The 112,575-nt window shown below is 62.1% G+C and carries 109 protein-coding genes and 1 pseudogene (1 of these 110 only partly in view); 51 read left to right on the forward strand and 59 right to left on the reverse strand.

Going from position 1 to position 112,575, the window contains the following annotated elements; all coding sequences use genetic code 11:
- The 6 genes from ATY78_RS08230 to ATY78_RS08255 all read right to left on the reverse strand — a co-directional run.
- Positions 1–451 (reverse strand): DUF4372 domain-containing protein (locus ATY78_RS08230; RefSeq protein WP_141105630.1); only part of this gene is annotated, 451 nt, incomplete at its 3' end.
- A 189-nt stretch (positions 452–640) separates the two neighbouring features.
- Positions 641–1,627 (reverse strand): oligopeptide/dipeptide ABC transporter ATP-binding protein, encoded by a 987-nt coding sequence (locus tag ATY78_RS08235; RefSeq protein WP_088681862.1) that lies wholly within the window; start codon positions 1,625–1,627, stop codon positions 641–643.
- Positions 1,620–2,621, reverse strand: coding sequence for an ABC transporter ATP-binding protein (locus tag ATY78_RS08240; protein WP_088681863.1), 1,002 nt, complete (start codon positions 2,619–2,621; stop codon positions 1,620–1,622). The genes ATY78_RS08235 and ATY78_RS08240 overlap by 8 nt, the downstream gene beginning before the upstream one ends.
- A 1-nt stretch (position 2,622) precedes the next feature.
- Positions 2,623–3,540, reverse strand: a complete 918-nt coding sequence (locus ATY78_RS08245; protein ID WP_088681864.1) for an ABC transporter permease subunit — start codon at positions 3,538–3,540, stop codon at positions 2,623–2,625.
- Positions 3,537–4,460: an ABC transporter permease subunit gene (locus ATY78_RS08250; RefSeq protein WP_088681865.1), complete on the reverse strand. Its 924-nt coding sequence runs from the start codon at positions 4,458–4,460 to the stop codon at positions 3,537–3,539. The genes ATY78_RS08245 and ATY78_RS08250 overlap by 4 nt, the downstream gene beginning before the upstream one ends.
- Positions 4,461–4,508: 48 nt before the next feature.
- Positions 4,509–6,089: a peptide ABC transporter substrate-binding protein gene (locus tag ATY78_RS08255; RefSeq protein ID WP_088681866.1), complete on the reverse strand. Its 1,581-nt coding sequence runs from the start codon at positions 6,087–6,089 to the stop codon at positions 4,509–4,511.
- Between the two features lie 285 nt (positions 6,090–6,374).
- Here ATY78_RS08255 and ATY78_RS08260 point away from each other — a divergent pair, with 285 nt between their 5' ends.
- Positions 6,375–8,120 carry an alpha-glucosidase family protein gene (locus ATY78_RS08260; RefSeq protein WP_088681867.1) on the forward strand — a complete coding sequence of 582 codons (1,746 nt, stop codon included), beginning with the start codon at positions 6,375–6,377 and terminating at the stop codon, positions 8,118–8,120.
- Between the two features lie 42 nt (positions 8,121–8,162).
- On the opposite strand, the gene ade is transcribed toward ATY78_RS08260, so the two are convergent.
- A complete protein-coding gene (gene ade / locus ATY78_RS08265) occupies positions 8,163–9,860 on the reverse strand; it encodes an adenine deaminase (protein WP_088681868.1) in 1,698 nt (565 codons plus the stop codon).
- Positions 9,861–9,976: 116 nt separating this feature from the next.
- A complete protein-coding gene (locus tag ATY78_RS08270; RefSeq protein WP_088681869.1) occupies positions 9,977–11,080 on the reverse strand; it encodes a branched-chain amino acid ABC transporter substrate-binding protein in 1,104 nt (367 codons plus the stop codon).
- Positions 11,081–11,540: 460 nt separating this feature from the next.
- On the opposite strand from ATY78_RS08270, the gene ATY78_RS08275 reads away from it, so the two are divergent.
- Positions 11,541–12,455, forward strand: coding sequence for an HD-GYP domain-containing protein (locus tag ATY78_RS08275; RefSeq protein ID WP_088681870.1), 915 nt, complete (start codon positions 11,541–11,543; stop codon positions 12,453–12,455).
- Positions 12,456–12,530: 75 nt separating this feature from the next.
- Here ATY78_RS08275 and ATY78_RS08280 read toward each other — a convergent pair whose 3' ends face one another.
- The 6 genes from ATY78_RS08280 to ATY78_RS08305 form a co-directional block, all read right to left on the reverse strand.
- The gene (locus tag ATY78_RS08280; RefSeq protein WP_088681871.1) at positions 12,531–13,856 is read right to left on the reverse strand and encodes an aspartate aminotransferase family protein; all 1,326 of its coding nucleotides are present in this window, start codon (positions 13,854–13,856) and stop codon (positions 12,531–12,533) included.
- Between the two features lie 287 nt (positions 13,857–14,143).
- Complete coding sequence (locus tag ATY78_RS08285; RefSeq protein WP_088681872.1) at positions 14,144–14,461, reverse strand: metalloregulator ArsR/SmtB family transcription factor; 318 nt, start codon at positions 14,459–14,461, stop codon at positions 14,144–14,146.
- Between the two features lie 115 nt (positions 14,462–14,576).
- Entirely contained in the window at positions 14,577–15,326 is a 750-nt protein-coding gene (locus ATY78_RS08290; protein WP_088681873.1) for a pyridoxamine 5'-phosphate oxidase family protein, read from the reverse strand.
- Positions 15,327–15,357: 31 nt separating this feature from the next.
- Positions 15,358–16,410, reverse strand: coding sequence for a choline ABC transporter ATP-binding protein (choV, locus tag ATY78_RS08295; protein ID WP_088681874.1), 1,053 nt, complete (start codon positions 16,408–16,410; stop codon positions 15,358–15,360).
- On the reverse strand, positions 16,407–17,252 hold the full coding sequence (choW, locus tag ATY78_RS08300) for a choline ABC transporter permease subunit (RefSeq protein WP_088681875.1): 846 nt from the start codon (positions 17,250–17,252) through the stop codon (positions 16,407–16,409). Before choW ends, choV begins: the two co-directional genes overlap by 4 nt.
- Positions 17,253–17,326: 74 nt before the next feature.
- On the reverse strand, positions 17,327–18,283 hold the full coding sequence (locus tag ATY78_RS08305) for a choline ABC transporter substrate-binding protein (RefSeq protein WP_088681876.1): 957 nt from the start codon (positions 18,281–18,283) through the stop codon (positions 17,327–17,329).
- 236 nt (positions 18,284–18,519) lie between these two features.
- Here ATY78_RS08305 and ATY78_RS08310 point away from each other — a divergent pair, with 236 nt between their 5' ends.
- From ATY78_RS08310 to ATY78_RS08325, 4 genes are all read left to right on the forward strand, one after another.
- Positions 18,520–19,122 (forward strand): thymidine kinase, encoded by a 603-nt coding sequence (locus ATY78_RS08310; protein WP_088681877.1) that lies wholly within the window; start codon positions 18,520–18,522, stop codon positions 19,120–19,122.
- Between the two features lie 67 nt (positions 19,123–19,189).
- Positions 19,190–19,450, forward strand: a complete 261-nt coding sequence (locus ATY78_RS08315; protein WP_088681979.1) for a type II toxin-antitoxin system ParD family antitoxin — start codon at positions 19,190–19,192, stop codon at positions 19,448–19,450.
- A gap of 84 nt (positions 19,451–19,534) precedes the next feature.
- Positions 19,535–20,608, forward strand: coding sequence for a hypothetical protein (locus ATY78_RS08320; RefSeq protein ID WP_088681878.1), 1,074 nt, complete (start codon positions 19,535–19,537; stop codon positions 20,606–20,608).
- 128 nt (positions 20,609–20,736) lie between these two features.
- Positions 20,737–21,867 carry a DUF2333 family protein gene (locus ATY78_RS08325; protein WP_088681879.1) on the forward strand — a complete coding sequence of 377 codons (1,131 nt, stop codon included), beginning with the start codon at positions 20,737–20,739 and terminating at the stop codon, positions 21,865–21,867.
- A 5-nt stretch (positions 21,868–21,872) separates the two neighbouring features.
- Here the strand turns inward: ATY78_RS08325 and ATY78_RS08330 are convergent, their stop codons facing one another.
- Both ATY78_RS08330 and ATY78_RS08335 read right to left on the reverse strand, forming a co-directional pair.
- Entirely contained in the window at positions 21,873–22,334 is a 462-nt protein-coding gene (locus ATY78_RS08330) for a PAS domain-containing protein (protein ID WP_088681880.1), read from the reverse strand.
- Positions 22,335–22,381: 47 nt separating this feature from the next.
- Positions 22,382–23,107, reverse strand: a complete 726-nt coding sequence (locus ATY78_RS08335) for a LuxR family transcriptional regulator (RefSeq protein WP_088681881.1) — start codon at positions 23,105–23,107, stop codon at positions 22,382–22,384.
- 334 nt (positions 23,108–23,441) lie between these two features.
- Between ATY78_RS08335 and ATY78_RS08340 the strand changes: the two are divergent.
- Positions 23,442–24,350: pseudogene (locus tag ATY78_RS08340) on the forward strand (hypothetical protein); the annotation flags it as partial.
- Positions 24,351–24,391: 41 nt separating this feature from the next.
- Here the strand turns inward: ATY78_RS08340 and ATY78_RS08345 are convergent.
- Complete coding sequence (locus tag ATY78_RS08345; RefSeq protein ID WP_088681883.1) at positions 24,392–24,922, reverse strand: TIGR00645 family protein; 531 nt, start codon at positions 24,920–24,922, stop codon at positions 24,392–24,394.
- Positions 24,923–25,078: 156 nt separating this feature from the next.
- Here ATY78_RS08345 and ATY78_RS08350 point away from each other — a divergent pair, with 156 nt between their 5' ends.
- Positions 25,079–26,758 (forward strand): formate--tetrahydrofolate ligase, encoded by a 1,680-nt coding sequence (locus ATY78_RS08350; RefSeq protein WP_088681884.1) that lies wholly within the window; start codon positions 25,079–25,081, stop codon positions 26,756–26,758.
- Positions 26,759–27,024: 266 nt separating this feature from the next.
- Here ATY78_RS08350 and ATY78_RS08355 read toward each other — a convergent pair whose 3' ends face one another.
- A complete protein-coding gene (locus ATY78_RS08355) occupies positions 27,025–27,981 on the reverse strand; it encodes an extensin family protein (protein ID WP_088681885.1) in 957 nt (318 codons plus the stop codon).
- A 262-nt stretch (positions 27,982–28,243) separates the two neighbouring features.
- Here ATY78_RS08355 and ATY78_RS08360 point away from each other — a divergent pair, with 262 nt between their 5' ends.
- The 6 genes from ATY78_RS08360 to queF all read left to right on the forward strand — a co-directional run bounded on the left by ATY78_RS08360 (position 28,244) and on the right by queF (position 35,597).
- Positions 28,244–30,502, forward strand: coding sequence for a TonB-dependent hemoglobin/transferrin/lactoferrin family receptor (locus ATY78_RS08360; RefSeq protein ID WP_088681886.1), 2,259 nt, complete (start codon positions 28,244–28,246; stop codon positions 30,500–30,502).
- A 270-nt stretch (positions 30,503–30,772) separates the two neighbouring features.
- The gene (locus ATY78_RS08365) at positions 30,773–32,962 is read left to right on the forward strand and encodes an anthranilate synthase (RefSeq protein ID WP_088681887.1); all 2,190 of its coding nucleotides are present in this window, start codon (positions 30,773–30,775) and stop codon (positions 32,960–32,962) included.
- Between the two features lie 150 nt (positions 32,963–33,112).
- Positions 33,113–33,352 (forward strand): hypothetical protein, encoded by a 240-nt coding sequence (locus tag ATY78_RS08370; RefSeq protein ID WP_088681888.1) that lies wholly within the window; start codon positions 33,113–33,115, stop codon positions 33,350–33,352.
- A gap of 11 nt (positions 33,353–33,363) precedes the next feature.
- Positions 33,364–34,035, forward strand: coding sequence for a DUF2161 family putative PD-(D/E)XK-type phosphodiesterase (locus tag ATY78_RS08375; protein WP_088681889.1), 672 nt, complete (start codon positions 33,364–33,366; stop codon positions 34,033–34,035).
- A 183-nt stretch (positions 34,036–34,218) separates the two neighbouring features.
- Positions 34,219–35,133 (forward strand): CDF family cation efflux transporter EmfA, encoded by a 915-nt coding sequence (gene emfA, locus ATY78_RS08380; RefSeq protein ID WP_088681890.1) that lies wholly within the window; start codon positions 34,219–34,221, stop codon positions 35,131–35,133.
- Complete coding sequence (gene queF, locus ATY78_RS08385; RefSeq protein WP_088681891.1) at positions 35,133–35,597, forward strand: preQ(1) synthase; 465 nt, start codon at positions 35,133–35,135, stop codon at positions 35,595–35,597. The genes emfA and queF overlap by 1 nt, the downstream gene beginning before the upstream one ends.
- 124 nt (positions 35,598–35,721) lie before the next feature.
- Here queF and ATY78_RS08390 read toward each other — a convergent pair whose 3' ends face one another.
- Positions 35,722–36,477, reverse strand: coding sequence for a DUF2076 domain-containing protein (locus ATY78_RS08390; RefSeq protein ID WP_088681892.1), 756 nt, complete (start codon positions 36,475–36,477; stop codon positions 35,722–35,724).
- Positions 36,478–36,707: 230 nt separating this feature from the next.
- Here ATY78_RS08390 and ATY78_RS08395 point away from each other — a divergent pair, with 230 nt between their 5' ends.
- From ATY78_RS08395 to leuA, 3 genes are all read left to right on the forward strand, one after another.
- Positions 36,708–37,292, forward strand: coding sequence for an ATP-dependent Clp protease proteolytic subunit (locus tag ATY78_RS08395; protein WP_003593011.1), 585 nt, complete (start codon positions 36,708–36,710; stop codon positions 37,290–37,292).
- 182 nt (positions 37,293–37,474) lie between these two features.
- Positions 37,475–38,674: a benzoate/H(+) symporter BenE family transporter gene (locus ATY78_RS08400; protein WP_088681980.1), complete on the forward strand. Its 1,200-nt coding sequence runs from the start codon at positions 37,475–37,477 to the stop codon at positions 38,672–38,674.
- A 342-nt stretch (positions 38,675–39,016) separates the two neighbouring features.
- Positions 39,017–40,735: a 2-isopropylmalate synthase gene (gene leuA / locus ATY78_RS08405; protein WP_088681893.1), complete on the forward strand. Its 1,719-nt coding sequence runs from the start codon at positions 39,017–39,019 to the stop codon at positions 40,733–40,735.
- A 261-nt stretch (positions 40,736–40,996) separates the two neighbouring features.
- Here the strand turns inward: leuA and ATY78_RS08410 are convergent, their stop codons facing one another.
- The 4 genes from ATY78_RS08410 to ATY78_RS08425 all read right to left on the reverse strand — a co-directional run bounded on the left by ATY78_RS08410 (position 40,997) and on the right by ATY78_RS08425 (position 44,162).
- Positions 40,997–41,836, reverse strand: a complete 840-nt coding sequence (locus tag ATY78_RS08410; RefSeq protein WP_088681894.1) for an anti-sigma factor — start codon at positions 41,834–41,836, stop codon at positions 40,997–40,999.
- 1 nt (position 41,837) lies between these two features.
- A complete protein-coding gene (locus ATY78_RS08415; protein WP_088681895.1) occupies positions 41,838–42,347 on the reverse strand; it encodes an RNA polymerase sigma factor in 510 nt (169 codons plus the stop codon).
- A 186-nt stretch (positions 42,348–42,533) separates the two neighbouring features.
- Positions 42,534–43,094, reverse strand: a complete 561-nt coding sequence (locus ATY78_RS08420; protein ID WP_088681896.1) for a hypothetical protein — start codon at positions 43,092–43,094, stop codon at positions 42,534–42,536.
- Positions 43,095–43,253: 159 nt separating this feature from the next.
- Positions 43,254–44,162 (reverse strand): metallophosphoesterase, encoded by a 909-nt coding sequence (locus tag ATY78_RS08425; RefSeq protein WP_088681897.1) that lies wholly within the window; start codon positions 44,160–44,162, stop codon positions 43,254–43,256.
- Positions 44,163–44,232: 70 nt separating this feature from the next.
- Between ATY78_RS08425 and ATY78_RS08430 the strand changes: the two genes are divergently transcribed.
- Entirely contained in the window at positions 44,233–44,709 is a 477-nt protein-coding gene (locus ATY78_RS08430) for an NUDIX domain-containing protein (protein WP_190237422.1), read from the forward strand.
- A gap of 3 nt (positions 44,710–44,712) precedes the next feature.
- Here ATY78_RS08430 and ATY78_RS08435 read toward each other — a convergent pair whose 3' ends face one another.
- A complete protein-coding gene (locus tag ATY78_RS08435; RefSeq protein WP_088681981.1) occupies positions 44,713–45,699 on the reverse strand; it encodes a glutathione S-transferase family protein in 987 nt (328 codons plus the stop codon).
- A gap of 208 nt (positions 45,700–45,907) precedes the next feature.
- On the opposite strand from ATY78_RS08435, the gene ATY78_RS08440 reads away from it, so the two are divergent.
- Positions 45,908–46,471: an N-acetyltransferase gene (locus ATY78_RS08440; protein WP_088681899.1), complete on the forward strand. Its 564-nt coding sequence runs from the start codon at positions 45,908–45,910 to the stop codon at positions 46,469–46,471.
- Here the strand turns inward: ATY78_RS08440 and ATY78_RS08445 are convergent, their stop codons facing one another.
- From ATY78_RS08445 to ATY78_RS08465, 5 genes are read right to left on the reverse strand one after another with little or no spacing between them, the layout of a single operon-like run.
- A complete protein-coding gene (locus ATY78_RS08445) occupies positions 46,472–46,888 on the reverse strand; it encodes a GNAT family N-acetyltransferase (protein ID WP_088681900.1) in 417 nt (138 codons plus the stop codon). It abuts the gene before it with no gap.
- Between the two features lie 4 nt (positions 46,889–46,892).
- The gene (locus tag ATY78_RS08450) at positions 46,893–48,962 is read right to left on the reverse strand and encodes a hypothetical protein (protein ID WP_088681901.1); all 2,070 of its coding nucleotides are present in this window, start codon (positions 48,960–48,962) and stop codon (positions 46,893–46,895) included.
- Position 48,963: 1 nt separating this feature from the next.
- Positions 48,964–51,777 (reverse strand): DUF4159 domain-containing protein, encoded by a 2,814-nt coding sequence (locus ATY78_RS08455; RefSeq protein WP_088681902.1) that lies wholly within the window; start codon positions 51,775–51,777, stop codon positions 48,964–48,966.
- Positions 51,774–52,694, reverse strand: a complete 921-nt coding sequence (locus ATY78_RS08460; RefSeq protein ID WP_088681903.1) for a DUF58 domain-containing protein — start codon at positions 52,692–52,694, stop codon at positions 51,774–51,776. The genes ATY78_RS08455 and ATY78_RS08460 overlap by 4 nt, the downstream gene beginning before the upstream one ends.
- Before the next feature lie 13 nt (positions 52,695–52,707).
- Complete coding sequence (locus tag ATY78_RS08465; protein ID WP_088681904.1) at positions 52,708–53,718, reverse strand: MoxR family ATPase; 1,011 nt, start codon at positions 53,716–53,718, stop codon at positions 52,708–52,710.
- Between the two features lie 158 nt (positions 53,719–53,876).
- On the opposite strand from ATY78_RS08465, the gene ATY78_RS08470 reads away from it, so the two are divergent.
- From ATY78_RS08470 to ATY78_RS08480, 3 genes are read left to right on the forward strand one after another with little or no spacing between them, the layout of a single operon-like run.
- Complete coding sequence (locus ATY78_RS08470) at positions 53,877–54,500, forward strand: DUF1285 domain-containing protein (protein WP_088681905.1); 624 nt, start codon at positions 53,877–53,879, stop codon at positions 54,498–54,500.
- Positions 54,497–55,147: a CoA pyrophosphatase gene (locus ATY78_RS08475; RefSeq protein WP_088681906.1), complete on the forward strand. Its 651-nt coding sequence runs from the start codon at positions 54,497–54,499 to the stop codon at positions 55,145–55,147. The genes ATY78_RS08470 and ATY78_RS08475 overlap by 4 nt, the downstream gene beginning before the upstream one ends.
- On the forward strand, positions 55,144–56,397 hold the full coding sequence (locus ATY78_RS08480) for a CCA tRNA nucleotidyltransferase (RefSeq protein WP_088681907.1): 1,254 nt from the start codon (positions 55,144–55,146) through the stop codon (positions 56,395–56,397). Before ATY78_RS08475 ends, ATY78_RS08480 begins: the two co-directional genes overlap by 4 nt.
- A 70-nt stretch (positions 56,398–56,467) precedes the next feature.
- On the opposite strand, the gene ATY78_RS08485 is transcribed toward ATY78_RS08480, so the two are convergent.
- The 3 genes from ATY78_RS08485 to hemF all read right to left on the reverse strand — a co-directional run bounded on the left by ATY78_RS08485 (position 56,468) and on the right by hemF (position 58,044).
- Entirely contained in the window at positions 56,468–56,653 is a 186-nt protein-coding gene (locus ATY78_RS08485) for a DUF1059 domain-containing protein (RefSeq protein ID WP_088681908.1), read from the reverse strand.
- A 112-nt stretch (positions 56,654–56,765) separates the two neighbouring features.
- A complete protein-coding gene (locus tag ATY78_RS08490; protein ID WP_088681909.1) occupies positions 56,766–57,029 on the reverse strand; it encodes a hypothetical protein in 264 nt (87 codons plus the stop codon).
- Between the two features lie 103 nt (positions 57,030–57,132).
- A complete protein-coding gene (hemF, locus tag ATY78_RS08495) occupies positions 57,133–58,044 on the reverse strand; it encodes an oxygen-dependent coproporphyrinogen oxidase (RefSeq protein WP_088681910.1) in 912 nt (303 codons plus the stop codon).
- Positions 58,045–58,210: 166 nt separating this feature from the next.
- On the opposite strand from hemF, the gene ATY78_RS08500 reads away from it, so the two are divergent.
- On the forward strand, positions 58,211–58,471 hold the full coding sequence (locus ATY78_RS08500) for a hypothetical protein (protein WP_088681911.1): 261 nt from the start codon (positions 58,211–58,213) through the stop codon (positions 58,469–58,471).
- Positions 58,472–58,474: 3 nt separating this feature from the next.
- On the opposite strand, the gene ATY78_RS08505 is transcribed toward ATY78_RS08500, so the two are convergent.
- Both ATY78_RS08505 and ATY78_RS08510 read right to left on the reverse strand, forming a co-directional pair.
- A complete protein-coding gene (locus ATY78_RS08505; protein WP_088681912.1) occupies positions 58,475–60,121 on the reverse strand; it encodes a Na/Pi cotransporter family protein in 1,647 nt (548 codons plus the stop codon).
- Positions 60,122–60,319: 198 nt separating this feature from the next.
- Positions 60,320–60,781: a tRNA (cytidine(34)-2'-O)-methyltransferase gene (locus tag ATY78_RS08510; RefSeq protein WP_088681982.1), complete on the reverse strand. Its 462-nt coding sequence runs from the start codon at positions 60,779–60,781 to the stop codon at positions 60,320–60,322.
- Between the two features lie 390 nt (positions 60,782–61,171).
- Between ATY78_RS08510 and ATY78_RS08520 the strand changes: the two genes are divergently transcribed.
- From ATY78_RS08520 to gvpU, 3 genes are all read left to right on the forward strand, one after another.
- Positions 61,172–63,028, forward strand: a complete 1,857-nt coding sequence (locus ATY78_RS08520) for an ABC transporter ATP-binding protein (protein WP_088681913.1) — start codon at positions 61,172–61,174, stop codon at positions 63,026–63,028.
- 569 nt (positions 63,029–63,597) lie between these two features.
- The gene (locus tag ATY78_RS28155) at positions 63,598–64,077 is read left to right on the forward strand and encodes a hypothetical protein (RefSeq protein ID WP_141105632.1); all 480 of its coding nucleotides are present in this window, start codon (positions 63,598–63,600) and stop codon (positions 64,075–64,077) included.
- Positions 64,078–64,827: 750 nt separating this feature from the next.
- Positions 64,828–65,271 carry a gas vesicle accessory protein GvpU gene (gene gvpU, locus ATY78_RS08530; protein ID WP_088681914.1) on the forward strand — a complete coding sequence of 148 codons (444 nt, stop codon included), beginning with the start codon at positions 64,828–64,830 and terminating at the stop codon, positions 65,269–65,271.
- A gap of 279 nt (positions 65,272–65,550) precedes the next feature.
- On the opposite strand, the gene ATY78_RS08535 is transcribed toward gvpU, so the two are convergent.
- Positions 65,551–65,781 carry a CopG family transcriptional regulator gene (locus tag ATY78_RS08535; protein ID WP_088681915.1) on the reverse strand — a complete coding sequence of 77 codons (231 nt, stop codon included), beginning with the start codon at positions 65,779–65,781 and terminating at the stop codon, positions 65,551–65,553.
- Positions 65,782–65,943: 162 nt separating this feature from the next.
- On the opposite strand from ATY78_RS08535, the gene ATY78_RS08540 reads away from it, so the two are divergent.
- Positions 65,944–67,857, forward strand: coding sequence for an ABC transporter ATP-binding protein (locus ATY78_RS08540; protein WP_088681916.1), 1,914 nt, complete (start codon positions 65,944–65,946; stop codon positions 67,855–67,857).
- Here the strand turns inward: ATY78_RS08540 and ATY78_RS08545 are convergent.
- Complete coding sequence (locus ATY78_RS08545) at positions 67,813–68,745, reverse strand: endonuclease/exonuclease/phosphatase family protein (protein ID WP_088681917.1); 933 nt, start codon at positions 68,743–68,745, stop codon at positions 67,813–67,815. The genes ATY78_RS08540 and ATY78_RS08545 overlap by 45 nt on opposite strands.
- Positions 68,746–69,031: 286 nt before the next feature.
- Between ATY78_RS08545 and petA the strand changes: the two genes are divergently transcribed.
- The 4 genes from petA to ATY78_RS08565 all read left to right on the forward strand — a co-directional run bounded on the left by petA (position 69,032) and on the right by ATY78_RS08565 (position 72,520).
- Positions 69,032–69,610: a ubiquinol-cytochrome c reductase iron-sulfur subunit gene (gene petA / locus ATY78_RS08550; RefSeq protein ID WP_088681918.1), complete on the forward strand. Its 579-nt coding sequence runs from the start codon at positions 69,032–69,034 to the stop codon at positions 69,608–69,610.
- A gap of 14 nt (positions 69,611–69,624) precedes the next feature.
- A complete protein-coding gene (locus tag ATY78_RS08555) occupies positions 69,625–70,905 on the forward strand; it encodes a cytochrome b N-terminal domain-containing protein (protein WP_088681919.1) in 1,281 nt (426 codons plus the stop codon).
- Between the two features lie 25 nt (positions 70,906–70,930).
- Positions 70,931–71,812 carry a cytochrome c1 gene (locus ATY78_RS08560; RefSeq protein WP_088681920.1) on the forward strand — a complete coding sequence of 294 codons (882 nt, stop codon included), beginning with the start codon at positions 70,931–70,933 and terminating at the stop codon, positions 71,810–71,812.
- Positions 71,813–71,977: 165 nt separating this feature from the next.
- Complete coding sequence (locus tag ATY78_RS08565) at positions 71,978–72,520, forward strand: adenine phosphoribosyltransferase (RefSeq protein ID WP_088681921.1); 543 nt, start codon at positions 71,978–71,980, stop codon at positions 72,518–72,520.
- Positions 72,521–72,538: 18 nt separating this feature from the next.
- On the opposite strand, the gene ATY78_RS08570 is transcribed toward ATY78_RS08565, so the two are convergent.
- Positions 72,539–73,006: a MaoC family dehydratase gene (locus ATY78_RS08570; RefSeq protein ID WP_088681922.1), complete on the reverse strand. Its 468-nt coding sequence runs from the start codon at positions 73,004–73,006 to the stop codon at positions 72,539–72,541.
- Positions 73,003–73,491, reverse strand: coding sequence for a MaoC family dehydratase (locus ATY78_RS08575; RefSeq protein ID WP_088681923.1), 489 nt, complete (start codon positions 73,489–73,491; stop codon positions 73,003–73,005). The genes ATY78_RS08570 and ATY78_RS08575 overlap by 4 nt, the downstream gene beginning before the upstream one ends.
- 192 nt (positions 73,492–73,683) lie before the next feature.
- Between ATY78_RS08575 and ATY78_RS08580 the strand changes: the two genes are divergently transcribed.
- Complete coding sequence (locus tag ATY78_RS08580; protein WP_088681924.1) at positions 73,684–74,760, forward strand: hypothetical protein; 1,077 nt, start codon at positions 73,684–73,686, stop codon at positions 74,758–74,760.
- Positions 74,761–74,891: 131 nt separating this feature from the next.
- Here ATY78_RS08580 and ychF read toward each other — a convergent pair whose 3' ends face one another.
- Entirely contained in the window at positions 74,892–75,995 is a 1,104-nt protein-coding gene (ychF, locus tag ATY78_RS08585) for a redox-regulated ATPase YchF (RefSeq protein WP_088681925.1), read from the reverse strand.
- Positions 75,996–76,134: 139 nt separating this feature from the next.
- On the opposite strand from ychF, the gene ATY78_RS08590 reads away from it, so the two are divergent.
- From ATY78_RS08590 to clpS, 3 genes are all read left to right on the forward strand, one after another.
- On the forward strand, positions 76,135–76,392 hold the full coding sequence (locus ATY78_RS08590) for an AbrB/MazE/SpoVT family DNA-binding domain-containing protein (RefSeq protein ID WP_088681926.1): 258 nt from the start codon (positions 76,135–76,137) through the stop codon (positions 76,390–76,392).
- A complete protein-coding gene (locus tag ATY78_RS08595; protein ID WP_088681927.1) occupies positions 76,389–76,790 on the forward strand; it encodes a type II toxin-antitoxin system VapC family toxin in 402 nt (133 codons plus the stop codon). The genes ATY78_RS08590 and ATY78_RS08595 overlap by 4 nt, the downstream gene beginning before the upstream one ends.
- Before the next feature lie 93 nt (positions 76,791–76,883).
- Positions 76,884–77,195, forward strand: coding sequence for an ATP-dependent Clp protease adapter ClpS (gene clpS, locus ATY78_RS08600; protein WP_088681928.1), 312 nt, complete (start codon positions 76,884–76,886; stop codon positions 77,193–77,195).
- 6 nt (positions 77,196–77,201) lie between these two features.
- Here the strand turns inward: clpS and ATY78_RS08605 are convergent, their stop codons facing one another.
- The 5 genes from ATY78_RS08605 to ATY78_RS08625 all read right to left on the reverse strand — a co-directional run bounded on the left by ATY78_RS08605 (position 77,202) and on the right by ATY78_RS08625 (position 82,388).
- Positions 77,202–77,663: a GNAT family N-acetyltransferase gene (locus ATY78_RS08605; RefSeq protein WP_088681929.1), complete on the reverse strand. Its 462-nt coding sequence runs from the start codon at positions 77,661–77,663 to the stop codon at positions 77,202–77,204.
- Complete coding sequence (gene pth, locus ATY78_RS08610) at positions 77,660–78,391, reverse strand: aminoacyl-tRNA hydrolase (RefSeq protein WP_088681930.1); 732 nt, start codon at positions 78,389–78,391, stop codon at positions 77,660–77,662. Before pth ends, ATY78_RS08605 begins: the two co-directional genes overlap by 4 nt.
- 92 nt (positions 78,392–78,483) lie before the next feature.
- Entirely contained in the window at positions 78,484–79,197 is a 714-nt protein-coding gene (locus ATY78_RS08615) for a transporter substrate-binding domain-containing protein (protein WP_088681931.1), read from the reverse strand.
- A 24-nt stretch (positions 79,198–79,221) separates the two neighbouring features.
- Positions 79,222–81,573: an EAL domain-containing protein gene (locus ATY78_RS08620; protein WP_088681932.1), complete on the reverse strand. Its 2,352-nt coding sequence runs from the start codon at positions 81,571–81,573 to the stop codon at positions 79,222–79,224.
- A 206-nt stretch (positions 81,574–81,779) separates the two neighbouring features.
- Positions 81,780–82,388 carry a 50S ribosomal protein L25/general stress protein Ctc gene (locus ATY78_RS08625; protein ID WP_088681933.1) on the reverse strand — a complete coding sequence of 203 codons (609 nt, stop codon included), beginning with the start codon at positions 82,386–82,388 and terminating at the stop codon, positions 81,780–81,782.
- Between the two features lie 400 nt (positions 82,389–82,788).
- Between ATY78_RS08625 and ATY78_RS08630 the strand changes: the two genes are divergently transcribed.
- Positions 82,789–84,333 carry a hypothetical protein gene (locus ATY78_RS08630; RefSeq protein WP_088681934.1) on the forward strand — a complete coding sequence of 515 codons (1,545 nt, stop codon included), beginning with the start codon at positions 82,789–82,791 and terminating at the stop codon, positions 84,331–84,333.
- Positions 84,334–84,544: 211 nt separating this feature from the next.
- On the opposite strand, the gene ATY78_RS08635 is transcribed toward ATY78_RS08630, so the two are convergent.
- The 6 genes from ATY78_RS08635 to lgt all read right to left on the reverse strand — a co-directional run bounded on the left by ATY78_RS08635 (position 84,545) and on the right by lgt (position 90,533).
- Positions 84,545–85,477: a ribose-phosphate pyrophosphokinase gene (locus ATY78_RS08635; protein WP_088681935.1), complete on the reverse strand. Its 933-nt coding sequence runs from the start codon at positions 85,475–85,477 to the stop codon at positions 84,545–84,547.
- A 105-nt stretch (positions 85,478–85,582) separates the two neighbouring features.
- Positions 85,583–86,395, reverse strand: coding sequence for a hypothetical protein (locus tag ATY78_RS08640; RefSeq protein WP_088681936.1), 813 nt, complete (start codon positions 86,393–86,395; stop codon positions 85,583–85,585).
- Between the two features lie 105 nt (positions 86,396–86,500).
- Positions 86,501–87,652, reverse strand: a complete 1,152-nt coding sequence (locus ATY78_RS08645) for a Xaa-Pro peptidase family protein (protein WP_088681937.1) — start codon at positions 87,650–87,652, stop codon at positions 86,501–86,503.
- 5 nt (positions 87,653–87,657) lie between these two features.
- Positions 87,658–88,452 carry a peptidoglycan editing factor PgeF gene (gene pgeF, locus ATY78_RS08650; RefSeq protein ID WP_088681938.1) on the reverse strand — a complete coding sequence of 265 codons (795 nt, stop codon included), beginning with the start codon at positions 88,450–88,452 and terminating at the stop codon, positions 87,658–87,660.
- Positions 88,453–88,565: 113 nt separating this feature from the next.
- Positions 88,566–89,666: a class I SAM-dependent methyltransferase gene (locus ATY78_RS08655; protein WP_088681939.1), complete on the reverse strand. Its 1,101-nt coding sequence runs from the start codon at positions 89,664–89,666 to the stop codon at positions 88,566–88,568.
- Between the two features lie 18 nt (positions 89,667–89,684).
- Complete coding sequence (gene lgt / locus ATY78_RS08660; protein WP_088681940.1) at positions 89,685–90,533, reverse strand: prolipoprotein diacylglyceryl transferase; 849 nt, start codon at positions 90,531–90,533, stop codon at positions 89,685–89,687.
- A gap of 202 nt (positions 90,534–90,735) precedes the next feature.
- Here lgt and ATY78_RS08665 point away from each other — a divergent pair, with 202 nt between their 5' ends.
- The 4 genes from ATY78_RS08665 to ATY78_RS08680 all read left to right on the forward strand — a co-directional run bounded on the left by ATY78_RS08665 (position 90,736) and on the right by ATY78_RS08680 (position 93,071).
- Positions 90,736–90,996, forward strand: a complete 261-nt coding sequence (locus ATY78_RS08665) for an accessory factor UbiK family protein (RefSeq protein ID WP_010065892.1) — start codon at positions 90,736–90,738, stop codon at positions 90,994–90,996.
- Between the two features lie 392 nt (positions 90,997–91,388).
- Positions 91,389–91,889: a YbjN domain-containing protein gene (locus tag ATY78_RS08670; RefSeq protein ID WP_088681941.1), complete on the forward strand. Its 501-nt coding sequence runs from the start codon at positions 91,389–91,391 to the stop codon at positions 91,887–91,889.
- 1 nt (position 91,890) lies between these two features.
- Positions 91,891–92,718 (forward strand): pyrroline-5-carboxylate reductase, encoded by an 828-nt coding sequence (gene proC, locus ATY78_RS08675; protein ID WP_088681942.1) that lies wholly within the window; start codon positions 91,891–91,893, stop codon positions 92,716–92,718.
- An 11-nt stretch (positions 92,719–92,729) separates the two neighbouring features.
- Positions 92,730–93,071, forward strand: coding sequence for a tRNA-binding protein (locus ATY78_RS08680; protein ID WP_088681943.1), 342 nt, complete (start codon positions 92,730–92,732; stop codon positions 93,069–93,071).
- Positions 93,072–93,079: 8 nt separating this feature from the next.
- On the opposite strand, the gene ATY78_RS08685 is transcribed toward ATY78_RS08680, so the two are convergent.
- On the reverse strand, positions 93,080–93,781 hold the full coding sequence (locus ATY78_RS08685; protein ID WP_088681944.1) for an MBL fold metallo-hydrolase: 702 nt from the start codon (positions 93,779–93,781) through the stop codon (positions 93,080–93,082).
- Between the two features lie 287 nt (positions 93,782–94,068).
- Here ATY78_RS08685 and ATY78_RS08690 point away from each other — a divergent pair, with 287 nt between their 5' ends.
- From ATY78_RS08690 to ATY78_RS08710, 5 genes are all read left to right on the forward strand, one after another.
- Complete coding sequence (locus ATY78_RS08690) at positions 94,069–94,686, forward strand: DUF1236 domain-containing protein (protein ID WP_088681945.1); 618 nt, start codon at positions 94,069–94,071, stop codon at positions 94,684–94,686.
- A 181-nt stretch (positions 94,687–94,867) separates the two neighbouring features.
- A complete protein-coding gene (locus ATY78_RS08695; RefSeq protein WP_088681946.1) occupies positions 94,868–95,137 on the forward strand; it encodes a hypothetical protein in 270 nt (89 codons plus the stop codon).
- Between the two features lie 321 nt (positions 95,138–95,458).
- Positions 95,459–95,950 (forward strand): MarR family transcriptional regulator, encoded by a 492-nt coding sequence (locus tag ATY78_RS08700; protein WP_088681947.1) that lies wholly within the window; start codon positions 95,459–95,461, stop codon positions 95,948–95,950.
- Positions 95,951–96,652, forward strand: coding sequence for a response regulator transcription factor (locus ATY78_RS08705; RefSeq protein WP_088681948.1), 702 nt, complete (start codon positions 95,951–95,953; stop codon positions 96,650–96,652).
- Between the two features lie 50 nt (positions 96,653–96,702).
- The gene (locus ATY78_RS08710) at positions 96,703–98,079 is read left to right on the forward strand and encodes an ATP-binding protein (protein WP_088681949.1); all 1,377 of its coding nucleotides are present in this window, start codon (positions 96,703–96,705) and stop codon (positions 98,077–98,079) included.
- Positions 98,080–98,240: 161 nt separating this feature from the next.
- On the opposite strand, the gene ATY78_RS08715 is transcribed toward ATY78_RS08710, so the two are convergent.
- From ATY78_RS08715 to ATY78_RS08745, 7 genes are all read right to left on the reverse strand, one after another.
- The gene (locus ATY78_RS08715) at positions 98,241–98,702 is read right to left on the reverse strand and encodes a BA14K family protein (protein WP_088681983.1); all 462 of its coding nucleotides are present in this window, start codon (positions 98,700–98,702) and stop codon (positions 98,241–98,243) included.
- A gap of 146 nt (positions 98,703–98,848) precedes the next feature.
- Positions 98,849–99,064: a cold-shock protein gene (locus tag ATY78_RS08720; protein WP_003561293.1), complete on the reverse strand. Its 216-nt coding sequence runs from the start codon at positions 99,062–99,064 to the stop codon at positions 98,849–98,851.
- 486 nt (positions 99,065–99,550) lie between these two features.
- On the reverse strand, positions 99,551–100,441 hold the full coding sequence (locus ATY78_RS08725; RefSeq protein ID WP_088681950.1) for a DMT family transporter: 891 nt from the start codon (positions 100,439–100,441) through the stop codon (positions 99,551–99,553).
- A gap of 131 nt (positions 100,442–100,572) precedes the next feature.
- Positions 100,573–101,715, reverse strand: coding sequence for a PQQ-dependent sugar dehydrogenase (locus tag ATY78_RS08730; protein WP_088681951.1), 1,143 nt, complete (start codon positions 101,713–101,715; stop codon positions 100,573–100,575).
- Positions 101,716–101,774: 59 nt separating this feature from the next.
- Positions 101,775–102,548 (reverse strand): class GN sortase, encoded by a 774-nt coding sequence (locus ATY78_RS08735; protein WP_088681952.1) that lies wholly within the window; start codon positions 102,546–102,548, stop codon positions 101,775–101,777.
- On the reverse strand, positions 102,538–104,904 hold the full coding sequence (locus tag ATY78_RS08740) for a marine proteobacterial sortase target protein (protein ID WP_088681953.1): 2,367 nt from the start codon (positions 104,902–104,904) through the stop codon (positions 102,538–102,540). Before ATY78_RS08740 ends, ATY78_RS08735 begins: the two co-directional genes overlap by 11 nt.
- A gap of 203 nt (positions 104,905–105,107) precedes the next feature.
- A complete protein-coding gene (locus ATY78_RS08745; protein WP_088681954.1) occupies positions 105,108–106,850 on the reverse strand; it encodes a glycosyltransferase family 39 protein in 1,743 nt (580 codons plus the stop codon).
- Positions 106,851–107,122: 272 nt separating this feature from the next.
- Here ATY78_RS08745 and ATY78_RS08750 point away from each other — a divergent pair, with 272 nt between their 5' ends.
- The 6 genes from ATY78_RS08750 (at position 107,123) to ATY78_RS08775 (ending at position 111,853) form a co-directional block, all read left to right on the forward strand.
- Positions 107,123–108,325: a pyridoxal phosphate-dependent aminotransferase gene (locus ATY78_RS08750; protein WP_088681955.1), complete on the forward strand. Its 1,203-nt coding sequence runs from the start codon at positions 107,123–107,125 to the stop codon at positions 108,323–108,325.
- Positions 108,326–108,426: 101 nt separating this feature from the next.
- The gene (locus tag ATY78_RS08755) at positions 108,427–108,687 is read left to right on the forward strand and encodes a type II toxin-antitoxin system prevent-host-death family antitoxin (protein WP_088681956.1); all 261 of its coding nucleotides are present in this window, start codon (positions 108,427–108,429) and stop codon (positions 108,685–108,687) included.
- 2 nt (positions 108,688–108,689) lie between these two features.
- Complete coding sequence (locus ATY78_RS08760) at positions 108,690–109,076, forward strand: type II toxin-antitoxin system VapC family toxin (RefSeq protein ID WP_088681957.1); 387 nt, start codon at positions 108,690–108,692, stop codon at positions 109,074–109,076.
- Positions 109,077–109,255: 179 nt separating this feature from the next.
- The gene (locus ATY78_RS08765) at positions 109,256–110,161 is read left to right on the forward strand and encodes a glycosyltransferase family 8 protein (protein ID WP_088681958.1); all 906 of its coding nucleotides are present in this window, start codon (positions 109,256–109,258) and stop codon (positions 110,159–110,161) included.
- Between the two features lie 47 nt (positions 110,162–110,208).
- Positions 110,209–111,078, forward strand: coding sequence for a 3-deoxy-manno-octulosonate cytidylyltransferase (locus ATY78_RS08770; RefSeq protein WP_088681959.1), 870 nt, complete (start codon positions 110,209–110,211; stop codon positions 111,076–111,078).
- 85 nt (positions 111,079–111,163) lie between these two features.
- Complete coding sequence (locus tag ATY78_RS08775) at positions 111,164–111,853, forward strand: glycosyltransferase (RefSeq protein WP_088681960.1); 690 nt, start codon at positions 111,164–111,166, stop codon at positions 111,851–111,853.
- A gap of 40 nt (positions 111,854–111,893) precedes the next feature.
- Here the strand turns inward: ATY78_RS08775 and ATY78_RS08780 are convergent, their stop codons facing one another.
- A protein-coding gene (locus ATY78_RS08780; protein ID WP_088681961.1) for a calcium:proton antiporter crosses the window boundary here: on the reverse strand, positions 111,894–112,575 show its 3' portion. The gene runs 416 nt beyond the window's last position; 682 of the gene's 1,098 nt are visible here — the last part of the coding sequence; its start codon lies beyond the right edge, outside the window; it ends in the stop codon at positions 111,894–111,896.

Here is a 112,575-nt window from a genome sequence, read left to right on the forward strand (position 1 = left end):
AGACGACGTGAACCTTGGCGCCACAGGCCTGATCGGAAAAGCGTGCCCAATCCGATCCCGCTCCGGAAAGGCGCAGACTGCTGCTGTCGATCAGATGCACCGCCTCGCCGACGGCCCGCTTGAGCCCACGCCCGGCGCGGGACACCATTTGCGCGAACAGCTCGGCGAAAACCGCACTCGGGCGCAGGCCATTGGCGTCGGCAAGGGTCGAACGTGACACCGGGCGGGCGCCGAGATGGTAAAGACCGCTGCTGTGGCTTTGCAGGCCGCCGACGATCTCGCGCAGGCTGACGGCCCCGGAAAGCTGGCCGTAGAGCAGTGCGACCAGTTGGCTCTTCGTCGACAGCCGCCGCACATGCTTGTCGGCCTGATGCTCCTCCACAAGTCTTTCGAAAGCCGTCCAAGGAATCCGCTTCAACAGATCATGAAAGACGCTATTCTCGTGCCGCACGGTGTTGCCCCTCTTTCGTGTCCGGGATTGTCGCCAAACATCCGAATACGAGTAGAATCAACACCGTGCGCCTTGTCCACCAAATTTAAACCGGACACCAGTGGCACAAGGCCGAGGATGACGTCGCGGGTTGTTTTGCAGTGGTTTGTCAGCCTCCCGAAGGCCGCCCTCAGGCGGCTTTCCTTCCACTTAGGGCCTGTCCATATGATAGCAGGCAGCCTTCTGGCCGGGGCGGACCTCCTCGGTCGGCGGCATTTCGGTGCGGCAGATATCGGTCGCCTTCCAGCAGCGGGGAGAGAAGACGCAGCCTTTCGGCGGGTTGAGCGGCGAGGGCGGGTCGCCCTGCAGGCGGATGCGGGTGCGCAGGCGTGCGAGCTTCGGGTCCGGGATCGGGGCCGCGGAAAAGAGCGCCTGGGTATAGGGGTGGGCGGGATGATCGAAGACGGTGGCGCAGTCGCCTGATTCCACCACGCGGCCGAGATAGAGCACCAGCACATCGTCGGAGATCAGACGTACGACGGAAAGGTCATGGCTGATGAAGATCAGCGTCAGGCCGAATTCCTTGCGCAGCTTGCGCAGGAGCGTGATCACCTGGCCCTGGATCGAGACGTCGAGGGCCGACACCGGCTCGTCGCAGATGATGAGCTTCGGCCTGGTGACGACGGCGCGGGCGATGCCGATGCGCTGCGCCTGGCCGCCGGAGAATTCGTGCGGATAGCGGTTGATCATCTCCGGCGCCAGGCCGACGGCGCTCATGATCTCGCGCACGCGTTCGGTGCGCTCGGCCCTGGAAAGCTTCGGCTCGAAGACGGTGAGCGGCTCGGCGATGATGTCGCCGACCGTCATGCGTGGGTCGAGCGAGGCGATCGGATCCTGGAAGATGATCTGCATGTCGCGGCGCGCCGCGCGCATTTCCTCTTCCGTGAGGTCGAGAAGATTGCGGCCCTGCCAGAGGATGCGGCCCTTCTGCGATTTCAGGAGCCGCAGGATGGAGCGGCCGAGCGTGGATTTGCCGCAGCCGGATTCTCCGACGACGCCGAGCGTGCGGCCTTCGGCGAGATCGAAGCTGACATTGTTGACGGCGGTGAGGAAGACCGGCGGCTTGAACAGGCCCTTCGCCGGCAGCTCGAACTGGGTCGTCAGGTTCTCGACCCTCAGAAGCGATCGGTCAGCCATGGTTCAGCAACTCCTCACGACGCGGGAAGGGATGGTAGCAGGCGGCACAGTGGCGCGGCGCCAGGATTTCCAGCGCGGGCGGACGATCGATGCAATCGTCCTGGACCTGCGAACAGCGCGGCGAGAAATTACAGCCCTTCGGCAGGTGCTGCAGGTTCGGCGGACGGCCGGGAATGACGACGAGATCGTCGACATCCTGGTCCGGGCGCGGGATCGAGGCATGCAGCGCGGCCGTATAGGGATGGGCCGGGTTGTCGAAGAGTTCATCGACCGGCGCCTCCTCGACGATGCGGCCGGCATACATGACGGCGACGCGGTCGGCGAGGCCGGCGACGACGCCGAGATCGTGGGTGATCATGATGAGCGCCGTGTTCATCTCCGCCGTCAGATCGTTGAAGAGATCGAGGATCTGCGCCTGGATGGTCACGTCGAGCGCCGTCGTCGGCTCGTCGGCGATCAGGAGCTTCGGCTTGGTGAGCAGCGCCATGGCGATGACGATGCGCTGGCGCATGCCGCCGGAGAGTTCGTGCGGATAGAGGTGGAAGCGCCGTGTCGGATCAGGGATGCCGACGCGCTTCAGCATGTCGAGGGCCGCGTCGGAAGCGGCGCGCGCCGTCAGGCCGCGGTGAACCTCCAGCTGTTCCGTGAGCTGCCGGGAAATTTTTAGCGACGGGTTCAGCGCGGTCATCGGGTCCTGGAAGACCATGGCCATGTCCTTGCCGCGGATCTGGTCGAGCTCGCGCGGTTTCAGCGACAGCACGTCCTTGCCTTCGAGCAGCGCCTGTCCTGTCGTTTTGCCGTTCTTGGCAAGCAGGCCCATGATGCCGAGGAAGGTCTGGCTCTTGCCGGAGCCGGACTCGCCGACGATGGCGACACGCTCGCCGCGCCGGACGGTGAGGTTCATGTTGGAGACCGCCTTCACCTCTCCATCAGGCGTCGCGAAGGTGATCGAGTAGTCCTTGAGTTCGAGGAGGACGTCTTTTTCTTGGAGCATTCTATCGATCCTTCGGGTCGAACGCATCGCGCAGGCCGTCTCCGATGAAGAGCAGGCTGAGCAGCAGGGCGACGAGGAAGCTTGCCGGGAAGATCAGCAGCCAGGGCATGCTTTCCATGGCATCGGTCCCTTCCGCGATCAGGGTGCCGAGCGAGGTCAGCGGTTCCTGCACGCCGAAGCCGAGATAGGAGAGGAAGCTTTCCGTGGCGATGATTTCAGGCACCGTCAGCGCCGCGAAGATGACGACGGGGCCGACGAGGTTCGGGATGATGTGCTTGACGATGATCTTGAACGGCCGCTGCCCGGATGCGCGGGCCGCCTCGATGAATTCGCGATGCTTGATCGACAGCGTCTGGCCGCGCACGATGCGGGCCATGGTCAGCCATTCCAGCGCGCCGATCGCGGCAAAGAGCAGATAGACGTTGCGGCCGAAGATTACCATCAGCAGGATGACGAAGAGGATGTAGGGAAGCGCGTACATGATGTCGACGAAGCGCATCATGATCGCATCCAGCCTGCCGCCGATATAGCCCGATATCGCGCCGTAGAGCACGCCGATGACGACGGAAACGACGGTTGCCGTCAGCGCCACGGCCAGCGAGACGCGAGTGCCGTAGAGGACGCGGGCGAGAAGGTCGCGGCCGTTCGGGTCGGTGCCGAAATAATGGCCGGTTTCGATCGAGGGCGGGATGCGGAAAGCCGCCCAATCCGGGTCCTCGTAGTTGAAGGGAATGAACCACGGGCCGAGGAAGGCGGCGAGGATCAGCAGCGCCAGGACGGCGATCGAGAGCACGGCGGCCTTGTTGCGTGCCAGGCGGCGTAGCGCATCCCTGGTGAGCGAACGGCCTTCGGGCGCCAGACCCTCCGCCTCCAGAAGTTCCTGGGCGAGCAGCTCGCGTTTTGCGGGGTTGAGGATCATCGGTTTCTCACTTTCGGATCGAGCCACGCATAGGCGATATCGACGAGAAGGTTCAGGAACACGATCAGCACCATGTAGAAGATGACCGTACCGAGAACCATGCCGTAATCGCGGTTCAACGCCGCATTGACGAAGTAGCGGCCGATGCCGGGCAATCCGAAGATGCTCTCGACGACCAGCGAGCCGGTGAGAAGGTAGCTTGCCGCCGGTCCGAGATAGGAGACGACGGGCATCAGCGCGGGCTTCAGCGCATGGCGCATCACCGTCAGCCGTGGGCCGATGCCCTTGGCCTTGGCGGTGCGGATGAAGTTCTGGTTCATCACCTCGATCATCGAGCCGCGGGTGATGCGCGAGATGCGGCCCGCATGCGGCAGGGCCAGAACGACGATCGGCAGGATGAGATATTTGATCGAGCCGTCACCCCAGCCGCCGACCGGAAACCAGGCGAGATGAATGCCGAAAATGAGCTGCAGGATCGGCGCGATCAGGAAATTCGGCAGCACCACGCCCACCAGGATGAGGGCGCCGAGAATATAGTCCGGCGCCTTGTTCTGGTAGAGCGCCCCAAGACAGCCGACGGCCACACCGACGACGATGGCGATCAGGAAGGCGGCGGTGCCGATGGTGAAAGTATAAGGCAGACCGATCATGATCTGCTGGGCGACGGTGAAGTCTTCGCTCGCGAAGGAGGGGCCGAGATCGCCCCGGAGCAGGTCGCCGACATAAATCAGATACTGCTGGATCAGCGGCTTATCGAGATTGTAGTGGACCGCGAGGTTTTTCAGGATCACCGGCGGCAATGGCCTTTCGCCATCGAACGGGCCGCCGGGGGCAAGGCGCAAAACGAAAAAGCAGGCTGTGACGGCGATCCACAGAACGGGGATCGTCGATAGCAGGCGACGGAGGGCGTATTTGATCATGGTCGTGGGCCGGTCCTTTCCGCAGGGCGCGGAAAGGACCGTTTTCCCTTACTCTTTCATCGACAGCCAGCGCGTGCGGTGGATGTCCTGGATGTTGTCGACGAAGCCTTCGATCTTCGGTGAGACGACGTTCTTCGAGACATAATAGTAGATCGGCAGGGCCGCGGATTCATCAAGCGCCAGCTGCTCGGCCTTCTTGAAGATTTCGGCGCGCTTGGTGAGGTCCGTCTCAGCGTTGCCGTCCTTGATGAGCTTGTCATATTCGGGATTGGACCAGCGGCCGTAATTCATCTGCACGCCTGTCACCAGGAGGTTCAGGAAATTGTCCGGGTCGTTGTAATCGGCGAGCCAGCCGGCACGGCCGATTTCCACCTGGCCGCGCTGCATCTGGTCGTAATGCACCTTGGTTTCGGCGTTGACGAGCTCGACATTGACGCCGAGCGGCTTCCACATGGACGCGATCGCGACGGCGATGCGTTTGTGGTTGTCGTTGGTGTTGTAGCTGAGCACCGCGTGGAGCGGCTTGTCGGGACCGAAGCCGGCTTCGGCGAGCAGCTTCTTGGCTTCCGCGACCTTCTCGTTATAGGGCAGGTCCTTCCAGCTGACATAGGCCGGCTCGCCATAGTTCGCCGTGCCCGGCGGAACCCAGGAATAGGCCGGCAGTTCGCCGGTGCCGAGGATCTGCGGGCCGATGACTTCGCGGTTGATCGCCATGGACAGCGCCTGGCGGACGCGCTTGTCGCTGAAAGGCGGCTTCTGCGAGTTGACGACGTAATAATAGAGGCCGGAGAAGGGGGCGACATGCGCCTGGCCCGGCAGGTTCTTCTTCATCCATTCGTACTGGTCTGTCGGGAAGTCGGTGAGAATATCGAATTCGCCGGCGCGGTAACGTTTCAGTGCGGCTTCCTGATCTTCGAGCACGAAGAACTTGGCGCCGTCGATCTTCAGGTCCTTGGTGCCATACCACTGATCGTTCTTGACGGTCGTGACATGCGAGCCCGGAACCCACTCGGTTGGCTTGTAAGGCCCGTTGGTGACGATGTTGCCGATCTTGACCCAATCCTGGCCCTTCGCTTCGACGACGTGCTTGGGAAGCGGGTAGGCGGTGTAGTGCATCAGGGCATTGAGGAAGTAGGGGGTCGGGTTCTCAAGCGTGATTTCGAGCGTCTTGTCGTCGATCGCCTTGACGCCCAGCTGGCTGAGGTCGGTGATCTCGCCCTTGTTGATCTTTTCGGCGTTCTTGATGGTGAACTGCAGATAGGCGTAGTCGGCGGCGTTCTTCGGGTCGACGAGGCGCTGGAAGGCGAAGACGAAGTCTCCTGCCGTTACCGGCTGGCCATCGGACCACTTGATGCCGTCGCGAAGCTTGAAGGTGTAGACCTTGCCGTCGGGCGAGATGGTCCAGCTTTCGGCCTGGCCGGGGATCGGATTGTCCTTGGCGTCCTCGGTGACGAGGCCTTCGAAGATGTCGCCGGCGATGCGATTCTCCCAGTCGCCTGAAAGTTTCTGCGGATCGAGCGACTGCGGATCTCCGCCATTGTGAATATTGAGCGTGGCCGCATGGGCCGAAAACGCCAGCAATGTGCCAAGCATTGCGGAGGCGAGAAATTTTTTCGCGAAATGGTTCATCGTGGGTCCACCTTCCTAGGCTTTGCGCCTTTATTAGACATTTGTTCCCGGTGTTTGACCTCTTACGTGCAGGTCAGTGCGCACCTTATCGCAAAGGAATCGCGTTGCAACCCCAAATCCGGAGGCTGGAAACGGGTTGTGGACAAGCCTATATACGTCTCCCCCTTGTCGGATCGCGACGACCTGTCGCGACATCGGCGGCACTTTCATAACGGCTTGATGTGGTTGTCTTTTGTTTCGTCCGCTTTAGTGTGGCGAGCACGAACAAGGCAGGAGACCGAGCCGATGGCATTGCAGACGGGCGGGAATGCGGACTGGTGGCGCGGAGCGGTGATCTATCAGGTCTATCCGCGCTCGTTTCAGGACACGAACAGCGACGGGCTCGGCGATCTCAAGGGAATTACCCGCCGGCTGCCGCATATCGCCAGCCTTGGTGTCGATGCGATCTGGCTCTCGCCCTTCTTCAAGTCGCCGATGGCTGACATGGGCTACGACGTTTCCGATTATTGCGACGTCGACCCGATCTTCGGCACGCTCGCCGATTTCGATGAGATGATGGCGGAGGCGCACAGGCTCGGCATCAAGGTCGTCATCGACCAGGTGATTTCGCACACGTCCGACCGGCACCCCTGGTTCGTCGAGAGCCGGGCGAGCCGGACCAATCCGAAGGCGGACTGGTATGTCTGGGCCGATCCGAAGCCCGATGGGACCGCGCCGAACAACTGGCTGTCGATCTTCGGCGGGCCGGGCTGGGAATGGGACGGCGTGCGCCGGCAATATTACCAGCACAATTTCCTGACCTCGCAGCCGGATCTCAACTTCCACAGCAGCGAAGTGCAGGACGCGGTGCTGGAGACCGTTAAGTTCTGGCTCGACCGCGGCGTCGACGGCTTCCGGCTGGATACGGTCAATTATTATTTCTGCGACAGAGAGCTCAGAAGCAATCCGCCGCACGAGCCCGATACCAGCGACGGGGGCCTCGATGCGCCCGACACCAATCCCTACGGCATGCAGAACCATCTCTATGACAAGACGCAGCCGGAGAATATCGGCTTCCTCAAGCGCTTCCGGGCACTGCTCGACCGGTATGAGGATCGCACGACCGTCGGCGAAGTCGGCGACGGCGCGCGTTCGCTGAAGACGGTGGCCGCCTATACGAGCGGCGATGACAAGCTGCACATGTGCTACACTTTCGACTTGCTGGGGCCGGAATTCACCGCCGCGCATATTCGCGGCTGCGTCGAGGCTTTTCAGAAGGTCGTCACGGACGGCTGGGTCTGCTGGGCCTTCTCCAATCACGACGTCATGCGCCATGTCAGCCGGTTCGCGCTGACGGAGGAGGAGCGGCCTGTCATCGCCAAGCTCGCGATCTCGGTGCTTGCGGCGCTGCGCGGCTCGATCTGCCTCTATCAGGGCGAGGAGCTCGGCCTGCCGGAGGCGGAACTCGCCTTCGAGGATCTGCGCGACCCCTACGGCATCCGCTTCTGGCCGGCCTTCAAGGGCCGCGACGGATGCCGCACGCCGATGCCCTGGGAAGCCGGCAAGGCGCATGCGGGCTTCACCTCTGCCGAGAAGAGCTGGCTGCCCGTGCCCTACGAGCAGGCCGCACTTTCCGTCGATACGCAGGAGGCAAGCGACAGCTCGGTACTCAATCACTACCGCAAGACGCTCGCTTTCCGGAAGAGCCATCCGGCGCTGATCGATGGTGAGATGACCTTTATCGGCACCAACCAGGACCTGCTCGCCTTCACCCGCGAAAAGGGCGGGGAAAGGTTGCTCTTCGTTTTCAACCTGACGCGCAAACCGGCCGAATTCCGCCTGCCTGACGGCATGGCGCTCGGGGAGGCGCTTGAGATGCCTGGGTTTGAGGCGGTGGCGGGTTCGGGGTCGGTGAAGCTTGCGGCGCTGGATGGGTTTTGTGCACGGGTTTCGGCAGGCGGTGCGAGCGGGGATGGTCTGTCGAAGCTGCTCGACAAAGTATCCGATGCGAAGCCGGTCGAAGGCGACGAATTGCCGGAAGGTTGGCGATAGAGGTTGAAGCCCTCGACCTGCCGCTCATTCTGCGAGGGCTCGTCATCCGATCAGCGCGAACTTGTCCACATCGACCATCCCACGGTCTGAAATCTTCAGGTGCGGGATGACAGGCAGCGGCAGGAAGGCGACCTGCAGGAAAGGTTCTTCCAAGGTCGTGCCAAGGGCGTAGGCGGCCTTGCGTAGATGGTGCAGCGTGTCGCGGACCGTCTCATAGGGTTCCAGGCTCATCAGGCCGGCGACGGGCAGCGCGATCTCGCCGGTGACGTTGCCGTCCTCGACGACGACGAAGCCGCCGTTGATTTCGCCGAGGCGGTTTGCGGCGCGCGCCATGTCGTCCTCGTTGACCCCGACGACGCAGATGTTGTGGCTGTCATGGCCGACGGTGGAGGCGATCGCGCCCTTCTTCAGGCCAAAGCCCTGGACGAAGCCGTTGGCGTGGTTGCCGTTCTTGCCGTGGCGCTCGATGACGGCGACCTTGATGATGTCGTTGGCAAGGTCGACTGAAGTCTCGTTGCCTTTGACGGGCAGGCGGTAGCGGCGATGCTCAGTGATGATCTTGCCGGGCATGACGCCGATGACGGGTGTTTCGCCCTCTCTGGCCGGCACGCCGAAATGGGCGGCGTTGACGGGCCGGGCTTTGACGCTGTCGAGGCCGATCGGGGCAACCGGCCTGCGCGTGGAAAAGAGCGCGTCGGTGACGCGGCGGCCGGCCGAGAAGACCATTTCGGCGCGGCAGCTTTCCAGGCTGTCGAGAACCACGAGATCGGCGCGCCAGCCGGGCGCCACAAGGCCGCGGTCCCTGAGGCCGAAAGCGCGGGCGGCCGAGATAGAGGCGGCGCGGTAGATCGCCAGGGGCTCGACGCCGTTGGCGATGGCCGTGCGGATCATATGATCGAGATGGCCCTGTTCGGCGATATCGAGCGGGTTGCGGTCGTCGGTGCAGAGCGCGAGATAGGGAGAAAGCCGCTCGGTGATGATGGGGATCAGTGCGGCGAGGTCTTTCGACACCGAGCCTTCGCGCACGAGGATATGCATGCCCTTGCGGATCTTTTCCAGTGCTTCGGCCGCAGTGGTGCATTCGTGCTCGGTGCGGATGCCGGCCGAGAGGTAGCCGTTGAGGTCGTTGCCGGAAAGAAGCGGAGCGTGACCGTCGATATGGCCGCCCTGGAAGGCATCGAGTTTGGCCATGCAGACGGGATCCTTGTGGATCACGCCGGGGAAATTCATGAATTCGGCAAGGCCGATGACCTTCGGATGATGGCGGAAGGGCAGGAGGCGCTCGATCGGCAGGTCGGCGCCTGATGTTTCGAGATGGGTGGCCGGCACGCAGGAGGAGAGCTGGACGCGGATGTCCATGATCGTCTCCAGCGCGGATTCGAGGAAGAATTCGATGCCCTCGCTGCCCAGCACATTGGCGATCTCGTGCGGATCGCAGATCGCGGTGGTGACGCCATAGGGCAGGACGCAGCGGTCGAATTCATGTGGCGTCACCAGCGAGGATTCGATGTGCAGATGCGTGTCGATGAAGCCGGGAACGACCGTTCTGCCTGATATGTCGATCTCGACCTCGCCCTCATAATTGCCCGAGGTCCCGACGATGCGGTCGGCGCCGATGGCGATGTCGGAGCGGACGATTTCGCCGGTGACGAGGTCGAAGAAACTGCCGCCCTTCAGCACGATATTGGCAGGCACGCGGCCCACACCCTGGTCGATGAGACGTTCGAGTCTGTTGGTCATGGCACCGCTCACATTACAACCGATTCCGAAACTTATAACTGATCTGCGGTGACATGCGATGCCACAAACGAAACAGGGCGCCTTACGGCGCCCGGTCCCAGTCTCTATATCTTGACTTACTCCGCAGCGACGATCTTGCCGCCTTCCCACTTGTAGAGCGAGAAGCTCTGCGAGGTCAGGTCGCCGGTTTCGCCGTAGGTGACCTTGCCGATGGCGGTCGGGATTTCTTCGCCGGCCTTTAGTGCGGCCGCGACGGCTTCCGCATCCTCGGCGCTGCCCGCCTTCTCGATGCCTGCCTTCAGAACTTCGACGGCGGCATAGGCGTTGAGGGTGAAGGCCTCGGCCGGAATGTTCTTGGCGGCGAGCGCATCGGCAGCCGTCTTGGAGTCCGGGCTCTTGGTGGCGTCGGAAGCGTTGGTGAACAGCGTGCCTCCCGCCGCATCGGTGCCGATCGCCCAGAATTCGGTGTTGGAGAGGCCGTCGCCGCCGATGATCATCGCGTTGGCGGAGAGGTCATGCAGCTGGCGGGCGAGCAGGCCGCCCTCCGGGTGGTAGCCGCCGAAATAGACGATGTCGACCTTCTCGGCCTTGATGCGGGTGGTGAGCGCGCTGAAGTCCTTGTCGCCGGGAGTGATCGCGTCATTGACGACTTCGGTGATGCCGCCTGCGTTCAGCGTCGCCTTGAAGGCATCGGCGAGGCCCTTACCGTAAGCGCCCTTGTCGTTGACGATGGCGATACGCTTGTCCTTGAAGTTCTTCAGCACATATTTGGCGGCGACTTCGGCCTGCTGGTCGTCGCGGCCGCAGGTGCGCAGCACGTTTGTGAGGCCGCGCTTGGTGAGGTCGGGGGCAGTGGCGGTCGGGGTGACCATCAGCACGCCGTTTTCAGCCAGAACGTCCGAGACCGGGATGGCAACGCCTGAGGTGACCGGTCCGACGACGAAACGGATGCCGTCGCCGACGACCTTGTTGGCGGCGGAAACGCCCTGCTTCGGCTCGCCGGCATCGTCGGCCAGTTCCAGGACGACCTTCTCGCCGAGGATGCCGCCCTTCTTGTTGATCTCGTCGACGGCGGTCTGGGCGCCGTTCTTCACCTGGTCGCCATAGGCGGCGACGGGGCCGGTCAGCGGCGCGATCAGGCCGATGGTGATATCGGCATGGGCGAGCGGCGCAAAGGCGAGCGACGCGACCAAAGTCGCCGTCAGTGTCTTGAGGGTCATTGTCTGTCTCCTTGGATGGGGTCATGGACCCGCGATGAGGCGCCGCGCCGGCTTTCCCGATCATTCAACGGCCTGCGGGCCGTGCCAAGGACGATCGATAGCAGCGCGATCAGCGAGCCTACCGGCCATGTTTGACTCGGGGAGGGCTCATGACAAGATTTCTAGAAATTTTGATGGGATTGCGCAAGTTCATAACAAAATAGAACGGAAATCGGGTCGATCTGGTCCGAAATTCGTTGCGAAAGGCCATTTTCTTCGAGATTTTGTCGTTTTTCAAACGAGGCGGCCAAGCGTGCGACCTCGTCAGGAGGGAAAGCCGAGGGCATATGGTTTTCTTTAACTTTCCCATTAACCGTTAATTTGGCCGATCTTCGTAGTATCGCTCGATACCCAAATGCCGCAGCAGTGAAAAAGAGAAATATAGAATAATTACATAGAGATATCGGGAATAGAGATCTGGATGCTCAAGCGTATCGACGCCAGCCAGGTGTGCATCGGAATGTTTGTGGAAGCTATCGAGGGGCTTTGGCAGGACCCCCTCCTGTCCCGGCGCAGATTTTCCCTGCGGCGCGAGGCCGATGCCGTAAAGATCCGCAGATGCGGCACCGCCAGCGTCGTCATCAACACTAGCAAGGGGCTCGATACCAACGGCCTGCCGGGCCGTGACAACGAGGCCGACATCAAGGCTGCACTCAAGGCAGTCCAGAAATCCGTGCAGGCGCTGGAAGAGGTTTTCGCCAGGCTGCGGAATGGCGACGGCATTGCCGTCGATCACGTGGAGCCGGTGATTTCCTCCGTCTCCAGGTCAATGGACGAGAACCCTTCGGTTTTCCTGAGCGTCACGCGTCTGAAATCCAAGGACCAGGTAACCTTTCTGCATTCCATCTCCGTGAGCGCGCTGATGATCCTCTTCAGCCGCCATCTCGGACTCGACGAGCCTACGGTTCAGATGCTCGGTACCGCCGGATTGCTGCACGACGTCGGCAAGCTCGAAATTCCGCTCGAAGTGCTCAACAAGGAAGGGCCGCTGGAGAAGGAGGAGATCAACTTGATGCGGGGGCACCCGGAAAAGGGGCATGCATTCCTGTCACGGCAGGAGGGCATGTCGGAGATCGTTCTCGATGTCTGCCTCAATCATCACGAGCGCATGGACGGCAAGGGCTATCCGCGCGGGCTGCCCAGCAGCGAGGTGAGCCTCCATTCGCGGATTGCGACGATCTGCGACGTCTATGACGCCATTACCTCCGTGCGGCCGTATAAGGCGCCGTGGAGCGCCAACGAAGCCCTGAAATGGATGCTCGGCACGGAAGGGCACTTCGACCGCCAGCTTCTGAAGAAATTCGCCCTCTGCCTTTCCACTGCCTTCGTGAGCTGAGGTTTCCCGGTTTCAGAAACGAAAAGCCCGCGAGGATCTCGTCCGCCGCGGGCCGTGGGCAGGAAGCCTGCTTTCTCAGATATTGTTCTGCAGGATGGTCCTGAGCTTGCCGAAGAGCTCGTCGATATGATGCTTCTCGATGATCAGCGGCGGGGAAAGCGCGATGATGTCGCCGGTGGTGCGGATCAGGAGGCCGCTCTCATAAGCCTTTAGGAAGGCGGTGAAGGCGCGTTTGGTGGGCTCGCCGGCGATCGGGTCGAGTTCGATCGCGCCGATCAGGCCGGTGTTCCTGATGTCGATGACATTGGGGCAGTCCTTCAGCGAATGCAGCGCGTCGGCCCAGTAATCGGAAAGCTCGGCGGCGCGGGTGAGCAGGCCCTCTTCCTTATAGGTGTCGAGTGTGGCGAGGGCGGCGGCAGAGGCGATCGGGTTGCCGGAATAGGTATAGCCGTGGAAGAACTCGATCATGTGCTCCGGACCGTTCATGAAGGCATCATGGATCTCGGAGGTGACGAAGACGGCGCCCATCGGGATGACGCCGTTGGTCAGCCCCTTGGCGGCGGTGATCATGTCGGGCTTGACGTCGTAATATTGCGCGGCGAATGGGGCGCCGAGGCGGCCGAAACCGGTGATGACCTCGTCGAAGATCAGAAGGATGCCGTGCTTGGTGCAGATCTCGCGCAGCTTCTGCAGGTAGCCCTTCGGCGGGATCAGGACGCCGGTGGAACCGGCCACCGGCTCGACGATGACGGCGGCGACGGTGGAGGCGTCATGCAGCGTGACGATCCGCTCCAGTTCGGTGGCGATATCGCCGCCATGCTCGGGCTCGCCGCGGGTGAAGCTGTTCTTGCCGGGCTGGTGGGTGTGCGGCATGTGATCGACGCCGGTCAGAAGCGTGCCGAACATCTTGCGGTTGGTGACGATGCCGCCGACGGAGATGCCGCCGAAATTGACGCCGTGATAGCCGCGCTCGCGGCCGATCAGGCGGAAGCGCGAACCATTGCCCTTTACGCGGTGATAGGCGAGCGCCACCTTGAGCGCCGTCTCCACGGATTCGGAGCCGGAATTGGTATAGAGAACGTGGTCCAGGCCTTCCGGGGCGATGTCGACCAGACGGTTCGCCAGTTCGAAGGCCTTGGGGTGGCCGAGCTGGAAAGCCGGCGCGTAATCGAGCTCGCCGGCCTGCTCGCGGATCGCCTCGGTGATTTTCGGGCGGCAGTGGCCGGCATTGACGCACCAGAGGCCTGCGGTGCCGTCCAGCACCTGACGGCCGTCATGGGTCGTGTAATACATATCCTTGGCGCCGACGAACAGACGCGGCTCCTTCTTGAACTGGCGATTTGCCGTAAACGGCATCCAGAAGGCGCTGAGATCGTTGGGTGCGTTGAGGCGATTGGACATGCTGTTCTCCTGGCCGCTGACGGCCCGTTCCCGAGGGGCTTTACGCCCATATTTTTACTGCCCGGTCAAATTATCAAGGCTTCCGGAGGCGTCAACGGGAAATGTCCGGAGGCTGGCAGCTGCGGCTGACAGGCAAGGAGGGTTTGCATTCGTCAAAAGGCACGACCGGCAAATCGTGAGATCTGCCGGTCGTGCCGTTAAGGTTCTGGTACTGAAATATCGTTGCCGCGCCTCCGGGAACATCCCCTTACGGCACGTATCGGCCGACATTCATGTCAGCGCTATCATCAGGCTGCGGATCTGCTCCTGCCTTGGACGAGGTAGATGTCTTCGAGCGTTGCCAGGATTTTCATGACAGGCTCGGAGGTGCTGGAATAGTAGATGGTCTGCGCGTCGCGGCGGGTCTTGACCAGCTTCTGCGCGCGCAGCTTCGAAAGGTGCTGGGAGAGAGCCGACTGGCTGAGGCCGACCTGCGTCGCGAGCACGCCGACGGCGACTTCGCCCTTCACCAGGCTGCACAGGATCAGCAATCGCTTCGGGTTGGCCATGGCCGACAATAAAGCTGCCGCCACATTCGTGTGATCGGCCAAATCAGAGGTTTCCATATTGTTATCTTCCTAATGCGAAACGTACGTCATCGTGTTGGCACAGGCCCCAGGCGAAACTACGACTAGGCGGCGAAAATTAGCAATTAGGCTCGAAGATTGTATATACCTAAATTTAAGGTATCGAGTATGCTGTTTTAGATATGTTTGAACAAATGTGATCGGAATCCACAGCCAGGGTTTCGAACTCATATCGCAGCAAAAAATCACCGGAAATCATCTCGAAGCCTGCAGGATCGATGCCGCAGATGCGCCAAGAGCCCGATTCCGGCGCGTTTAGCCGCGTTGCGAGGGTTTCGGCTATGTCGGGGTGGCGCTCTACTAAATCTTGCACTGTTTCATCAGCTTTGGCGGCGACCTCCTCGTTTGCCGGCGACTGGATGATGAGATCGTCGCCATCGAGCAGGTAGGCGCGGCCGAAGCCGCCATTGAGGCTGGCATGTACCGGTTTGAGACGGAAGAAGAGGAAATCGGGAAAGTCGATATAGAGCTTTGCCTTGGCGTGGCGATTGAGAAAACGCGTACGGATGCGCTCGTGGACTGCGCTGCCGCGTTCGACCGATACTGCCAGGCATTGGGTCGTCAAGCGGCCGTAGGCGAGGGGATCGCCCTTGCCGGGTTCACCGGTCAGCAGTGATGCGCGCGGATCTCTAGCGAGCGCCTTCGTGTGGGCCGACAGCCCGGAAACCAGGATGACCGGCGTGCCGTCGATATCGGTGGCGAGGAGGACGCGGCTCGCGAGTGGAAAGCCGTTCTCGGGATCGAGAACGGCAATCGCAGCATATCGGGCGGAGCGCAACAGCACGCGGGCGAGCTTGCGGGCCTCGTCGTCGGTTTCGCGTATGGGCGAAGGCTGATCTTTCATATCCGCTTTGTGGCAAAGCGGATTGAAAACATCAAGCGTCCTCCTTGCGGCGATGGCGGGTGAGGCCGGCGACGATATCCTGGGCGGTGATGGTGCCGATGACCGCGCCGTTTTCCACGATGCCGATGCTGCCCGGCTGGCGGGCGAGCACGTCGAGGACATCGACGAGCGGGGTCGCGGCGCGGGCCGTGGCGCTGACGCTCATGCCGGCGGCCGTCTGGCCGAGGCCGGGCTGCATGACGTCGGCTGCTGTCAGCATGTTGATCGGATTGAGGTTCTGCACGAAGTCGGCGACATACTGGTCGGCGGGATTCTTGACGATGTCGTGCGGCGTACCGCACTGGATGATCCGGCCGCCTTCCATGATGGCGATGCGGTTGCCGATGCGGAAGGCCTCGTCGAGATCGTGGCTGACGAAGAGAATGGTCTTCTTCAGCCGCCGCTGGAACTCCAGGAGCTCGTCCTGCAGGCGGGTGCGGATCAGCGGGTCGAGGGCCGAGAACGGTTCGTCCATCAGCAGGATCGGGGCGCCGGTGGCAAAGGCACGGGCGAGGCCGACACGCTGCTGCATGCCGCCCGACAGTTCATTGACCTTGCGGTCGGCCCATTTCGTCAGGTTGACGAGTTCGAGCTGCTCGCCGACGCGGACCTTGCGCTCGGCTTCCGGCATGCCGGCAAGCTCGAGGCCGAAGCCGACATTCTCGGCGACCGTGCGCCAGGGCAGGAGAGCGAATTGCTGGAACACCATGGAGACGGTGTGGGTGCGCAGGTCGCGCAGCGCCCTGGCATTACATTTATATGGGTTGACGGGGCCGGTGGTCGTGGAGACCGAAACGTCGCCGCGCACCACGGGAGCGAGCCCGTTGACGGCGCGCAGCAGCGTCGATTTGCCCGAGCCGGAAAGGCCCATCAGCACGAGGATCTCGCCTTCCTCGATCGTCAGCGAGGCATTGGCGACGCCCAGCACCAAGCCGGTCGCCGCGCCGATCTCGTCGCGCGTCTTGCCTTGGTCGGCCATGGCAAGGGCCGTTTCCGGCCGGTCGCCGAAGATGATGCTGACATTCTTGAAGTCTATCGCTGTCATGCGCCGTCTCCTTCGTCGCCTGCGCGGAATATGCGGTCGAGAATGATCGCCAGGATGACGATACAGAAACCGGCATCGAAGCCCTTGGCGATGTTGACGGTGTTCAGCGCACGCACGACAGGCACGCCAAGGCCGGGGGCGCCGACGAGCGCGGCAATGACGACCATCGACAGCGACAGCATGATGGTCTGGGTGAGGCCCGCCATTATCTGCGGCGCGGCGAAGGGAAGCTCGACCTTGCGCAGCACCTGCATCGGCCGCGCGCCGAAGGCGACGGCTGCTTCGACGAGGGATGGCGGCGTCGAGATGATGCCGAGGCGTGTCAGCCGGATGGGAGCCGGGATCGCGAAGATGACGGTCGCGATCAGGCCCGGCACCATGCCGAGGCCGAACAGGATCAGCGCCGGGATCAGATAGACGAATGTCGGGATCGTCTGCATGAGATCGAGCACCGGCCGCATGGCGGCATAAACCCAGGGGCGGCGGGCGGCGGCAATGCCGAGCGGAATGCCGATCACCATACAGACGAAGGTGGCGGCAAGCACGAGGGCGAGCGTCTCCGTCGTCTCCTTCCAATAGTCCTGGTTCACGATGAGCAGCAGCCCAAGACAGGTGAAGGCGGCGATCGCGATCGACCGGCGCAGCCAGAAGGCAAGCGCGGTAGCGGCCGCGATGACGATCAGCGGATGGGGCTTCTGCAGCACGAAGAGCAGGCCGTCTATGGCGCTCGACAGCAGGAAGGAGAGCTGGTTGAAGAACCACTCGCCATTCGAGGTCAGCCAATCCACGAAAGATTTGGCCCAGGGGCCGATCGGAATCTTAAATTCGGTGATCCAGTTCAAGGGCGCGCCTATCCAAAAAAAATCAACAATCGGACAAAAATGAAACGGGGCGGCGAGCCGCCCCGTTCATACTATCAGAGGCCGAGGCCGGTCTTGGCGGCCGCCAGTGCGTCGCCCTTGCCGTCGCGGCTCGTGACGCCGGCCAGCCAAGGCTCGATAGCCGAAGGGTTCGCCTTCAGCCATTCGGAAGCGGCAGCTTCCGGCTCTTTGCCGTCATTGAGAATCTTGCCCATGATGTGGTTCTCCATGTCGAGGGAGAACGTCAGGTTCTTCAGCATCTTGCCGACGTTAGGGCATTCGTCGAGGTAACCGGCGCGCACGTTGGTGTAGACCTTGGCGCCGCCGAAGTCGGGGCCGAAGATATCGTCGCCGCCGGTGAGATAGGTCAGCTTGAAGTTGGTGTTCATCGGATGGGGTTCCCAGCCGAGGAAGACGACCGGCTTGCCGGCCTTGTCGGCACGGGCGACCTGGGCGAGCATGCCTTGTTCGGAGGATTCGACGACTTCCATGTCCTTGAGGCCGAACGTGTCCTTTTCGATCATGTCCATGACGAGGCGGTTGCCGTCATTGCCGGGCTCGATGCCGTAGATCTTGCCGTCGAGATCGTCCTTGTGGGCGGCGATATCCTTGAAGTCCTTGATGCCGAGTTCCGCACCCTTGGCGTTGGTGGCGAGCGTGTACTTGGCGCCGACGAGGTTGGGGCCGAAGGATTCGACCGACTTGTCGTCGAGGTAGGGACGGACGTCCTTTTCCTGCGTCGGCATCCAGTTGCCGAGGAAGATGTCGATGTCCTTGTTCTTCAGCGAGGTGTAGGTGACCGGCACCGAGAGAACCTTGACGTCGGTTTCATAGCCGATGCTCTTCAGCACGACGGATGCGGTGGCGGTCGTGGCGGTGATGTCGGTCCAGCCGACGTCCGAGAAGCGGACGGTGGAGCAGCTGTCGGGATCGGCGGCGAAAGCGGCGGTCGCAACGGAGAGGGCGGCGACGGCAGTTGCAGTGACGAGTTTGAATGCGCTTGTTGTTTTCATTTTAGACTCCCAGTCTTTAGGTCCCCAAGCCAATCACCAATAGCCCAGTTTGACAAGCGACCTCAGTGTGTTTGCGTCGTATCGACGGGTGCGATTGCGACGTCCGCAGATTTTTCGCTCTGTCCGGTTTTCGAGGCTTTCGGCGGTTTGTGGGCGTCGATTCCTGTGATTATCGCCGCTACGGGGCTTTTCTTTGCCAGTTCGAGCTTTCAATAAACCGATCAAGGAGAAATCGGATGGCAAAGCTCTATTTCAACTACTCGACGATGAACGCCGGCAAGTCGACGATGCTGCTGCAGGCCTCCTATAATTATCAGGAGCGCGGCATGCGCACGGTGCAGCTGATCGCCGCCTTCGACGAGCGCGCCGGCCGCGGCGTCATCGGTTCGCGGATCGGGCTGGAGGCGAGCGCCATTCCCTTCGAACCGGACGAGGATCTGTTCCGGCTGGTCACGACGCTGAGCGGTGAAGGGGCGCCGATTTCCTGCGTCTTCGTGGACGAGGCGCATTTCATGACGCCGCTCCATGTCTGGCAGCTCGCCCGCATCGTCGACAGGCTCGGCATCCCCGTCATGGTCTACGGGTTGAGGACCGATTTTCAGGGCAAGCTGTTTCCGGCCTCGCAGGAGCTCCTGGCGATCGCCGACGAAATGCGCGAGGTGCGCACGATCTGCCATTGCGGGCGCAAGGCCACGATGGTCGTGCGGCTCGACGCGCAGGGAAAGGTGCTGCACGAGGGCGCGCAGATCGACGTCGGCGGCAACGAGAAATATGTCTCGCTCTGCCGCAGGCACTGGGACGACGAAATGAATGGGGCCTGGATCGCCGAGCCGGTTTGAGACCGTCTGTTTTATTTGGCCGGTTTAGCAAAAGCCGATAACGTGACCTTCAATGAAAGGTGTGGAGATGCCATCCAGCTACGTTATCGGTGATCACTACGAAGTATTCGTGCGCAAGCTTGTCGAGAGTGGACGCTACCAGAGTGCCAGCGAAGTGATGCGCGATGGTCTGCGCCTTCTGGAGCAGCGCGAGGAAGCGCGCGCCCTGGAGTTTGAATTCGTCAGGCGCGAATACGCCGAAGGCAAGGCTAGCGGGGAACCTAAGGAGGTCGATCCCGTGGCGTTCCTTGAGGAGCTGAAAGCCGAACGGCGTTCCATGCGTGTCTAGTTAGAAGCTCCCTCTATGCTAAACCGCTCACACTTTTCGGCGTTATGCTCTAGCTTGGGGCGGAAGATTCCCTGGAGAGACTAGGTGCGCAGAGCCCCGCCATTCGACAGCCAGTACGAAGCCGCAGGCGGCCTTGCCGAGAAGATTGCGGCCGAGGGCGCCTATTGCGTGGCCTGCATCCGTGCCTTTGACGGCGACGAGACGCGGTCGGCCGATGAGGTTTTTCTCGAACAGAATGGCCGGTTCCAGGCCCATATCGCCGATAATACGGCGTTGGATGCGCTGCTTGCCGAGCTGGTCTTTTCGCTCGACCGGATGACGGCGGAGGTTTCGGCCGATCTCGACAGTTTCCGCGGGCTGACGCTGCGCGAGAAGATGGCGGGCTGGACCTCACGTCAGCGGATGTGGCGCATGCATACCGAACGCGTGCGCGAGGCGCCCGTCGTCGAGCGGCTGCTTGACCTCCTGGTGAAATCGGATGCTCTCGCCAGGCTGATCGCCAGCCAGCGCACGTCGATCGTCGAATGCCACAAGGCGGCCGAACGCGGCCTCGTCGACATCGTCGAGCAGCGGCGCCGGCTGGTCGATTCCATCGATATCGCCCGCCTCAAGATGAAGGAGCTCAACGCCAAGGCGCTGACGACCCAGGGCCGGATCGGCGTCTACGGCAACCGGGCGCATTGGGAGCAGATGGAAGCCGAGCGGCGGGCGCTGAAGGCGGAGGCCGAGCGCATGTCCGCCGAGGAGCACGAGATGCGGGACGACAGCCAGCGACGCGAGCGCTTCATCGGCCTGTTCCAGGCTTTCGTCGATTCGCTGAACGGCCGGATCGCCGCCTGCAACGTGCTGCTGCGCAAGCTGATGATCGATGTCGAGGAGCGGCTGATCATCTACCAAGCGCAGGTGGATACCGACCGGCCGGGCATGAAGGCCAGGATCAAGCCGGAATTCTTTCCCGATATCGCAGCGCCGATCCGGCTGTTCGAGAAGGGCATGCTGGTCGCCCAGGATCTGGAGCGGCGCAAGGGCCGCGCCGACATCGACGCCGCCGGAAAGTTTCCGGCCTATGGCGAACCGTCGCCGGCAAAATCGGGAGCGCCGCTGATCGATACGGCGCGCAAGTCCTTCCGCTTCAGCCTGCCGTTCCTGCGTTCCTGATCGGGTTCCGGCTGCTTTCATTCGCAAAAATCGCGGGGTTCGTGTTGTGCTCGGCCTACCGAGCGCATATGTGGATGCAACGGGGGCGGCGATGCCCCGATGTTCGCCTCGCCTGACAGGAGACGACGATGCTTGACCGGATTGCCGGTTTTTTCGGGCTGATCAGCCGGACGATCGGCCGCTGGGCCCGCCTGTTTTTCGCCTGGGCCTTCTGGCCCTTGTTTGCCGCGCACGGCTGGTATCAGCGCCGGAGCTGGATGGTCCGGCTGCCGGTCATCGCGATCGTGGCGCTCTTCGTCGTGCTTTACGGCTACTTCTTCTGGCAGACGCAGGTCTGGACGAATTTCAACACCGCCTTCGTCGACCAGTACCGGCTTTCCGAACGCAAGGTCCCCGCCGGACAGGAACTGCCGGCCGGCGAGGGAGCCGGAACGGCGGCCGCCAAGACCTGCCAGCGCTCGGCCATCGTCGACGTCACGGCCGATCTGACCGATTTCAATGTCAACCAGAACGCATGGATATCCTCCATGCTGCTCTACAAGGCGGGCTTCTTCGGCATCGACTGGGACCATACGCCTTTTCTCGATAACAAGGCGTCGTTCCAGCGGGGCATCAACCAGGCGGTCCGCCGGACGTCGGCGGAGCTTGTCGATACGCTCGGGCGAGTGCGCGGCACCTCGGGCATCAACAACGATTTGCAGCGCGCGCGCGGCAATCTGCAGTTCGACGAATACAGCTGGTATTTCGGGCTCAATCCTTTCGGCCCCAAGACGCCGACGCCTTCCTTCTATCGCACGGCAATCGGAGACCTGCGCAAGTTCAACACCGATCTCGCCGCCTGCAACGCTATTTTCGATGGCCGCGCCGACAATCTGATGCAGTTCATCGACCGCATCGCCAATGATCTCGGCAGCACCTCCGACATGCTCGCCGAGCGCTCGGAGCACCACAATCGCGGCTGGTTCGATACGCGCGCCGACGACCGGTTCTGGTTCGCCTATGGCCAGCTCTACGCCTATTACGCCATCCTGACCGCCGCGCAGGCGGATTTCTCGCAGGTGGTGCAGGAACGCAATCTCGGCGCAATCTGGGGCGGCACGACGCGGCAGTTCCAGGCCGCGCTGCGCATTCAGCCGGCAATCATCTCGAACGGGCGCGAGGATGGCTGGATCATGCCGAGCCACCTCGCCACCATGGGCTTCTACATTCTGCGGGTGCGCTCGAACCTCGTCGAGATCCGGTCGGTGCTCGACCGATAGGATATTCAGCGGTGCTGCGCGTTGTCCTCGAAGCCGACGACGCGCAGTTTCTCGACGAATTCGTAGGTGACGCCGACGATGCCGCCGCCGCTTGCATCGTCGCGGAAGCGGCCGACGCTGCGCACCAGCTTGTAGCCGCCATGTCGGTTGTCGACGCGATAGACGAAATGGAAGCCGGTGCCGTGAAGGCTTGCCTGTTCGAAGGTTTCGGCGATCAGGCTGCGATCCTCCGCGTGGATGCGCGACATCAGCTCTGCCAGATTGACGGGGCCGTCGCTGTAGGGGAGGTCGAAAATCGCGTGAACGTCCTCGCTGGCGAAGAAATGTCCAGTTTCGATGTCGATGCGCCAGAAGCCGAAAAAGCGATAGGCCGCGAGCATCTGGACGATTTCCTCGTCGGTGATGCCGATATGGGCGCGGGATTGCTCTATTTTGTCGATGACAGGCTGTTCGAAGCGAAGTGGCACGTTTTCCCCCAGATCACGGGACGACGTGCTGACTCTCTTCTGATTCCTCAGCTGATCAGCTTCAATCGGATGGCTTTAGCTACCAACTGGGTACGGTTGACGCAATCGAGTTTTTTGATCGCGTTGGTCATGTAGGCATTCACCGTATGGTCCGACAGCGTCAGGATCTGGCCGATCTCGATCGAGGTCTTGCCCTGCGCCGTCCAGCGGACGACTTCCAGTTCACGCGCCGACAGCGCACTATGCGCGCTCTCCTCATTGCGCTTGACGGCGTTATAGGCATCGAGCGCATGCAGAATGATCATCGCCAGCTCGTTGACCTCGCTCTGGCCGAGCGCTGCCCGTTCGCCGCAGAACCAGAAGACCAGGCGCTGGCCGTCGGCAGCAATGGCCGGCATGGCGACGCCCGCCGGTATGGCATGGTGCAACATCAGCGCGCGCAGCTCGGCGGGGAAGGCGTGAGCGTTGGCGGTGTCGTTCAGGTGCCACACGGGCGGCACAGCCGACTCCCTCAGCCGTAAGCCAAAAGGGCAGCCGCGCATCATGTGGGCGCGGTCGAAATCCCTGACATAGGCGGCGGGAAGCGAACTCTCGATCAGCAGGGGTTTCAGGAGCAGATCTTCCGGGGAAGGGGCGTGCATCACCGTTGCATGCGACAGGCCGAAAGCCGCGGATATTCTGCCGAGCGCCTGTGCGAACAGACCACGTGTTCGTGCAGTCTCAAGTTCCGCCGAAAGCAATGACTGTCTTTCAGAGGTAGTCATGTAAGACATTGATACGCCCCCAGCCAGCCTAATGTTACCGCTATCAAATACAGAAACGCGGCCGGATGCTAGTCCCAATTGCCTTCGCGGGAGGCGATTAATTCAAATTGTGAAAAATTAGCCACAACTGCGCCCGCCTCGGTTGAGTTGCCGTTGACGCTAGTAGCGTTGTGGTATCGATAACTTCCTTCATCAGGGGATAACTGCGAATTTCGCCTGTGCCGGCTGGGAAGAGAATCACTGCGATGGGACCCTAACCCGGCAGCGGACGTCTAAATCCGGCTTGCTGCGGTTCAAGGCAATTGCTAAGCGTATCGTCATGTATAGCCAAGGCGATTTAATCGTGCGACCTGCGATTTCTGTTTTTGCGAAGTCTCTGTTTTCTCTCGTGTTACTTTCCTTGTTTCTTTTGACTTTGCCGATCGGGGCTGCAACCTCGCAGGCTGCCGAGCAGAAGAAGCAGCCGGCGCAACCCCCGATGCGTTTCACCATCGTGCGCAGTTTCCTCTGCCAGGAAAACTGTCCGGAATGGATATCGGCCGAGGGGCGCATAACCGCCGATACGCCTGCCCGGTTGAGAAAGGTCCTCAAGAAGATCGGCGACCGGAAACTGCCGGTCGTTTTTCGTTCCGAAGGCGGTGACGTCGATGCCGCCTATGCGATGGGCCGGATGATCCGCAAGGCAGGCCTGGAAACGGCGGTCGGCGGCACGCGGCTGAAGGGTTGCCCGGTTCAGGATACGCTCTGCGATGTCGCCATCGCCAAGGATGGCACTGCTGCCGGTTACACCTATTCGGCCGGTGCATACTGCTTTTCCGCCTGTCCGCTGGCCTTTGCCGGCGGGACGTCGCGCGTCGCGTCGCAATGGTCCGTCATCGGCGTCCACCAGATCACGACCATCTACAACAGGGTGCGCGTTTCTTACCGCATCGAATACAAGATGGTGAACGGCAAGAAGAAGGAAGTCTCCCGCAAGGAGGTCGGCCGCAAAGTGGCGGGCCAGACCAGTTCCACCAAGCTCGGCAAGAAAGCCAACGCCGCGCTGATGGCTTATTTGAAGGAAATGGGCGTCAGCGACGATGTGATAGACACGATGATGAGCGCCAAACCCGACAGCATCGCCATCGTACCGCCCGCTGACGCGCTTCGAATGGGCCTGATCACCGACATGCTGGCCTACAATGAGTGGCCCGGCATGCCGCTCTGCGCGCCGGACGCCACATCCGAGGCCATCTGCCATGGCCATCCGGCGGCCGTGCCGCCCGCGCCGGCTACGTCGACGCCTTCGGGCGGCTAACCCTTATCCTTCAGATCGTTCTTCGACGTAGCGCTCATCAGCTTCTCCAGGAAGCCGAGCATGACGGCAGAGGCGACGAAGGCGAGGTGCATGAGCGTCAGCCACATGATCTTGCCGTCCTCGTATTTGTCGGCATTGAGGAAGACCTGCAGCAGGTGGATGGAGGAGATGGCGACGATCGAGGAGGCGACCTTGATCTTCAGGCTGCCTGAATCGAGCTTGCCGAGGAAGGAAACCTCATTGTCGGCCCCGTCGGCTTCATCGAAACGGCTGACGAAATTCTCGTAGCCGGAGATCATCACCATGACGATCAGGCTTGCGACGAGCGCCGCATCGATCAGGCTGAGCATGGCAAGGATCATCCCCGCCTCGTCGAGCACGAAGACGCTGGAGGCGATCTTCAAGAGCTTGTAGCCGAAGGAAACGGCATAGGCGGCGAGCGCCAGCACCAGGCCTATATAGAAGGCGACGAGGAGCCAGCGGCTCGACAGGATGATACGCTCGATGAGGAGTTCCAGTGCTTTCATGTCTTCACCTTGAGAGGCCGCGTTCGTTGAGCGCCACATAACCGTCCAGCGTGGCGACCACAAGGCGAGCGCTATTCACAGCTTGCCGATATTTCGATATCCCAATGACGAGGACAAACGCCTTCGCGCCTGCGCGGGCCGGGACGGGGAACATCCATGCCAACAATCAAATCCGATATCGAAATCGCGCGCGCCGCGGCCAAGAAACCGATCGTCGAAATCGGGGCGACGCTCGGCATTCCGGCCGAGCAGCTCGTTCCCTATGGTCACGACAAGGCAAAGATCAGCGCCGATTTCATTGCGGCGCAGGCGGGCAAGAAGGACGGCAGGCTGATCCTCGTCACCGCGATCAATCCGACGCCGGCGGGCGAGGGCAAGACGACGACGACCGTCGGTCTCGGCGACGGGCTGAACCGGATCGGCAGGAAAGCGATCGTCTGTATCCGTGAGGCGTCGCTCGGCCCCTGCTTCGGCGTCAAGGGGGGAGCGGCCGGCGGCGGCTATGCGCAGGTCGTGCCGATGGAAGACATCAACCTGCATTTCACCGGCGATTTCCATGCGATCACCTCGGCGCACAATCTGCTGGCGGCGATGATCGACAACCACATCTACTGGGGCAACGAGGAGAATATCGACATCCGCCGCATCACCTGGCGGCGGGTCATGGACATGAACGACCGGGCGCTGAGGAGCATGGTCTCCTCGCTCGGCGGCGTTGCCAACGGCTTCCCGCGCCAGGGCGGCTTCGACATCACCGTCGCCTCCGAGGTGATGGCGATCCTCTGCCTCGCCACCGATCTCAAGGATCTGGAGCGGCGGCTCGGCGACATCATCGTCGGCTACCGCTTCGACAGGACGCCGGTGCATGCGCGCGATCTGAAAGCCGATGGCGCCATGGCGGTGCTCTTGAAGGATGCGATGCAGCCGAACCTGGTGCAGACCCTGGAGAACAATCCGGCCTTCGTACACGGCGGCCCCTTCGCCAACATCGCCCATGGCTGCAATTCGGTGACGGCGACGAAGACGGCGCTGAAGCTCGGTGATTATGTGGTGACGGAAGCAGGCTTCGGGGCCGATCTCGGCGCGGAGAAATTCTTCGACATCAAGTGCCGTAAGGCCGGGCTGAAACCGGATGCGGCCGTCATCGTCGCGACCGTCAGGGCGCTGAAGATGAATGGCGGTGTGAAGAAGGAGGATCTCGGCACGGAGGATGTCGCGGCGCTGAAGAAGGGCTGCGCCAATCTCGGCCGGCATGTGGCCAATGTGCGCCGCTTCGGCGTGCCCGTGGTCGTCGCGATCAATCATTTCGTCACGGATACTGATGCCGAGATCGCGGCGGTGAAGGAATTCGTCTCGCGGCTCGGCGCCGAAGCGATCCTCTGCCAGCACTGGGCCAAGGGCTCGGCCGGCATCGAGGAACTGGCGCATAAGGTGGTGGAACTGGCCGAATCCGGCCAGGCGAAATTCCAGCCGCTCTACGGCGACGACCTTTCACTGTTCGAAAAGATCGAGATCGTCGCCTCGAAGATCTACCATGCCGGCGAGGTGACGGCCGACAAGGCGGTGCGCGACCAGTTGCAGACATGGGAGGAGCAGGGCTACGGCAAACTGCCGGTCTGCATGGCGAAGACGCAGTATTCCTTCTCCACTGACCCGAATCTCCGCGGCGCGCCGGAAGGCCATATCGTCTCCGTGCGGGAGGTGCGGCTTTCCGCCGGAGCCGGCTTCGTCGTCGCCATCACCGGCGAGATCATGACGATGCCCGGCCTGCCGAAATCGCCCTCGGCGGAACGGATTTTTCTGAATGAGCAGGGTTATATCGAGGGGTTGTTCTGATTGGGCGTGGTGAGGGGCCGCGAAAACGGCTTCTCAAGAACGTCCATGCCGGCTTCGACCGTGCTGGTATCGTTTCGGCGTGTTTGGGATGCCGGAGACGGCGTTGCCAGCGTTGTGCGGTGTAGACTATTACTGAAGGTGTTGCGTGTGGCCCCCTCATCCGACCCTTCGGGCCACCTTCTCCCCGCTGGGGAGAAGGGGTATGTCGCGCTGTTTCCGTTCCTCGCCAAATCTTGCTTGATGGCGGGCTTCTAGCGCTTCAACCATCAATGGCAATAACGATAGCCGCCCTTCCTTTCGATGATGTCGAGATGGAAATGGGTTTCGTGGGCCGCGTCGCTTTCGGGGTCGAGGACGGTGGTGAAGTAGAGGCAGCCGGCGGCGCTGACGGTGCGCTGGAAGGCGCCGGTCAATGTCGAGTCCTCGCGGCGGGAGCGGACGGCGACATCCTCGCCTTTTTCGAAATGGAAGCTTGCAATGTCGATGGCGTTGCCGCGGGCGTGTTCGGAGATCTTGCCGGTTTCGGCGCCGTTGCGCAGGCGGCACATATAGGACGTTGCCTGGTTGACTGACGTGAGGCGGCCCTGCTCCGGCAGGGCGGCGGAAGCGGCGGGGATGACGCTCTCCTTCATCCAGCGGGCAAGGGCGAGTGCGGCCGGGCAGCGAATCGTCGCCTCCGGCTTCAGCGTGATGCCTGGCAGGGCTTCGGAAACGATGATCGGCTTGTCGATGCCGCAGCCGTTGCCGTCGTCGATGCGCGGCGCTTCCTTGAAGACGACGCCGAGAGCCTTCAGCGCGGCCGTGCATTCGGCATGCTCGGCATCGCTTTCGGGTTCGATCGTCAGGTGCTGCTCTTCAAGCGTCTGCTCGCCGGGCGGCTTTTCTGCCGGCGGCATCTGCGGACTTTCGAGATGTCCTGGTGGCAACGGCGGGCCTTGCACGGGTTCCGCGGGCTCGGGCTTTGCCGGTTCGGCTGGCGGGGCGGACGGCTGGTCAGGTGCAGGTGTCTCTTGATCCTTGGCGTCAGGCTTCGGCTGAGGGGCCGGCACCCCTTCAGGTGCGGGCGGTTCCGTTTTCTCCGAGGCCGGGGAGGTGGGGCTCGCCGCCTGCCCGGCATCGGGCCTGGGTTCGGGCAATGGACCTTGTTGGGGCAGGCGGGCGCCGGCAAGAAAGGCGGTCGCGGCGAGCAGGATCGCCAGTATCGAAAGTTTTCTCAAACGCATCCATTCCCTGATCGATAGCTAGGGATAATGCGCGAGGGCGGATTTCGTTGCAAATGCGCAACGTTTTGGAAGATCATTAAAACTTGATGATAATATTCAACATAAATCGGCGCTATATGTTGACAATATTGCTCATGTTTTTTATGCGGCAAAAAGAAGGCGGAATTCTGCTTCGTCTTCATCCGCAAAAGCCCAGCCAGCCCCTCGAGCGTTCGACGCGCCACGACCAGCCAGCCCGGTAATCATCATGAGAGGGTAGGTTATGATCGTCCGGCATTGGCGCTCGGTTCTATTGGTCTGCACGGCAGCCGCAGTTGTTCTTCCTGTTGCGCAGTCTTTCGCGCAAAGCGCTTCGGCTACCACGCCGGAAGCGGCGGCGGAGGATGCCACCACTCTGCAGAAGATCGTCGTCAAGGGCAAACGCGTGGCTCCGGGCAGCGTCGCCGACACGCCGCTCGCGACTGAAATCACCAAGAAGCAGCTGGACGAGAAGCAAGTCACCCATTACGACGATATCGGCCGCAGCGTCGATGCAAGCGTGAATTATTCGCGTGCCGACTCCGGCTTCAATCTGCGCGGCCTTTCCGGTTCCCGCATCCTGACCACGATCGACGGCATTCCGATCCCCTATATTTCGAACAGCGCGCGCCAAGGGGCCTTCGCGCCGGCCAACGCCAACGGCGGTGGCGATCTGTTCGATTTCGACTCGCTGTCCTCGCTCGATATCGTGCGCGGCGCGGATTCGAGCAAGGGCGGTTCCGGCATGCTCGGCGGCGCCATCGTTCTCAATACGCTGGAGCCGGAGGATCTCATTCCCGAGGGCCGCGACTGGGGCGCGATCGTCAAGTCCACCTATGACAGCGAAGACCGCAGCATTTCCGGCTCGGCCGCCGCCGCCAAGAAGATCGGCGGCACGTCGATCCTGTTTCAGGGCGGCTACCGCAAGGGTCATGAACGCGACAATATGGGCGACAATGACAGCTATGGCCGTCTTCGCACCGAGGCGGATCCGGCCGATTTCGATCAGAACAACCTGCTCTTCAAGCTGCGCCAGGATCTGGAAGGCGGCCATCGCATCGGCTTGACGGCGGAACGCTTCCGCCGCGATCTCAAGACCGATCTGCGCGAACTTCAAGGCGGCACGACACCCCGCAACTACATGATCGACAATTATGACGGCCGCGAACTGCGCGACCGCGACCGCGTATCGCTCGATTACGATTATGAGGCGCAGTCTTCCGACGCTTTCTTCAGCAGCGCGCGCGCCACGCTTTACTGGCTGGATTTGAAGAAGGAAGCCGGCAGCAGGGGCCGCACGACCGCCAATGTGGCCTATGGCCGCAACAACGAGATCGAAAACGAAACCTGGGGCTTCAGCGGCACGGCGACGAAGGATTTCGAATATTCCGGTCTCAGCCACTCCGTTCGCGTCGGGCTCGATGTCGGCGTCTCCAACTGGAGCCAGTACAGCTGGGGTCTTTGCCCGACGGCGACCACCTGCCCGGCACTGAACAATCAGGCGGAAGTGCCCGATGTCGACAGCCAGAACCTTGGGCTAGTTGTCGAAGACAAGATCGAAATCGGCAATACCGGCTTTACGCTGACGCCAGGTGTGCGCTTCGACTGGTTCAACTACAATCCGTCGACCGGCGGCGGCTTCGCAAATAATACGGGGCTTACCCGTTTCGGCGATCCGCAGGACCGGACGGAAGCCGGCATGTCGCCGAAGATTCTTGCGACATACGACCTGACGCCCGACGTGCAGCTCTATGCGCAGCTGGCCGTCGGCTTCCGTGCCCCCACGGTGGACGAGCTCTACAGCCGCTTCTACAATCCCACGGCCCGCTACGCCCAGCTCGGCAATCCCGATCTGGAACCGGAAATCGGTCGCGGTGTCGAAGTCGGCGCCAATTTCGATACGGGCGATTTCACCGGCAGGGTCGCGGTTTTCCACACCCGCTATCAGAACTTCATCGAGACGGTGACAACCAGGGACGCGACCGGCTTCACGGAGTTCAATTACACGAACGTGTCGTCGGCCGTGATCTCGGGCATTGAAGCCAGCGCCGCCAAGACGTTCAACAACGGCATAAATCTGCATGCCTCGCTTGCCTATGCCTATGGCAGGAACGAGGATACCACCCAGCGCCTGCGCTCGGTGGCGCCGTTCAAGGCGATTATCGGCGGTGGCTGGAGCAACGAGACCTTCGGCTTCGACCTTTCCTCGACGCTATCGGCCGGCATGCTCACGGACCATCTCAATACACCCGTCACCAACACCGCCGACACGACCTTCGATGCGCCCGGTTACGCGATCGTCGACCTGACCGGGTGGTGGACGCCGGAACAGTTGCCGGGCCTGCGCGTTCAAGCCGGGGTCTACAACATCTTCGATCAGGAATATTTCAACGCGCTCGCCGTACGCGACGTCAATCTCAGCTCGGCGACGGCATCGCAGCCGCGTGATTGGTATTCCGAGCCTGGCCGTACCTTCAAGGTCTCGCTCACCAAGACCTTCTGATTGCCGGCGACACTTTCAAGGCTGGGGGAGGGGCGGCTTTCGGGCCGCCCTTTTCATTCCCGCAATCGCCTCTTGCGCGGCGGCGGATCTCAGGCTAACAATTTTCTCCATGATCAAGTCTTTGAACATTGCTGTTTGGTGGTGGGCTCGCTGAGGCGGCCTCGACCAATCGTGTCCAAAGACGACGACGAGTGAGCCGCCCGAAACTTCGAGGCGGCTTTTTTGTTTTATCGCCGCCTGTCGTCCGGGCCCCGATAACGGAGTGGAATTATGGTAACGATCCTGCGGGATGATGGTGCGGAAATCTACGAGACCAAGGGCGGCATCACTGTCACCCGGCAGCGGCGGGCAATCCCCTATGCCGACGCGGTCTCTTCCTATATCGACAAGCTCGACGAGCGCCGCGGCGCGGTGTTTTCGTCGAACTACGAATATCCGGGCCGTTATACGCGCTGGGACACCGCCGTCGTCGACCCGCCGCTCGGCATCTCCTCCTTCGGGCGCGACGTCTGGATCGAAGCCTATAACGAGCGCGGCGAGGTCATCCTCGGCTTCGTGGCCGAGCGGCTGAAGACAGTGTCCGAGATCGTGCTCGGCGCTTCCTCCGCCCGCCGCCTCGACCTCTCCGTCAAGACGCCGGACCGGGTGTTCACCGAGGAAGAGCGCTCGAAGATGCCGACGGTCTTTACCGTGCTGCGCGCCGTCACCGACCTCTTCTATTCGCAGGCGGATGCGAGCCTCGGCCTCTACGGCGCCTTCGGCTACGACATCGCCTTCCAGTTCGATGCGATCAATCTGAAGCTGACGCGGCCCTCCGACCAGCGCGACATGGTGCTCTTCCTGCCGGACGAGATCCTCGTCGTCGACAACTATGCCGCCAAGGCCTGGATCGACCGTTATGATTTCGAGAAAGACGGCGAGACGACCGAAGGCAAGGCCCAGGATATCGCGCCGGAGCCTTTCAAGCACACGGATGCCATTCCGCCGAAGAGCGATCACCGGCCGGGCGAATATGCCGAGCTCGTCACCAAGGCGAAGGAAAGTTTCCGCAAGGGCGATCTCTTCGAAGTCGTGCCCGGGCAGAAGTTCATGGAGCGCTGCGAAAGCAAGCCTTCGGATATTTCCAGGCGGCTGAAGGCGATCAATCCGTCGCCCTATTCCTTCTTCATCAATCTCGGCAACCAGGAATATCTGGTCGGCGCCTCGCCGGAGATGTTCGTGCGCGTGTCCGGCCGCCGCATCGAGACCTGCCCGATCTCGGGCACGATCAAGCGCGGCGACGATCCGATCGCCGACAGCGAGCAGATCCTGAAGCTCCTGAATTCCAAGAAGGACGAATCCGAGCTGACCATGTGCTCGGACGTCGACCGCAACGACAAGAGCCGGGTTTGCGAACCGGGCTCGGTGAAGGTGATCGGCCGCCGGCAGATCGAGATGTATTCGCGCCTCATCCACACGGTCGACCACATCGAAGGGCGGCTGCGCGACGACATGGACGCCTTCGACGGGTTCCTCAGCCACGCCTGGGCCGTCACCGTCACCGGCGCGCCGAAGCTCTGGGCGATGCGCTTCATCGAGAGCCATGAAAAGAGCCCGCGCGCATGGTATGGTGGGGCAATCGGCATGGTCGGCTTCAACGGCGACATGAATACCGGCCTGACGCTGCGCACCGTGCGCATCAAGGATGGCATCGCCGAAGTGCGCGCCGGCGCGACGCTGCTCAACGATTCCATTCCCGAGGAAGAAGAAGCCGAAACCGAACTGAAGGCCTCCGCCATGCTTTCCGCTATCCGAGACGCCAAGATCGGCAATTCCGGCAAGATCCAGCGCGACGTTGCTTCCGTCGGCAAGGGCGTCAGCATCCTGCTCGTCGACCATGAGGACAGCTTCGTCCACACGCTCGCCAATTATTTCCGCCAGACGGGCGCGACGGTTTCGACCGTGCGCACGCCGGTGCCGGAAGAGATCTTCGACCGGCTGAACCCGGATCTCGTCGTGCTGTCGCCCGGGCCCGGGACGCCCAAGGATTTCGACTGCAAGGCGACGATCAAGAAGGCGCGGGCGCGCAACCTGCCGATCTTCGGGGTCTGCCTCGGCCTGCAGGCGCTCGCCGAAGCCTATGGCGGGGAACTGCGTCATCTCGCGCTGCCGATGCACGGCAAGCCGTCGCGCATCCGCGTGCTGGAGCCGGGCATCGTCTTCTCCGGCCTTTCGAAAGAAGTGACCGTCGGCCGCTACCATTCGATTTTCGCCGATCCCTCGACGCTGCCGCGCGAGTTCATCATCACGGCGGAAAGCGAGGATGGCACGATCATGGGCATCGAGCATGAGAAGGAGCCGATCGCCGCGGTGCAGTTCCACCCGGAATCGATCATGACGCTCGGCGGTGATGCCGGCATGCGGATGATCGAGAATGTCGTGGCGCATCTGGCGCGCAAGGTGAAGACGAAGGCTGCTTGATGGCAATTCCGGTTCGCCCTTCCTTGTCGTGGGAAGGGCGGAGCGGGCGCTCCAACGTCGGAATAATTGCCAGGCAAGCATGGCAGCGCATGGTTGACTTCTTCTGACAAATCAGAACATTTCAGGAACGATCAACCGGGACTCATCGCCGTGGCCAATGCTGAAAAGTTCATCATCCTCCCTTATCGCAAGAACCGCGGCAATCTCGTGCCCGGTGAAATGCGCCAGGCGTCGAATTCCATCAGTGCCGAAAAGATCGCGTCCGCGATGGCTGACCGTTTCGTCGGCGTCGCGGCCTATGCCGTCATCGTCGACGAGGAAACCGGCGACATGACCTCGCCGCGATTGCTCGCGCGATATGGCGAGATTGCCGATCTCAACGCCGCCTGAGGCGTGGTTTCATGGAGACGTCGCTCTACCTGCCGGTCAAAACCTTCCTGGAGGCGGCCGGTTATGTCGTGAAGGGAGAGGTCGGCGGATGCGATCTCGTCGGCCTGAGCGATGGCGAGCCGCCTGTCGTGGTGGTCTGCGAACTCAAGCTCTCGTTCAATCTCGAACTGCTTCTCCAGGCGGTCGATCGCGCCGCGATGAGCGATGAGGTCTGGATCGCGGCGCGTGTTTCGGCCAAGGGGCGTGGGCGGGAGGCCGACAAACGCTACCGCGATCTCTGCCGGCGGCTCGGTATCGGCATGCTTGGCGTCTCCGATGGCGGTGAGGTCAGCGTCATCGTCAGTTCCGTCTCGCCGATGCCGCGCACCAACCCGAAGCGGCGCACGCGCCTCGTCAAGGAGCATCAGCGTCGCCGTGGCGATCCCGCCGTCGGCGGCGGTTCGCGGGCGCCGATCATGACCGCCTACCGCCAGCAGGCGCTGCTCTGTGCCTCGGCACTCGAGCGGGGAATCGTAAGGCCGCGCGATATGAAGGCGCTGACATCAAAGGCCGGTCCGATCCTGCGCGACAATGTCTACGGATGGTTCGAACGCCGGGAGAAGGGTGTCTATGCCCTGACGCCGGCAGGCCAGGCCGCTCTCTTACGCTGGCCGCAGCCTGTCGTCCAAGATCCGGCTGGCTGAACCGCGCCGCTGTTTTCCGGTCAAGGCCCTAACCGCTGTGAAGGACGTGTCATTCTCTTTGACAAATCCGCCATCATCGCCCATATCACCCTCAACTGAACCGCCTGCGCGACATTCGCGCGGGCGGTTTTGCATTTCAATGGCTTGGACCCTGCAATTCATTCGCAACCGCAGGAGGACGATATGAACGACCACGGCGATCTTACGGTTCGGAAGCTGGCGATGTGGGGCATTCCGCTGTCGCTCGGCGTCATGGGGCTGAAGATGGTGGCGTGGTGGGTCACCGGCTCGGTGGCGCTGCTGTCGGATGGGCTCGAATCGACCGTCAACGTCGTTGCCGCCTTCATCGCTTTCTTCGTCATCCGCTATGCGCAGAAGCCGGCCGATCACGACCACCCCTTCGGTCATCACAAGGCGGAATATCTGTCTGCCGTCACCGAAGGCGTGCTGATCGTCGTCGCCGCGCTCCTGATCGTCAACGAGGCGATCGGTTATCTCAGCGAGCCGCGCATGCTCGACGCGCCGGTGCTCGGCCTCGCGATCAACTTCGCCGCCGGTCTCATCAATGCGGTCTGGGCGCGGCTGTTGATCCGGACCGGGCGCAAACACCGTTCGGCGGCGCTGACGGCGGATGGCCAGCATATCATGTCGGATGTGGTGACATCAGTCGGCGTGCTCGCCGGCCTGCTGCTCGCGCTGGCGACCGGTTATGCGATCTTCGACCCGGTGCTTGCCATCCTCGTTGCGATCAACATCCTCTATCAGGGTTGGAAGGTGATCTCGCAATCGATCGGCGGGCTGATGGACCAAGCGGTCGAGCCGCAGGAGGAGGAGGCGATCAAGCAGGCGATCGCCACCCATGCGGCGGGCTCGATCGGTGTGCACGATCTGAAGACGAGGCGGGCGGGTGCCGTCACCTTCATCGATTTTCATATGGTGGTGCCCGGCTCTATGTCGGTTCGGCAGGCGCATGATATATGCGACCGCCTTGAGGATGCCATCAGCGCCGTGCATCAGGGCGCCAAAATAGCCATTCACGTGGAGCCGGAGGGCGAAAAGGCCCATGGCATCCGCGTCAAAGTCGTCAAGGAGGCATGATGCCGAATACAGATGTTTCCAGCCTGTCGATGCTGGGCCAGCAGACCGAAACCGCAAAATCGCCGGAGGAGGCGGTGCTGGAAAAAGTGCCGGCCACCCATGCCGGCACCGATTACGTCGTGCGCTTCACCGCGCCGGAATTCACTTCGCTCTGCCCGATGACGGGGCAGCCGGATTTCGCCCATATCGTCATCGACTACATCCCGGGCGAATGGCTGGTGGAATCGAAGTCGCTGAAGCTCTTCCTGTTTTCCTTCCGCAATCACGGCGCCTTCCACGAGGATTGCTCGATCTACATCGCCAAGCGCATCGTCGAGCTGCTCGATCCCAAGTGGCTCCGGATCGGCGCCTACTGGTATCCGCGCGGCGGCATTCCGATCGACGTTTTCTGGCAGACGGGCAAGCCGCCGGAAGGCGTGTGGCTGCCGGAGCAAGGGGTTGCTACATATCGCGGGCGTGGGTGAGGAGCGGTCGGGCGAAGCCCGAGCAATCGATCCAGTGAATCGATTGCAGCGACGAACGCCCTGAGCCAAAGCGAAGGGCCGGGATACGCTGCGGCAAACGCTGCCCGTCTCCAACAGCTAAACCTCAAACATCCGTAACGTCCCCGGACGAGTCATCGCTGTAATCATCGCCATCGTCGTAATCGGCCTGCTGCACATTGCCGTCATTGTCATTGCCGGCATTATCCGATGCCTGGCGGGTATCGTCGTTGCCGAAATAATTGTTGATGACGGTTTCCTCGGTTGGCGCGGCCGCATTGCCGAAGGGGTTGGCGCCGAAGGGCGAGCCCCAGCCGAGCGAGGACATGTGGTTGCCGAAGATGCCGCTCAGCGAATTGGCAAGCAGCATGCCGCCGGCCACACCGGCTGCCGTGCCGAGCGCGCCGCGCAGGAAGCTGCCGCCGGCAGACGGCGTGTAGGCCTGCTGGCTCCACGGGCCGCTCGGCTGCTGCTGCATCTGGCGGGTATCGCGGGGTTCGTCATAACTGCGGGACGGTTGGCCCCAGGGGCCGGGATTGGAGGGAACCGGAGCCGGCTGCTGCGTCTGGGTGTTGCCGAAGATCGAGCTCAGGAAGCCGCCGCCCTGTTCGGCCTGGCGGTGGTCGCCGGCGCCGGCTTCGAGCTGGCGGACGCGCTCCTCGAGTTCCTTGATGTGGTTGGCGGCCGCCTCCAGCCCTTTTTCCTGAACGATGACGGCCTGGGCGAGATAATAGGTGGCCGAGGGCTGCTCGCGGGTCGCCTGGTCGATCAGCGCTTCGGCATCGCGGTCGCGCGGCTGGGCTTGCGCGGTGCGCACGCGGTCGAAGAGGGCGGTCAGCAATTGGCGTTCTTCCGGTGACATGTCCTGTCTCCTGTTGTTCCGATGCGGCGTTGCCGCGTGAGGGGTGAGGTAGGAACCGATTCAGGCTTTTCAAAGCCTTTGCCCGTTACATTTCAGTAAGGCTTGCAGAACGGCGTGCGGCTTCTTAAGGATATCTCCACCGCTTCGGTGCCTTGTGTTTTTCCCGCATTGTTTTAGGCATTGAGTCGCATTATGTGCGAGGAACCCGAATTCATCTCCGAGAGGTTCGAATGAACGACGAAGACCAGGACGACAAGACGAAGGAACTGCCGCTCGGCAAGGAAACGGAGGCGAATCTTTTCAAGTCGCGTTCGATCTTCATCTATGGACCGATCAATCAGGAACTGGCGCAGAAGGTCTGCTCGCAGCTCGTCGCGCTTGCCGCCGCCAGCGACGAAGACATCCGCATCTACGTCAATTCGCCCGGCGGCCACGTCGAATCCGGCGATTCCATCCATGACATGATCAAGTTCATCAAGCCGAAGGTCTGGATGATCGGTACGGGCTGGGTCGCTTCGGCCGGCGCGCTGATTTATGTCGCCGCTCCGAAGGAGCAGCGCCTGTGCCTGCCGAACACGCGCTTCCTGCTACACCAACCGTCGGGCGGCACGCGCGGCATGGCATCCGACATCGAGATCCAGGCCCGCGAGATCATCAAGATGAACGAGCGCCTGAACAAGATTATGGCGGCGGCCACCGGCCAGCCGCTCGACAAGATCGCCAAGGATACGGATCGCGACTATTGGCTCTCGGCCGAAGAGGCGAAGGACTACGGCCTCGTCTCGCGGATCGTGACGTCGCAGGCCGACATCTGAGCTTTCTGAGCAGACACTGTTAAAAACCGCCCTTGCCTGCCGACCGCAGGCGAGGGCGGTTTGTTTTTGGATGATGCCTGCGCTTGCCCACAGGCGAGGCTGGACGGAAAGAGCCGAATCCGGGCTTGCGCGCGCGGCAACCATCATGCTCCATGCGCATTCCCGCAGCACGCGAGTCCGCCATGCTCAAAGATTTTTCCGTCCAGGCTCTGTTCATGGGTCTGCTGACCGCTTTCGTCGGTTCCGCCAGCTCCTTCGCCGTCGTGCTGCACGGGCTGCGGGCGGTCGGCGCCACGGAGGCGCAGGCAGCTTCGGGGCTGATGGCATTGTCGATCTCGATGGGGATCTGCGCGATCGTGCTCAGCGCCGTGACCCGATTGCCGATCAGCATTGCGTGGTCGACGCCGGGCGCGGCACTGCTCGCAAGCACCGGCGCGATCGAGGGCGGCTTCAATGCGGCGGTCGGAGCGTTTCTCATCTGCGCGGCGCTGATCGTCATTGCCGGGCTGTTCAAGCCGCTCGGGCGCGCGGTTGCCGCCATTCCCGCGCCACTTGCCAATGCGATGCTCGCCGGCGTGCTGATCGGCCTCTGCTTCGCGCCGGTGAAGGCGATCGGCTTCAATCCGCTGCTCGGGCTGCCGATCGTCATTTCCTGGATCGTCGTCGGCGCATTCAAGCGGCTCTGGGCGGTGCCGGCCGCTCTCGCCGCCTTCGTGCTGGTACTCGCTTTCGGCGTCGATATCCCCGACGGCGCCTTCGCTTCGCTCGAACGGTCGCTGGTGCCGACGGCGGAAATCGTCCGGCCGGTGTTCAGCCTTGCGGCTTTCATCTCGATCGCGCTGCCGCTCTTCATCGTCACCATGGCCTCGCAGAACATTCCCGGCATCGCGGTGCTGAAGGTCAATTTCTACGACCCGAAGCCCGGCCCACTCTTTGCCGTTACCGGCTTCTTCTCGCTGCTCTCAGCGCCCTTCGGCGGCCATGCCGTCAATCTGGCGGCGATCACCGCGGCGATGTGCGCGGGCCAGGATGCTCATGCCGATCCGAAGCGGCGCTATTGGGCATCGCTGATCGCCGGCGTCGGTTATATTATCCTCGGGCTGCTCGCCGGCGCGGTGACGGCTTTCGTGGCGCTCGCGCCTCCCGTCCTGATCGAGGCGGTGGCGGGGCTGGCGCTGGTCGGCGCCTTTTCGTCCTCGGCGATGTCGGCCTTCCAGGCGCAGGAATCGCGCGAGGCGGCGGCGATCACTTTTCTCGTCACGGCATCCGGCGTGTCCTTCGGCGGCATCTCGGGCGCCTTCTGGGGATTGATCGCCGGCGGGCTGATGCTGGCGCTGTCGCGGCTGGTGAAGATGTCGAAAGATCGCGCTCGGCAGAAGTAACGCAAGCCGGCGGGCCGCGAGGGCTTGCCAGTTTCGCAGCCCAAGGCTATAAGCGCGGCCATGAAGACCTCTGGCGCCAAGATTTCCGAGACGATTGCACGCGGCCGCATCGCCCTGCGTGACTCCTCGCGCGCCCTGACCTCGCTTCTTCTCCTCGGCCTTACGCGCGGTTGCCGGGTCCTTTGAGGAGCGCCCGGCGGCCGAAAGCCCGCCCGGCCATCGCTCCTCGCGACTCACTTTCAAAATTGACCTAACGACCGACGAAGGTCCGCATTTGTTTATCGCCAAGCCCGACGTGATCGGCTAAGAGGCGGAGCAAATGCCGGATGAGGAGACAAGACAATGGACAACACCACCAGCCGATCCTCCGCAAAAGGCATGCCCGATGCGGCGCTGAAATACCGGCCCTATCCTCAAGTCAACATTGCCGACCGCACCTGGCCGACGAAGACCATCACCAAGGCGCCGGTCTGGTGCTCGGTGGACTTGCGCGACGGCAACCAGGCGCTGGTCGACCCGATGGGCCACGACCGCAAGGCGCGGATGTTCCATCTGCTGCTCGAGATGGGCTTCAAGGAAATCGAGATCGGTTTCCCCTCGGCTTCGCAGACGGATTTCGATTTCGCCCGCTGGTGCGTGGAAGAGGGCAACGTGCCCGCCGACGTCTCCCTGCAGGTGCTGGTGCAGTGCCGCCCGGAGTTGATCACCCGCACCTTCGAAGCGCTGGAAGGCGCCAACCAGCCGATCGTGCATTTCTATAATTCCACCAGCGAGCTGCAGCGCCGCGTCGTTTTCGCCAAGGATGTGCAGGGCATCAAGCAGATCGCCGTCGATGCGGCCAAGATGATCACCGACATGGCGGCCAAGGCCGGCGGCGGCTACCGCTTCGAATATTCGCCCGAAAGCTTCACCGGCACCGAGCTGGAAGTGGCGCTGGAAATCTGCAACGCCGTCATCGAGGTGGTGAAGCCGACGCCCGACAACAAGCTGATCATCAACCTGCCTTCCACCGTCGAGATGGCGACGCCGAACGTCTATGCCGACCAGATCGAATGGATGTGCCGCAACCTCGACAACCGCGAGAACCTGATCGTCTCGCTGCATCCGCATAACGACCGCGGCACCGGCATCGCCGCCGCCGAGCTGGCCTTGCTGGCGGGCGCCGACCGCGTCGAAGGCACGCTCTTCGGCAATGGCGAGCGCACCGGCAATGTCGACGTGGTGACGATGGCGCTCAACATGTTCACGCAAGGGGTTGATCCCGGGATCGACTGCTCGAACATCGAGCGCATCAAGGAAGTGTTCGAATATTCGAACCAGATGGCGATTGCAGAGCGTCACCCCTATGTCGGCGAGCTGGTCTATACGGCCTTCTCCGGCTCGCATCAGGATGCGATCAACAAGGGCATGAAGGCCGCACAGGTCGCCAACCATCCGGTGTGGGAAGTGCCTTATCTGCCGATCGATCCGCGTGACGTCGGCCGTTCCTACGAGGCGATCATCCGCATCAACTCGCAGTCCGGCAAGGGCGGCATCGCCTATATCCTGCAGCAGGATTACGGGCTCAACCTGCCGCGCAACCTGCAGGTCGAATTCCGCGAGGACATCCAGCGCATCACCGACGTAGAGGGCAAGGAGCTTCCCTCGAAGCGTATCTATGACCGCTTCATCGAGCGCTATGTGACGCAGCCCGATGCGCGCCTCAAGTTCGTCGATCACCACACCTATCCCGACACGGAGCGCAAGGGCCAGCGGATCGTCGCGGCCGAGATCACCGACAACGGCGAGATCAAGCGCATCGAAGGGCAAGGCAACGGCCCAATCGACGGCTTCATCAACGCGCTGTCGCATTATCTCGGCATCGAGATGTCGGTGGAGGATTATTCCGAGCATTCGCTGCAGCACGGCTCCAACGCGGCGGCGATCTCCTATGTCGAGACCTCCTATCCCGGCGGCAAACTCTTCGGGGCAGGGATCAACACCAACATCGTTGGGGCATCGCTGGAGGCGATCGTTTCGGCGGCTAACCGCGTGCTCGAGGTGAAGGCCGGCAAGGTGTGATCGAATAGGTTCAGGCCGTGACCGTCTCGGTACGGCGCGGCCTGACGGTTGGGTTGACTTCGTTGCATCTACGCTGAGCATACGCGAAAGCAATGAAAGCCGTGCCGTGCGGCCCCCTCATCCGCCTGCCGGCACCTTCTCCCCGCTGGGGAGAAGAGACTCGCGGCAGCGTCTCGGTTCCCCCTTCTCCCCAGCGGGGAGAAGGTGCCCGTAGGGCGGATGAGGGGGCGGCTGGCGCTGGTCGTTGATTTTCCTACCGCGTCAAATCGCCGTGGCGATCTTCATGGCGAGCTGATCGAGGGCGGCTTCGGCGGAGGGGCCGGCGAGGACGTAGGAGGTGCCGGCATTGTGCCAGGTGACCAGGCCGATCTCGTCCTTGATCGTTTCCTTGAAGTCGTCGGTCTCCGGCGGCTGGGCGTCCTTGCGGAAGCAGATGGAGATGATGTCGCCGTCATTGTTGGAATAGACGAGCTGGCCGACGGGGCGGCTGTCGCCGAGAATGACGCGGGCTCCCTGGAAGGTCCAGGATTCACCGCTGAGATCGGGCACGCGGAAGGGCACGCCGATGGCGGTCGTCAGCCAGCTGGAGATTTCCTCGGCCTGTGAGGCCGGCACTTCCACGAGATGGCGCGGCTGGCGGATCAGCAGGCGCTGATAGGCGGTGACGTCGCTCAGCCAGTCGCTGGTGTTGGCGGGCGCCGTGGCAGTCGTGGTGGCGATCTCGTCGGCATCCGGGCTGATACCGACGAAATAGCCGATACCGCAGCCGACGACGAAAAGGATGAGGGCGGCGGCCAGCGCCTGCGGGCCGCTCGGTGACAGTTTCACCTGCGGGCGCGTGGCGCGCTGGGCGATCGGCGTCTTCGGCGGCTGTGTGCTCTTGATCGAGCGGACGAGGGCGAGCGGCACCGGCTCCTTCAGGACGTCTTCGAGGCGGCGGCGGCCGAAATCGGCGCCATGGCGCAGCTTTTCATGCAGGCGGCGCGCATTCTCGTCGCTTGCCAGGCGCTGCTCCAGTTCGTGCCGCTGTTCGGGCGAGACCTCGCCGTCGAGAAGGGCGGTGAGCTGGGCTTCGAGCGGCAATTTCCTAAGATCGAGCAATTCAGTACCTGTGGATGGGGTGGGTGCCGGCGAGCCCGGCGAAGTGTAGCCTGGCAGTGGCAAGCTGGGAGACGACGCTTGCCGTGGAGACGCCCATGATGTCGGCCGCCTGCTGATAGCTGTGGCCTTCGACGTCGACGAGCAGGAAGATCGAGGAAACGCCGTCCGGCATTTCGGCGATCATGCGATGGATGGCATCGGGATCGACCGAGGCAGAACGTTCGCGCGCAGCCTCTCTGATATCGGTGACGTTGCCGCGGGCGGATGCCTTCGGCTTGCGCTTGCGGCTGTCGTCGGCCCATTGCTGGCGGGCGAGCGTGTAGATCCAGCTTTCCAGCCGGCCTTCGCCGTTCCACTGATGCCCCTTGGCAATGGCGCGCAGACAGACGGCCTGAACAAGTTCGTCCGCAATGGCCGCTTCGCCGGCGAGCGTAATCGCAAAGCGGCGAAGGCGGGGCAGAAGGCCGACGAGATCACGGCGGAGGTCGATGGTCGTTGCGGGCTGACGCATTGTCTATCCAAGAAGCAGTCACAATGGTTTCGCGGACGAAGGGTTCGCCATCGGGCGCGAAACCGGCTTTATCGGCACCGGAGATGCATGTGCTTTATGAAGCAAGTCTCCTGCACTTCGCAAGCATCCGGTCGTCTTATCCCCTTTTCTCAAGGGATATTCATGTTTTAGCCCGCAAAGCTTGCGTCAATATGTCCTGTACCCGTTCAAGCTTTGCAGCAGGGCGCGATAGGCCCAGGTGCCTTCGCCGCCGCGGTCGCGGATTTCGACGAGCTGGACGCGGGCGCCCTGGATGTCTCCCTGCTCCACCAGCGCCATGCCCATGTAGGAGCGGGCGAGGATGTAGTTTTCATCGGCCTGCAGCGCCTTGCGGTAGTAGGACATGCCGAGCTCCATGCGGCCGGCCTTGCGGTTGGCGTAGCCGAGATAGTTCAGGATGCGCGGGTCGTTCTGGTTGTCGGCGAGATCGAGCACGGTGATGGCGTTCTCATACTGGCCGGCATAGGCGAATTCGCGGGCGAACTTATAGAGATCGTCGTCGTTGAAGCTGTTCTTCTTCGGGGTGACGCATTCCTTCTTTGCCTTGTCCCAAACCTTGCCGCCGGTGCAGGTCTTGGTCGTCTGGGTTTTCGGCGGCGGATTGGTGTCGTCGTTGCTGTCGCCGACCGCGAAAGCGGCCGTTGCAATGCCGAAGGCAAAGCCGGCGGCAAGGGTCGTTCTGCACAGGCGATGGAAGGGGGAAGTCATTGGCGGCTCCGTTCTGAGGCGATGCAGTTGCTCGGATTGTACGCTTAACGCCCAAAATACCAAGGGGGACAATCAGCCTCAACGGCAAATGTTGCGACGGTCGTGAGGGCCTTTTCGAGATTGCTTCAAGTGCCGCACAAAAAGAGTCCGAAGCCGGCGCTAAGGCGAGAAAATATCGACGCTTTCCGGCATCATCGCATCGCCTGTCCGGTTCACGCTGAAGCGCTCGCCGGTGAGCTCCCAGGCGCCCGGAGAGCCATCGATGGAAAAGAGATTGTAGGCGGCCGGCGGCTTGATGCTGCCCGGTCCCTGCGAGGCCGACGCGATGCCGACGACCGGCACCGGCTGCACCTGGCCGCGCAGCCAATGCAGCGTGTTCAGATGCGTGTGGCCGTGCAGTACGAGCTCGGCGCCGCCGGTCGAAATCACGGCCGCGAAACGGCGGATGCCGATCATGCGTTTGTAGAAGGTGGTGGCGCCGCGGATCGGCGGATGATGGATCATGACGACGCGGAAGAGACCGGCTTCGCCGGCCGCGCGCAGCATGTTCACCGTGTCGCGGGCCTGGCGCGCGCTGAAAAAGCCGGAGGCGGCGAAGGGGGGCGTGGCGACGGCCGTGGAGCAGCCGACGATCGCCACCTTGCCGCGGACACGCAGATAGGGAAAAATGTGACGATCTTCCTGCCATTGCGGCGGGGCGAGGTCGCCGCGGACATAATCGTACCAGGCGCGCATCGACTTCTCGTAGGCGCCAGGCACATAGGCGTCGTGATTGCCCGGAACGACCGAGGTATCGGCGGGATCGCCGAGCGCGCGCAGCCACGCGGCGGCGGCGCGGATCTCGATTCCGCTCGCCAGGTTGACGAGGTCGCCGGTGACGGCGAGGTGATCGGCCTGATGGGCGCGGATATCATCGAGCAATAGATCGAGCGTGCTGCCGAAAAGGTGCTTGCGTCGGTTTCGATGCCAGTTCACAAAGCCGGTTATGCGTTTCGAAAACAGCTCCTGAATGGAAAGACGGGGCAGTGGTCCGAGGTGGACATCGGAAATATGCGCGAGCTTGAACATGCTACGAGACATAGACCAGCTTATTGACAAATCAAACACATCCGGCGCGATGAAGAGCCGAAACGGAACGATGGCGGATAAAGAGAAGCCCCCTCACATCAGGCTGGCCTTGCGCCTCCTGCATGTCTATTTTTCCTTCGCCCGCGGCATGACCATGGGTGTCAGGGCTGCGTGCTTCGATGCGGACGGCCGGATTTTCCTCGTGCGCCACAGCTATATCGGCGGCTGGCATATGCCCGGCGGCGGGCTGGAGCGCAACGAGACGGTCGAAGAAGCGCTGGTCAAGGAGCTGCGCGAGGAGGGCAACCTCCGGATCATCGGCAAGCCGCAGCTGGTCCAGGTCTATTTCAACACCACGACCACCCGGCGCGACCATGTCGTGTTCTACCGGGCGACCGTCGAGCAGACGGCGCCGCGGCCGCCGGACTGGGAGATCTCCGACAGCGGGTTCTTTTCGCTCGACGACCTGCCCGAGGGCACGACCGAGGCGACGTATCGCCGCCTCGCCGAGCTGCGGGGCGAGCAGGAGCCCGACCATCGCTGGTGAGTATCAAGCCGCGAAAAGCTTTTCGCGGCCATGTGGGCTGTCGAGATCGAGCACCGGGCCGGCGGGGACGATGCCCGTCGGGTTGATCGTCTTGTGGCTGCGGTAATAGTGCTGCTTGATGTGCGCCAGGTTTACCGTCTCGGCGACGCCTGATGTCTGGTAGAGATCCCTGAGGTAGCCGGGCAGGTTGCGGTAATCGGCGATGCGGCGGATGTTGCATTTGAAATGGCCGACATAGACGGGGTCGAAGCGCACCAGCGTCGTGAAGAGGCGCCAGTCGGCCTCGGTCAAGCTGTCGCCGAAGAGGTAGCGGCCCTTGCCCAGGCGCTCGTCGAGAATGTCGAGCGTTTCGAAGAGCTTGCCGACATTTTCCTCATAGGCTTCCTGAGTGGTGGCGAAGCCCGCCTTGTAGACGCCGTTGTTGACGTTGTCGTAGACGGTGGCGTTCAGCGCGTCGATTTCGGCGCTGAGATGCTCCGGATAGAAATCGATCTTCGAGCCCGTCAGCCCGTCGAAGGCGCTGTTGAACATGCGGATGATCTCGGCCGATTCGTTGCTGACGATCGTGCCGGTCTGCTTGTCCCAGAGGACGGGAACGGTGACGCGGCCGGAATAGTGCCGATCGGCTTTGACGTAGATCTGCCAGAGAGTCTTGGCGCCGAAGAGATGGTCGCCGGTGGCGCCGTCGCCGACTTTGAACTCCCAGCCGTTTTCGAGCATCAGCGGGTCGACGACGGAGACCGAAACCAGGTCCTCCAGCTTCTTCAGCTTGCGGAAGATCAGCGTGCGATGCGCCCAGGGGCAGGCGAGCGAGACATAGAGATGATAGCGCCCGGCCTCGGCCTTGAAGCCGCCGCTGCCCGAAGGGCCGGCCGCGCCGTCTGCCGTCACCCAGTTGCGGAATTGCGAGGGCTGCCGCTTGAACTGGCCCTTGCTCTCCTTCGTGTCGTACCAGGCGTCATGCCAGACGCCGTCCACCAGCATTCCCATGATCTTCATTTCCTCGATTTGCGTGCCGGGATGGAAGGTAGCTGAGATAGCGGGGCTTTGCAGGCGGTAAAGATTGAACAGTGTGTCACGGCGTTGGCGGGAAGGCGCATTTTGCGTTGGACGACGGAAATTTTTCCTGCTATCGGCCTTTTCACGATTTGAGAGACGCCCACCTGATGTTCATTTCCAGAAACCCGCGACGACGCTGATGCTCCCGAACGCCCAGGGCGTGTTCGAGACCCATCAATCTGTCCATCCGGTTTCTGTCATCATGTACAAGCACGATCTCGTCTATCTCACTGAAGACGCGTCTCATGACGCCGCCATCGAACACATCAACGAAGAAGCCTTCGGTCCGGGCCGTTTCACGCGGGCTGCCGCGCGCATCCGCGAGCAGGGGCCGCATGATCCGTCGCTGTCCTTCATCTGCACCGATAATGGCGAGACGATCGCCTCCGTGCGGATGACGCCGGTGCTCGCCGGCACGGTAAAGGGACATCTGCTCGGCCCGCTCGCCGTCCGCCCCTCCCACAAGAACATCGGCATCGGCCGTGAATTGGTGCGGATTGCGGTGGAAGCGGCAAGGCGCAAGGGTTCGGAAGCCGTCATCCTGGTGGGCGATCCGCCCTATTACGGCCCGCTCGGTTTCGAGAAGGTGGCTTACAACGCGCTTGCCTTTCCGGGCCCCGTCGATCCCGGCCGGGTGCTCGTCGTGCCGATCGCCGAGGGCGTGCACGAGCGGCTGAAGGGCACGATCGCCTGGCACGGATGATCAGAGATTTTTCCGGAGGAAGCTGCGCGTGCGGCCCTTCGGGAAATCCTCAAGCTCACCGAAGACTTCGTAACCTTGGCGCAGATAGGCGCTGAGGGCTTGCGGATTGAACGTATCGATCCACGCGCCGCGGCAGCCTCGGGCTCTCGCCTCTTCTTCGGCCTTTGTCAGGAGCTTGCCGGCGAGGCCGGTGCGGCGCAGCGTCTCGGGAATATAGAGCATCTGGGTGAAGAGCCAGCCCCAGGCGGTGTAGCCCGACAGGCCGCCGGTCACCTTGCCGTCGGTGTCGCGGATGAGGACGGCGAGCGGCCGGCGATCCGAAGGGCCGGCATCGCTATCGTTGAAAGCCGAGAGCGCATCGGTAATCGCCGCGAGTTCCTCCGGCGAAGGCGAGGCGGTGAGCTCGAATTCCGGCATGGGATTACCGCCCCTCGCGCCACCACATGGCGCCGAAGGCGAAGAGCAGGATGCCGACGCCGGCAAAACCGGCAAAGAGCGGCAGCGTGTTGATACCCTTCAGAACCGTCTCGCTGGTCATGCGGATCATCATCCGATCGCTGTCGGAGACGCGGACCTGGCCGCGCACCGGCAGGATCGGCGGGACGCTGACCGCGCCGCTTTCACTGGCGACGCGGGTCACGAGGCCCTTGCTTCTGTCGGCGACCGGCTTCAGCACATCCGTCGTCGAGATCATCGCCTTGAATTCCGGCGCATCGACGGCGCCGATATGAACGAGCGTCGAAAGCGGGCCGTTGCGGATTTCGAAGAGGCCGATCTCATCCATCCGCTTTTCGGCCTTGTAGAGGCCGGGTTCGGTCTGGGAAAGCGGCAGGGTTTCGGTCTTGCCGGAGGGGTAACGCACCGTGGCGTTGCCCGGATTGTCGCCGATCGTCTGGCGGGTGACTTCAAGGGTGCGGCCGGAGGCGCGCGCCGTCAGCGCTTCTTCCTCCAGTGCCGGTTCCTTCATCAGCCAATGGGCGACACGGCGATAGAGTGAGACATTCGGGCCGCCGCCTTCGAAGCCGCGCGCCCAGAGCCAGCCCTGATCGGAAAGCAGCATGGCGACGCGGCCCTGGCCGGAGCGGTTCAGCACCAGAAGCGGGTGGTTGTCGGCGCCGAGCATGATCGTCTCGCCCTCGGGCTTTTCGACATCGACGCTGCGGAACCAGCGGCCCCAATGCGGCGGGTCCTCGCCCGAACCGTCCAGGCCGCGGGTGACGGGATGTTTGCGGCCTTCCTCGGAGAGGCGGGGATAGAAGGCTTTCTCGATCATCTGGCCGGTGGGCATGGCCGGCAGCACCGAGGAAAGCGGCGTCATCGCGATGGAATCAGGGCCGGCATGCTCGGGACCGGCGGCGATCAGCAGTGCACCGCCGTTTTCGACATATTGCGCGATGTTGTCGTAATAGAGCAGCGGCAGCACGCCGCGATGCTGGTAGCGGTCGAAGATGATCAGGTCGAAATCCTTGATCTTGTCGACGAAGAGCTCGCGCGTCGGGAAGGCGATCAGCGACAGCTCGTTGATCGGCGTGCCGTCCTGCTTTTCCGGCGGGCGCAGGATGGTGAAGTGGACGAGATCGACCGAGGCGTCCGACTTCAGCAGGTTGCGCCAGGCGCGCTCGCCGGCATGCGGCTCGCCGGAGACGAGCAGGACGCGAAGATTCTGCCGGATGCCGTCGATGACATGGACGGCGCGGTTGTTGGCGGCGGTGACTTCGCCGGGAAGCTCGGCGACCGAGAATTCGAGCACGTTGCTGCCGCCGCCCGGCACCTTGAAGGAGAAGGGCGTATCCTGGCCGGGTGTGGCGCGCAGGGTGGCGATCTCGTTGCCGTTCATCTTCACCACGACATCGGCGGTGCCGCCGGGGCTCGGGCCGTCGTCGAAGACGCGCAGAATGACCTGCTGCTCCTCATTGACGATGCCGAAGCGCGGCCCCTTGATCACTTCGATGCGGCGATCGAATTCGTTGGGCTTGCCGGTCACGAGGCCATGGATCGGCGCATCGAAACCGAGCGCCTGATTGGCGGCCGGGACATCGTGGACCTCGCCGTCCGTCAGCATGATGGCGCCACCGACACGGGAGGGCGGGACGTCGGCGATGTTGGCGGCCAGCGCATCGAACAGGCGCGTGGCGGGTACGTCGGAATTGACGTCACCTTCGACGTCGACGAAGCGGGGCTCTATCTGCGGAAAACGGGCGAGCTGTCCCTTCAGGGCTGCAAGCGCCTCGTCGGTCATCTTGACGCGGTCGGGCGTCTGCTGGCTCTGGCTGCGGTCGACGATGACCGGGACGATCGTCGACAGCTGATCGCGGTCCTCCTGCAGCAGCACGGGATTGGCAAGAGCGATCAGGAGGGCGGCCGCTGCCAGCGTCCTGATCCAGGCGCCGCGAATACCGCGCCAGATCGCAAAGGCGGCGACAACTGCGCTGACGGCGGCGAGCGCCGCCAGGACCGGCCAGGGCAGGAAGGGCGAAAAATCGAACGTCATCTCATTGCCCCAACCGTTCGAGCAGGTCGGGAACATGAACCTGGTCGGTCTTGTAGTTGCCGGTCAGCATGTACATCATGATGTTGACGCCGGAGCGGTAGGCATATTCGCGCTGCGTTTCATCCGACGGCACGGTCGGCAACATCGGCGTGCCGTTCGCGTCGATCGCCCAGGCGCCGGCGAAATCATTGCCGGTGATCAGGATCGGCGAAACGCCGTCGGCCGTCGCCGCCGATTTTTCGGTCGCTTCGCGGCCGCCCTGCCTGGCCTCGATCCAGAGCGGGCTGCCGGTATAGCGGCCGGGAAAGCTCGACAGGAGATAGAAGGATTTCGTCAGCACGTGGTCCGATGGCACCGGTTCCAGCGGCGGAATGTCGAGATTGCCCAGGATTTCCTGCAGCCTCTGGCCGTTGGCGCTGACATTGCCGGCATTGTCCAAGGCGCTGATCTGATCGCGCGTATCGAAAAGCACGGTGCCGCCATTGCGCATATAGGCGTCGATGCGGCTGATCGCGGCCGAGGACGGCATCGGCGCCGTCGCCGAAATCGGCCAGTAGATGATCGGATAGAAGGCGAGCTCGTCCTTGGTGAGGTCGAGGCCGACAGGAGGCGCCGGCTCCAGCGTCGTGCGGAAGGTCAGGAACTGGGTGAGCCCCTCCAGACCGCGCTCGGATATATCGTCCACCTCCTGCTCGCCGGTGACGACATAGGCGAGATGGGTATTGTCGAGCCTCTCCAGGACGAGGTCGTCGCCGGGGCGAGAGTCGTTGGCGTGCAGCGTGCCGGGCTGCATGAGGAAGCCGGCGGCGACGGCAACCGCGAGCATCGCCGCCGTGCGGACAGCCGGGCGCGAGCGCGAGAAGGCGCCGTTCATGAAGAGGACGATCAGGCTATCGGCCAGCAGCAGCAGAAAGGCGGCGAGGAAAAGCGCGGGTTTTGCCGACCAGCTTTCGCCGCCGATCAGGCCTTCGCGCACGGCGTTGGTGCCTGTCGTGTCGAGCGGCTTCAATTCGGCCTCCTCGGGCAGCACGTTGAGGGAGGTGAAACCATCTTCCGAACCGTAGAGCCCCGGAGGGTTGTCGAAATTCGCGGTCGGTTCTTCTCCGGCCTTCGGAATGAGCGGCCGCGCCGAGCCCGTCTCGGAGACGAGCGTGCCTTTGGCCGTCAGAATGCGGAACGGCGGCAGGGTTTCGGCAACACGCGCGTTGCCGCGCGCCTCCGACGTCACGCCGCCCGAGCGCGAGATCTGCAGGAGATGGCGCAGCATGTCGACGAAGGTGCCGGAGATCGGCAGGTCGGACCAGGTCGCTTCCGCCGTGACGTGAAAGAGGACGATCTGGCCGGAAGCGAGCTGCTTCATCGTCACCAGCGGCGTGCCGTCGGCGAGGCTCGCCCAGGTGCGTTCGGCAAGATCGGGCGTCGGTTCGGCCAGCACTTGCCGCTTGACGACGACATCAGCGGGACGCGCTATTCCGGCGAAAGGCCCGAAATTCGGAAATTCGGCGAGCGACTGCGGCTCGCTCCAGGACAATGTGCCGCCGAGCGCGCGTTCTCCCTGGCGCAGGATCACGGGGATCAGCGGATCGTCCGCCGGGGCTGCCGCCATGCGCGGGCCGGCAAAACGCAGCAGCATGCCGCCGTTCGATATCCAGCGCGTCAGAGGTTCGTAGGTCTCCTCCGGCAGGCGGCCGATATCGGCCATGATGATGATCGAAGGATTGCTGGCGAGAAGTTTCGGTATTGCGACGGCCAGATCGGAATCGGCGGGCTGGATGATATCCGCATAGGGCTGCAGCGCCCGCTGGATGTAGTAGAGCGGCGAGAGCAGCGGCTGGAATTCATCGGCTCCCGTACCGGACAGCAGGACGACGCGGCGGCGCTTGAAGGCGTCGTCGAGCAGGTGGACCGCGCCTGATGTCGCGCCGTTGTCGACGCTGATGCGGGCGAAATCGTTGCGCATCTCGAAGGGAGCGGTGATCGAACTCGTGGCGACGCTCTGGCCGGGACGGAAATCCACCGTGCCATTGGCGATCGAGCGGCCCTGGGCATCGACGGCGTTGAGCGCCACCGATGTGGGGCGCGAACTGTCGAGCCGCGTGACCTTGACGCTCATGGCGTCGGCCGCATTGTTGGCCGCGGTGACGGCAACCGTCTTTGCGGCATCGCCCTGGATGAGGCGCAGATCGGCGGGCTGGAGCTCGGCGAGCTGGCGCACCGTCGGATCATCGGCCTTGGCAGCGGCGCCGTCTGTGAGGAAGGCGAGGGTGCCGGGCTTGACGCCGTTCAGCGCCGCGCGCAGCGCCTGGAAAGCGCGCTCGCGGTCCGGGACCAGCGGCCGCGGCTCGGCGGCGCGCAGCTTGTCGCGGGCACTCGCGGCCGTGCCGGGCACGGCATCGTTCGTGGGATCTGCGGTGAAGGCGATCGATACCGGCGTGCCGGCGGATTCGGCATCGTCCACCAGCGCGTCGGCGGTCTGGATGCGGCGCTCCCAATCGGGTGCGGCCGCCCAGCTGTTGTCGACGAAGAGCACGAGCGGGCCGCCCGATGCGAGCGAGCTGGTGCGCGGATTGAAGACCGGATCGGCGATCGCCAGGATGATGACGGCGGCGAGCAGCATGCGCAGCAAGGTGAGCCACCAGGGGCTTTGCGCCGGCGTCTCCTCGCGCTTCAGCACGGATGCGAGGATCTTCAGCGGCGGGAAGACCTCGGCCTTCGGGCGCGGCGGGGTCAGCCGCAGCAGCCACCAGATGACCGGGAGCGCGATCAGCGCGCCGAGAATGGCGGGATAGGCGAAAGCGAAGGGAAGGGCGTTCACAGCTGCCCTCCATGCGTCGCCTTGGCCGGCATGCCGGAGAGATACATATGCACAGCGACCAGCGCTTCGGAAGCAAGATGATCGGTGCGGTGGGCCGTGAAGGTCCAGCCGAGATGGCGCAGCGACTGGCCGAGGCTTTCCCTGCGGGCGAGATAGGCGTTGCGATAGGCCTCGCGGATATGTTCGGCGCGGCCGGAAACCAGCTTGGCGCCGCTCTCCGGATCGGTGAATTCGGTGCGGCCGCTATAGGGGAAGATCTCTTCGGCGGGATCCGATATCTCGACCACATGGCCGCGCAGGCCGCGGCGGGCGAGCGGGCCGAGGCGCTCCATGATCGCAGGCGCGTCGTCGAGGAAATCGCCGATCAGCACGAGATCGCTCCAGCCGCGGATCATCGCCGTTTCCGGCAGGCCGCCGGTCAGCGGCGCGTGTACCAGCGCCGATGCCAGGCGTTCGGCGGCATTGCGCGTGGAGGCGGGTTCCATGATGCCGGGGCAGCCGATGCGCTCGCCGGAACGGGAGAGGATTTCGGCAAGCGCCAGCATGAGGACCAGCGCGCGGCTTTCCTTAGAGACGTTGCCGTAGCTCGACTTGTACATCATCGAGGGCGACATGTCGCACCAGAGCCAGATCGTATGCGCCGCCTCCCATTCGCGCTCGCGCACATAGGTATGATCGTCGCGGGCGGAGCGGCGCCAATCGATGCGCGACAGGCTCTCGCCTTCGGCATAGGGACGGAATTGCCAGAAATTCTCGCCGATGCCGCGCTTGCGGCGGCCATGCCAGCCGGCAATCACCGTGTTGGCGATGCGCTTGGCTTCCACCAGGCAATCCGGCATGAGGGCGGCCCGCTGCCTTGCGCGGGAAAGGGCATCGCTGCCTGACGTCGGATTGACGATCTGTCCGATAGATGCCACGCGTCCGGCTTCCTTATCCCTTTGCCTGCTTGACCAGTCCGGCGATGACGTCGCGCACCGACATGCCTTCGGCGCGGGCGGCGAAGGTCAGCGCCATGCGATGCTGGAGAATGGGTTCGGCGAGCGCGAAGATATCGTCAAGAGACGGGGCGAGGCGGCCTTCATAGAGCGCGCGGGCGCGGGCGCAGAGCATCATCGCCTGGCCGGCGCGCGGGCCTGGACCCCAGGCGACGTTCTTGTCGGTCGAGGCATTGCCCTGCCCGGGGCGGGCGGAGCGCACCAGCGAAAGGATGGCGTCGACGACCGTCTCGCTCACCGGCATCTGGCGGACGAGGGTCTGGATCTCGATCAGCCGCTGCGCATCGATGATAGCTTCCGGCCGGGTTTCGCCGAGGCCCGTGGTTTCGAGCAGGATCTGGCGCTCGGCGGCGAGCTCGGGATAATTGACGTCGACCTGCAGCAGGAAGCGGTCGAGCTGGGCTTCCGGCAGGGGATAGGTGCCTTCCTGCTCCAGCGGGTTCTGGGTGGCGAGCACATGGAAGGGAGCCGGAAGGTCGTAGCGCTGGCCGGCGATGGTGATATGATACTCCTGCATGGATTGCAGAAGCGCCGACTGGGTGCGCGGCGAGGCGCGGTTGATCTCGTCGGCCATCAGCAGCTGGGCGAAGACCGGGCCCTTGACGAAACGGAAGGAGCGGCGGCCGGTGTCGTCCTGGTCCATCACTTCGGAGCCGAGAATATCCGAAGGCATCAGGTCGGGCGTGAACTGGATGCGGTTGGCGGCAAGGCCGAGCACTTCGCCGAGCGTCGTCACCAGCCTGGTCTTGGCAAGGCCGGGGACGCCGACGAGCAGGGCATGGCCGCCGGAGAGCACGGCGAGAATGGTGTTCTCGACGACGCTTTCCTGACCGAAGATCACCTTCGAGACTTCTCCGCGGATGGCGGCGATATCGGAGAGCGCCTTCTCGGCGGCGGCGACGATCGCCTTTTCATCGAGGCTGGCTTCGGTCTTCATCATACCCATGGGCATCTCCAACGGCTGAAATCATTCGGCAGCGAATCGGCGGACTTATACATCTGCCTCATACTCGATAGAGTTATGGAGATGCGACGGGCTGACAAGTTCGTTACGAATGACTATCTCGTGACTTCACTTCGTTAAGGACAAACCGGGACGGAAGAATGGCAGCCGAAGAAATCAGCGGACAGGCGGATGCAGCGGGGCTTGCCGCGCTGATTTCGCGCGCGTCTGCCGAAAATAGCGGTAAAAAACGCGGGCTGCCGCCGGTCGAGCGGTGGAATCCGCCTTTCTGCGGCGACATCGACATGGAGATCAGGGCCGACGGCACCTGGTTCTACATGGGCACGCCGATCGGCCGGCCGGCGCTGGTGCGGCTGTTTTCGACGGTTTTGAGAAAGGACGAGGACGAAAAGACGTATCTCGTAACTCCTGTGGAAAAGGTCGGGATCAGGGTCGTCGACGCGCCGTTCGTTGCGGTGGAGATGAGCGTGACGACGCGGGAGGGTGATCAGGTGCTGACGTTCCGCACCAATGTCGGCGATGTCGTGGAGGCGGGAGGAGAACATCGGCTGCGCTTTGCCATTGCCGGCGGCAATGCCGAACTGAAACCCTATCTGCATGTGCGCGGGCGGCTGGAGGCGCTGGTGTCGCGTGCGGTGATGTATGAACTGGCGGCACTCGGCGAGACGCTCGACGTGGAGGGACAGGCGATGTTTGCCGTTCGCTCCGCCGGCGAGGTCTTCCCCGTCATGCCGGCCGACGAACTGGATGCGCTTTCCCGATGAACGATGCGATCACCCAACGTTATCCGCTGTTTTCAGCAGCTGAATTCCGCCGCCGTGCGCTCAATCAGAATGGCGGGCCCGTCGACCATGCCTGGCGCGATCACGGCGACCATGTCCTCAATCCCGATATCGTGGAGGAGGTCGCGACCTTCAAGCTGCGCGATGCCGCCGTGCTCGTGCCCGTTGTCGACGACGGCGAGGAAGCGCGTGTGATCTTCACCAAGCGCACGGCGACGCTGCGCAAACATTCCGGCCAGATCGCCTTTCCCGGCGGCTCGATCGATCCGGCCGATATCTCGCCCGAAATGGCGGCGATCCGCGAGACGGAGGAGGAAATCGGCCTGCCCGGTTCCTACGTCGAGACGGTCGGCAGGCTGCCGAATTACCTCGCTTCGACCGGCTTCCGCATCACGCCCGTGCTCGGCGTCGTCAAGCGGGGTTTCGCGCTGACGCTGAACCCGGCCGAGGTGGACGACGTGTTCGAGGTGCCGCTTTCCTTCCTGATGAACCCGGCCAATCACAACCGCGACAGGCGCGTCATCGACGGCATCGACCGGCATTTCTACCGCATGCCCTATGAAACCAGAATGATCTGGGGCATCACCGCCGGCATCGTCCGCACGCTCTACGAAAGGCTTTATGCATGACCGGCATTGCCGACCAGGCATGGTTCCGTGATCCGGCGCTCGCCCGGGTCCTGGCACTTCTCAATACCGATGAGGGGGAAGGACGGGTCGTCGGCGGCGCGGTGCGCAACAGCCTGATGGGCCTGCCGGTCAGCGATATCGACATTGCCACGACGCTGACGCCCGAAATCGTCATGGAGCGGGCAGCAGTGGCCGGCATCAAGGCGGTGCCGACAGGGCTGCAACACGGCACGGTGACGCTCGTCATCGACGGCAAGCCCTTCGAGGTGACAACGCTGCGCACCGATGTCGAGACCGACGGACGCCGCGCCAAGGTCGCCTTCAGCACCGATTGGAAGGCCGATGCCGAACGGCGCGACCTGACGATCAACGCGCTCTACGCCGATGCCAAGGGCGAGGTGGTGGATCTCGTCGGCGGGCTTGCGGACATCGAGAGGCGCAACATCCGTTTCATCGGCGATGCGACGAGGCGTATCGCCGAAGACCATCTGCGCATCCTGCGCTTCTTCCGTTTCTTTGCCTATTACGGTTCCGGACGGCCGGATGCGGAGGGTCTGAAAGCCTGTGCGGCGGCGCGTCCGAAACTGAAGACGCTCTCGGCCGAACGCGTCTGGTCGGAGCTTCGGAAGCTGCTCGGTGCCGGCGATCCCGGCCGGGCGCTGCTCTGGATGCGGCAGGTGGCGGTGCTGACGGAAATCCTGCCGGAATCGGAACGATGGGGGATCGATGCGATCCCTTCCTTGGTCGCCACCGAGAAGGCGCTCGGCTGGACGCCCGATCCGCTGCTGCGCCTTGCGGCGATCGTGCCGCCCGATGCGGCGCGGCTGGAGGCTCTTGCGGCCCGGCTGAAGCTCTCGAATGCGGAAGCGGCCGCTCTGACGGCCTGGGCGAAAGCGGCGCCGGTCAACGACGAGATATCGCCGGCCGCCTTCGAGCGGCTGCTCTACCGCAACGGCCCGGATGGCATCACGACGCGCCTGAAGCTGGCGCTCGGCGTTGCGCGCGGCAAGGCCGAGGGCGATCTTGCCGAAATGGCGCGCTCGGCGCGGCTCGGCAAGCTCCTGGATCAGGCCACGAACTGGAGGAAGCCGCAATTTCCTCTGAATGGCGGCGATGTGATTGCGGCCGGCATCGCATCCGGCCCGCGCGTCGGCGAACTGCTGGCGGCCCTGGAACATCAGTGGGTGGAGGAGAATTTCGCTTCCGACCGGGCCGCGCTGCTCGCCCGGCTGCAGGAACGCATCCAATAGGGATCATGCGTCGCATCCGGTGGATGCGGCGCTGTCATAGTCGTTGCTGCCAGGACGCGGGCACCGGCTCTCAGGCGGCGCTGGCCTCGTCGCGGATGCGTGCCTTGATATTGTCAACCATGTTTTCGCGTATGGTCGTTTCGCCGTGAGCGGTCTTCAGGTGCTCGACGGCGCGGCGGACCACTTCTGCGTCATTATCCGCCCGGGTGTGCCAGGCGCAGCCGGGAACGAGCGTGCCGCATTCGAAAAGTCGCATGGTTTTCTCCTCTGTCTGGGACGCAACGGCCATCGCGCTTTCACGCGATTGATGAATGTACGTGCGGAGAGAAGGTTCCGGCCGGCAGGAGGTGACGACCGGAGAAGGTGTTTCAGTCGGGCATCGCCCAGGCTTTGAAAGTATCCGAGAGATGGCCGGGCATGTTGCTGTTGGCTGCGTCGTTCTGCAGCTCTTCAGGCGACTTTCCGCCGGCCAGTTGCAGCTTGACCTGCTCGATGAAGCAGGAGAGGGGCAGATCCGAGCCGCTCTTGGCCCGCAGTTTCTCGGCGATGCGTATCAGGAACTCGGGCGTGTCGATTGCACGGAATGTTTCCTGGACATCCGTGGACGCAGGCGAGCCGCTTTGTGTCGTCATGACAATCCTCCTCCGATTGTTACGCACGTACATATAAAGTTAGGACTCACTGAATTTTTATGAAGGTCCCTCAATTCGAATTTATCGACGAGTTATCACAGTCTCACGGCCAGCGGACGACGGGCGGCAGCGACGAGAGAATGGATTCCACGTTGCCGCCGGTCTTCAGGCCGAAAATTGTGCCGCGATCATACAGCAGATTGAACTCGACGTAGCGGCCACGGCGGATCAATTGTTCGTCACGATCGGCCTCCGTCCACAGTTTGTTGAAGTTGGAGCGGACGATTTTCGGATAGACCATGGCGAAGGCCCGGCCGACATCGCGCGTGAAGGCGAAATCGGCCTCCCAGCCGCCGGCTTCGGCGCTCGAATGCAGCCAGTCGTAGAAGATGCCGCCGATGCCGCGGGCTTCGTTGCGGTGCTTCAGGAAGAAATACTCGTCGCACCAGGCCTTGTAGGCGTCGTAATCGGCAACGGCATGGTTGCGGCAGGCGATCTCCATCGCCTTGTGGAAGAGCTGGCTGTCCTCGTCCTCCTGCGTGCGGCGGCGCGACAGCACCGGCGTGAGGTCGGCTCCGCCGCCGAACCAGCGGCTTGTCGTGACGACCATGCGGGTGTTCATGTGCACGGCGGGAACGTTGGGGTTGACGGGATGGGCGATCAGCGAGATGCCGGAGGCCCAGAAACGCGGATCTTCCTTGGCGCCCGGTATCTGGGCGCGAAAGTCCGGCGAGAATTCGCCGTGGACGGTGGAGGTGTGGACGCCGACCTTCTCGAAGACGCGGCCTTCCATCATCGACATGCGGCCACCGCCGCCGGCGCCGTCTTCACGCGACCAATCCTTGGCGACGAAGCGGCCGGGCTCCTGATCGGAAAGCGGGCCTTCCAATTCGTCTTCCAGAGCTTCGAAGGAGGCGCAGATCGTATCGCGCAGCCCTTCGAACCAGTTGCGGGCAGCAGCCTTCTTCTCTTCGATATCGTCAGGCAAGCCGATCGGCAGTTCCGGTCTTTCCATGTCACGCCTCCGCGGCCGGTCCCTCTCAGGACACGACTCGCTCATTCCTCGTTGTCCGCCACCTCTAGCAGGTGGCGCCGCCTCTCGCCAAGCTGCGGCCGAGGCATCAAGATTCGACTCGCAAAGCAAGGGTTTCGATACTACCTTTTCGACAGAGGTAGGTTTGATGGCGAAAATTCCAGGCCCTCCGTCCTTCGACGGGCTGAAGCGCAGAATGGCGAGACACCGGGCGGAAAATTCTGCCCGCACGAAAGACCATTTCGTGCGTCAGACATATTGTCTCGGCCTCCTCGACGCCCGCGCCAAGGCGCGCGAATGGTTCGACGAATATCCGAAAGCGGCCTATTGGACCGAAGTGGAAAGCTGGCGTCAGCTCGACGGCGACCAGATCGAATTCACCATGCGCCGCCTGCCTTCGGCCGACTAACCGTCACTCCACGGTCGTTCGCACGCGGCTTTCGATCAGCAGGCCGTTCTCGTCCATGATCGGATGCGCCACCGAGACGATATGGGCGTTGATGCGCTTCAGGTCGCGCAGCATGTCGAGATGCAGCGAACTCGTCTGCAGGCTGTCGGTGCGGCCGTCGCGCAGGCGTTCGAGATGGCGCTCGGCCGACTGCTTCTCCATCCGGCGGACCTCGACCTTTACCTCCATCATCTGGCGCGCGAGATTGAAATCACGGGTGACGAAGATGGTCTGGGCGACGTGCAGATTGTCGATCGTCAGATCGAACAGCTTGCGCAGTTCCTGATGGCCGTCGTCGGAAAATCTGAGCCCGAGGGAGATTTTCTTCTTCACCTGCTCCAGGAGGCCCTTCTCGATGATGTCGCCCATATGTTCGAGATTGATCGCGTAATCGATGACGACGATCGAGCGGCGGCCGTTTTCGTCGCCGAGACCTTCACGTCCGAGCTTGGAGAGATAGACTTTCACCGCCTGCTGCAGCCGGTCGACGCGTTCTTCGAGGGCCGGGATCTCGGTAAGCTTGGAAGCGTCGTTCCGTTCGAAGGCTTCGGAAACCCGGATCAGCATGCGCTCGATGAGGTCGCCGATGCCGAGCACTTCGCGGGTGGCGCTGGTCAGAGCAATGACGGGCGTCGAAAGTTCGTGCTCGTCCAGATATTTCGGCGCGTTGTCGGGCTCCGGCTGGTCCGGCACCAGCCGGGCCATCAGCGCGGCGAGCGGCCGGGAGAAGGGCCAGGCGAGCGCTGCGAGCAGAAGGTTGAAGGCGAGATGCGCATCGACCGGCAGCTTGGCGGGGCCGAAGGGCAGCAGCTGGATGAGTTCCGCGCCATAGCCTGCGAGCGGCAGGGCGAGGAAGCAGCCGATCATGCGCACGATCAGATTGCCGAGGGTGACGCGCCGGGCCGAGACCGGGCCGGACAATGTCGCGACGACGGGCGGTATCGCGCCGCCGAGATTGGCGCCGAGCACGAGCACGACGACGAGTTCGGCTGATATCAGGCCGGCCGAGGCGAGCGACAGGATCAGAACCACCACCGCCAAGCTCGACGAGGATAGGAAGGCGAGTGCTGCGGAGAAGATGAGCGCCACGGGCAGGGCGCCGTCCAGCAGGCCGATGAAGGCGGCAAGGGCGGGAGAGGCGCGCATGGGCTCAGTCGCAAGGCCGAGGAGATGCAGCGACAGCAGCATCAGCCCGATGCCGATCAGGGCCGCGCCGCCACCCTGGCGGGTGCTGGAGCGGCCACGGTAAAGCACCATGCCGGAAAGGATCAGGAGGGGCGAAAGCCATTCGATGCCCGTGGCGACGATCCAGGCGGTGATCGCCGTGCCGACATTGGCCCCGAGCAGGACGATCTGCGCCATGCGCGGCTTGATGAGATCACGCTCGACGAAGGATGCGGTCATCAGCGCGGTTGCCGTGGAGCTTTGCAGCGCGATGGTTGCCACCAGGCCTGACAGGAAGGAGCGCAGGCCGCCGCGCGTGCCGGTCGCCAGCCCGGTTCTCAGCCGGGCGCCGAAGGCCCTGGACATGCCGTCCTTCACCTGTGCGAGGCCGAACAGCAGCAGGGCCACGGCGCCGAACAGGTTGATCATGATGACCGTGGATTCCATTTTCTTGTTTTTGTTCTTCTTTCTTGTGTCTGGAAAAAATAGAGCCCGGGCTTTTCTGCCTCAAGCCGTTGAAATCATGGAAACTGCGCGAATCTTTTTGATTGCTCGGCTAATGAATATAAGCTGTTTTGGCTGATCGGCAACGCCGGTTTGCGACATTCCGGAACAGATCGGCACATCCGTCGAACCCGGCGCCGATCAAGCCCAGGCGGTCTGACGCATGGTCTCGCCGACGATCATCGCCGCCGAGACCGCGACGTTGATCGAGCGCTGGCCTTCGACCATCGGGATCAGGATGCGGGCATCGGCTTTTTCATGTACCTGATCCGGCACGCCGGCGCTTTCACGGCCGAAAAGCAGGATATCGTCGGGACGGAAAGCAAAGTCGGTGTAGCGATCCGCGGCCTTGGTCGAGGCGAGGATCAGGCGACGGCCTGACGTGGCGCGCCAGGCCTCGAAGCGGTCCCAGCTGACATGGCGGGTCAGCGCGGCGGCGGCGATATAATCCATGCCGGATCGTTTCAGATTGCGGTCGGAGACATCGAAGCCGGCGGGCTCGATCAGGTCGACGGCAAAGCCGAGGCAGGCGGCAAGGCGCAGGATCGTGCCGGTGTTGCCGGGGATATCCGGCTGATAGAGTGCCAGCCTGAGATCAGTCATGACGTGCCGCCTTTTTGTTTTCGTTTCGATGCCAGAGGCGTAATCCAACAGTCATTCCGGAGCAACAGGGGCGCATTTTGGCTCCGAAACGTTCAATTTGCGCCATTATGGGGCTGGAAATTTCGCGGTTTTCGCGGTATCCATGCACGTCTTCAATCGCCAGCAGGGAGGGCCGACATGAATATTTTGCTCCATATGCGCTTTCCCGCCGTGATGCCGATCAAGGCGACATGGCGCCGCTAAGGCGCATTTCTTCCTGAAATCCCCTTCTTGATCCATTGTGCGGCTGTTTCAGCCTCGCCCCTTGAACGTCCGGTTCCCATATGTGCTTGCATGCGCCGGGATGGCGCGAAGCCGGGAGCCGGAACGCTGATGTTTCGGAGCAATTTCATGTTTGGCTGGTTCGAACAGCGACTCAATCCCTTTCCGAGCGAGGAGCCCGTGGCGCCCCCGAAAGGTCTCTTTGCCTTCTGCTGGCATTACAGCAAGCCGGCAGCGCCGTGGCTCGGCCTGATGGCCGTGCTGACTTCGCTGATCGCCATCGGCGAAGTGGCGCTCTTCCAGTTTCTCGGCGACATCGTCGACTGGCTGACCAATGCCGATCGCGCCACCTTCCTGCAGACGGAAGGCCACAAGCTGTTCTGGATGGCGGCGCTGGTGCTGGTCGGCCTGCCGCTGGCGGCCGGGCTCGATTCCCTCATCATGCACCAGATGCTGCTCGGCAATTATCCGATGATGGCGCGCTGGCAGATGCACCGCTTCCTGCTGCGCCACAGCATGACCTTCTTCGCCAACGAGTTTGCCGGGCGCGTCGCGACCAAGGTGATGCAGACTTCGCTTGCCGTGCGCGAAACTGTCATGAAGATCCTCGACGTCTTCGTCTACGTCGTCAGCTACTTCCTGACGATGATCATCGTGATTGCGGCGGCCGACTGGCGGCTGATGATCCCGATCCTCGTCTGGCTCGCCGTCTATATCGGCATCGTCTCCTATTTCGTGCCGCGGCTTCGCAAGATCGCGGCGACGCAGGCGGATGCGCGCTCGATGATGACGGGGCGCGTGGTCGACAGCTACACGAACATCGCCACCGTCAAGCTTTTCTCGCATGCGGGCCGTGAGGAGGTCTATGCGAGGGAGGGCATGGACGAGTTCCTGCAGACCGTGCACAAGCAGATGCGCAAGGTGACGCTCTTCCACATCAGCGTCTACCTGAACAACTGCATCGCGCTCTTCGTCGTCTCTGGCCTGTCGATCTGGTTCTGGCTGAACGGGGCGATCTCGGTCGGCGCGATCGCTATCGCCATCGGTCTTGCCATGCGCGTCAACGGCATGTCGCAATGGATCATGTGGGAAGTCTCGGCGCTGTTCGAGAATATCGGCACGGTTTATGACGGCATGGAGATGATGAGCAAGCAGCACGACATCGTCGACAAGCCGGGAGCACCGGTCCTGACGGCGAAGAAGGGCGCGATCCACTACGACCGCATCCGCTTCCACTACGGCAAGGGCAAAGGCGTCATCGACAACCTGTCGCTCGACATCAAGGCGGGCGAAAAGGTGGGTCTGGTCGGCCGTTCCGGCGCCGGCAAGACGACGCTGATGAACCTGCTCTTGCGCTTCTACGACCTGGAGGCCGGCCGGATCACCATCGACGGGCAGGATATTTCAGGCGTCTCGCAGGAGAGCCTGCGTTCGCTGATCGGCGTGGTGACGCAGGATACCTCGCTGCTGCACCGCTCGATCCGCGACAACATCGCCTATGGCCGTCCCGATGCCTCGGATGCCGAGATCATCGAGGCTGCCAAGCGTGCGAATGCCTGGGAGTTCGTCGAAGGGCTCGTCGACATGCAGGGCCGCCAGGGGCTCGATGCGCAGGTCGGCGAACGCGGCGTCAAGCTGTCAGGCGGCCAGCGCCAGCGCATCGCGATCGCCCGCGTCTTCCTGAAGGACGCGCCGATCCTGGTGCTCGACGAGGCGACCTCGGCGCTCGATTCCGAAGTCGAGGCGGCGATCCAGGAAAACCTCTTCGCCCTGATGGAAGGCAAGACGGTGATCGCGATCGCCCACCGGCTTTCGACGCTGACGGAGATGGACCGGCTGATCGTGCTCGACAAGGGCCGGATCATCGAAGCCGGCTCGCACGGCGAACTGATCGAAAATGGCGGCATCTATGCCGACCTCTGGAACCGCCAGTCCGGCGGCTTCCTCTCCGATCACGCCGAGGAGGCGGAAGAGGCAGCGGAATGAGAGAAGCCCTCCCGGTGGAAACGGGGAGGGCCTTTTACAGTTGAGGGCATTCAAATAGGGATACCGTCCGTGGCTACAGTGCCGATCGCATTGCCAGAACGCCAAACCCAAGCGCGACTCGAGGCTTTGCTGCGTGAGGGCCTTGCCTCTGGCAAGGCCGCGGAGGCAACGCGCGCATTTTGGGACGATCTGAGGCACGAAGCTACGCGGCTGCTGGCGGTACAGAGTAAAAAGAATTCGGCGGCTTAGCGTCAAGCCGACGGCTAGGGAGATATTCTGTGGCAACTTGCCTATCTTTTGGAGCGTGGCGGTGCATCACTCGGTCAGCGCTTTCTGCATCCGGCTTTTACGCTTGCAACACCAGTTTAAGATCTGACCAAAATCGAGATTGTTGAGGCAACCTTCTAGAATTTGACAAGCTAAATTCTATTGGGGTCGCATTGTTGTATATCGCCCGAATCTATGCTTAACAGTGGTTGTAATCGCCCGGTGGTTGAATGACCTTATTAACACTCGATACAGATTTCGGCTTGGCTGTAGAGCCGAGGTATATACACCCTGGGGAAACCGTGGCAAAACCGCGCAGCCTTCACAAACTGGATGGGCATTCGGCCAGTCTCCTGAGGGAATACTTCCAGACCGCCAAGCGTGGCTTAGGCGTTACAAAACTCAATCATCTTTGTTTGATTATCCTTTGGTTGATGGATGAGAGCGGCACAATTTGGTTCGCGCTCGAGGAAGCGTATTCGGCTGATCACTCAGGCAGCCACATTCACCATCCAGTTTCAAGGGTGTGGTCGCTTCCTTCAAAGTATTTAAAGTTAGGACATCCAGCGCTTTTGTCTGGCGATCCGAAGAAAGCCCGCATTGGTGGTGAGATAGTCTATGATCCGGATTTTGGAGAGCACGAATGGGTGATCTCCAACAAGTCAGGAAGGTTTGGACCAAACTCCAAGAAGCAGCCCCGCGAACACCTCGAAAAAGCCGCGGAAGTATGGAAACAGTTTGGTATTGATTTAGATGTACATTATCTAAAGCCTGCGGACTGAATGCCAACAACCGTCAAAATGCTAGATTTGGGCTATGAGAATTTTTGAGCTAACGTCTCGGCCGTCGCAAGTTCGCAAACTTGTAGATCGTTTGGCGAACGGTGAATTTTCCGAACTATTGATCGACGCTCTAGTCGAGTTTCTCTCGACAACGCCGCCGGATGGCGGTGCCTGCGACGATCTAATTGAAGCTACAGGGCTTGAACTAGGATCGGCGGGTGTATGGGATCATCTTCCCGCTGAACGCCTTGCCGACGCTCTCGTCAAATGTCCTTCAACCCCTGTGGCGGTATTTGTCTCATCGTTGCCCAGCGCATACAAAGAACGTGTTAGAGCGCTTCTGAACCAGGTCCCTTCGGAGGAGATTGGCCCATCTCAGTTGAGTGGGCAGAGTAAAATTGCGCCCCCGTTGGTGGAAGTACTACGCAGAGCGCGACATCGAGCCTTTGACCCGCTATCAAGCGAGTATTCCTTCGCTACGTTTCACCATTATCTTCGAGTTGACCACAGCTACGAAATGGTAGTTAAGAAGGAGGCGGAGTTGTTGCATAAGCATTTGTCAGGCGAGTACGCACCCGTATTCCTCGTGGTGAAAGCTCAGTTACCTGGGCACAAGTCAGCTAGTGGGTCTGGGCGGTCGGCTCAATCGGTTGGTGTTGCAAAGGCTTCCAGCCCTTGGGCAATCGGACAGCAACTTGATATTAATATCGTTGATGCCGCTCTTAATTCCTCTACCCGTAGGTCAATCTAATGATGGAACAAGAGAATCGGTCGAGCTCCTCGTCAGATGAAGCAATCGTGCCCCATCCCGATGGGGATTGGCTGCTAGAAGGGCTAGTGGATTTCGCTAATAATACCAGTTTTCGAATAGGTATTATATTGAATGTTAAGGGAATAATGGTGTCTGGAGTTTTAATAGGAGGTAAGCAATATTTCGAGCTATTTGCGGATCGCTTTGCATCGGGGTTTGCCGACAAGGATACCGCTGATCATCTGAGAGAACATTATCGATCGCTCGGGGAAATCTATGACGAGCCTCAGGCCAATGTATCTCGCCCTTCCTTTATCCATCTTGTCGATGCGCAGGTTTATGATCCGAGTGGGAGCAAGCTCCCGAGTGAAAACGGCGAGCTGTGGCGTGGGCGCGTTTCTAGCGTGGACGGCTTCTTTCTGGGGTTGTTTCAGCGAAAATAAGGCTTATGCTTCTACATTCAGTTCTCATGCTTCAAAGTCCGCACGATATACATCCGAATAATCTGCGGTAATCTAGTCTTAGCATGCGGAAAATCCGGCAGTGCACATTTGACGGGCATTGGATCGTCACGTGTTCTAGGTTTCGAGGATATTTGCGCCTATTATCTCATTGAGAGTGACGTCGTTGCGATCTTGTGTGTTATGCCGGCCGCCGGACGTTGCTGCGATACTTGGCGAGAATTGACGCCTGCCGGCAATGATGCCGCGCCATCCGTTATTTCAAAGACTATCGGCCCAGTCGATCACGCGGTCATGTTCGACGACGACGATGGTGTTGGCGGCGGCGATCGTGCGCAGCGCCACGATGCGGCGGCGTTCCTCGCTGTCGAGCCAGGCGGCGATGGCTTCGGTGACGATCACGTCGCGCGGCAGCGCCAGGTCGAGCGACAGGGCATCCAGCCTTTCCGCGAGCGGAAGCGGAATATGCGCATCGAGCATTTTCGTTTCCATGGACCCTCTCTCCGATGAAGCGCGATCGTATCGTCAGATTGTGACGGGTTCGGGGGCAATCAATGGCGATGCCGCCGATGTTATCGTTTATTACCAAAATATTAGGTTGCGTCCGCTTTTCATTCCCTTTGCCGCTCCCCGCAATCCGCCTATATCGCTTCCATGTTCCTGCGCCCCATCCTTCGCCTGTTCGAAACCTGGATCGATCCGTTCCGCCCGCGCGCCAATCTCCAGCCGCCGCGCGCAACGTTCGGTTTCATCTGGTTCTATATCGGCCAGGCGAAGATGCCGTTCATCGCCATGCTCATTCTCGGCGGCATATCGGCGGCCATCGAGGCCGCGCTCTTCTGGTTCGTCGGGCGCCTGGTCGATATCCTCGCCAGTACCACGCCCGGGACCGGCTGGAGCGGCCTTCTGGCGGCCCATGGCGGCGAGCTGTTCGGCATGCTCGCCCTCATCGGCGTCGCGCGCTTCGTCGTTGTCTTCCTGATCGCGCTCGTCGACCAGCAGGTGATCACGCCCGGCTTCTATAATCTAGCACGCTGGCAATCCTATCTCCATGTCTCCCGGCAATCATTGTCGTTCTTTCAGAGCGATTTCTCCGGACGCATCGTCACCAAGGTCTGGTCGGCCGGGCAGGCGACGGGCGATCTCGTCACGTCGCTGATGGAGAGCGTCTGGTTCGTCGGCATTTATGCGGTCACGACGCTCGCGCTCGTCGCCCGGCTCGACTTTTCGCTTGCCGCCGTCGTGCTGTTCTGGCTCGTCGCCTTCGGCCTGCTTGCCCGCCATTTCGTTCCGCGCATCCGCTATCACTCGCGCGAAACGGCGGAAGCCGGATCGATGCTGAACGGCAGGATGGTCGATTCCTACAGCAACATGCAGACATTGAAGCTCTTTGCCCGCGACGAGGAGAGCGATCGCTACATGCGCCAAGGCTTCGACATCTACCAGGATACGGTGCTGCGCTTCACGCGGTTCATCACCGGGGTGAGAGCTTCCATGGCGCTGCTCTCGGGCCTGATGATCGTGACGATGGCCGGCTTGAGCGTCGATCTCTGGCTGCGCGGCCTCGTCAGCTCGGGCGCGGTGGCCTTCTCTCTGGCGCTGGTGCTCAGGCTGAATTTCCTGCTCGGACGGCTGATGACGCAGTTCAACGGCATCATGCGCAATCTCGGCACCATCCAGAACGCCGCCGAGTTGATCTCCCAGCCGCTTGGGCTCGTCGATCGGCCCGATGTCAAGAGCCTGGTGATCCGGCAGCCCGGCATCCGTTTCGATAATGTTTCCTTCCATTACGGCAAGGGCCACCAGCCGGTCGTCGAGAATTTCTCGCTGATCATCCACCCGGGCGAGAAGGTCGGCATCGTCGGCCGTTCGGGCGCCGGCAAATCGACGCTGATGAACCTTTTGCTGCGCCTTTACGACATTCAGGACGGACGCATCCTCGTCGACGGGCAGGATATATCGGCCGTCACGCAGGAATCGCTCCGGATGCAGATCGGCGTCGTCAGCCAGGACACTTCGCTGCTGCATCGTTCGGTGCGCGACAATATTCTGTTCGGGCGGCCGGATGCCGGCGAGGAGCGGCTGGTGGAAGCGGCCCGGCGCGCCGAGGCCATCGATTTCATCTCCCGTCTGCAGGATCAGCAGGGGCGCCGGGGTTTCGATGCGCATGTCGGTGAGCGCGGCGTCAAACTGTCGGGCGGGCAGCGGCAGCGGATCGCCATTGCGCGCGTCATGCTGAAGGACGCGCCGATCCTGGTTCTCGACGAAGCGACGTCGGCGCTCGATTCGGAAGTGGAAGAAGCGATCCAGTCCAATCTTCATCGGATCATGGAAGGCAAGACGGTGCTTGCGATCGCCCATCGGCTGTCGACCATCGCCGCGCTCGACCGGCTGATCGTCGTCGACCTCGGCCGGATCATCGAGGAGGGCAGCCACGACGAGCTGCTTCGCCGCGGCGGGCTCTATGCCGAGCTTTGGGCGCGCCAGTCCGGCGGCTTCCTCGCGGCCGACGAGGACCAGGGTTTAAGGGTCGACGACGAATTCCGCCATGAGGCCAAAATGATTTGATCCGAAGCTGTCCTCGATGCGGCGGACCGATTTCAGCCGCAGGGGCGCCTTGCTGAAGATGTGATCGATCGGAATGCCGAAGGGGCCGGCGACGATCGGCCATGTCGCAGGTTCCAGCGACACCGTGCCCAAGCCCTGGCTGCGCATGAGATACTGCATGTCGGGCGCCAGAATCGAGGTGTTGAAATCACCGGCAAGCACCAGCGGTCCCGGCAGGGAAGGGATGACCTCGGCGAGATCTTCGATTTCCAGGCCGTGGAATTCGTCGTAGTAGGGCTTGGTCAGGTGCGCGGCGAGAAAATTGACCTTCCGGCCGTCGAAATCGATCGTCGAGATCGTCAGCCGGTTGCGCCAGAGGAGCCCGAGGTTGCGGATCCGGGGCTCGATGAGCGGGCGCTTCGACAGGACGAGCGTATCGCATTGCTCCATGCCGATGCCGCAGCCGACGTAATAGGGATAGGTCTTCAGGAGCCGCGGCAGTTCGGACAGCAGCGGTTCGGCCTCCAGGATGTTGACGACATCGGCGCCCGAGCCGATGACCATATCGGCGATGGCGGGGCCGTTTGCGAAATTATCGTTCTCGATATTGAAGGACAGCAGCCGGAAGAGAGCAGCTTGGCTCTCCTCGACGGCGGGCTCTACGAATTCGCGCGCCATCACGGCGCCATGGACGGTAAGGATGGCCGATAGGCCAAGCGTCAGCATCGCGTACCAATGCCGCTTGACGAGAAGGGCCGCGACGGAAGCGGCGGCGGCGGCCACCGCCAGGTGGATCTGGAAGCTGTAAAAAAAGGAAAGCAGATAGAAGTCTTTGACGTAGCGCAGCGAGATGACGGCGAGGACGAGGGTCGTGAGGACGCTGAATACGCAAAAAATCGTGTCTCTCATCCGCTTCGGTCCGGCTTGCTGGCTTGGCTGCGACTGCGCCTATCATGCCGGCTTTTTTGTTGCAATGCAGCATAATGGCAAGCGGGTGTTTGCCGTAAAAAATTCATCGGAAATTTCCCGCGACATTGTGCCCTCATCCCCTTGTCAAGGCTGGACATAATTTGCGATCAAGCTTAGAACGCGCCGGATTGCCGGGGAATCTATGGCCGAATTGTGTCCAGAGAGATTCGTTGGTAGAGGGGGCAGGGCGGAATTCCGCGATAATTGCGCAGAGGATGGTTAAGCCGTGAGCGAACACGAAACGACAAGCGAGGCTTCGACAGAGCCCACTCGCCGTGATTTCCTTTATCTCACCACTGGTATGGCCGGCGCCGTCGGCGCAGCAGCGGTCGCATGGCCGTTCATCGACCAGATGCGCCCGGATGCGTCGACGCTGGCGCTGGCTTCCATCGAAGTCGATGTCGCGAGCCTCGAGCCCGGCATGTCTTTGACGGTGAAGTGGCGCGGTAAGCCGATCTTCATCCGCAACCGCACGGCTGAGGAAGTCAAGGCCGCCGCCGACGTTCCGATGTCGGATCTCAAGGACCCGGTGGCCCGCAATGCAAACCTTCCTGCCGACGCTCAGGCAACGGGCGTCGACCGCTCGGGCGGCGAAGGCAAGGAAAACTGGATCGTCATGATCGGCACCTGCACCCATCTCGGCTGCGTTCCGCTCGGCCAGGCCGGCGAATACAATGGTTGGTTCTGTCCCTGCCATGGCTCGGTCTACGACACGGCCGGCCGCATTCGGAAGGGTCCCGCGCCTCAGAATCTGGCGATCCCGACCTTTTCATTTGTGTCCGATACCAAAATCAAGATCGGTTGAGGGGAGACTGATTCATGAGTGGCCATTCCAGCTACGAACCATCAACCGGCTTCGAGAAATGGGTCGACGCGCGCCTGCCGCTGCCGCGCATGATCTATGACAGCTTCGTGGCATATCCGGTTCCGAGAAACCTGAACTATGCCTATACTTTCGGCGCCATGCTCTCTGTGATGCTGGTCGTGCAGATCCTGACGGGTATCGTGCTCGCCATGCATTACGCCGCAGACACGATGATCGCCTTCAACTCCGTTGAAAAGATCATGCGCGACGTCAATCACGGCTGGCTGCTGCGCTACATGCACGCCAACGGCGCATCCTTCTTCTTCGTCGCCGTCTACCTGCACATCGCCCGCGGCCTCTATTACGGCTCCTACAAGGCGCCGCGCGAAATCCTCTGGATCCTCGGCGTCGTCATCTACCTCCTGATGATGGCGACCGGCTTCATGGGCTACGTTCTGCCCTGGGGGCAGATGTCCTTCTGGGGCGCGACCGTCATCACCGGCTTCTTCTCGGCCTTCCCGATGATCGGCGAATCGCTCCAGCAGTTCCTGCTCGGCGGCTTTGCCGTCGAACAGCCGACGCTGAACCGCTTCTTCTCGCTGCACTACCTGCTGCCCTTCATGATCGCCGGCGTCGTCGTGCTGCACATCTGGGCGCTGCACGTCACCGGCCAGACGAACCCGACGGGCGTCGAGGTCAAGACGAAGACGGACACGGTGCGCTTCACGCCCTATGCGACGATGAAGGATGCGCTCGGCGTCTCGGTCTTCCTGCTGGTCTATGCCTATTTCGTCTTCTACATGCCGAACTTCCTCGGCCATGCCGACAACTACATCCCGGCCGACCCGTTGAAGACGCCGGCCCACATCGTTCCGGAATGGTACTTCCTGCCGTTCTACGCGATGCTGCGTTCGATCACCTTCAACATCGGCCCGATCGACTCCAAGCTCGGCGGCGTGCTCGTCATGTTCGGCGCGATCATCGTGCTGTTCTTCCTGCCCTGGCTCGATACTTCCAAGGTTCGCTCCGCGGTCTACCGTCCCTGGTACAAGCTGTTCTATTGGCTGTTCGTGATCAACGCGATCATCCTCGGCTGGCTCGGCTCTCAGCCGGCGGAAGGGAGCTTCGTCATCATCTCGCAGATCTGCACGCTCCTCTACTTCGCCTTCTTCCTGGTTGCCATGCCGGTGCTCGGCCTCGTAGAGACGCCGCGCCGCATCCCGAACTCGATCACCGAAGCGGTGCTCGAGAAGCGCACCAAGACAGCTGCCGCCAGTGCAGCGGCCAATGCGTAAGCGCGCGACGGAAGGGAACAGAAACATGAAAACGCTTGTTGCAAGCATTCTCTCGCTCGCTCTCGTGGCCGGTCTCAGCAGCGCTGTCCTGGCCGAGGAGGCGCCCGCCGAAGGTGCGGCTCCGGCTCATCACGCGGAAGGCGAGACGCCGCATTATCCGCTGAAGCATCCGAAGGAGGAGGAGTGGTCTTTCGCCGGTCCGTTCGGCCATTACGACAAGGGCCAGCTCCAGCGCGGCCTCAAGGTCTACACGGAGGTCTGTGCGGCCTGTCACTCGATGAAGCTCGTGCCTTTCCGCATGCTCGGCGAACTCGGCTATTCCGACGCGCAGGTGAAGGCCTTCGCTGCGAATTACGAGGTCCAAGACGGTCCCAACGCCAGCGGCGAGATGTTTACCCGCAAGGCGGTGCCTTCCGATTACTTCCCGTCGCCTTTCCCGAATGCCGAAGCCGCGGCTGCGTCCAACAATGGCGCGGCTCCGCCCGATTTCTCGCTGATCGCCAAGGCTCGCGCCGTCACCCGCGGCTTCCCGCAATTCGTTTTCGACATCTTCACCCAGTATCAGGAAGGCGGCCCGGATTATATCCATGCACTGCTGACCGGGTATGAAGAGCCGCCGGCGGGTTTCCAGGTGCCGCAGGGTGGACATTATAACCCTTATTTCAATGCTGCCGCCGTCCTCGCCATGCCGAAGCCGCTCTCCGATGGTCAGGTGACCTATGACGATGGCGCGCCGGCGACCGTCGACCAGTATTCCAGGGATGTTTCCGCCTTCCTGATGTGGGCTGCCGAGCCGCATCTCGAAGAGCGCAAGCGCACCGGCTTCATGGTCATGGTCTTCCTGGCGATCTTCAGCATTCTGATCTATCTGACGAAGCGCTCGGTCTACGCCAACAAGGAACATTGAGCGTTTCTTGCCTGAATTCGAAAGGCGGCTTGCGAGCCGCCTTTTTTGTGCCTGCCGCTCTGCATTGATGCCAGCCGGCAATCCCTTCGGAAAACCGCTTACACTTTTCGGCTTCATGATCTAGGGTGCGGGCCGTTTCTTGCCCTCGCAGAATATGGACTTTCCATGAACAATACGCTTTCGGAGCTCGCCGCCAGCATCCGCTCCATTCCCGACTATCCCAAGCCCGGCATCATTTTCCGCGACATCACCACGCTGCTCGGCAACCCCCGCGCTTTCCGCCGGGCGGTCGACGAACTCGTGCAGCCCTATGCGGGCACGAAGATCGACAAAATCGCCGGCATGGAGGCCCGCGGCTTCATTCTCGGCGGTGCGGTGGCGCACCAGCTTTCCTCGGGCTTCGTTCCGATCCGCAAGAAAGGCAAGCTGCCGCATGACACCGTGCGTATCGCCTACAGCCTGGAATATGGCGTCGACGAGATGGAGATGCACCGCGATGCGGTCGAGCCCGGCGAGAAGGTGATCCTGGTCGACGATCTGATCGCCACCGGCGGCACGGCCGTGGGGGCGACGCAGCTTCTGCGCCAGATGGGCGCGGAGGTTGTCGGCGCCTGCTTCGTCATCGACCTGCCTGACCTTGGCGGCCGCAGGAAGCTGGAAGAACTCGGCGTCAACGTGCACACGCTGGTCGAATTCTCCGGGCACTGAGCCTGTATTCCGACGGCGTCAGTCGAATTCCAGCACACCGCTTTCGAAGCGCATGACGGGATCGCCGTTCTGATTGACGCCTTCGCAGAGAATGGTGTTGAGGTGCCAGCCCGGCCGCGACGTGAGCGGCCGGCTGGAGAGAAGGGTGACGGAATAGGTCACGACGTCGCCTGCAAAGACCGGCCGCAGCCATTGCAGCTTCTGAAAGCCGGGCGAGGGGCCGAGGTTCGGCGCCGTCAGGCCTCTTTCCCCAAGCGCGATGCTTTGCTTTTTCCAGAAGGCGAGGAAGGTCCGCATCCAGGCGGCCGTGGTGTGCCAGCCCGAGGCGCAGAGGCCGCCGAAAAGGGTGTCTTTCGCGGCTTCCTTGTCGATATGAAAACGCTGCGGATCGTAGCGTCTGGCAAAGCGGATGATGTCTTCCTCGGTAAAGGCATAGCTGCCGATCTCGGCCTTCTCGCCGAAAGGGTACAGTTCGGACATTCTCATGCCGGCAGCTCCGAGCTCATGCTGGTGTCCTGCTGAGGGCGCATGCGGATCATGATCGAGTTCTCCGAGAGGCAGATGAGTTCGCCGCGCTGGTTTTCCACCGCATGGCGGAACTTGACGATGCCCATGCCCTGGCGCGAGCGCATCGGCCGGGCTTCGAGAACGCTCGAATGGCCCTGCAGCGTATCGCCTGCGAGCACCGGCTTTCGCCATTCCATCAGATCGATGCCCGGCGCGCCCTCGCAGAGCGCATTCAGCACGTAGCTGTCGGCCATCATGCGCATGAGCATCGCTGAGGTATGCCAGCCGGAGGCGGCGAGTCCGCCGAGAATGCTGGCGCGGCCGGCAGCCTCGTCGAGATGCATCGGCTGCGGATCGAACTCGCTGGCGAATTCGATGATTTCTTCGGCGAGCACCAGCTTGGGGCCGAGGAGGAAACGGCGTCCGGGCTCGAAATCCTCGAAAGACAGCTTTTCTGCCGACATTTTCTCCTCCGCCATATGCAGCGCCTGGAACAGGATGTTCTCAGGCCGCTCGGCCTAAAATCTAAATCCTGTTCTACATTAAAGAGTTAGAGCATGATGTTATCCGAAAACCGCTTACGCTTTTCGGCATCATGCTCTAGTGCTTACAATAGCATTCGCGCGGGCTCAATGATTCCGGGGAGATAAACCGGCATGACGGAACTGAGGTCGATACTTGACGAGGCGGCGCGCCAGGGGCTGATTTCGCCGGAAGCGGGCGGGCGGCTTCTGCCGTTCCTTGCAGAGCGCGGCGTGGCCGTCGTCGCCGGGGCGGCGCCGGCAGCCGCCGCCGCGGGGCAGGCATGGTCGGATACGGAGACGCCGCGTTTCGTGCGGGGCTTCCATGACGTGCTGATCACCATCGGCGTCATCGTCGCGCTCGTCGGCCTCTGGGGGCTTGCGCCTCTTTACGCCGTGCCGGTGGCCATCATCGTGCTTTCGGAAATTCTGGTACGCCGCCAGCGGCTCGCCCTGCCGGCGGTCAGCCTGGCGATCGCGCTGTTCTGCTGGATATTTTTCCTGATGTCCCGCGTCTTTACGCCTTGGACCTCCGAAATCGGAGCGGATTTGACACAGTTCGTCGCCGGCTTTCCGATCATTCTCGGCGTCTACTATGCCCGCTATCGCGTGCCGTTGTCGCTGGCGCTCACTATTATGTCGACGCTTGCTTTGGTGCTCACCCTGCTTTTGCGCCTGGTGCAATGGCTAAGCGGCAATCCCGCGTTTTTCGTCGATCATCTCGGCGTGCTGGCCGCGGTCGCTTTCGTCTGCGCGCTCGGCCTCTTCGCGACGGCGCTTTATTTCGACCTCGGCGACCGGCTACGGCGGACGACGCGTTCGGATATCGCGTTCTGGCTGCATCTCGGTGCGGCGCCGGCGCTGCTCTACAGCACCGTCTCCCTGCTGTCGTTCGGGGAAGGCGGTCGTATCTTCGACTTGGCGAACATGTCGGCCCGGACGCCCGTGGTCGTCGCGACCGTGGCGGCGCTGATGCTGATCGGCCTCGTCATCGATCGCCGCGCCTTCGTCACTTCGGGGCTGCTGTCGCTCGGCGTTGCGATCTTCAGCGTCGTCCGGAAGGGAAATGCGACTGTCGATACCTACATCTTCACGACGCTGATCGTCGTCGGCGCGATCGTGCTCATTATCGGAACGGGCTGGATGCCGCTGCGCCGGCTGGTGCTCAGGGCACTGCCGCCTGCAATCGCGAACAGGCTGCCGCCCGGCTAGAGCATGATGCCGAAAAGTGTGAGCGGTTTTCGGGCGACATCATGCTCTAACTTATTAATTTAGAACAGGATTCAGATTTTAGGCCGCTTCGGCCTAAAATCATCCTGTTCTTAGGCGGCAGCCAACTCCGATCAGGTGTTGAAGCGGAAGTGGATGACGTCTCCGTCCTGGACGACGTATTCCTTGCCTTCGTCGCGCGCCTTGCCGGCATCTTTCGCGCCGACTTCGCCGTTGAATTTGATGTAATCGTCATAGGCGATGGTGTTGGCGCGGATGAAGCCCCGCTCGAAATCCGAATGGATGACGCCGGCGGCCTGTGGGGCCTTGGTGCCGCGCTCGATCGTCCAGGCGCGCGTTTCCTTCGGACCGACGGTGAAATAGGTGATGAGGTGCAGCAGCTTGTAGCCGGCGCGGATCAGCCGGTCGAGACCGGCCTCATCGAGATCGAGGGCGGAGAGGAATTCCTTGGCTTCCTCTTCAGCAAGCTGGGCGACCTCAGCTTCGATCGCCGCCGAGATGATGACGGTTTCGGCACCCTGTTCCTTTGCCATGGCGGCGACGGCGGCGGTGAATTCGTTGCCGGTCGAGGCATCGCCTTCGGCGACGTTGCAGACGTAGAGCACCGGATGCGAGGTAAGCAGGTTGAGGCCCTTGAGGATGGCAATCTCCTCGGCATCGAGCGTCGACAGCAGCGTGCGCACCGGCTTGCCTTCGTTGAGCAGCTTCAGCGAGGCTTCCATGATCGGCAGCATTGCCATGGAATCCTTGTCTTTGCTGGTGGCACGCTTGCGCGTCTGCTCGGTGCGGCGTTCCAGGCTCTCGAGATCGGCGAGCATCAACTCGGTCTCGATCGTTTCGGCGTCGGCGACCGGGTTGATGCGGCCCTCGACGTGGGTGATGTCGCTGTCTTCGAAGCAGCGCAGCACATGCACGATGGCATCGACTTCGCGGATATTGGCGAGGAACTGGTTGCCGAGGCCTTCACCCTTCGAGGCGCCGCGCACCAGGCCGGCAATGTCGACGAAGGAGATGCGGGTCGGGATCAGTTCCTTGGACTTGGCGATGTCGGCCAGCTTGCGCATGCGCGGATCGGGCACGGCGACTTCGCCGGTGTTCGGCTCGATGGTGCAGAAGGGGTAGTTCGCCGCCTGTGCAGCCGCCGTTTTGGTGAGCGCGTTGAAGAGGGTCGATTTGCCGACGTTCGGCAGACCGACGATGCCGCATTTGAAGCCCATGGCTTGATGTCCGTGTTTGTGAAAACTTTGCCCCTGCCTATGGGGGAACACCTTTCCCCGGTCAAGGGTCCATGAAATTAAAGCGCCATTGAAAGTAAGGCAAAACTGCCTTACTTTCAATGGAGGCAGGAGTGGTGTGATGGTCAGGCTCAAGGTTACGGCGAAAGGTCAGGTGACCCTCAAGAAAGAGGTTCTCGACCATCTCGGGATAGCGCCCGGTGATGAGATCGAGATCGATCTCCTGCCGAGGGCCAGTGGAAATATCCATGCGATCAAATCGACGGTGCCTATCGAGCGTCTGTTCGGCATGTTTTCTCATAAGGCCGACAGAGCCTATTCCATCGACGAGATAAATGAAGTGATCGAGGCTGGATGGGCTGGCGAGGATAAGGTTTGAAGGTCGTCGTCGATACGAACATTCTCGTGCGGATGTTCACGCGCGACCATCCTGTCGAAAGTCCGAAGGCAGAAGAGTTCCTCCGGTCCTACCGGATCGTTGTGCCGAACCAAACGCTTTGTGAATTGGCCTGGGTTCTTCGACGGCTCTATAAATTCGACGCAGCTGAGGTGAAGCAGGCGCTGACGTATCTCGCAGAGGCGGAGACGGTTACGCTCGATCGTGCCGCTGTTGCGAGCGGTCTTTTATTCCTGGAGGCCGGCGGCGATTTCGCGGATGGCATCATTGCGCTCGAAGGCGAAAGACTCGGCGGAGAAAGTTTTGCGACATTCGACAGGAAAGCCGCTGCCATTCTTCGAAAAGCCGGCCAGAATTGCCTCCTGCTCTCCGTTGACTGATATTTACGTCATTGAACTGCCGTGCTGACGGTGCAATATAGTCCGGCGGATGTTTCTTCCGCCTTTTCATGTCATCAACGGGTGGATTTTCCGATGAGTGACAATGACGTTGCCCTGAAACCGAAGACCAAGGGAAAGCCGAAGCTGGACAGGCCGAAGCTCTACAAAGTCATTCTCGTCAACGACGATTATACGCCGCGCGAATTCGTCATCGTGATCCTGAAGGTCGTTTTCCGCATGAGCGAGGAGACCGGCTATCGGGTGATGATGACGGCGCATAAGCTCGGCTCCTGCGTGGTCATCGTCTGCGCCAGGGATATTGCCGAGACCAAGGCCAAGGAGGGCATCGACCTTGCCAAGGAGATGGGCTTTCCGCTGATGTTCACCACCGAGCCTGAGGAATAGCTGGGTTCAGGGCCGGCGGATCTGATAACCCGTCTTGTCCTGCAGGAAGCCGCAATTCTCGTAGAAGCGCAGCGTCGCCGGGTTCTTGGAGCCGGTCAGCAGCATCACCTTGTAGCAGCCGGCCTTCCAGGCCTCGGTCACGGCATGGTCGATGACCGCGCCGGCGTAGCCATGCCGGCGATGATCGGCATGGGTGACGACGTTTTCGATGAGCGCGTAGGAGGCGCCATTCCGCGTCAGATTTGGGACGACGATCAGCGTGGCGGTCGCAGCCGCGAAACCGTCCGCAAAGCCGATGAACAGGGTCATGCCGGGCTGAGCGAGAATGGCGGAGAAGCGCTCCTCGGCCACGGTCTTGTCAAGGACCGGATCGGCCGGGTTCAGATGTTCGTAGAGGGTGGCCAATCCCGGGAAATCGCCGGCGGCGGCCGGACGGATGGTAAAATCCTGGTCCGGCATCCGGCTCATTCTCCCTTGTTGCCGAACATCTTCTTCAGCATCTCGGCCATCGGGCCGGTGGTTGGCAGCTTCGGCTGATTGCTGTTGCGGGCCTGGCGGATATGCGACTGGCCTGCCGGCTTCTTATCGCTATCCTTGCTTTCCTTTCGCGGCTTTTCTTCCTCGGCCTTGCCGCCGAGCGCCAGGGCGATCTTGTTCATCAGCTGCGAATCCTCGTTTCGCACCAGCATATCGGCATTGTCGGCGAGCGTATCGAGAAGCGGCTCCACCCAGGCCCTGTCGGCCTTGGCGAAATCGCCGAGCACGTGGTTCTGCACCATTTCCTTGACGCCGGGATGGCCGATGCCGAGGCGCAGCCGCCGGTATTCCTTGCCGCAATGGGCGTCCAGCGATTTGATGCCGTTGTGGCCGCCATGGCCGCCGCCGGTCTTCAAGCGCGCCTTGCCCTGGGGAAGGTCGAGTTCGTCGTAGATCGCGACGAGGTCGGCGGGCTGGAGTTTGTAGAAGCGCATTGCCTCGCCGACGGCTTCGCCCGAGAGGTTCATATAGGTCTGCGGCTTAATCAGCAGCACCTTTTCGCCACCAAGTTCGCCCTCGGCGATCTCGGCCTTGAACTTCTTCGACCAGGGCGAGAAGCTGTGACGGCGATGAATGGCGTCGACGGCCATGAAGCCGATATTGTGGCGGTTGCCGGCGTATTTGCCGCCGGGATTGCCGAGACCCGCGATGATCAGCATGGCCTGTCGTCCTCGCTTAAGCTTTTCCGACGTTCACCACCCGGAAACGGGAGCAAAGTCAAGCGGAAAGGGCAATGACGTACCGAGCGGCATCAATCCGACAGGTTCATGCCGTATTTCTGGAAGATCTGCTTCTGGTCGCCGTCGGCAATCAGTTTGTTGAGCGCCGCCTGCATCTTGGCGAGCAGATCGTCCGGAAAACTTTTCTCGCAGGCGATCCCCATCGGCTGGGCGGAGAGCACGGTCACCAACTCCACCGGCTGGTCGGCCTTCAGCTTGTCGAAATAGAGTTCGGAGATCGGCATCATGTCGATGCGCCCGCTCAGGAGCTTGCGCAGCGTCGCGTTGAAGTCGCTGGCGACATCGAGCTTGGGGAAGCCCTTCTCCTTCAGGATCGTCTCGGTATAGTCCTCGCGCTGCGTGCCGACCGTATATTTCTTCGCCTCTTCCAGATTGGCGGCGGTGACGCCGGAGCCCTTGCGGGTGATCAGGATGTTGCGGTCGATGAGCAGCGGCTCGACCCATTTGAACAGCGGGTCGCGCGCGCTGTTGTGAGCGGTGGCGAAGACGCAGGTCATCGGCACCGTGCGGGCAAGGCTGAAAGCGCGCGCCCAGGGCATGACCTCGATCGTGTAGTCGACGCCGATTGCGGCCATGACCTTTTCGACCTGTTCGACCGTCGCGCCCTTGATCTCCTTGCCTTCACGATAGTTGAAGGGGGCGTAGTCCTCGGTGGTGAAAGCCACGGTTTGCGCATGGGCGGCGCAGGGCAGCGCCAGGCAGGCGAGAAGCAGGAGCTTTTTCATCGGATCATCTCCTTGGTTCTTCGATCACGAGGCGCGGGCGACGTCGGACTGCGACCCCACCAGTTCCTCGATGAGCTTGGCTGCATGCTGCGGGCGATGGAAGAGGTAGCCCTGGCCGTAGTCAAGCCCCATCTGGTGGAGCGTGCGGCATTCCTCTTCGGTCTCGATGCCCTCGGCGATGACGGTGCAGTTCATCTTGTGCGAGAGCGTGGTGATGCCTTCGATCAGCATGCGGCTCTTCTGGCGCACATCGTCGTCGCCGTCGTTGATCGCACGGGTGAAGGACTGGTCGATCTTGATGATGTCGACCGGGAAACGGTTGAGGTAGCTGAGCGACGAGTAGCCGGTGCCGAAATCGTCGAGCGCGATGCGGCAGCCGAAGCGGCGCAGTTCGGTGACGATCATGCGGATCTGCGGATTGTCGTGCATCAGCACCGCTTCGGTGATTTCGACGACGATGCGTTCGGCGCGGATGCCGTGGCGGCCGACGATGGCGGCAAGGCGGGCCGGCAGCGCCGGCTCGAACTGCAGCGGCGAGAAATTGATGGCGAGATAGGTATCCTGCATCCCCGGTATGCGGGAAATCTTCGCCAGGTTGGCGATCGCCTTTTCCATGATGACGTTGCCGACGCGGACGATCTTTGCCGTCTCCTCGGCGACGTTGATGATCTCGGCCGGCGGCATCAGGCCTTTTTGCGGATGGTTGAGGCGCATCAGCGCCTCGAAGCCGGCAATGCCGCGGCCGTTCAGGTTGACGATCGGCTGCAGGAAGGCCTCGAACCAGTTCTCGGCGAGGCCGGCTTCGATATTGGCCTCGATCTCGGCGCGGCTGCGGGCGCGGTCGAGCATGGCGTTGTCGAAGAGCTGCGAGCCGTTCTTGCCGTCGCGTTTCTTGGCGTACATCGCCATGTCGGATTTCTGCAGCAGCTCGGCGGCTGTCGTGGCGTGGCTGGGATAGACGGCGATGCCGATCGAAGCGCTCAGGTGCATGTCGGGGCCGAAGGGCGTGTCGAAGATCGAGGCGATCTGCTCGCACATCATCCTGGCGCGCTTCTCGGCGTCCTTGGCCGGCAGCAGGATGGCGAATTCGTCGCCGCCGAGGCGGGCGGCCTCGTCGGAGGGCGCAAGATGCGTCTTAAGGCGCTCGACGAGCTCGATCAGCGCCATGTCGCCGGCGGCATGGCCCATATTGTCGTTGATCCACTTGAAGCGGTCGAGATCGACGAAGAGGCAGGCGAGCTCATGTCCGGCGGCGTCGGCGGCGGCAATCTTGCTGTCGAGGACGGCTTCGAAGCCCTGGCGGTTGAGCAGCCCGGTCAGGTGGTCGGTGATCGCCTGGCGATGATTGCGGTCCTCGGAGGCCTTGAGCTCGGTCACATCGGTCATGACGGACAGCGAGAGACGGTCTTGAGCGCCGGCTTCCGCTTCCGATTCCATGATGAGCACGTCCATGATGCGGCCGTCCATGCAGACGAACTTGACGGTGACGGCCATGCCGTTTTCCGCCTCGCGGCGCTTGACGAACCTGTCGCGGGTGTTGGGGGTGACGAGGTTGGCGAAGTTGCGGCCGATGACGGAGGCGCGGTGATATCCCGTGGCGAAAAGCCAGTAGTCGCTGACGGCGGTGATGCGGTCTTCCTCGTCGAGCGAGAAGAGCATGGCAGGCGTCAGATTGTAGATGTCGGTGGCGCGGCGATGGGCGAACTTCAGCTCCTTCTCCTCGCTTTCGAGCTTGGTCTGCATCTCGTTGAAGCTGCGGGCGAGTCGTCCCATCTCATCGTTCGACTGCCAATCGACGTGATGACGGGAGCCGAGCTGGCGGGTGGCCTCGATTGCGGCCGTCAGCCGCATCAGCGGCTGGATGACGAAGATGCGGTTGCCGATCAGCGCCGTGCCGAAAACGGTCAATACCGCGAAGATGAAGATCGAGATGAAGACGACCTCTTCCTGCTTCAGGCCGGAAAACAAGCCGAGGGCGGGATAGTAGACGCTGATGCTGCCGAGGTTCTTCGGGCCGTCGACGGTATTGTAGATGATGGCGCGCGAGACCTGCACGAGCTTGCCGTCGAAGGAGCGCGGAATGGTGGATTGGCTGACGTCGAGCTGGCCCGACTGGTCGCGCACTTCAACCTTGACGATTGCGCCCTGGGAAACGACCGTCGCGCTGATCTGGGTCACGCTGTCCTCATCGAGGTCCCAGAGGGGCTTGGCCAGCGCCTGGGCATTGGCGACAAGAAGAACGGAGATATGGTCTCGTATTTCCTTGTCGGCCCGTTCGGAGGAAAGAAACAGGAAGAGAACAAAGAGGGGGGCGACGAAGACGAGCAGCGCTCCGCACACTATCGCAAAAAATCTGTTCTCAACGGAATTGTTCATGGTTCCGTCTACTCCCCCTGGACCGGCCCTGTTTGCTGTCGCGCTTCAGGACGGGCTTCTTCTCAGCTGACGGAGCATGCTTTCACGAATGTGTTAAATTTGCTGAAACGGCAACCATTCCGGGCAATGAAAAGCCCGCTTTCCCCGTGAACTAGGGCTAGTTCAGGGGGAAGCGGGCCATATGCTTTACAAATTGGTCGAAGCGATCAGGCTTCGGATTCGCCTTCCGCGGCGCTCTCGTCGATGCCGGCAGCCGGAGCGACGATGGTCGCGATCGTGAAGTCACGGTCGATGACCGGGGTGACGCCCTTCGGCAGAGCGACTTCCGAAATGTGGATGCTGTCGCCGATCTTCTTGCCGCTGAGGTCGATGTTGAAGAATTCCGGGATCGCATCGGCCGGGCAGTGAACTTCGACTTCGTGGCGGACGATGTTCAGGACGCCGCCGACCTTGAGGCCCGGGGACTTCGCTTCGTTGACGAAGTGAACCGGGATTTCGACGGTCACCTGGGTGTTGCCGGAGACGCGCAGGAAATCGACATGCAGCGTGAAGTCGCGGACCGGATCGAGCTGATAGTCCTTCGGCAGAACCTTGTACTTCTTGCCGTCGACTTCGATGGTCGCTACGGTGGTCATGAAGCCACCGGCGTGAATGCGCTTCGTCACCTCATTGGTGTTGATAGCGATGGCAATGGGGGCCTGCTTGTCACCATAGATGACAGCGGGAATCAAACCGTTGCGGCGAAGTTCACGGGCGGACCCCTTACCAACCCGTTCGCGCGCCTCGGCCTTGAGCTCGTAAGTTTCCTGGCTCATGGCTTTTCCTTTCGAGGTTATTTGGAGAGTTCGGCGGCGGGCAAAAGCCTTATGCCATCGAACCGGAGGCGGGTTTCCCCATCCTCATCCGCGTTGCCTCCAAGGGTGTCTACGCGGACCGGTGGCCTATATTATAAGTCGGTCGGAAACGCAAGTTGCCGATTGCGGCGCTTTTTCGGCGATATACAGCCTTTCGCCAAGGCGCTCGATCATGCGGACCGGTCAACCTGGCGAGATCGCATTCGCCTGCCGCCTCAATGAGAAAACCTTGAAATCACGCGCGATCTGCGCCTGTTCAAAGGCAAAATTGCCAGTGCTTATCGCCACTTGGCTTGACATCCGCGCGCTTCGCATCTTTGGATGGCCGCAATCAAAAAGCGGCTGAGGAGAAAACCAGACTATGCGTCTCAAACTTGTCACGGCAACGAGCATGCTTGCCCTTTGCCTTTTCACCGCGGCCGAGGGCGCGGAGATCAATCAGGACGGCGCCAAAACGGTCAAGGAGACCTTGACGAAGCTGCTTCCGGAGGACTGGGCGAAGAGCGGCTTCATTACCGTCAACCCGGCCGGCACGCGCTATGAGGTCATCTACGATCTGGCGAAGCTGATTGCCAAGACCGATCCGGCGACCTTCACCATCAAAGGGCTGACACCGTTCTCGATGTTCGCCACGCCGCTCGACAGCGGGCTCTGGAACGTCGAAGGCGACAACAAGTTCAACGTCTCCGGCCATTTCAAAGGCCCGGATCAGAAGCCGACGGATTTCACCTATTCCATCGCTTCGCTTGTTTATACCGGCGTCTTCGACCCGGCGATCAGCTATCTGCGTTCCGGCACCTTCGCGGCCAAGGACATTAAGATGTCCAGCAAGTCCGAAACCGAGGAGGTTCATGCCACCATCGCCAGCATGGACCAGAAGCTGAGTTCGGCGGATAGTGCCGGCGGCAACGGACGTGTCGATTTTGCCGGCACCGGTTCGATGTCCGATTTCGTCGAGCAGGTTTCCGGCCTGCAGATGCCGCCCGTCGAATTCCGTGCCGGTTCGATCGATTTCGAGGCGAAGGTGAACGGCCTGCCGGCAAAGCAGCTTCGCGACATGGTCTTCTTCGTGCTCGACCATCTCGACGAGAAGGAATTGAGCCCGGAAGACAGCGCCAAGATAAAGGGAATAGTGAAGGAAGCCTTCCCGCTTCTGACCTTGTTCAGCGAGACGATCGGGGTCCACGATCTGACGATCAGCAGCGAGATGGGCAAGGGCGGCGCCAAGGCATTCGGCTATAACCTCGCCATCGACGGGCCGAGCGACGCCATGCGTTTCGGCTTCGGCTTGAACGCGCAGGAGATCAGCCTCGACACGCCGCTGATGCCGGCAAATTATGCGAGCTTCATGCCGACCAACTTCGATTTCCAGCTCGCCGTTCCGAATCTGGATTTCGCAAGCCTGGGCGACGCCCTCATGGCGGTGGATTTCAACGCCGAGGCGCCGGAAAAGAGCGGCGAGGAGATGGCGAAAAAACTCTTCCGCGACGGCCGGCTTGCCGTCGAGTTTCCCAAGATCAGCGCCAAGTCCGATGTCTATGACATCGACATGTCGGGCAAGATCGAGGGCCGGGTCGACACCGAGAAGGACTATTCGATGGAGGCGACGATCCTTGCCCGCGATCTCGACAAGACGATCGCGTCGATTCAGGAGCTTGCCAAGACGGATCCCGATCTCAACCAGGTCTCCTTCGGCATCATGATGGTGAAAGGCTTCGCCAAGACCGATCCCGACGGCCGTTCGCGCTGGGACATCAGCATCAGCCGCGATGGCGCGATTGCCGTCAACGGCCAGGTGGTCAAGGGACCGGATGGTCCGGATCAGGATCAGGGGCTGGAGTCGGACCAGGAGCAGGAACGGGATCAAGATCAGGATGCTGTCCCTGCGCCGCCGCAGCAGCCTTGAACGTTCTCAATTGGAATCAGAGATGAGGAGGCCGGCCCTGTGCCGGCCTTCAGGCTGCTGACAAACCGCTGCAAAACCCGCGACGTCATCCTCGGCCAGTGCCGAGGATCTGCTTCGGTCGATTAAGTGGCTGAAAACAAACGCTTTTCCGTCAAATAATTGCAGTGGTCAGGTGCTCGGCACGAGGCCGAGCATGACGGAGAAGACGGTTTTAATCGAAGAGGCTGGATACGGACTCTTCCTGGGCGGTTCGGCTGATGGCTTCGCCGATCAGCGGCGCCGTCGTCACGACGCGGATATTGTGCGCTGAGAGCACGGCCGTCGTCGGCTGGATCGAGTCGGTAATCACGAGTTCGCGCAGCTTCGAGGAGGTGACGCGAGTGACCGCGCCGCCGGAAAGAACGCCGTGCGTGATATAGGCGGTGACGCTGGCGGCGCCCTGGGCGAGCAGTGCATCGGCCGCGTTGCAGAGCGTGCCGCCGGAATCGACGATGTCGTCGATCAGCAGGCAGTCCTTGCCGGTGACGTCGCCGATGATGTTCATGACTTCGGATTCACCCGGCCGATCGCGACGCTTGTCGACGATGGCCAGCAGACAGTCCAGCCGTTTGGCGAGCGCGCGGGCGCGCACCACGCCGCCGACGTCGGGCGAGACGACCATGACGTTGCTGAGGTCATAATGGCTCTTGATGTCGCGCGTCAGCACGGGCAGGGCGAAGAGGTTGTCCGTGGGGATATCGAAGAAGCCCTGGATCTGCCCGGCATGGAGATCGAGCGTCATGACGCGGTCGGCCCCGGCTTCGGTAATCAGGTTTGCGACCAGCTTGGCGGAGATCGGCGTGCGGCCGGATGCGCGGCGGTCCTGACGGGCGTAGCCGAAATAGGGAAGAACGGCGGTGATGCGGCGTGCCGACGAACGACGCATGGCGTCGATCATGATCAGCAGCTCCATCAGATGGTCGTTGGCGGGAAAGGCCGTCGGCTGCACGAGGAAAACGTCCTCGCCGCGCACGTTCTCCTGGATTTCCACGAAGATTTCCTGGTCGGCAAACCTTCGAACACTGGCTCTCCCCAAGGGAACATTGAGATAGTTGCAGATCGCTTCGGCGAGTTGCCGGTTCGAATTGCCTGCGAAAACCTTCATTTTGGTCCGCCTGTTATGCGCTGATAGCCGCGCTTTTTAGTCAGCTTCCCTGTGAATGCAAGGGCAAAGGCGTCACAGGCTTTGATATTTGCAAAAAGTTTGTGACTAACCGCCCTGCGACTGCCGCCAGGAGGTGAATTCCGCGATGGTTTTCGAGCCGATCTGCTGCATCACCGAGGCCGGAACGCCCGCCCAGGGATCGGCCGCGGCCGTCGGCACGCTTTCCTGGCCCTGGATGCGGTGCAGGCGCCCCCCGCCATTGTCGAGGATGTCCCAGACATAGACGACCGTGACCTTGCCGTCGTCGCTGAAGGCGGAGAGATAGCCTTTGAGGATGTAGTCGCTGCTCGCGTCGTTCGAACTCTTGATGGAGAGGCCGTGCGCGCGAGCCTCGGAGCCGAGCTGGCGCGAAAGCGGCGTCACCGCCTGAACCGGCGCGCCGATGATCGGCAGGAAGCGGACAGTATTGCCGCGGGCGGACGAGGGGCCGGGGTTGAGGGCGGCAGTCTGCCGAGGCTGTTGCGTCTCGGCCGCCGGAGCGGCAGGTTCTTCGCCGCTTGACGGCGGCGGCAGCGATTGCCCCTCGATCGGGGCGGAGGCGGCGGGCGAGGAATCGTTGCGCGACAAAGCGTCGGCCTGCTCCTGCATCGTCGTCGGGGGTGCGCCGGAACCGGGCCGATAGGCGCGCTGCGTTTGGTCGTAGGCCGGGTGATAGCCGCCCTGCCGCGTATTTGCGGCGAAGGCCGGCTGGCGGGTGCCTGCCAGGCTCTCGGCCTCGCTCTGCGTGACCGGGCTCGATGGCGCACTCGCCGAGGAATCGCCGATGTCGACCATCGGCGTCAGCGCATCGGTGGTGTTGCAGGCGGTCAGCTGAGCCATGACGAAGAGGAGCGTGGGCACAATCGCAGCTCGCGTCATCCCTTGATCCGTCCTTCCCACATTCACGTCAGCCCCGCCTGGATTTATGCGGGCGGGGATGGTCCTCTGTCAATTCCCGGATTCTCACCGGTCGATTCCAGCCGGTCAGAGGCCGATGAAATCGAGCGGGTGGCGGGAAAGCGTGCGCGGCGCATCCGCCGTCGTCAGATAGGTCTGGCCGAGCGTCATTGCCGTGCCCGTGTCGGAATCGGCGATGATCATGTGCACGAAGAGCGACATGTTCGGCTCGATCGGCTGCGGATTGCCGACATGGAACATCTGATGCTCCATCCAGGAAGGCGAGAAGCGGGCGCCGAGCGAATAACCGCAGGCGTTCAGCCGGTGGCGGGCAAGGCCGCGCTCGTCCATGATGCGGGCATGCATGTCGAAGACGTCGCCGAAGGTGTGGCCGGGCTTCAGCACCGTCTCGATCGCCTCGATGGTTTCGCGGCAGGCATTGTAGAGTTCGCGATGGCGCTGCATCGGCTCGCCGATGACGATCGTGCGCATCATGGCGGCATGATAATGCGCGTAAGTGCCGGCCCATTCGAGCGTCAGTTGGTCGTTGGCGTCGAGCTTGCGGCGGCCGGCCTTGTAGCGGCAGAGCAGGGCATCGGCGCCGGAGCCGATGATGAACTCGTTGGCGGGATAGTCGCCGCCGCCGGAAAAGATCGCGCCCTGCATGGCGGCGAGGATATCGGCCTCGTCGGCGCCGGGCTTGGTCAGCCGGATGGCGGCATCGAGCGCATCGTCGGCGAGAAGGGCGGCGCGCTCGACATAGGCGACCTCAGTCGGGCTCTTGACGAGGCGCAGGCGGCTGACGAGGTAGGAGGCGTCGACGATCTGGCCGAAGGTGGTCAACTGCGCGTCGAGCAGGCGGGCGACGCGGCCAGTCATGCCGTGCGTGTCGTATTCGACGCCGATGCGGGCGCCGAGCAGGTCCATCTCGACCATGAGGTTCTTCAGGTCGAGCGTCGGATCGGCATTGACCCTGTCGACCCAGATGTGGACGTCGTCGAGAATCGAAGTGTGCTTGGCCTGGCGAAGATCTGCCGAGCGGGTGAGCAGCGCCATGGTGCCGTCGCTCTTGACGATCAGCGTCTGGAAGAAGCAGTAGCCGAAGGTGTCGTAGCCGGTCAGCCAATACATGCTTTCCTGGGCGAAGAGCAGCAGGGCGTCGAGCTTTTCTTCCTTCATCTTCTCGGTGAGGCGCGCAAGCCGGCTTGCGAACTCGGCCTTTTCGAAGTGCAATGCCATTCTGCTCAAGTCTCCCTGATTGATATCGCTGAAATCTGGCGGCCGTAATCCGGCTCTTTGCGATGCGTCGTCCGGCGATAGGAAAAGAAGCGTTCGCTATCCGGATAGGTGCAGAGGCCGAGGCTCTCGGCGCGCACGCCCGCCCGCGTCAGCCGCTCGACGGTCAGTGCCGGCAGATCGAACATGGCGTGGCCCGGTGTTGCCGAAGGCACGAAGAAGCGCTGGTAAGCCGGGTTTTCGGCGAGGAAGCGCTCGACGAATTCCGGGCCGACCTCATAACTTTTCTGGCTGATCGAGGGGCCGAGGCAGGCGACGATGCTGTCTCGTTCCGCGCCCAGCGCCTCCATGGCGGCGACGGTGTTTTCGAGCACGCCGGTCAGCGCGCCCTTCCAGCCGGCATGGGCGGCGCCGATGACGCGGTTGTCGGGATCGGCAAAAAGGATCGGGCCGCAATCGGCGGCGAGCACGCCGAGCACGATCCCCGGCGCTGCCGTCACCAACGCATCCGCCTCGGGGCGGGCGCCGTCGTAATCGGCGCCGATCGTCACGACGTCGGGGGAGTGGACCTGATGCACCGTTGCCAGCCGTTCGAGCGGCAGGCCGAACCATGCGGCGACGCGGCGGCGGTTTTCGATGACATCGTCACGCGCGTCGCTGGAGCCGAGGCCGACATTGAGGCCACGATAGATTCCTTCGGAAACGCCGCCGGCCCGGGTGAAGTAACCGTGGCGGATGGTGCTGCCCGTCGCTTCGTTCAGCAGCGCGCTTTCGATCGGTGCGGGAGAGGCCGCGTCCTGCATCTGTGATTCCGGGGTTTTAAAAAGGGGTTTGTATCATCCCGAGCGCATCGCACAGGCGGCGCGCGTCAAGTTTCTGCTTCGCTGGGGATGTTGGCCCAGCCGCGTGCGCCCTGTCAATCCACCGGGCGAAAGGGCATGAGATCGATCGCGGGGTGGGAGACCGCCATGACCTTGAAGAGTTCGCCCATCCGGCCTTCACCGGCGCCGGCGAGCCTGTCGACCGCCGTCTGGATGACCTGCTGGGTCTGCGGCTCGCGATCTTTGCCGAGTGCGGCGGCGCGTTCGAGGATGCCGAGGCCTGTCAGGAAATCGCCCTGGTGCAAGGCGCCGTTCAGATGGAGGCCGGCCGCGAGCGCCGTTTCGGCGAGCTGTTGAAAGTCGACATGGCTCGTCAGATCGGCTTCGCCGGGATGGGCGAGCGGCGGGTCGAATTCATGCATGCGCACGGCCTGCAGCGTATCGCCGAAGCCGGTGACGAGATGGCCGTAATCGATCGCGAGCGCCGTGCCGCCGAAAGCGCGCAGCCGCTCGCAGATCGCGATCATCACGGCCTGGCGGGCGGGCGAAATCTCGAAGAGCGTGCCGAGCGGCAGGTTTTGCACCGGTTCGGGGAGAAGTGCTGGATCGAGGCCGGCGACGCCGGCGGCAAAGGTCAGCTCGCCATCGGCATCGAGGCCGACCATGCGCTCGCGGAAACCGGTCTGCGTGCGGATGAACTGGCGGATCGGGATCGCGTCGAACAGCTCGTTGGCGGCAATCAGGGTGAAGCCTGCCGGCACCTCGTCGAAGCCGTCGTGCCAGGCGATCTTTTCGCCGTAGGACTCGAGCGTCTGGCTCTGGACGTCGCGCAGGCGCTCGCTGGTTTCGACGAGATGCACGCTCATCGTGTCGAAAAGCGGCGGGGCGATGCGGGCGATGACCCGCAGCATATCCGCCATCATCGTGCCGCGGCCGGGGCCGATCTCGACCAGGCGGACACCCGCCGGCGTGCCGTGGCGCTGCCAGGCATGGACGATGAAGACGCCGATCATCTCGCCGAAGATCTGGCTGACCTCGGGCGCGGTGACGAAATCGCCGGAGCGGCCGAAGGGCTCGCGGGTGCGGTAATATCCGTGTTCGGGATCGGCAAGGCAGAGCGAGAAATAATCGGTGACGCTGATCGGGCCGTTGGCCTGGATGATCGCCTTGATCTTTTCGCCTAGAGCGGTGGTCATGTCGTGCATCCTGCCGGTTTAGAGCTGGAGGGCAGCCTGGCGGCGGGCCCGCAGCATTGCCCAGACGCCGAGCAGGATCATCGGGGAAGAGAGCACCATGCCCATGGTCAGCCAGTTCGTGCCGAGGAGGTAGCCGAGCTGGGCATCCGGCTCGCGGAAGAACTCGACGAAGATGCGCGACAGCGCATAACCGCAGACGAAGACGCCGGTGATGAAGCCGGGGCTTTTCAGCGCGCGCATGCCATAGACGAGGGCGGCCAGCACCAGAAGCAGAACGATGCCTTCGAGGCCGGCCTCGTAAAGCTGGCTCGGATGGCGGGCGAAGGGACCGCCGGTCGGGAAAACCACGGCCCAGGGCACGTCGGTCAGCCGGCCCCAGAGCTCGCCATTGATGAAATTGGCAATGCGGCCGAAGAACAGGCCGAAGGGAACGACGGCGGCGACCATATCGAACAGGCTCCAGATCGGAATGGCATTGCGGCGGGCAAAGATGATCATGGCGATCGTCGTGCCGGTCAGGCCGCCGTGGAAGGACATGCCGCCGTTCCAGATCTGGACCGCGCGGATGGGATCGCGCAGGACGGCGGAGAGGTCGTAGAAGAAGATGTAGCCGAGACGGCCGCCGAGCACGACGCCGAGGGCTGCCCAGACGATGAAATCGTCGAGCTGCGTCTTCGTCATCGGCGATGTATTGCCCGGCCAGAGACTGTCATTGGCGGCGAGGCGGCGCGCATAGGCCCAGCCGAGCAGGATGCCGGCGACATAGGCCAGGCCGTACCAGTGAATCGCTACAGGACCGAGCGAAAAGGCGATCGGATCGATGTCAGGGAAAGGCATGATGGCAAGGAGATTGGCGGCTGTCGGCAAGGTTTTCCCATCCGTTAAGATCGGCGGAACATGCCGCCGCGATCCCGGACGGTCAAGTGCATTGTTCGTGATCGCACTTCCACTGCCCGCTCCAGCGAGACTATCCCGCGCAAAGCGCTTGCATCGCGGGTGGCGAAGCCCTACCTCAATCTTCGAGGCCCCGAAGGGCTGAATTCACCTTATATGAAGGGAGAAAAACGCCATGACGACCGGAACGAACCGCATCATGGACGAGTTCGCCAAGCTGATGACCGATGCGGCGGGTGCTGCCCAGGGCGTTCGCAAGGAGATCGAGACCGCTTTCAACGCCCAGGCCGAGCGTTGGCTGAACAGCATGGACATCGTCAAGCGCGAGGAATTCGAGGCCGTGCGCGAGATGGCGATCAAGGCGCGCGACGAGAACGAGGCGCTTGCTGCCCGCATCGCCGCGCTCGAAGCGAAACTTGCCGGCGAAGGCCGCTGAGTCCCGATAGAATACAAGACGCGGCATGGCCTCTTTGCTCCCATGCCGCGTCCGTCACAAAAAATTCAGGTGAGTTTTCCACCTGTGGACACTGCCAAAAAAGCCAATACGCAGAGTCGTTTAATCTCCCTTCTGAATTGAGTTTCGAAGTGCTTTCCACAGCAGGTCCGCCCTATTTTCCCTTCTGGGGGCTGGCAGGTGGCAAGGGTCATTATACACTGATTTTAAATGATGATTCGAAGCGACTTGGTAAGCTCCGGGCAGGTTATCTGCGTTAAGTCTGGCAGCGGTTCAACGATCATCCGAGTGGTGGTTCCGGTATTTGCGTGTGTCTTTTCTTGTGTCTGTAACAGCAAGTTAGGTCGCATTCGTTCCGGTCAAGAAGGTGCTGCATGAACCTGATGGAATTGGAAGTCGAGCGTCAGTCGAACCCGGTCGATATGATCGAGTACGTGGCCTCCAACAATGACTGGTCGTTCGAACGGTCCGGCGAGGACGAGATCGCAATGACGGTCGAAGGCCGCTGGGCGGACTACCATGTCTCCTTCTCCTGGATGGAGGAATTCGAGGCGCTGCATCTCGGCTGCGCCTTCGACATCAAAGTTCCCGACATCAGGGTCAACGAGGTGGTCAAGCTGCTCTCGGCGATCAATGGGCAGGTGCTGATGGGGCATTTCGACCTATGGCGCCAGGAAGATGTCGTCATCTTCCGCCAGTCGCTGCTGCTTGCCGGCGGCGCCGAGCCCACCAACCGGCAGGTGGAAGTGCTGCTTTCCAGCGCGCTCGACACCTGCGAAGCCTATTTCCAGGCATTCCAGTTCGTCGTCTGGTCCGGCATGGACGCGATGAAGGCGATGGAAGCCGTGCTCTTCGAAACGGTCGGCGAGGCATAAGATGCCGGCGAACGCTTTCTCCTCCAAAAATCCTGTGGTTCTGATCGGCGCCGGAAACATGGGCGGGGCGATGCTCTCCGGCTGGCTGAAAAGCGGCGTTCCCGGCTCGGCCGTCATCGTCGTCGATCCCGGCCCGTCGCAGGCGATGCTGACGACGATCGGCGAGGCGGGCGCGACGCATCTCACCGCTCTGCCGGCGAAGCTGAAGGCGGGCGTGCTGTTCCTTGCGGTCAAGCCGCAGGTCATGGAGACGGTGCTGCCGCCGTTGAAGAGCGCCGTCGGGCCGGAAACGGTCGTCGTCTCGGTCGCCGCCGGCAAGACGCTCGGTTTCCTCGAAAAACATCTGGGCCAAGCCGCCATGGTGCGCGCCATGCCGAACACGCCTGCCATGGTCGGACGCGGCGTCACCGGCGCCTTCGCCAATGCTGCGGTCAGCGGCGAGCAGCGCGAGCGCGTCCATGCGCTTCTGAAGGTCTCGGGCCCGGTCGAATGGGTGCCCGAGGAGGCCGATATCGATGCCGTGACGGCGCTTTCGGGCAGCGGTCCGGCCTATGTGTTTTATCTCGTGGAATGTATGGCAGAAGCAGGCCGTAAACTCGGCCTGCAGGCGGACCTCGCCATGCGTCTTGCGCGGGAAACGGTCGCGGGGGCTGGTGAACTTTTGCACCAGTCCCCCGACGAAGCTTCGCGGCTGCGGCAGAACGTGACGTCTCCCGGCGGCACGACGGCGGCAGCGCTCGCCGTGCTGATGGCCGACGACGGCATGCAGCCTCTGTTCGACGCGGCCCTTGCGGCGGCGCGCAAGCGGGCCGAGGAACTGGCCGGCTGAGGGAGATCCGCATGGCCGAAGAGATCACCTACGCCGATTTCGAGCGTGTCGACATCCGCGTCGGCACGATCATCGAGGCCAGTCCCTTTCCGGAAGCGCGCAAGCCGGCATACAAGCTGGTCATCGATTTCGGCCCCGAGATCGGCATCAAGAAATCCTCGGCGCAGATCACCGTGCACTACACGCTCGAAAGCCTGATCGGCCGCCAGGTGCTCGGCGTCGTCAACTTCCCGCCGCGGCAGATCGGGCCGGTCCGCTCGGAAGTGCTGACGCTGGGATTCGAGGACGAAAACGGCGCGATCGTGCTTGCGGCGGTCGAACAGCCGGTGCCGAACGGCAGGAAGATGATGTGAGCGTGCGCTCACACCTTTTTATCGGCCGTTACGCCTGATTTGCCCGCGCCGGATGTTCCTCCGGCTCTGATTTCCTGCAAAAACGGATTGTTCCGTCGTTCATCGCCGATGCGGCTGCCGGGGCCGTGGCCGCAGATGAAGCCGACATCGTCGCCGAGCGGCAGCACCTTGTCGCGGATCGAATCGAGAAGCTGCTGATGATTGCCGCCGGGCAGGTCGGTGCGGCCGATCGAGCCGTTGAAGAGCACGTCGCCGAGATGGGCGAAATTCTGCGCGCGGTTGAAATAGATGACGTGGCCGGGTGCATGGCCGGGGGCGTGGTAGACCTCGAATTCGTGGGCGCCGAAGGAGACCTTGTCGCCATCCTTCAGCCAGCGATCGGGCAAAACGTTGCGCAATCCCGTTATGCCGTAGTTTGCCGCCTGGGCTTCGATCCGCTGCAAGAGCGGCAGGTCGTCCTGGTGCGGGCCGACCACATCAACGCCCAAGGCTTCTTTCAATTCGCTGGCGCCGCCGGCATGGTCGAGATGGCCGTGCGTCAGCCAGATTTCCTTGATGGTCAGGCCGCTTTTCTCGATCGCCTGAAGAATGAGCGGCACATCGCCGCCCGGATCGACGACGACGCCTTCCTGGGTATCGGGATCGAAGAAGACCGTGCAGTTCTGCTGGAAGGGTGTCACCGGAATGATGCCGGCCTGGAGCATGCCCATAAGTGCCTCGCTTGGTGTCTCTGATGCTCAGGGTATAGTCCGAAACCGCGGCGAGGACAGCCGGAATCTTCCTCATTCCGGGCGTGGTTCACGGCAAAAAGACGCAGTGCAACAAGAGTTTATGGATCTCTCCATCGCTGGGATCGCCGGAGGGAGTCCGGTTTTATTCAGCTTCTTCAAATGCTTGCATGACGTGCCTCATGAGCGCCGGTTCCCTGCGGACGGCGCGAGGGAACATCGTGGAGGCCCAGGCGTTGTCCGGCCATCGAAACCAAGGAGACGCTCACATGACCCTCAAGAGAAACATTCTATTGGCTGGAGCCGTGCTCCTGGCGAGCGGTGGCCTTGCGCAGGCGGAGATGGTCGCGACGACGGTCAATGATCTCAACGTCCGCTCCGGTCCCGGCCCGCAATATCCGGCCGTCGGTCTTGCCACGCGTGGCTCGACCGCCGTGCTCGACGGCTGCATCGAAGGCAGCCGCTGGTGCCGTGTCGATGTCAACGGCATGCGTGGCTGGGTCTATGCCGACTATCTGCAGGTCGACCGCGGCGGCACTCCTGTCATCGTCGAACAGCACCGCGCCGAGATCGGCGTTCCCGTCGTCACCTACGAGTCGACCGCCAGCGTCGTCCCTGTTGATCCGCAGCCGGCGCCTGGCGATGAGTTGATCGGCCCCGTCGGGGCTGTCGAGACGATCACGCCACCTGAGACGGTGCGGACCTATATCGAGACCAATCCGGCTGAGACGGTGCAGCTCGGCGGCGATGTCGTCGTCGGCGCGGAAGTGCCTGCCGACGTCACTTTCCAGACGATTCCCGATTACGAGTATCGCTATACGAGGATCAACGACCGGCCTGTCCTGGTCGATCCCGGTACGCGCCGGATCGTCTACGTCTATCAATGACGTAATCGGCAGCATCAGAAGCGAGGCGGCGTCGGGCCGCCTCGTTCCCGGCCACCTCCACGCGCCTTAATCCCGCATCGGTTGATTTTTCTTCGCGCTTTCCTCTTGAATATGATAAAATACTAATATGCCGGAGGTTCGGCATATTAGGCGATCGGGGAGATCGCCATAGGAGGAAATCATGGAAGCGCTACTTCCGCTTGTCGTACAACTGATTGCAGGCGCCATCGGCGGCAACGCCGCAAGCGCCGCCTTGAAGCAGCACTCGATCAACGTCGTCGCCCGCACGATCGCAGGTGCGATCGGCGGTGTCGGCGGCGGAATGCTGCTCGGCATGGTCGGCGGGGAAGCGGCTATGGCAGGCCTGATCGCCGACGGCATCGGCGGCCTGATCGGCGGCGGCGTTCTCTCGACGCTCGCCGGCCTGGTCATGGCGCGGGCGCATAGGTAAAAGGCCCGACGGGCGTCAGCCCGCCGGACCGATCGTATGAAAAGTCTTATCCGGCGGCGACCGCCGCCGGATGGACTTCCTTCATATAGTCTCATCTCCTCCGGCGCCCGCGCGCCATGCCTGTTGATTGTTATCCCCATTACGTTTTATCCACAGACGCAGGGGGAAATCGCATATTGCGTCGGAGTGCCGGGCGGGCTTTGGTTTATCCTGCATAATTCAAAGTGCTACAGCGTCCTTTGCGCAGTCGAAGACGTGCGGCGCCCAAGGAAATTATCGTCCGGGCTCCCGCAATGCGGGGAAAGAGAAAGGAAATGCCGAGTGCCACGACAGACCGGAGCGAAAGCAGGCAAGCCGGAGCCGCTGGCCACGCCGATGGAAGATACCGACATTATCGATTTCGAGATCATCGAGCTGTTCTTCTTCGCCTATCGCGACTTCGTCTCCGATCCTGACGCCATCCTCGAAAAGAGCGGCTTCGGCCGGGCCCATCACCGTGTCGTGCATTTCGTCAACCGCAACCCCGGCATGACGGTGGCCGATCTTCTCGATACGCTGAAGATCACCAAACAGAGCCTTGCAAGGGTGCTGAAACAACTGATCGATTCAGGCTATATTCGCCAGGTCGCCGGCCCCGAAGACCGGCGGCAGCGCAAGCTCTATCCGACGAAAACGGGGCGCGAGCTGGCGCTTGCCCTTGCGGAGCCGCAATCGCGCCGCATTGAACGGGCATTCGATGGTGCTTCTGCGGAGGCGCGAGAGGGCATAAAGGCTTTCCTCAGAGGCATGCGGGACAGACAAAAGGCGGATTGAATGGCGGTCAAGACAGGAATTTCCGACGATGCGGCGCATCTGCTGGTGGTCGACGACGACTCCCGCATCCGTGCCCTGCTCAATCGTTATCTCGCCGAGAACGGCTTCCGCGTCACCGTCGCCGCCGATGGCGCCGAGGCGCAGCGCAAGCTCACGGGTCTCGATTTCGACCTCATCATCATGGATGTGATGATGCCCGGCGAATCCGGCATCGAGGTCACGCGCGGGCTTCGCGCCATCAAGAACGTGCCGATCATCATGCTGACGGCGCTGGCGGAATCGGGCAACCGGATCGAGGGCCTCGAGGCGGGCGCCGACGACTACCTTTCCAAGCCTTTCGACCCGCGCGAGCTGGTGCTGCGCATCAACAACATCCTGCGCCGCAATGCCGGCGGCGAGGGGCCGAAGATCGAGCAGGTCATGTTCGGCCCCTACACCTTCTCGCTCACCCGCAAGGAGTTGAAGAGGGCGAGCGAGGTAATCCGGCTGACCGACCGCGAGCAGGAGATCATGCTGCTCTTTGCGCGCCGCGCCGGCGATACGATCCCCCGCCACGAGCTGATCGGCGACGACGCCGAAGTCGGCGAGAGGACGATCGATGTGCAGATCAACCGGCTGAGGCGCAAGATCGAAGACGATCCGGCCAATCCGGTCTGGCTGCAGACGGTGCGCGGCATCGGATACAGGCTGAGCATCGACTAGAGAGATGGACGCGGCGTGACACAGAGAGATTGCGGCCAGGACCGGCGCTGATGGTGACAGTGGACAGCTTGCGGCGGGAAGACCGCACTCCCGTGCCGGGCTGGCGCTCGGTCGTCCGCTGGCTGCGCCGCCGGCTGCCCACCGGCCTCTATGCACGCTCGCTGCTGATCATCATCATTCCGATGGTGCTCCTGCAATCCGTCGTCGCCACCGTCTTCATGGAGCGCCACTGGCAGATGGTGACGGAGCGGCTGTCGCTCGCCGTCACCCGCGACATCGCGGCGATCATCGAGATCATCGAGACCTATCCGCAGAATTCGGACTACGGCGAGATCACCCGCATCGCCCGCGATCAGCTCAATCTGCAGATCTCGATCGAGCCGGACGGCGACCTGCCGCCGCCGCGCGTCAAGCCGTTCTTCTCGATCCTCGACAGTATCCTCAGCGACGAGATCACCGATGAGATCCACCGGCCGTTCTGGATCGATACCGTGGGCAACTCGAACCTCGTCGAGATCCGCATCAAGCTCGAGAACAAGATCCTCCGGGTGCTGGCCAAGCGCAGCCAGACCTATGCTTCGAACACCCATATCTTCATCGTCTGGATGGTCGGCACCTCGCTGGTGCTGATCGGCATTTCGATCCTCTTCCTGCGCGGGCAGATCCGGCCGATCCTGATGCTGGCGCGGGCTGCCGAAAGCTTCGGCAAGGGGCAGAAGCCCGATAATTTCTATCCGCGCGGGGCCGACGAGGTCAGGCGCGCGGGCCTTGCCTTCATTCTGATGCGCGAGCGCATCGAGCGGCAGATCGAGCAGCGCACCGCGATGCTCTCCGGCGTCAGCCACGATCTGCGCACCATCCTCACCCGCTTCAAGCTGCAACTGGCGCTGGCTGGCGACAATCCCGACCTGCACGGTCTCAACGACGACGTCAACGACATGCAGACGATGCTGGAGGCCTATATGGCCTTCGCGCGCGGCGAGGTCGAAGAGGATGTCGGCGAGCTGAAACTCAGCGAAATCTTCGCGAAGCTGGAATCCGATTTCGCCCTGCACGGCAAGCGGTTCAACTATTCGATCGAAGGTGACGACGACATACAAGTCAGGCCGAATGCCTTCATGCGTCTCGTCACCAACCTCGCGTCGAATGCGCAGCGTTATGCCGGCAGGCTGGAGATCGAGGCCAAGCACAATGCCAAATGGCTGACCGTCATTTTCGACGATGACGGGCCGGGCATTCCGGAAAAGAACCGTGAGGATGTGTTCAAGCCGTTCTTCCGGCTGGATGCGGCGCGCAATCTCGATGCGTCGGGCACTGGGCTCGGCCTTGCGATCGCCCGCGACATCGCCCGCAGCCATGGCGGCAACGTCACGCTCGGCGACAGCCCGCTCGGGGGCTTGAGGGCGACGATCCGTATCCCGGCTTAAACTAAAGCGCGTCGCGATCTTTCAGATTCGCTCCTTGCGCTTTAGTTCTTTATTTTTAAGCATGTCGTTGTCGCAAAACCGCCGCACACTTTTACGCGACATGCTCTAAAGACAAAAGCGCCGCTGGGGAGCGGCGCTTCGTATCAGGGATCGTCGAACGATCAGCCGGCGTTGCAGAAGTGGCTGCGGCCGTCATTGCCGATATAGGTGCCGCTACGCGGGTCGAAGGAGCGGTAGCGGTAGGAGCAGTAACGTTCCCATTGCGGCGTCCAGGGTTCGACGGAGGCGCGGGCAGGCGCATAATATCTAGGCTGCTCAACATATTGCGGCTGCTCGACATAAACACGGCGCGGGGCGCGATAGACCGGAGCGGGCTCGTAATAATCCGGCTCATAGGCAGGGTCGATGTAGCGCCGCTCTTCGTAAACGGGGCCGTTATTGGCATTGGCGATAGCCGAGCCGACGATCAGGCCGGTGGCGAGACCGACAGCGCCGCCGACGAGGGCGTCGTTGTTGTTATGATGGCGCCAGTGGCGGTCGCGGGCCGAGGCCTCGCCGATGACGGAGAGAGTAAGCGCAGCAGCCGTTGCCGTCAGCAGAAGAGTTTTGGCGAGCGTGTTCATAACCATCAAGTCCTAATCCCGGAAACCGAACGCCGGCTCCTTCTCGATGGTGTTAGTCCTAAGGAGTTATAGCTGAACGAAGGCTGAACGACAAAACCCGGCATTGCTGCCGGGCTTCAACTCGAATTGACAGCCTTGTTAAGGGCTCAGCCCGCAATCTGCAGATTGACGGCCTTGGGGCCCTTGCCGCGGCGATCCGGCTCCGTGTCGAAGCTTACCTTCTGGTTTTCCGTCAAACCGGCCAGCCCAGAGGCCTGAACGGCAGAAATGTGAACGAAGATATCGGCGCCGCCCCGGTCCGGCTTGATGAAGCCGAAGCCTTTGTCGGTATTGAAGAATTTTACAGTGCCAGTCTCGGCCATGCGTCAGGTCCTTTTCTCTCTGCCCGCCATCCACACGGGCAGCATCATAGCATTGCCTCCTTGCGGGAGGTGTTGGCAGGCAAGTCTTGAAATGTGAGAAAAAGGTCCCCTCTACCTCGGCCTGTTCCAAGCAGAACTTTCGCCTGCCTTATTTGGAACCGGCTGACCGGAATATTAGCGTTCCCGGCGCGCAAATACTTAAGGACTTCCCATGCTCGCAAAATGCCCGAACGCGCCGAGAGTGCTGCGTTTAAAGGATTTTGGCAAGCAAAAGTTTTTTAACGTGTCCTTCCGGGCACACCCTCGCCGATATCCAATTTGCGCAAAAACGCAAAATTTCCTTCGTCAATGGGGAATGATTAACGTTTTATATCGTCTGCAATGTAAGTTCCGAGCAGATTTTCCCAAAAATGCAACGTAAACGGGCTTTGCAGGTTCCTTAAAATTTTTTTCGAATCCGGCATCCACCCATATTTGGACGCGTGTTCAGGCGGCTGGCAGGCGGCGGCGGGCCAATCCGGGTACGAGCTCGACTACAAGCATAGCGGTAAACATTAGCGCACAACCTGTATATCCCGTCGCCGGCATCGACTCACCGAGGAGGAGGGCTGCGAGCGATGCGCCGAAGAGCGCTTCTGACGAAAGGAAGATCGCCGCCTGCGACGGCGTCGTGTAGCGCTGGGCGATCACCTGCAGCACGAAGGCCAGACCGGACGAGAAGATGCCGACATAGAGGATCTCGGGTCCTGCGGCCCAAATCGCCGAAAGGCTGATCGGTTCGACCGCTGCGGCAACGGCCAGCGCGCAGACCGTGGTGACGGCAAATTGCGTCGCCGCCAGCGCGAGCGGCCTTCCGCTCTCGGAGACGGTCGTGCCGGCAAGAGTGATCTGGATTGCCCAGAAGGCGGCGCAGACCACGGTCAGGAGATCGCCTGAGGTGAGCGCCGAGAGATGGCCGCCGGACAGGAGATAGATGCCGGCGAGCGCCATCAGCGCGCCCGGCCAGATGATCCAATGCGGGGCACGGCGCAGGAAGAACACGGCAATGAGCGGCACGAAGACGACATAGAGGCCGGTGATGAAGCTTGAATTCGTCACCGTCGTCGTCTGCAGGCCGACCTGCTGGGTGGCGGCGCCGCTGAAAAGGGCAAGGCCGGTGAGAACGTAGAGCTTGGCATGGCGCGCGCTGGTCTTCGCCTCTGCCTTGCGTGCTTCCAGAAGAACGAAGGGCAGGACGGCCAATGTGGCGACGGCAAAACGCAGGGTGATGAACCAGAAGGGGCCGATCGCCTTCATCGCCGTCGACTGCGCGACGAAGCCGCCGCCCCAGATGGCGGCTGCAAGCAACAGGAGGAGGTTCGCCTGAATGCGCGTCATGTCGTCCTCGAGGGGAAGGGGGATGGTGCCCGAGCGGTAGCAGTTGCGTTCCAGCTAGGCAAGGGCGAAGACTTCGACGGGTCGATCGACGGCGATTGGCTGTAAGTAAACGCCTCAAGCCTGGCGAGATCTCAACCGTTGTTGGCTTGCGCTCGCGAGACCCTGAGCAGCGCGCCGTCATCCTCGTCCGTCACCATCAGCAGCGCGCCGTCCGGCGCCACGACGACGTCGCGGATGCGGCCGTAATCGCCCTCGAACAAACGTTCTTCGGCGACGAAGGCGCCGCTCTCGTCACGCTGCATGCGCGAGAGCAGCTGGAATTTCAGCGCCGCGACGAGGAAGTCGCCGTCCCATTCCGGAAACATGGCACCGCGATAGACGGCGAGCGCGCCGGGCGCGATCGAAGGGTCCCAATAGTGCAGCGGCTGTTCCAGCCCTTCCTTGGCGGTGCCTTCGCCGATCTCGGCGCCCGAATAATCGCGGCCGTAGGTGATGATCGGCCAGCCGTAATTCTTGCCGGCTTCGGGCTGATTGATCTCGTCGCCGCCGCGCGCGCCGTGTTCGACGGTGTAGAGCCGGCCATCCCTAGCGTCGAAGGTAATTCCCTGCGGGTTGCGATGGCCTTTCGACCAGATCTCCGGCAGCGCCTTGCCGCCGTCCCTGAACGGATTGTCGGCGGGAATGCTGCCGTCGGCATTGATATGGACGATCGAGCCGGCGTCATCCTTCCAGTCCTGAGAGCGGTCGCGGTCGCCGCGGTCGCCGACGCTGATGAACAGCGTGCCGTCAGGGGCGATCGCGATACGCGAGCCATACTGGATGTTGCCCGAGGTGAAGCGCCGCATGGTGAAGACGGGCGTCACGGCTTGGAGCGTCTTTTCATCTGCGGACAGCGTCGCGCTGAAGGCCTCGGTGCCGGAGCCCTGACTATTGGCGATGGCGGCGGTGAAATAGAGCTTTCTGCTCGTGGCAAAGTCCGGGGCGAGCGCCACGTCCATCAGGCCGCCCTGGCCGCGGGCGCTGACCTTGGGCACGTTGCCGATCGGGTCGGAGAGCTTGCCGTCGCGGATGATGCGCATGCGGCCCGGCCGCTCGGTGACGAGATAGGCGCCGTCGGGCAACACCTCGACCGCCCAGGGATGTTCGAGCCCATCGGCCAGCTTTTCGACGCGAAGCGTAGGTCCCTGGGTGTTGACGGTATCGGCCGCGTTGGCCGACATGGCGCCCGCGAAGACCAGCGCTGTGGCGAAATGGATGGCGGATATTCTCTTCATCGTTGCTCCCCGTCGTCTCTCATGCGGAACGTGGAGCGGGCAGGGGATGGGTTCAACCCTCACTCGGCCTGCAATAACGGCTTTGTGTTTACTGGTTGAACGGAGCCGGTCGCCTGATCGTCGACCAGTTCGGCTTCGAGGATGTAGCGCAGCGGCCCGCGTTCGGTCGCATCGAAGGGCCAGCACGTGGTCAGCACCAGGCGGCGGCCGTCGGAGGAGGGGTCGATGCCGCTCGCATCCCAGGGGGCGATGCGGCCTTCGCCGGCCTTGAAGGTCAAGAGCTTGCCATCGCGGCGGGTGACTTCGATCGTATCGCCCGGCTTTATATATTGCAGCCAGCGGAAATGGGTGTCGCGATGGGCGGCGATGACGGAGGTGCCTTCTTCACCCGGCTGCGGTGTGTTGGCGAGCCAGGCCGGGCCGAAGGCGAGCGCCTCTCCGGAGGCGCCGGAGAGCACGATCGCCTCCTTGCCGAGGCGCGGCGCGCGCACCTTCGCCTCCGTGGTGAAATCGGCCCACGGCCAGGGCTTCGTCTCCTCGCCCCGCAGCTCGGCGGCGAAAGCGCGTTTCAGCAGGACCTGCGAGAGCTCCGCCTTGCCCTTCAGCAGGAAGCCGTCGCCGATCAGCGCCAGGCCGTAGAGGGCAAGGCCTGATATGGCAAAGGCGATCGCCTTTTCGATCGGCGAAAGACGCCAGAGGAAGAAGCCCTTTTTCTTCCGCGCCCTCGGTGCGTCATGGGCCGTGGCGGCGGCCATGGCGAGTTCCAGATAGGTCGGAAGCGGCTCGAATTCAGCCGCCTCCTCGTTGCTGTTGCCGGCGAGGCTAGAGGCCATTGCGCTTGGCTCCTACCGTGACGATACTCTTGATGCGGCGGCGCCAGACGGCGAGCCCGCTTGCACCCGCCAGCGCCAGGAGCAGCATGGTGAGACCGCGCATGATCTGCTCGTCGGCGCGTGTCGCCGTCTGCGGCAGGTTCACGGTCGAGCTCTTCTGCGCGATCAGCGTGGCGGCTTTGGCCGTCGGCGCCGCCGCCATCATGCTGGCGATCCCGGGCGATGCGGCCGCGGTCTGTTGCTGTTCAGCGCTTCCAGCAGGCGTGACCGCGCCGTGGCGCTCTACACCGTCGGGCGAGACAGCATTTTCGCCGAAGACCTTTCCGAAGTCCCAACCCTCGGGCAGGTTGAGCGGGAGCCTCGCCGAGCCGAGCGGCTCGTTTGCCGGCCGCGACGGGGTGACGTCGACGGCGACGAGACTGGTGACGCGCGAGACGAGGTGGTGGGCAAGCGCTACCGTCTCGATGTCCTTGTCGCGCGCGGCGGGGTCCTGGCGCTCGTAGGCGCGGGCTTCGAAATCGTCGATCTTGCGCCGCGCCCAAAGCTTGGAAATGCCATTGCCATCGGCGGCATTGGCGATATCCATCTCGACCCGCCAGGGCTGATCGCCCGTCTTGCCGACGATTTCAAGCTTGCCGGCGGGCTTATCCTGCGGCAGTTCCGCCGTCAGCACGACGGGCTCGCCGCTATAGAGGTCGGGCATCGGATTCGGCGTGATATCCTCGGCTTCGATGCCCTCGAAGGTCGCGGCGATATCGGTCATGGCGGGGTTCTGCAGCTTGGCGAAGAGTTCGCCCATGCGGCTTGCCACCTGGTCGGTCGAGCCGATCTGGGTGAATGTGCCACGGCCGATTTCGGCGGCCTTGGTCATGAAATAGGTATTCGGCGCCGAGCCGATGCCGACGGTGAAGACGCGGGCATCGCCGCGGTTCGCGGTAATTTCCTGGAAGAGCTGCTGTTCGTTGCCGATTGCACCATCCGTCAGGAAGACGACCTGGCGCAGCGCTCCGCTTGCGACCGGCCCCTGGTTGCGCAGCGCATCCTCAAGGGCAGGCAGCATTTCAGTGCCGCCATCGGCGGTGAGGCCTCTGACGTAAGCGATGGCCTTTTCGCGATTATCGGGCGTGGCGGCGACGAGACCGTTGAAATAATCGGTCATCGTGTCGTCGAAACGGATGACGTTGAAGCGGTCGCCGGGGTTCAGCCTGGAGATGGCGAGCGCCAGGCTCTGCCTTGCCTGCTCGATCGACTGGCCGGACATGGAGCCGGAATTGTCGATGACGAAGACCACTTCGCGTTTTGCCGGCGGCGCTGCCGTATCCGGCGCCGTGGGCGGGGTGACGAAGGCGAGCAGATAAGTCTTGCCATCGATGACTTCGCGGAAGAGGCCGGCGCTCGGCATCTTGCCGGGAACTGCCTTCCAGGTGAGCTCGAAATCCTTGTCGGCGGGAACGGCATCGCCCTTCAGGCTGATCGTCCTCGCCTGGTCGCCATCCTGCCGGATATCGACCGCGTGGAAGGACGACTTCACGTCACCGAGCGGGAAGCCGGCCTTGAGATTGACGGTCAGCGAGATCGGATTGATTTTGGCATTCTCGCTGGGATCGAGCACCGGGGCTTCGATCTTCTCACGATTTTCCACCGGGTCGGACGGTGTCGCGAAGCCGGCGCCATTGTTGAATTCGACGGTCTGGACGATCGGCGCCGGATTGTAGCGCGGGGCGACGACCATCGGGAAACGCAGCGAGAATTCGCCGCCGGACTGGTGGATGGTCTGCTGATATTCGATCTGCACGACGATCTCTTCGCCGGGGCCGATATTGGCGACCTGGTTGGTGAAGATGTTCGGCCGCTGCTGTTCGAGCAGCGCCGTCTTCTTGCCCTCGGCCTTGGCCTGTTCATAGATCTCGCGGGCCTCCTGGCGCGGCTTGATCTGGCCTTCGATGAAGCGCTCGCCGATCTGCATCTTCAGCGCGTCGACGGCGGAATTGTCCGGCAGCGGGAAGACATAGGTGCCCTCGACCCAGCCCTGGCTCGGGTTTTGGAAGCGTTGCGTTACCTTCACCCTGGCGATCGGGCCGGAAACATCGATTGCGACGTCGGTCTTCAGCCGCGGCGCCTCGACATAGAAGCCCGGCTCCTTCGACGGGAAGAGCAGCGAACCGCTGTTGACGTCGTTCGGCCGGACGATGGCCGCGAGCTGGCCGGATGCCTGCCGCGTCTCGGCGCGGACGGCGGAGGCGAGCCCCAGCATCGCCGTGATGCAGGCGACAAAGGCGGTGACGGCGACAAGACATGACATGGAGATCCGGCGCATGCGCATGCGCCCGATGGCGAACTCATCTTCCAGAAACATTGGCCTACCCTCAATAACCAATTTTGGATGAGGGAATGATGCGGCTTCGATCTCGGCACGCTCGCGACCGAATTAAGGCGGCGTGCGGCATTTGTTGCGGCTTATTCGTGGCGATGACGAAATCCGACGATCTCTCTGATTTCAAAAGACGAAAAACGTGATCGCCGTCATTGTGAAAGTGCCGGGCGTGATGCTGTCGGCTCTCAGGGGCGGGTGATCCTGTAGACGAGCAGATCATCCGAATCAACGAGCTTCGTTGCAGTCTTGTCGAGATGGCCGATGACACCATCGTGATGCTCGACGAACCGCAGGTCCTGCTTGTCGGTGGCGTTCTTGGCCACGCCGAACAGATCCGCGCCTTGGGCGCGCAGGTCCTCGAGCTGCGCGATCGCGGTGGCGTCATCGGCGACGAATTTCGACCATTCGGCATCGCCTCCGCCGGGCGGGAACACCCATCCGCGCGCCCTGCTGTAATAGACCGAGACGGGATCGCCGACCTCGGGGGCGATGGTGACGACGAGGTCTCCCGGTTGCGCCAACCGCGCCAGTTCCTCGCCAAGCAGCTTGCCCTTCATGGCGATCGGCTTCTTCATCGTCCTGACGAGGGGAAGGCTCGACCAGGAAAGCGCGATGGCCGCGATGCAGATCGCGCGGAGCACCACCGCCGGCGTCAGAACGGTTCTCGATGAAAGCGTTGCAAGAAGGAGCGCGCCGTGGCCGCAAAACATGGCGGCCGGCACATGGAAGATGTGGAAGTTCCACACATTGCCGGTGATCTCGCCCGCCGCCGCCAGATAGAGCACCACGGCCGCAGCCAGCCACACGTAGGGAATGGCCGAAAGGATGCGTTGCCTGGGGTTTTCGGCGGGCCTCAGCGGTATCCACAAGCCGACCGCGAACAGTATCATGAACGGATAGCCGTAGAACCACAGGACCGAGGTGTTCCATGCGGATTGGACGTAAAACCTGTCCTTGACGTATGTCCAGAAGCCGTAATCCCAGATATAGCCGCCGGTGCCGGCGATATGAAACGGCGGATAGCTGCTGCCGAGATAAATCGCCCAGCCGAAGTAAGCTCCGATGATGGCCAGACTCAAAAGCCCCCACAGGAAGACCCCGGTCGCCTGCTTTCGCTTATTTTCCTGAATCCAGCAGACCATCAGATAGAAGATGACCGCGCCGGCCGCGAGGCCTGGCGGCTTCGACAGCGCGCCGAGCGTGAAGCTGGCCGTGGCGAGCGGCAAGAGCCAGCCGCTGCCGCCGGCCCAATATTTGGTGAACAGCCAGACGCCGAGCGTCACCAGGGCCAGCATCGCCGGATCGGGAAGAAACGAGCTGTCGATCATGATCGCCGCCGGCATCAGCGCGTAGGCCAGTGCCGCCGCATGGGCATGTATCTCGCCCCAGCACAGCGCCGTCAGCCTGTGCAGCGAAAACACCGTCACCAGACCGAAAAAGGCCGCAACCACGCGGCCGAACCAGTCGTGCCAGCCGAACAGCTGGTAGAGCAGGGCGGTGAGATAGCTGACGATCTGGAACTCACGGCCCTGATAGCTTGGGCCTGGGCCGGTCCAGCTGACCTCCGGAAAGAAGATGTTCCAGCTGCGCTGCTGGAAATTGTCGGCCATCATCGCGGTGCTTATCTCGCGCCAGCTGAAGCCGTCGACCAGCGGCAAGGTGATCCTGTGGAACCTGAAGACGATCGCAATGACCAGGATCCCCAGCAGAATCGCCGTGTCGAGGTTCAGGTAGCTGCGGCGAGCCATGTCGCGGCCGGTCGTCTGCTGCTGATATTGCCGGCCTTCGATCTGGTTCAATTCGGGGAGTGATGCCCGACGCGGCGCGAGGCTGAGCGGGCTCTCGCCTTCGGTGCGGCCGGCTGCAGAGAGCGGTGCTTCGGTATTCCTGAGCAGCGGCTGGGAAGACTTGCGAGGCGGCTTTGTCATGACGGCAGTTCATCAACAACGCCTTGAAAAGCAATTCGCCCAGATTGGTTAGTGACCTAATCCCTCGAGTCGTGCGGAGCGTCTGGACTGTGCGCCGCAAGCCTTGGCGGAAGGGATGGCGGGCCGGCTCGCCGGTGCGGCGAAACGATCAATAAGAATCATTGCCCCCATCACGCCTTTGCCCTTGAAATGCCGTCATACATTGGACATAGAGCTAACCGCAGAACTCCGGTCCCGGCTTTCTGCCCGTTTCAACCAATAGGACCGATATCATGGCCTTCCTTGCCGATGCTCTTTCCCGTGTGAAGCCTTCAGCCACCATCGCCGTTTCGCAGAAAGCGCGCGAGCTGAAAGCGAAAGGACGCGACGTCATTGGCCTCGGCGCGGGCGAGCCGGATTTCGATACGCCCGAGAATATCAAGAAGGCCGCCATCGACGCGATCAACCGCGGCGAGACGAAGTACACGCCGGTTTCCGGTATTCCTGAGCTGCGCAAGGCGATCGCCGCCAAGTTCAAGCGCGAGAACGGCCTGGAATATTCCTGGGAACAGACGATCGTCGGCACCGGCGGCAAGCAGATCCTGTTCAACGCCTTCATGGCGACGCTGAACCCCGGCGACGAAGTGGTCGTCCCGGCGCCTTACTGGGTTTCCTATCCGGAGATGGTGGCGCTCTGCGGCGGCACGCCGGTTTTCGTTTCGGCCACCCAAGAGCATAATTTCAAGCTCCAGCCCGCCGATCTCGAAAAGGCGATCACGCCGAAGACGAAGTGGTTCATCTTCAACTCGCCGTCCAACCCGACGGGTGCCGCCTATACGCATGCCGAGCTGAAGGCGCTGACCGACGTGCTGATGAAGCATCCGCATGTCTGGGTGCTGACCGACGACATGTACGAGCACCTGACCTATGGCGACTTCAAATTCGTCACGCCCGTCGAAGTCGAGCCGAAGCTCTACGATCGCACGCTGACGATGAACGGCGTTTCCAAGGCCTATGCGATGACCGGCTGGCGTATCGGCTATGCGGCCGGCCCGATCCAGCTGATCAAGGCGATGGACATGATCCAGGGCCAGCAGACCTCGGGTGCGACGTCGATCGCCCAGTGGGCGGCTGTCGAAGCGCTGAACGGCACCCAGGACTTCATCCCGGCGAACAAGAAAATCTTCGAAGGCCGCCGCGATCTCGTCGTCTCCATGCTGAACCAGGCCAAGGGCATCGTCTGCCCGGTTCCGGAAGGCGCCTTCTACGTCTATCCCTCCTGCGCCGGCCTGATCGGCAAGACGGCGCCGTCGGGCAAGGTCATCGAGACGGATGAGGATTTCGTTTCCGAGCTTCTGGAATCGGAAGGCGTCGCCGTCGTTCACGGTTCGGCCTTCGGCCTCGGCCCGAACTTCCGCATCTCCTATGCGACGTCGGAAGATCTGCTCGAGGAAGCCTGCCGCCGCATCCAGCGCTTCTGCGGCGCCTGCAAGTAAGTCGATTGCTGCAATGTCGATTGAAGGCCTGCCGGCGACGGCGGGCCTTTTTTCTTGCGGCGGCGTTGACGATGTAGCTGCATGTGGCTACATTTGATCTCATGAAGACCGTTTCGATCCGCGATGCGAAGAACCGCCTGACCGAGCTTGCCCGCGAGGTCGAGGCAGGGGAAACCGTTGTCGTGACGAGGAACGGCCGGCCGGTATTCGACCTCGTGCCGCATCGGAAGCGTGGCGGTTTGGATCTGGAGGCCGGTGAGGCCTATCTTCGCTCCAGGGGTATTACGAGGACGGAGATGTATATCGCCGACGACTTCGACGACCCCTTGCCGGAGGATTTCCTGCTGAAGCCGCTGCCGTGACCATGCGCGTGCTGCTTGATACGCACATGGTCATTGCCATTGCCCAACGAAAGCTGACGGAACGGTTTCCGCGTGTCGAGCAACTGCTTTCTGATGATGCGACCAGCGGTTTCGTCAGTGTCGCCAGTCTCTGGGAAATTGCCATCAAGATGAGGCTTGGTAAATTGCAGCCGGGCTTGCCCCTGGAGGCCATCCCCGCCTATCTCAGGGAGACGGGGCTCACGATTTTGCCCGTCGACGTCCCTCACGTCATCACTGCCGCCGACCCCGAGCCGGAGACGCGCGATCCCTTTGATCGGCTGCTGCTGGCGCAGTGCAAGGTCGAAGGCTTGCAGCTTGCCACGGTCGACCGGCTGCTCATCGATCATCCGCTGGCGCTGCGACTATAGCTCACATCCCGATTCAACGCGTTGCCGCATTGAATCCGCTTCGCCTCGCAAGTCGTTGAATTCCGATTCAAAACGTGAGGGCGAGTGCCGCTGGGAAGGGTGGTCAGCGGTTGCGGGCGGACGCCAAACCAACTAGATATCCGGCATCAAGTTCAATTGCCGCTTCGGGGGGCCGGATTTTGCAGCAGAGTGCCGTCATCGTATGTTCTGACGTTAACATGCTGCCGGCCGCCTGCTGCACCCTGCTTTCCGTCAAGCGCAATCTTACGAATGCCGGTGTCGAGTTCCTGCTTCTCGGCATCGACCTCAAGCCGAACGAGGTCGCCGAGGTCGATCATTTTGGGCGGCTTCACGGTATGGCGATCAGGGTGCTGCCCTATAAGACGCCCGATAGCGGCCTCCAGGCGCGGGGCCGCTGGTCCGCCGCCACGCTGGCGCGGCTCTATATGGATCGGGATATACCCGACAATATCGAGCGCCTGCTTTATCTCGATGCCGACGTGCTGGCGGTTGCGCCCGTCGACGAGCTCTTCACCCTTGATTTTCAGGGCAAGGCGCTTGCCGCCGTCGACGACTATGTCATGGCCTTTCCCGAGAAATCTGGCGCGCGGCAGCGCAAGATCGGCATGGGCGAGGGCGGCCGCTACTTCAATGCCGGCGTGCTGCTGTTCGATTGGTCGGTCTGCCGGGCGAAGGGGCTTTTCGCCAGGACCCGGGACATCTTCGAGGAGCGGTCGCATCTGTTCGAGAACAACGACCAGGATGCGCTGAACGTCACGTTCGACCGCGACTGGCTGGTGCTCGATCCGCGCTGGAATACGCAGACGGGCCTGCTGCCCTTCATCGACGGGCCGGCCATCTTCCATTTCACCGGCCGCAAGAAGCCGTGGCAGGCGACCGTTCCCTGGGTACACCGGCGGATGGCCAAACGTTATGCCGAGGATCTCCGCGACACGCCTTGGGCCTCCTTCTGCAGGCAGCCGTCGATGACGGGCCGGGTGGCGGGCTTCCTCTCGCATGTGGGAAAGCAGATCGGCGGGCTGACGCGGCTTGCACGGATGCGCGCCTATTTCAGCAACAGCTAGTGAGGCGGGCCGAGCGCATCGTCCTTGGAAAGTGCATGTGAGGCGATATGGAAGCAATTCCCAGCGATAACAAGGCTATAACCGCTTCGGACGGCCGCTTCGATTTCCTGACGCCGGAAGCGTGGAAGGCGCTGTTGTCGGGCTATTCCCACATCGTACTGGTAGCAAACAGCGAGGCGGTCGATCTCGAACGGCTGCGGAGCGAATTGCCGGAGACGGCGCTCTACGTCTTCTTCAACAAGGTCTACAAGGTGCTCGACGAACCCTTCGTCGGCCATTGCATTCTTGTTGCCCGCAGCGACGTGATGGGCGCCCATATCGTCCACCGGCGCGAGGCGGCGGATGTCTTGCGCTTCTTTGGCGGCGATGATTTCCTCGGCGTCGTCAACATCCGGGTCTCCGTCGAGGAAAATCTCAGTGAGAAGAGCTGCTTCGAAGGCGCCAAGGCCCGTCACCTCGATCTGACGCAAATGCTCGCCGATCTCTATCCGATCGGCAAGATCGCGACGAGCGGCTTTGCGGTAGCTTTGTGGCTTGCCGATTTGCAATTGCCGGGCAAGATCCTGCTTGCCGGCTTTTCGGCGAAGCGGAGCGAGAAGTGGAAGGTGTTCGACGTGCACGATTGGACGTTCGAGCAGATTTTCCTGCGTCTTTTTGCGCGTATGGGTTCGATCTCGATGATGGGCGGGGTCGATGCCAGCCCCTATTCGGCACTCGCCAAACGGTTTCCTGAGGTGCCGCCGATCGAGATCGCGATGACGGCGGCAGAGGTCTTGTCGGAGCGGCTCGACAATACGAACAGCCAGATCGACAGGCTGATGTCCGTCACCAAATTCATCCGCGCCGTCGATAATTTCTTTCGGCGGTTCAAACCGAAAACCCGCAAGCAGCGTTTTCTCGAAAAGTCGAAGGGATGACTGTCGCAGGCCGTTGCCAACAGACGTGGGTGGCCAAGAAAGCTGTTTCCGATACCAATCAATATACTGGCGATCAAGGTGGACAATGGAGCAACAGAACGTGCGAATTTTCGTGGGATTCGATTCCAGGGAAGTGGTCGCCTACCACGTTCTTGTGCAGAGCATCATCGAGAAGTCGTCGATCCCGATCGAGTTCTCACCCATTGCGCTTTCCAATCTTGGCGGGATTTTCACCCGCCAGCGCAACGCGCTGCAATCCACGGAGTTCTCCTTCTCGCGTTTCCTGACGCCCTATCTCAGCGGTTACGAGGGGTGGAGCATCTTCATGGATTGCGACATGCTGATGCGTGCCGATATCGCCGAGCTTTGGGCATTGCGCGACGACCGTTACGCCGTCATGTGCGTCAAACACGATTACCAGCCGAAGATCGACACCAAGTTCCTCGGCCAGACACAGACCAAGTACGAAAAGAAGAACTGGTCGAGCTTCATCCTCTTCAACAATGAGGAATGTCGCGCGCTGACGCCCGACTACGTCAATACCGCGACCGGGCTGCAACTGCATCAGTTCAAATGGCTGGAGAATGAAGACCTCATCGGCGAATTGCCGGTGACGTGGAATTACCTCGTCAATGAATACGATTACCGCGAAGACGCCAAGAACGTCCATTTCACCGATGGCGGGCCGTATTTCGAGGAATACAAGAACGACGATTACGCCGAGGAATGGTTCGCAGCCCGCGAACGCCTGCTCTTCGCGCAGCAGCCCGCCTAAACAGCTTGTTCTTTCCGTTTCTCCGCGGGGAAGGGAGCGCTCAGAGCCCCAGCGCCGTCAGCATGACGAAAGTGGCGAAAAGGATGAAATGCGTCATGCCCTCGATGGCGTTGGTCTCGCCGTCGTTGAGGTTGATTGCGGCGGCAATCAAGGTGATCGTCACCATTACCGTCTGCACCGGGGTCATCGCCATGATGAGGGGCTGGCCGGTATAGAGCGCGATCGCCTCCATGACGGGCACCGTCAGGATGACGGTGGAAAGCGAGGCGCCCATGGCGATGTTGACGGTCGCCTGCATCCGGTTCTTGAGCGCCGCCCGCAAGGCGGTCAAGATCTCGGGCGCGGCCGAAATCGCCGCGACGACGACGGCCGTCACCGCGATCGGCGCGCCGCTGTCGCGCAGGCCCTCGGTCATGAAGGCCGACATGAACTCGGCCAGCAGGCCGATGATGACGACGCCGGCGAGAATGGTGGCGATCGAGACAGCGGCTGACTCATTGGCTGCGTGTTCGCCGTGGCCTTCCGTCTTCCGCTCGGAGCGCGGATAGCTGTAGCTGAAGAAATAGCTGTGCTGGCCGACCTGCATGCGCAGGAAGAGGCCGTAGAGAGCGATCATCGCGACGATGGTGAAAACAGAATAATAGTGCCACTTATCGCTCGGCACGAATTCCGGTACGACCATCGAAATGCCCATGGCGGTGAGGATCATCACGCCGTAGGTC

This window comes from Rhizobium sp. R635 (assembly GCF_002211285.1).
GTDB lineage: Bacteria > Pseudomonadota > Alphaproteobacteria > Rhizobiales > Rhizobiaceae > Rhizobium.

Bases quoted from the DNA above. Each gene is read 5' to 3' on its own strand.
- ATY78_RS08365 (WP_088681887.1), top strand. From the start codon at position 30,773: ATGGTAACGATCCTGCGGGATGATGGTGCGGAAATCTACGAGACCAAG.
- ATY78_RS08775 (WP_088681960.1), top strand. From the start codon at position 111,164: ATGGAGCAACAGAACGTGCGAATTTTCGTGGGATTCGATTCCAGGGAA.
- ATY78_RS08240 (WP_088681863.1), bottom strand. From the start codon at position 2,621: ATGCTCCAAGAAAAAGACGTCCTCCTCGAACTCAAGGACTACTCGATC.
- hemF (WP_088681910.1), bottom strand. From the start codon at position 58,044: ATGGAAAGACCGGAACTGCCGATCGGCTTGCCTGACGATATCGAAGAG.
- ATY78_RS08730 (WP_088681951.1), bottom strand. From the start codon at position 101,715: ATGAAGAGAATATCCGCCATCCATTTCGCCACAGCGCTGGTCTTCGCG.
- ATY78_RS08560 (WP_088681920.1), top strand. From the start codon at position 70,931: ATGAAAACGCTTGTTGCAAGCATTCTCTCGCTCGCTCTCGTGGCCGGT.
- ATY78_RS08590 (WP_088681926.1), top strand. From the start codon at position 76,135: ATGGTCAGGCTCAAGGTTACGGCGAAAGGTCAGGTGACCCTCAAGAAA.
- ATY78_RS08450 (WP_088681901.1), bottom strand. From the start codon at position 48,962: ATGACGTTCGATTTTTCGCCCTTCCTGCCCTGGCCGGTCCTGGCGGCG.
- ATY78_RS08695 (WP_088681946.1), top strand. From the start codon at position 94,868: ATGGAAGCGCTACTTCCGCTTGTCGTACAACTGATTGCAGGCGCCATC.
- ATY78_RS08425 (WP_088681897.1), bottom strand. From the start codon at position 44,162: ATGTTCAAGCTCGCGCATATTTCCGATGTCCACCTCGGACCACTGCCC.
- ATY78_RS08395 (WP_003593011.1), top strand. From the start codon at position 36,708: ATGAACGACGAAGACCAGGACGACAAGACGAAGGAACTGCCGCTCGGC.
- ATY78_RS08435 (WP_088681981.1), bottom strand. From the start codon at position 45,699: ATGGGAATGCTGGTGGACGGCGTCTGGCATGACGCCTGGTACGACACG.
- ATY78_RS08315 (WP_088681979.1), top strand. From the start codon at position 19,190: ATGCCATCCAGCTACGTTATCGGTGATCACTACGAAGTATTCGTGCGC.
- pth (WP_088681930.1), bottom strand. From the start codon at position 78,391: ATGCTGATCATCGCGGGTCTCGGCAATCCCGGCGGCAAATACGCCGGC.
- ATY78_RS08485 (WP_088681908.1), bottom strand. From the start codon at position 56,653: ATGCGACTTTTCGAATGCGGCACGCTCGTTCCCGGCTGCGCCTGGCAC.
- ATY78_RS08345 (WP_088681883.1), bottom strand. From the start codon at position 24,922: ATGAAAGCACTGGAACTCCTCATCGAGCGTATCATCCTGTCGAGCCGC.
- ATY78_RS08740 (WP_088681953.1), bottom strand. From the start codon at position 104,904: ATGTTTCTGGAAGATGAGTTCGCCATCGGGCGCATGCGCATGCGCCGG.
- ATY78_RS08415 (WP_088681895.1), bottom strand. From the start codon at position 42,347: ATGCGTCAGCCCGCAACGACCATCGACCTCCGCCGTGATCTCGTCGGC.
- ATY78_RS08400 (WP_088681980.1), top strand. From the start codon at position 37,475: ATGCTCAAAGATTTTTCCGTCCAGGCTCTGTTCATGGGTCTGCTGACC.
- ATY78_RS08625 (WP_088681933.1), bottom strand. From the start codon at position 82,388: ATGAGCCAGGAAACTTACGAGCTCAAGGCCGAGGCGCGCGAACGGGTT.
- ATY78_RS08440 (WP_088681899.1), top strand. From the start codon at position 45,908: ATGCTCCCGAACGCCCAGGGCGTGTTCGAGACCCATCAATCTGTCCAT.
- ATY78_RS08350 (WP_088681884.1), top strand. From the start codon at position 25,079: ATGCCAACAATCAAATCCGATATCGAAATCGCGCGCGCCGCGGCCAAG.
- ATY78_RS08285 (WP_088681872.1), bottom strand. From the start codon at position 14,461: ATGGAAACCTCTGATTTGGCCGATCACACGAATGTGGCGGCAGCTTTA.
- ATY78_RS08475 (WP_088681906.1), top strand. From the start codon at position 54,497: ATGAACGATGCGATCACCCAACGTTATCCGCTGTTTTCAGCAGCTGAA.
- ATY78_RS08565 (WP_088681921.1), top strand. From the start codon at position 71,978: ATGAACAATACGCTTTCGGAGCTCGCCGCCAGCATCCGCTCCATTCCC.
- clpS (WP_088681928.1), top strand. From the start codon at position 76,884: ATGAGTGACAATGACGTTGCCCTGAAACCGAAGACCAAGGGAAAGCCG.
- ATY78_RS08420 (WP_088681896.1), bottom strand. From the start codon at position 43,094: ATGACTTCCCCCTTCCATCGCCTGTGCAGAACGACCCTTGCCGCCGGC.
- ATY78_RS08715 (WP_088681983.1), bottom strand. From the start codon at position 98,702: ATGAACACGCTCGCCAAAACTCTTCTGCTGACGGCAACGGCTGCTGCG.
- ATY78_RS08250 (WP_088681865.1), bottom strand. From the start codon at position 4,460: ATGATCAAATACGCCCTCCGTCGCCTGCTATCGACGATCCCCGTTCTG.
- ATY78_RS08580 (WP_088681924.1), top strand. From the start codon at position 73,684: ATGACGGAACTGAGGTCGATACTTGACGAGGCGGCGCGCCAGGGGCTG.
- ATY78_RS08750 (WP_088681955.1), top strand. From the start codon at position 107,123: ATGGCCTTCCTTGCCGATGCTCTTTCCCGTGTGAAGCCTTCAGCCACC.
- ATY78_RS08630 (WP_088681934.1), top strand. From the start codon at position 82,789: ATGCGTCTCAAACTTGTCACGGCAACGAGCATGCTTGCCCTTTGCCTT.
- ATY78_RS08430 (WP_190237422.1), top strand. From the start codon at position 44,233: ATGGCGGATAAAGAGAAGCCCCCTCACATCAGGCTGGCCTTGCGCCTC.
- ATY78_RS08690 (WP_088681945.1), top strand. From the start codon at position 94,069: ATGACCCTCAAGAGAAACATTCTATTGGCTGGAGCCGTGCTCCTGGCG.
- ATY78_RS08490 (WP_088681909.1), bottom strand. From the start codon at position 57,029: ATGACGACACAAAGCGGCTCGCCTGCGTCCACGGATGTCCAGGAAACA.
- ATY78_RS08640 (WP_088681936.1), bottom strand. From the start codon at position 86,395: ATGACGCGAGCTGCGATTGTGCCCACGCTCCTCTTCGTCATGGCTCAG.
- ATY78_RS08735 (WP_088681952.1), bottom strand. From the start codon at position 102,548: ATGGCCTCTAGCCTCGCCGGCAACAGCAACGAGGAGGCGGCTGAATTC.
- ATY78_RS08235 (WP_088681862.1), bottom strand. From the start codon at position 1,627: ATGGCTGACCGATCGCTTCTGAGGGTCGAGAACCTGACGACCCAGTTC.
- ATY78_RS08465 (WP_088681904.1), bottom strand. From the start codon at position 53,718: ATGGGTATGATGAAGACCGAAGCCAGCCTCGATGAAAAGGCGATCGTC.
- ATY78_RS08705 (WP_088681948.1), top strand. From the start codon at position 95,951: ATGGCGGTCAAGACAGGAATTTCCGACGATGCGGCGCATCTGCTGGTG.
- ATY78_RS08710 (WP_088681949.1), top strand. From the start codon at position 96,703: ATGGTGACAGTGGACAGCTTGCGGCGGGAAGACCGCACTCCCGTGCCG.
- ATY78_RS08575 (WP_088681923.1), bottom strand. From the start codon at position 73,491: ATGTCGGCAGAAAAGCTGTCTTTCGAGGATTTCGAGCCCGGACGCCGT.
- ATY78_RS08445 (WP_088681900.1), bottom strand. From the start codon at position 46,888: ATGCCGGAATTCGAGCTCACCGCCTCGCCTTCGCCGGAGGAACTCGCG.
- ATY78_RS08720 (WP_003561293.1), bottom strand. From the start codon at position 99,064: ATGGCCGAGACTGGCACTGTAAAATTCTTCAATACCGACAAAGGCTTC.
- ATY78_RS08355 (WP_088681885.1), bottom strand. From the start codon at position 27,981: ATGCGTTTGAGAAAACTTTCGATACTGGCGATCCTGCTCGCCGCGACC.
- ATY78_RS08500 (WP_088681911.1), top strand. From the start codon at position 58,211: ATGGCGAAAATTCCAGGCCCTCCGTCCTTCGACGGGCTGAAGCGCAGA.
- ATY78_RS08545 (WP_088681917.1), bottom strand. From the start codon at position 68,745: ATGAGAGACACGATTTTTTGCGTATTCAGCGTCCTCACGACCCTCGTC.
- ATY78_RS08605 (WP_088681929.1), bottom strand. From the start codon at position 77,663: ATGAGCCGGATGCCGGACCAGGATTTTACCATCCGTCCGGCCGCCGCC.
- ATY78_RS08615 (WP_088681931.1), bottom strand. From the start codon at position 79,197: ATGAAAAAGCTCCTGCTTCTCGCCTGCCTGGCGCTGCCCTGCGCCGCC.
- ATY78_RS08670 (WP_088681941.1), top strand. From the start codon at position 91,389: ATGAACCTGATGGAATTGGAAGTCGAGCGTCAGTCGAACCCGGTCGAT.
- ATY78_RS08685 (WP_088681944.1), bottom strand. From the start codon at position 93,781: ATGGGCATGCTCCAGGCCGGCATCATTCCGGTGACACCCTTCCAGCAG.
- ATY78_RS08270 (WP_088681869.1), bottom strand. From the start codon at position 11,080: ATGACCCTCAAGACACTGACGGCGACTTTGGTCGCGTCGCTCGCCTTT.
- ATY78_RS08770 (WP_088681959.1), top strand. From the start codon at position 110,209: ATGGAAGCAATTCCCAGCGATAACAAGGCTATAACCGCTTCGGACGGC.
- ATY78_RS08510 (WP_088681982.1), bottom strand. From the start codon at position 60,781: ATGACTGATCTCAGGCTGGCACTCTATCAGCCGGATATCCCCGGCAAC.
- ATY78_RS08505 (WP_088681912.1), bottom strand. From the start codon at position 60,121: ATGGAATCCACGGTCATCATGATCAACCTGTTCGGCGCCGTGGCCCTG.
- ATY78_RS08375 (WP_088681889.1), top strand. From the start codon at position 33,364: ATGGAGACGTCGCTCTACCTGCCGGTCAAAACCTTCCTGGAGGCGGCC.
- ATY78_RS08245 (WP_088681864.1), bottom strand. From the start codon at position 3,540: ATGATCCTCAACCCCGCAAAACGCGAGCTGCTCGCCCAGGAACTTCTG.
- ATY78_RS08335 (WP_088681881.1), bottom strand. From the start codon at position 23,107: ATGTCTTACATGACTACCTCTGAAAGACAGTCATTGCTTTCGGCGGAA.
- ychF (WP_088681925.1), bottom strand. From the start codon at position 75,995: ATGGGCTTCAAATGCGGCATCGTCGGTCTGCCGAACGTCGGCAAATCG.
- ATY78_RS08255 (WP_088681866.1), bottom strand. From the start codon at position 6,089: ATGAACCATTTCGCGAAAAAATTTCTCGCCTCCGCAATGCTTGGCACA.
- ATY78_RS08310 (WP_088681877.1), top strand. From the start codon at position 18,520: ATGGCAAAGCTCTATTTCAACTACTCGACGATGAACGCCGGCAAGTCG.
- ATY78_RS08570 (WP_088681922.1), bottom strand. From the start codon at position 73,006: ATGAGAATGTCCGAACTGTACCCTTTCGGCGAGAAGGCCGAGATCGGC.
- ATY78_RS08275 (WP_088681870.1), top strand. From the start codon at position 11,541: ATGCTCAAGCGTATCGACGCCAGCCAGGTGTGCATCGGAATGTTTGTG.
- choV (WP_088681874.1), bottom strand. From the start codon at position 16,410: ATGACAGCGATAGACTTCAAGAATGTCAGCATCATCTTCGGCGACCGG.
- ATY78_RS08360 (WP_088681886.1), top strand. From the start codon at position 28,244: ATGATCGTCCGGCATTGGCGCTCGGTTCTATTGGTCTGCACGGCAGCC.
- ATY78_RS08535 (WP_088681915.1), bottom strand. From the start codon at position 65,781: ATGGAAACGAAAATGCTCGATGCGCATATTCCGCTTCCGCTCGCGGAA.
- ATY78_RS08290 (WP_088681873.1), bottom strand. From the start codon at position 15,326: ATGAAAGATCAGCCTTCGCCCATACGCGAAACCGACGACGAGGCCCGC.
- emfA (WP_088681890.1), top strand. From the start codon at position 34,219: ATGAACGACCACGGCGATCTTACGGTTCGGAAGCTGGCGATGTGGGGC.
- gvpU (WP_088681914.1), top strand. From the start codon at position 64,828: ATGATGGAACAAGAGAATCGGTCGAGCTCCTCGTCAGATGAAGCAATC.
- ATY78_RS08325 (WP_088681879.1), top strand. From the start codon at position 20,737: ATGCTTGACCGGATTGCCGGTTTTTTCGGGCTGATCAGCCGGACGATC.
- ATY78_RS08635 (WP_088681935.1), bottom strand. From the start codon at position 85,477: ATGAAGGTTTTCGCAGGCAATTCGAACCGGCAACTCGCCGAAGCGATC.
- pgeF (WP_088681938.1), bottom strand. From the start codon at position 88,452: ATGCAGGACGCGGCCTCTCCCGCACCGATCGAAAGCGCGCTGCTGAAC.
- ATY78_RS08645 (WP_088681937.1), bottom strand. From the start codon at position 87,652: ATGGCATTGCACTTCGAAAAGGCCGAGTTCGCAAGCCGGCTTGCGCGC.
- ade (WP_088681868.1), bottom strand. From the start codon at position 9,860: ATGACCAACAGACTCGAACGTCTCATCGACCAGGGTGTGGGCCGCGTG.
- ATY78_RS08260 (WP_088681867.1), top strand. From the start codon at position 6,375: ATGGCATTGCAGACGGGCGGGAATGCGGACTGGTGGCGCGGAGCGGTG.
- ATY78_RS08680 (WP_088681943.1), top strand. From the start codon at position 92,730: ATGGCCGAAGAGATCACCTACGCCGATTTCGAGCGTGTCGACATCCGC.
- ATY78_RS08665 (WP_010065892.1), top strand. From the start codon at position 90,736: ATGACGACCGGAACGAACCGCATCATGGACGAGTTCGCCAAGCTGATG.
- leuA (WP_088681893.1), top strand. From the start codon at position 39,017: ATGGACAACACCACCAGCCGATCCTCCGCAAAAGGCATGCCCGATGCG.
- ATY78_RS08470 (WP_088681905.1), top strand. From the start codon at position 53,877: ATGGCAGCCGAAGAAATCAGCGGACAGGCGGATGCAGCGGGGCTTGCC.
- ATY78_RS08540 (WP_088681916.1), top strand. From the start codon at position 65,944: ATGTTCCTGCGCCCCATCCTTCGCCTGTTCGAAACCTGGATCGATCCG.
- ATY78_RS08520 (WP_088681913.1), top strand. From the start codon at position 61,172: ATGTTTGGCTGGTTCGAACAGCGACTCAATCCCTTTCCGAGCGAGGAG.
- ATY78_RS08725 (WP_088681950.1), bottom strand. From the start codon at position 100,441: ATGACGCGCATTCAGGCGAACCTCCTCCTGTTGCTTGCAGCCGCCATC.
- ATY78_RS08555 (WP_088681919.1), top strand. From the start codon at position 69,625: ATGAGTGGCCATTCCAGCTACGAACCATCAACCGGCTTCGAGAAATGG.
- ATY78_RS08620 (WP_088681932.1), bottom strand. From the start codon at position 81,573: ATGAACAATTCCGTTGAGAACAGATTTTTTGCGATAGTGTGCGGAGCG.
- ATY78_RS08760 (WP_088681957.1), top strand. From the start codon at position 108,690: ATGCGCGTGCTGCTTGATACGCACATGGTCATTGCCATTGCCCAACGA.
- ATY78_RS08480 (WP_088681907.1), top strand. From the start codon at position 55,144: ATGACCGGCATTGCCGACCAGGCATGGTTCCGTGATCCGGCGCTCGCC.
- proC (WP_088681942.1), top strand. From the start codon at position 91,891: ATGCCGGCGAACGCTTTCTCCTCCAAAAATCCTGTGGTTCTGATCGGC.
- ATY78_RS08655 (WP_088681939.1), bottom strand. From the start codon at position 89,666: ATGACCACCGCTCTAGGCGAAAAGATCAAGGCGATCATCCAGGCCAAC.
- ATY78_RS08755 (WP_088681956.1), top strand. From the start codon at position 108,427: ATGAAGACCGTTTCGATCCGCGATGCGAAGAACCGCCTGACCGAGCTT.
- ATY78_RS08745 (WP_088681954.1), bottom strand. From the start codon at position 106,850: ATGACAAAGCCGCCTCGCAAGTCTTCCCAGCCGCTGCTCAGGAATACC.
- ATY78_RS08280 (WP_088681871.1), bottom strand. From the start codon at position 13,856: ATGTCCAATCGCCTCAACGCACCCAACGATCTCAGCGCCTTCTGGATG.
- queF (WP_088681891.1), top strand. From the start codon at position 35,133: ATGCCGAATACAGATGTTTCCAGCCTGTCGATGCTGGGCCAGCAGACC.
- ATY78_RS08390 (WP_088681892.1), bottom strand. From the start codon at position 36,477: ATGTCACCGGAAGAACGCCAATTGCTGACCGCCCTCTTCGACCGCGTG.
- ATY78_RS08305 (WP_088681876.1), bottom strand. From the start codon at position 18,283: ATGAAAACAACAAGCGCATTCAAACTCGTCACTGCAACTGCCGTCGCC.